General features: G+C 59.6%; 100 protein-coding genes, 3 tRNA genes and 1 other RNA gene (1 of these 104 running past the window's edge). 66 read left to right on the forward strand and 38 right to left on the reverse strand.

Going from position 1 to position 115,343, the window contains the following annotated elements:
• The 4 genes from JK199_RS10030 to JK199_RS10045 form a co-directional block, all read right to left on the reverse strand.
• The coding region (locus tag JK199_RS10030) for a hypothetical protein (protein WP_212375602.1) at positions 1–262 on the reverse strand (262 nt) is incomplete at its 3' end.
• A 344-nt stretch (positions 263–606) separates the two neighbouring features.
• Positions 607–683 (reverse strand) — tRNA-Pro (locus tag JK199_RS10035).
• An 80-nt stretch (positions 684–763) separates the two neighbouring features.
• The gene (locus JK199_RS10040; protein ID WP_025828065.1) at positions 764–1,348 is read right to left on the reverse strand and encodes an LOG family protein; all 585 of its coding nucleotides are present in this window, start codon (positions 1,346–1,348) and stop codon (positions 764–766) included.
• A 95-nt stretch (positions 1,349–1,443) separates the two neighbouring features.
• Positions 1,444–2,649, reverse strand: coding sequence for an MFS transporter (locus JK199_RS10045; RefSeq protein ID WP_212375603.1), 1,206 nt, complete (start codon positions 2,647–2,649; stop codon positions 1,444–1,446).
• Between the two features lie 70 nt (positions 2,650–2,719).
• On the opposite strand from JK199_RS10045, the gene JK199_RS10050 reads away from it, so the two are divergent.
• On the forward strand, positions 2,720–3,295 hold the full coding sequence (locus JK199_RS10050; RefSeq protein WP_212375604.1) for an NUDIX domain-containing protein: 576 nt from the start codon (positions 2,720–2,722) through the stop codon (positions 3,293–3,295).
• Positions 3,296–3,364: 69 nt separating this feature from the next.
• Here the strand turns inward: JK199_RS10050 and hemJ are convergent, their stop codons facing one another.
• Genes hemJ through hemE form a run of 3 tightly spaced genes read right to left on the reverse strand, consistent with a single transcriptional unit; the run spans position 3,365 to position 5,594 of the window.
• Complete coding sequence (gene hemJ / locus JK199_RS10055) at positions 3,365–3,817, reverse strand: protoporphyrinogen oxidase HemJ (protein ID WP_086654508.1); 453 nt, start codon at positions 3,815–3,817, stop codon at positions 3,365–3,367.
• Positions 3,817–4,515: an HAD family hydrolase gene (locus JK199_RS10060; protein WP_212375606.1), complete on the reverse strand. Its 699-nt coding sequence runs from the start codon at positions 4,513–4,515 to the stop codon at positions 3,817–3,819. The genes hemJ and JK199_RS10060 overlap by 1 nt, the downstream gene beginning before the upstream one ends.
• Positions 4,512–5,594: a uroporphyrinogen decarboxylase gene (gene hemE / locus JK199_RS10065; protein ID WP_212375608.1), complete on the reverse strand. Its 1,083-nt coding sequence runs from the start codon at positions 5,592–5,594 to the stop codon at positions 4,512–4,514. Before hemE ends, JK199_RS10060 begins: the two co-directional genes overlap by 4 nt.
• A 368-nt stretch (positions 5,595–5,962) precedes the next feature.
• On the opposite strand from hemE, the gene JK199_RS10070 reads away from it, so the two are divergent.
• From JK199_RS10070 to JK199_RS10090, 5 genes are all read left to right on the forward strand, one after another.
• Entirely contained in the window at positions 5,963–6,595 is a 633-nt protein-coding gene (locus JK199_RS10070; RefSeq protein WP_212375610.1) for a Maf family protein, read from the forward strand.
• 83 nt (positions 6,596–6,678) lie between these two features.
• Positions 6,679–6,754, forward strand: a tRNA-Ala gene (locus tag JK199_RS10075).
• Positions 6,755–7,131: 377 nt separating this feature from the next.
• Positions 7,132–7,335, forward strand: coding sequence for a hypothetical protein (locus tag JK199_RS10080; RefSeq protein ID WP_035374330.1), 204 nt, complete (start codon positions 7,132–7,134; stop codon positions 7,333–7,335).
• A 20-nt stretch (positions 7,336–7,355) separates the two neighbouring features.
• On the forward strand, positions 7,356–8,597 hold the full coding sequence (locus tag JK199_RS10085; RefSeq protein ID WP_212375612.1) for a multidrug effflux MFS transporter: 1,242 nt from the start codon (positions 7,356–7,358) through the stop codon (positions 8,595–8,597).
• Positions 8,598–8,625: 28 nt separating this feature from the next.
• A complete protein-coding gene (locus tag JK199_RS10090; RefSeq protein ID WP_212375614.1) occupies positions 8,626–10,065 on the forward strand; it encodes an amidohydrolase family protein in 1,440 nt (479 codons plus the stop codon).
• A gap of 7 nt (positions 10,066–10,072) precedes the next feature.
• Here the strand turns inward: JK199_RS10090 and JK199_RS10095 are convergent, their stop codons facing one another.
• The 4 genes from JK199_RS10095 to JK199_RS10110 form a co-directional block, all read right to left on the reverse strand.
• The gene (locus JK199_RS10095; RefSeq protein ID WP_237388906.1) at positions 10,073–10,477 is read right to left on the reverse strand and encodes a hypothetical protein; all 405 of its coding nucleotides are present in this window, start codon (positions 10,475–10,477) and stop codon (positions 10,073–10,075) included.
• Positions 10,478–10,514: 37 nt separating this feature from the next.
• A complete protein-coding gene (locus tag JK199_RS10100) occupies positions 10,515–10,709 on the reverse strand; it encodes a Trm112 family protein (protein WP_035374327.1) in 195 nt (64 codons plus the stop codon).
• 22 nt (positions 10,710–10,731) lie between these two features.
• Positions 10,732–11,370, reverse strand: coding sequence for an LON peptidase substrate-binding domain-containing protein (locus tag JK199_RS10105; RefSeq protein WP_244985062.1), 639 nt, complete (start codon positions 11,368–11,370; stop codon positions 10,732–10,734).
• Between the two features lie 74 nt (positions 11,371–11,444).
• Entirely contained in the window at positions 11,445–12,434 is a 990-nt protein-coding gene (locus JK199_RS10110; RefSeq protein WP_077931742.1) for a tetratricopeptide repeat protein, read from the reverse strand.
• Between the two features lie 223 nt (positions 12,435–12,657).
• Here JK199_RS10110 and uvrA point away from each other — a divergent pair, with 223 nt between their 5' ends.
• The 3 genes from uvrA to JK199_RS10125 all read left to right on the forward strand — a co-directional run bounded on the left by uvrA (position 12,658) and on the right by JK199_RS10125 (position 17,860).
• Positions 12,658–15,549 carry an excinuclease ABC subunit UvrA gene (gene uvrA / locus JK199_RS10115; RefSeq protein WP_212375619.1) on the forward strand — a complete coding sequence of 964 codons (2,892 nt, stop codon included), beginning with the start codon at positions 12,658–12,660 and terminating at the stop codon, positions 15,547–15,549.
• 57 nt (positions 15,550–15,606) lie between these two features.
• Positions 15,607–16,416: a creatininase family protein gene (locus JK199_RS10120; RefSeq protein WP_212375745.1), complete on the forward strand. Its 810-nt coding sequence runs from the start codon at positions 15,607–15,609 to the stop codon at positions 16,414–16,416.
• Between the two features lie 157 nt (positions 16,417–16,573).
• A complete protein-coding gene (locus tag JK199_RS10125) occupies positions 16,574–17,860 on the forward strand; it encodes a YncE family protein (RefSeq protein WP_212375621.1) in 1,287 nt (428 codons plus the stop codon).
• Positions 17,861–17,951: 91 nt separating this feature from the next.
• Here JK199_RS10125 and aldA read toward each other — a convergent pair whose 3' ends face one another.
• Positions 17,952–19,412 carry an aldehyde dehydrogenase gene (gene aldA / locus JK199_RS10130; RefSeq protein WP_212375623.1) on the reverse strand — a complete coding sequence of 487 codons (1,461 nt, stop codon included), beginning with the start codon at positions 19,410–19,412 and terminating at the stop codon, positions 17,952–17,954.
• 171 nt (positions 19,413–19,583) lie between these two features.
• On the opposite strand from aldA, the gene JK199_RS10135 reads away from it, so the two are divergent.
• From JK199_RS10135 to rimI, 7 genes are all read left to right on the forward strand, one after another.
• Positions 19,584–20,453, forward strand: a complete 870-nt coding sequence (locus tag JK199_RS10135) for a LysR family transcriptional regulator (protein ID WP_212375626.1) — start codon at positions 19,584–19,586, stop codon at positions 20,451–20,453.
• 361 nt (positions 20,454–20,814) lie between these two features.
• Positions 20,815–22,710, forward strand: coding sequence for a M61 family metallopeptidase (locus JK199_RS10140; protein ID WP_244985070.1), 1,896 nt, complete (start codon positions 20,815–20,817; stop codon positions 22,708–22,710).
• 66 nt (positions 22,711–22,776) lie between these two features.
• A complete protein-coding gene (locus tag JK199_RS10145; protein WP_212375629.1) occupies positions 22,777–24,021 on the forward strand; it encodes a DNA/RNA helicase domain-containing protein in 1,245 nt (414 codons plus the stop codon).
• 181 nt (positions 24,022–24,202) lie between these two features.
• The gene (locus tag JK199_RS10150; protein WP_077930770.1) at positions 24,203–24,766 is read left to right on the forward strand and encodes a NifU family protein; all 564 of its coding nucleotides are present in this window, start codon (positions 24,203–24,205) and stop codon (positions 24,764–24,766) included.
• Between the two features lie 99 nt (positions 24,767–24,865).
• Complete coding sequence (locus tag JK199_RS10155; protein WP_025828031.1) at positions 24,866–25,447, forward strand: malonic semialdehyde reductase; 582 nt, start codon at positions 24,866–24,868, stop codon at positions 25,445–25,447.
• A complete protein-coding gene (gene tsaB / locus JK199_RS10160) occupies positions 25,432–26,145 on the forward strand; it encodes a tRNA (adenosine(37)-N6)-threonylcarbamoyltransferase complex dimerization subunit type 1 TsaB (protein WP_342356312.1) in 714 nt (237 codons plus the stop codon). The genes JK199_RS10155 and tsaB overlap by 16 nt, the downstream gene beginning before the upstream one ends.
• On the forward strand, positions 26,142–26,609 hold the full coding sequence (gene rimI / locus JK199_RS10165; RefSeq protein WP_244985063.1) for a ribosomal protein S18-alanine N-acetyltransferase: 468 nt from the start codon (positions 26,142–26,144) through the stop codon (positions 26,607–26,609). The genes tsaB and rimI overlap by 4 nt, the downstream gene beginning before the upstream one ends.
• Positions 26,610–26,751: 142 nt before the next feature.
• On the opposite strand, the gene purD is transcribed toward rimI, so the two are convergent.
• Positions 26,752–28,035 (reverse strand): phosphoribosylamine--glycine ligase, encoded by a 1,284-nt coding sequence (purD, locus tag JK199_RS10170; protein ID WP_342356313.1) that lies wholly within the window; start codon positions 28,033–28,035, stop codon positions 26,752–26,754.
• A gap of 51 nt (positions 28,036–28,086) precedes the next feature.
• On the opposite strand from purD, the gene xseA reads away from it, so the two are divergent.
• The 6 genes from xseA to JK199_RS10200 all read left to right on the forward strand — a co-directional run bounded on the left by xseA (position 28,087) and on the right by JK199_RS10200 (position 34,426).
• Positions 28,087–29,547, forward strand: coding sequence for an exodeoxyribonuclease VII large subunit (gene xseA / locus JK199_RS10175; protein WP_212375632.1), 1,461 nt, complete (start codon positions 28,087–28,089; stop codon positions 29,545–29,547).
• Between the two features lie 120 nt (positions 29,548–29,667).
• The gene (locus JK199_RS10180) at positions 29,668–30,015 is read left to right on the forward strand and encodes a hypothetical protein (protein ID WP_077930773.1); all 348 of its coding nucleotides are present in this window, start codon (positions 29,668–29,670) and stop codon (positions 30,013–30,015) included.
• 99 nt (positions 30,016–30,114) lie between these two features.
• Positions 30,115–30,199, forward strand: a tRNA-Leu gene (locus tag JK199_RS10185).
• 35 nt (positions 30,200–30,234) lie between these two features.
• Positions 30,235–31,422, forward strand: coding sequence for a phosphoserine transaminase (locus JK199_RS10190; protein WP_212375635.1), 1,188 nt, complete (start codon positions 30,235–30,237; stop codon positions 31,420–31,422).
• Positions 31,423–31,610: 188 nt separating this feature from the next.
• Positions 31,611–33,524 carry a CocE/NonD family hydrolase gene (locus JK199_RS10195; RefSeq protein ID WP_212375760.1) on the forward strand — a complete coding sequence of 638 codons (1,914 nt, stop codon included), beginning with the start codon at positions 31,611–31,613 and terminating at the stop codon, positions 33,522–33,524.
• Positions 33,525–33,607: 83 nt separating this feature from the next.
• A complete protein-coding gene (locus JK199_RS10200; RefSeq protein ID WP_212375638.1) occupies positions 33,608–34,426 on the forward strand; it encodes a creatininase family protein in 819 nt (272 codons plus the stop codon).
• A 123-nt stretch (positions 34,427–34,549) separates the two neighbouring features.
• Here JK199_RS10200 and JK199_RS10205 read toward each other — a convergent pair whose 3' ends face one another.
• Positions 34,550–35,941: an NAD-dependent succinate-semialdehyde dehydrogenase gene (locus JK199_RS10205; RefSeq protein WP_212355160.1), complete on the reverse strand. Its 1,392-nt coding sequence runs from the start codon at positions 35,939–35,941 to the stop codon at positions 34,550–34,552.
• A 32-nt stretch (positions 35,942–35,973) separates the two neighbouring features.
• On the reverse strand, positions 35,974–37,002 hold the full coding sequence (gene adhP, locus JK199_RS10210) for an alcohol dehydrogenase AdhP (RefSeq protein ID WP_212375641.1): 1,029 nt from the start codon (positions 37,000–37,002) through the stop codon (positions 35,974–35,976).
• A gap of 240 nt (positions 37,003–37,242) precedes the next feature.
• Between adhP and JK199_RS10215 the strand changes: the two genes are divergently transcribed.
• From JK199_RS10215 to JK199_RS10255, 9 genes are all read left to right on the forward strand, one after another.
• Complete coding sequence (locus JK199_RS10215) at positions 37,243–38,265, forward strand: aspartate-semialdehyde dehydrogenase (RefSeq protein ID WP_077930777.1); 1,023 nt, start codon at positions 37,243–37,245, stop codon at positions 38,263–38,265.
• A gap of 140 nt (positions 38,266–38,405) precedes the next feature.
• Positions 38,406–38,879 carry a succinate dehydrogenase, cytochrome b556 subunit gene (sdhC, locus tag JK199_RS10220; protein ID WP_077930778.1) on the forward strand — a complete coding sequence of 158 codons (474 nt, stop codon included), beginning with the start codon at positions 38,406–38,408 and terminating at the stop codon, positions 38,877–38,879.
• Between the two features lies 1 nt (position 38,880).
• On the forward strand, positions 38,881–39,294 hold the full coding sequence (sdhD, locus tag JK199_RS10225; RefSeq protein WP_025828319.1) for a succinate dehydrogenase, hydrophobic membrane anchor protein: 414 nt from the start codon (positions 38,881–38,883) through the stop codon (positions 39,292–39,294).
• 98 nt (positions 39,295–39,392) lie between these two features.
• Positions 39,393–41,204 carry a succinate dehydrogenase flavoprotein subunit gene (gene sdhA, locus JK199_RS10230; protein ID WP_077930779.1) on the forward strand — a complete coding sequence of 604 codons (1,812 nt, stop codon included), beginning with the start codon at positions 39,393–39,395 and terminating at the stop codon, positions 41,202–41,204.
• Between the two features lie 36 nt (positions 41,205–41,240).
• On the forward strand, positions 41,241–42,023 hold the full coding sequence (locus JK199_RS10235; RefSeq protein WP_025828324.1) for a succinate dehydrogenase iron-sulfur subunit: 783 nt from the start codon (positions 41,241–41,243) through the stop codon (positions 42,021–42,023).
• A gap of 220 nt (positions 42,024–42,243) precedes the next feature.
• Entirely contained in the window at positions 42,244–43,644 is a 1,401-nt protein-coding gene (locus JK199_RS10240; protein WP_212375644.1) for a hypothetical protein, read from the forward strand.
• A gap of 4 nt (positions 43,645–43,648) precedes the next feature.
• Entirely contained in the window at positions 43,649–44,161 is a 513-nt protein-coding gene (locus tag JK199_RS10245; RefSeq protein WP_342356314.1) for a GNAT family N-acetyltransferase, read from the forward strand.
• Positions 44,162–44,245: 84 nt separating this feature from the next.
• On the forward strand, positions 44,246–44,908 hold the full coding sequence (locus JK199_RS10250; RefSeq protein ID WP_212375647.1) for a fused DSP-PTPase phosphatase/NAD kinase-like protein: 663 nt from the start codon (positions 44,246–44,248) through the stop codon (positions 44,906–44,908).
• 8 nt (positions 44,909–44,916) lie between these two features.
• On the forward strand, positions 44,917–45,879 hold the full coding sequence (locus JK199_RS10255; RefSeq protein WP_212375650.1) for a DMT family transporter: 963 nt from the start codon (positions 44,917–44,919) through the stop codon (positions 45,877–45,879).
• 51 nt (positions 45,880–45,930) lie between these two features.
• Here the strand turns inward: JK199_RS10255 and JK199_RS10260 are convergent, their stop codons facing one another.
• The 3 genes from JK199_RS10260 to JK199_RS10270 are packed head-to-tail and all read right to left on the reverse strand — an operon-like array spanning position 45,931 to position 50,181.
• Complete coding sequence (locus tag JK199_RS10260; RefSeq protein ID WP_025828330.1) at positions 45,931–47,154, reverse strand: phosphoglycerate kinase; 1,224 nt, start codon at positions 47,152–47,154, stop codon at positions 45,931–45,933.
• A complete protein-coding gene (gene gap, locus JK199_RS10265) occupies positions 47,154–48,176 on the reverse strand; it encodes a type I glyceraldehyde-3-phosphate dehydrogenase (RefSeq protein ID WP_025828332.1) in 1,023 nt (340 codons plus the stop codon). Before gap ends, JK199_RS10260 begins: the two co-directional genes overlap by 1 nt.
• A 25-nt stretch (positions 48,177–48,201) precedes the next feature.
• Positions 48,202–50,181 (reverse strand): transketolase-like TK C-terminal-containing protein, encoded by a 1,980-nt coding sequence (locus JK199_RS10270; protein ID WP_212375653.1) that lies wholly within the window; start codon positions 50,179–50,181, stop codon positions 48,202–48,204.
• 166 nt (positions 50,182–50,347) lie between these two features.
• Between JK199_RS10270 and JK199_RS10275 the strand changes: the two genes are divergently transcribed.
• Both JK199_RS10275 and hemA read left to right on the forward strand, forming a co-directional pair.
• Positions 50,348–50,851 (forward strand): hypothetical protein, encoded by a 504-nt coding sequence (locus JK199_RS10275; RefSeq protein WP_237388919.1) that lies wholly within the window; start codon positions 50,348–50,350, stop codon positions 50,849–50,851.
• Positions 50,852–50,942: 91 nt separating this feature from the next.
• Entirely contained in the window at positions 50,943–52,205 is a 1,263-nt protein-coding gene (gene hemA / locus JK199_RS10280) for a 5-aminolevulinate synthase (RefSeq protein WP_212375656.1), read from the forward strand.
• Positions 52,206–52,274: 69 nt separating this feature from the next.
• Here the strand turns inward: hemA and JK199_RS10285 are convergent, their stop codons facing one another.
• Entirely contained in the window at positions 52,275–53,054 is a 780-nt protein-coding gene (locus JK199_RS10285) for a DsbA family protein (RefSeq protein ID WP_212375659.1), read from the reverse strand.
• A gap of 176 nt (positions 53,055–53,230) precedes the next feature.
• Here JK199_RS10285 and JK199_RS10290 point away from each other — a divergent pair, with 176 nt between their 5' ends.
• Positions 53,231–54,634, forward strand: a complete 1,404-nt coding sequence (locus JK199_RS10290; RefSeq protein ID WP_408742368.1) for a gamma-glutamyltransferase — start codon at positions 53,231–53,233, stop codon at positions 54,632–54,634.
• A gap of 228 nt (positions 54,635–54,862) precedes the next feature.
• Positions 54,863–55,888 carry a recombinase RecA gene (recA, locus tag JK199_RS10295; RefSeq protein WP_237388949.1) on the forward strand — a complete coding sequence of 342 codons (1,026 nt, stop codon included), beginning with the start codon at positions 54,863–54,865 and terminating at the stop codon, positions 55,886–55,888.
• Between the two features lie 18 nt (positions 55,889–55,906).
• On the opposite strand, the gene JK199_RS10300 is transcribed toward recA, so the two are convergent.
• The gene (locus tag JK199_RS10300) at positions 55,907–56,395 is read right to left on the reverse strand and encodes a GNAT family N-acetyltransferase (protein ID WP_244985064.1); all 489 of its coding nucleotides are present in this window, start codon (positions 56,393–56,395) and stop codon (positions 55,907–55,909) included.
• A gap of 129 nt (positions 56,396–56,524) precedes the next feature.
• Here JK199_RS10300 and JK199_RS10305 point away from each other — a divergent pair, with 129 nt between their 5' ends.
• The 3 genes from JK199_RS10305 to mdoH all read left to right on the forward strand — a co-directional run bounded on the left by JK199_RS10305 (position 56,525) and on the right by mdoH (position 60,649).
• The gene (locus JK199_RS10305) at positions 56,525–56,884 is read left to right on the forward strand and encodes a winged helix-turn-helix domain-containing protein (protein ID WP_025828710.1); all 360 of its coding nucleotides are present in this window, start codon (positions 56,525–56,527) and stop codon (positions 56,882–56,884) included.
• 76 nt (positions 56,885–56,960) lie between these two features.
• Entirely contained in the window at positions 56,961–58,505 is a 1,545-nt protein-coding gene (locus JK199_RS10310) for a glucan biosynthesis protein (protein ID WP_086655628.1), read from the forward strand.
• Positions 58,505–60,649, forward strand: a complete 2,145-nt coding sequence (gene mdoH, locus JK199_RS10315) for a glucans biosynthesis glucosyltransferase MdoH (protein ID WP_244985065.1) — start codon at positions 58,505–58,507, stop codon at positions 60,647–60,649. The genes JK199_RS10310 and mdoH overlap by 1 nt, the downstream gene beginning before the upstream one ends.
• A gap of 127 nt (positions 60,650–60,776) precedes the next feature.
• On the opposite strand, the gene nagA is transcribed toward mdoH, so the two are convergent.
• From nagA to JK199_RS10330, 3 genes are all read right to left on the reverse strand, one after another.
• Complete coding sequence (gene nagA / locus JK199_RS10320) at positions 60,777–61,838, reverse strand: N-acetylglucosamine-6-phosphate deacetylase (protein ID WP_408742369.1); 1,062 nt, start codon at positions 61,836–61,838, stop codon at positions 60,777–60,779.
• Between the two features lie 66 nt (positions 61,839–61,904).
• A complete protein-coding gene (locus tag JK199_RS10325; RefSeq protein WP_212375673.1) occupies positions 61,905–62,879 on the reverse strand; it encodes a BadF/BadG/BcrA/BcrD ATPase family protein in 975 nt (324 codons plus the stop codon).
• 118 nt (positions 62,880–62,997) lie between these two features.
• The gene (locus tag JK199_RS10330) at positions 62,998–63,429 is read right to left on the reverse strand and encodes a hypothetical protein (RefSeq protein WP_025828718.1); all 432 of its coding nucleotides are present in this window, start codon (positions 63,427–63,429) and stop codon (positions 62,998–63,000) included.
• Between the two features lie 128 nt (positions 63,430–63,557).
• Here JK199_RS10330 and ffs point away from each other — a divergent pair.
• The 6 genes from ffs to folB all read left to right on the forward strand — a co-directional run bounded on the left by ffs (position 63,558) and on the right by folB (position 67,979).
• Positions 63,558–63,655: signal recognition particle sRNA small type (gene ffs / locus JK199_RS10335), an RNA gene on the forward strand.
• A 57-nt stretch (positions 63,656–63,712) separates the two neighbouring features.
• The gene (locus JK199_RS10340; protein ID WP_212375676.1) at positions 63,713–65,764 is read left to right on the forward strand and encodes a DNA polymerase III subunit gamma/tau; all 2,052 of its coding nucleotides are present in this window, start codon (positions 63,713–63,715) and stop codon (positions 65,762–65,764) included.
• Between the two features lie 47 nt (positions 65,765–65,811).
• Positions 65,812–66,135 (forward strand): YbaB/EbfC family nucleoid-associated protein, encoded by a 324-nt coding sequence (locus JK199_RS10345; protein ID WP_025828722.1) that lies wholly within the window; start codon positions 65,812–65,814, stop codon positions 66,133–66,135.
• Positions 66,136–66,151: 16 nt separating this feature from the next.
• Positions 66,152–66,748, forward strand: coding sequence for a recombination mediator RecR (gene recR, locus JK199_RS10350; protein WP_025828724.1), 597 nt, complete (start codon positions 66,152–66,154; stop codon positions 66,746–66,748).
• A gap of 32 nt (positions 66,749–66,780) precedes the next feature.
• On the forward strand, positions 66,781–67,581 hold the full coding sequence (locus JK199_RS10355; RefSeq protein WP_212375768.1) for an SDR family oxidoreductase: 801 nt from the start codon (positions 66,781–66,783) through the stop codon (positions 67,579–67,581).
• Between the two features lie 5 nt (positions 67,582–67,586).
• Entirely contained in the window at positions 67,587–67,979 is a 393-nt protein-coding gene (gene folB, locus JK199_RS10360) for a dihydroneopterin aldolase (RefSeq protein ID WP_212375679.1), read from the forward strand.
• A gap of 110 nt (positions 67,980–68,089) precedes the next feature.
• Here folB and JK199_RS10365 read toward each other — a convergent pair whose 3' ends face one another.
• On the reverse strand, positions 68,090–68,425 hold the full coding sequence (locus tag JK199_RS10365; protein WP_025828729.1) for an FYDLN acid domain-containing protein: 336 nt from the start codon (positions 68,423–68,425) through the stop codon (positions 68,090–68,092).
• Between the two features lie 241 nt (positions 68,426–68,666).
• Between JK199_RS10365 and aroA the strand changes: the two genes are divergently transcribed.
• The 4 genes from aroA (at position 68,667) to JK199_RS10385 (ending at position 74,303) form a co-directional block, all read left to right on the forward strand.
• Positions 68,667–70,013: a 3-phosphoshikimate 1-carboxyvinyltransferase gene (gene aroA / locus JK199_RS10370; protein ID WP_086655637.1), complete on the forward strand. Its 1,347-nt coding sequence runs from the start codon at positions 68,667–68,669 to the stop codon at positions 70,011–70,013.
• Complete coding sequence (cmk, locus tag JK199_RS10375) at positions 70,010–70,663, forward strand: (d)CMP kinase (RefSeq protein ID WP_208864064.1); 654 nt, start codon at positions 70,010–70,012, stop codon at positions 70,661–70,663. The genes aroA and cmk overlap by 4 nt, the downstream gene beginning before the upstream one ends.
• A 280-nt stretch (positions 70,664–70,943) precedes the next feature.
• Entirely contained in the window at positions 70,944–72,656 is a 1,713-nt protein-coding gene (gene rpsA, locus JK199_RS10380; protein WP_025829123.1) for a 30S ribosomal protein S1, read from the forward strand.
• Between the two features lie 231 nt (positions 72,657–72,887).
• Complete coding sequence (locus tag JK199_RS10385) at positions 72,888–74,303, forward strand: major royal jelly family protein (RefSeq protein ID WP_244985067.1); 1,416 nt, start codon at positions 72,888–72,890, stop codon at positions 74,301–74,303.
• Positions 74,304–74,418: 115 nt separating this feature from the next.
• On the opposite strand, the gene mtnK is transcribed toward JK199_RS10385, so the two are convergent.
• From mtnK to rph, 3 genes are all read right to left on the reverse strand, one after another.
• Positions 74,419–75,672, reverse strand: a complete 1,254-nt coding sequence (mtnK, locus tag JK199_RS10390; protein WP_212375682.1) for an S-methyl-5-thioribose kinase — start codon at positions 75,670–75,672, stop codon at positions 74,419–74,421.
• 105 nt (positions 75,673–75,777) lie between these two features.
• Positions 75,778–76,377: an RdgB/HAM1 family non-canonical purine NTP pyrophosphatase gene (rdgB, locus tag JK199_RS10395; RefSeq protein WP_212375774.1), complete on the reverse strand. Its 600-nt coding sequence runs from the start codon at positions 76,375–76,377 to the stop codon at positions 75,778–75,780.
• A gap of 16 nt (positions 76,378–76,393) precedes the next feature.
• Positions 76,394–77,122, reverse strand: a complete 729-nt coding sequence (gene rph, locus JK199_RS10400; protein ID WP_025829128.1) for a ribonuclease PH — start codon at positions 77,120–77,122, stop codon at positions 76,394–76,396.
• A 151-nt stretch (positions 77,123–77,273) separates the two neighbouring features.
• Between rph and hrcA the strand changes: the two genes are divergently transcribed.
• The 10 genes from hrcA to JK199_RS10450 all read left to right on the forward strand — a co-directional run bounded on the left by hrcA (position 77,274) and on the right by JK199_RS10450 (position 87,541).
• Positions 77,274–78,347 (forward strand): heat-inducible transcriptional repressor HrcA, encoded by a 1,074-nt coding sequence (gene hrcA / locus JK199_RS10405; RefSeq protein ID WP_086656291.1) that lies wholly within the window; start codon positions 77,274–77,276, stop codon positions 78,345–78,347.
• Between the two features lie 80 nt (positions 78,348–78,427).
• Positions 78,428–81,229 carry a penicillin-binding protein 1A gene (locus JK199_RS10410; protein ID WP_212375685.1) on the forward strand — a complete coding sequence of 934 codons (2,802 nt, stop codon included), beginning with the start codon at positions 78,428–78,430 and terminating at the stop codon, positions 81,227–81,229.
• 50 nt (positions 81,230–81,279) lie between these two features.
• Positions 81,280–82,411, forward strand: a protein-coding gene (gene prfB, locus JK199_RS10415; RefSeq protein ID WP_143217687.1) for a peptide chain release factor 2 whose coding sequence is annotated in 2 segments (ribosomal slippage) — positions 81,280–81,348 and positions 81,350–82,411 — 1,131 coding nt in all. Because the reading frame shifts where the segments join, the coding sequence is not laid out codon by codon here.
• 142 nt (positions 82,412–82,553) lie between these two features.
• Positions 82,554–82,802 (forward strand): hypothetical protein, encoded by a 249-nt coding sequence (locus tag JK199_RS10420; RefSeq protein WP_077930804.1) that lies wholly within the window; start codon positions 82,554–82,556, stop codon positions 82,800–82,802.
• A 62-nt stretch (positions 82,803–82,864) separates the two neighbouring features.
• Entirely contained in the window at positions 82,865–83,476 is a 612-nt protein-coding gene (locus JK199_RS10425; RefSeq protein ID WP_212375690.1) for an energy transducer TonB, read from the forward strand.
• Positions 83,477–83,564: 88 nt separating this feature from the next.
• On the forward strand, positions 83,565–84,623 hold the full coding sequence (locus JK199_RS10430; protein WP_077930805.1) for a MotA/TolQ/ExbB proton channel family protein: 1,059 nt from the start codon (positions 83,565–83,567) through the stop codon (positions 84,621–84,623).
• 2 nt (positions 84,624–84,625) lie between these two features.
• Positions 84,626–85,051 (forward strand): ExbD/TolR family protein, encoded by a 426-nt coding sequence (locus tag JK199_RS10435; RefSeq protein ID WP_025827128.1) that lies wholly within the window; start codon positions 84,626–84,628, stop codon positions 85,049–85,051.
• Between the two features lie 120 nt (positions 85,052–85,171).
• Complete coding sequence (locus tag JK199_RS10440; RefSeq protein WP_025827126.1) at positions 85,172–85,612, forward strand: ExbD/TolR family protein; 441 nt, start codon at positions 85,172–85,174, stop codon at positions 85,610–85,612.
• Between the two features lie 4 nt (positions 85,613–85,616).
• Entirely contained in the window at positions 85,617–86,837 is a 1,221-nt protein-coding gene (locus JK199_RS10445) for a tetratricopeptide repeat protein (RefSeq protein ID WP_212375693.1), read from the forward strand.
• Between the two features lie 146 nt (positions 86,838–86,983).
• Complete coding sequence (locus JK199_RS10450) at positions 86,984–87,541, forward strand: GNAT family N-acetyltransferase (protein ID WP_212375696.1); 558 nt, start codon at positions 86,984–86,986, stop codon at positions 87,539–87,541.
• A gap of 233 nt (positions 87,542–87,774) precedes the next feature.
• On the opposite strand, the gene JK199_RS10455 is transcribed toward JK199_RS10450, so the two are convergent.
• From JK199_RS10455 to JK199_RS10505, 11 genes are all read right to left on the reverse strand, one after another.
• Positions 87,775–89,322, reverse strand: coding sequence for an efflux transporter outer membrane subunit (locus tag JK199_RS10455; protein WP_212375698.1), 1,548 nt, complete (start codon positions 89,320–89,322; stop codon positions 87,775–87,777).
• Between the two features lie 4 nt (positions 89,323–89,326).
• Positions 89,327–92,482: an efflux RND transporter permease subunit gene (locus tag JK199_RS10460; protein ID WP_086656296.1), complete on the reverse strand. Its 3,156-nt coding sequence runs from the start codon at positions 92,480–92,482 to the stop codon at positions 89,327–89,329.
• 4 nt (positions 92,483–92,486) lie between these two features.
• Positions 92,487–93,671 (reverse strand): efflux RND transporter periplasmic adaptor subunit, encoded by a 1,185-nt coding sequence (locus JK199_RS10465; RefSeq protein ID WP_077930809.1) that lies wholly within the window; start codon positions 93,669–93,671, stop codon positions 92,487–92,489.
• A 230-nt stretch (positions 93,672–93,901) separates the two neighbouring features.
• Positions 93,902–95,299, reverse strand: a complete 1,398-nt coding sequence (locus JK199_RS10470; RefSeq protein ID WP_077930810.1) for a sugar porter family MFS transporter — start codon at positions 95,297–95,299, stop codon at positions 93,902–93,904.
• A gap of 153 nt (positions 95,300–95,452) precedes the next feature.
• Positions 95,453–96,610: a rod shape-determining protein RodA gene (gene rodA / locus JK199_RS10475; protein WP_212375702.1), complete on the reverse strand. Its 1,158-nt coding sequence runs from the start codon at positions 96,608–96,610 to the stop codon at positions 95,453–95,455.
• A 2-nt stretch (positions 96,611–96,612) separates the two neighbouring features.
• The gene (gene mrdA / locus JK199_RS10480) at positions 96,613–98,577 is read right to left on the reverse strand and encodes a penicillin-binding protein 2 (protein WP_025827112.1); all 1,965 of its coding nucleotides are present in this window, start codon (positions 98,575–98,577) and stop codon (positions 96,613–96,615) included.
• Positions 98,578–98,596: 19 nt separating this feature from the next.
• On the reverse strand, positions 98,597–99,163 hold the full coding sequence (locus JK199_RS10485; RefSeq protein WP_244985068.1) for a rod shape-determining protein MreD: 567 nt from the start codon (positions 99,161–99,163) through the stop codon (positions 98,597–98,599).
• Between the two features lie 12 nt (positions 99,164–99,175).
• A complete protein-coding gene (mreC, locus tag JK199_RS10490) occupies positions 99,176–100,081 on the reverse strand; it encodes a rod shape-determining protein MreC (protein WP_077930812.1) in 906 nt (301 codons plus the stop codon).
• Positions 100,082–100,252: 171 nt separating this feature from the next.
• A complete protein-coding gene (locus JK199_RS10495) occupies positions 100,253–101,299 on the reverse strand; it encodes a rod shape-determining protein (protein ID WP_025827108.1) in 1,047 nt (348 codons plus the stop codon).
• A gap of 197 nt (positions 101,300–101,496) precedes the next feature.
• On the reverse strand, positions 101,497–103,086 hold the full coding sequence (locus tag JK199_RS10500) for a 2-isopropylmalate synthase (RefSeq protein ID WP_212375705.1): 1,590 nt from the start codon (positions 103,084–103,086) through the stop codon (positions 101,497–101,499).
• Between the two features lie 277 nt (positions 103,087–103,363).
• Positions 103,364–104,410: a COX15/CtaA family protein gene (locus JK199_RS10505; RefSeq protein WP_212375777.1), complete on the reverse strand. Its 1,047-nt coding sequence runs from the start codon at positions 104,408–104,410 to the stop codon at positions 103,364–103,366.
• A 117-nt stretch (positions 104,411–104,527) separates the two neighbouring features.
• Here JK199_RS10505 and JK199_RS10510 point away from each other — a divergent pair, with 117 nt between their 5' ends.
• The 8 genes from JK199_RS10510 to JK199_RS10545 all read left to right on the forward strand — a co-directional run.
• Entirely contained in the window at positions 104,528–105,232 is a 705-nt protein-coding gene (locus JK199_RS10510) for a TVP38/TMEM64 family protein (RefSeq protein ID WP_212375708.1), read from the forward strand.
• Positions 105,233–105,362: 130 nt separating this feature from the next.
• A complete protein-coding gene (locus tag JK199_RS10515) occupies positions 105,363–106,646 on the forward strand; it encodes a multidrug effflux MFS transporter (RefSeq protein WP_025827105.1) in 1,284 nt (427 codons plus the stop codon).
• Between the two features lie 59 nt (positions 106,647–106,705).
• Positions 106,706–108,937: an ATP-binding protein gene (locus JK199_RS10520; RefSeq protein ID WP_212362651.1), complete on the forward strand. Its 2,232-nt coding sequence runs from the start codon at positions 106,706–106,708 to the stop codon at positions 108,935–108,937.
• A gap of 84 nt (positions 108,938–109,021) precedes the next feature.
• Positions 109,022–109,555 (forward strand): adenine phosphoribosyltransferase, encoded by a 534-nt coding sequence (locus tag JK199_RS10525; RefSeq protein WP_077930816.1) that lies wholly within the window; start codon positions 109,022–109,024, stop codon positions 109,553–109,555.
• A 156-nt stretch (positions 109,556–109,711) separates the two neighbouring features.
• Entirely contained in the window at positions 109,712–111,943 is a 2,232-nt protein-coding gene (locus tag JK199_RS10530; protein ID WP_212375711.1) for an FUSC family protein, read from the forward strand.
• 111 nt (positions 111,944–112,054) lie between these two features.
• The gene (nadA, locus tag JK199_RS10535) at positions 112,055–113,047 is read left to right on the forward strand and encodes a quinolinate synthase NadA (RefSeq protein WP_212375714.1); all 993 of its coding nucleotides are present in this window, start codon (positions 112,055–112,057) and stop codon (positions 113,045–113,047) included.
• 46 nt (positions 113,048–113,093) lie between these two features.
• On the forward strand, positions 113,094–113,951 hold the full coding sequence (nadC, locus tag JK199_RS10540; protein ID WP_212375718.1) for a carboxylating nicotinate-nucleotide diphosphorylase: 858 nt from the start codon (positions 113,094–113,096) through the stop codon (positions 113,949–113,951).
• 279 nt (positions 113,952–114,230) lie between these two features.
• Positions 114,231–115,343, forward strand: partial view of a glycerate kinase type-2 family protein gene (locus JK199_RS10545; protein ID WP_244985080.1) — the 5' portion only. 129 nt of this gene lie beyond the right edge of the window; the window shows 1,113 of its 1,242 coding nt (coding positions 1–1,113); its start codon is at positions 114,231–114,233; its stop codon lies off the right edge, out of view.

A 115,343-nucleotide genomic window follows, 5' to 3' on the forward strand; every position in this document is an offset into this window, starting at 1 on the left:
GTCCACCGCCAAACCCCGGACCACCGTGAAAACCAGCCCCGCCAAATCCGGGTCCGCCGCCATGAAATCCACCGCCCGGCCCCCCACCGGGGCCTCCGTGAAAGCCACCACCGGGACCACCACCAAAACCGCCGTGCATGCCACCGCCGCCGCCAAACCCGCCACCTCCCCCGCCGGGATGGGCCAGCGCAGCAGGAGAGAGAGCACAGGTCAGCAGCAGGCATGCCGCCAGCCGTCCATAATGCAGTGAAGTGCGTTTCATGATCTGCCCCCTCTTATGGCCAGCCATCCGGCCTGATTCTGGCATCCGGTTCCTGCACGGAACATAACGTATCTCTGAATAAGACGTGGGAAACCGTTGACCGGATTTCCACAGAAAAGCTGCCTGACGCGCTTTAGATGTCAGCTTTGACACACGATACAGCGTTTCGGCCATTTGAAGGGAGAATAGATGCGCCATACGGCAATCTGATGGCTGAGGCAGGCCTCCAGACGCAGGCTGCCGTGCATCAGATGCAGATCCTATGCCAGAGAGATCCGGTCCTAAATCCATTAGCCCACCCTGAAAGAGGGGGAACAGATTTAACAGTTTTTGCGGGAAAAGTCTGGTCGGAGTGAGAGGATTCGAACCTCCGGCCCCTGCGTCCCGAACACAGTGCTCTACCAGGCTGAGCTACACTCCGATGACCGTGAGCGGGCTATACCCCTCTCCAGCCCTCTTAGCAAGAGGTGAAACGCAGAGAAGTGGAATTCTCTGCTGCTCTCAGAGCTGATCCACAGCGACGCGGTCTGATTGCTCCGCACACAGAGAACGCGCCAGCGCTGTTTCAACGTCCGGTACGGCCTCAATCATGGCCCGTGCCTCTGCTGAGGCAAACCCCTGCTCCACGGCAGCATCCAAAGCGGCAAGCAGCATATCGGCCCAGTTTGCCGTGTTAATCAGGATAATTGGCTTGCTGTGGCGTCCAAGCTGCTTCCATGTCAGAATTTCCATCATCTCATCAAACGTGCCAAAGCCGCCGGGCAGAATCCAGAACGCATCCGCGCGTGAGAACATGATCTGCTTCCGGGTATGCATCGAGTCCGTTACAATCAGTTCGGCCACGCCTTCATGCATTTTTTCCCGGCTTTCCAGAAAATCGGGAATTACACCGGTCACAGCGCCGCCTGCGCGGAGGGTTGCATCTGCCACAACGCCCATCAGCCCATGTGCGCCACCGCCATACACCAGACGGATCCCGGCCTGTGCCAGCGTCTGGCCAACGGTCTGCGCCGCCTGTTTATAAAGCGGGTTTTTCCCAAAGCGAGACCCGCAGAAAACGGCAACGGCATTCAGGGTCGAGGGCATAGGGTCCTTCTCCTTTTTTCTCACGTTCTGAGTAGCAAAAAACCATACCGTGTTTTCACGGCTTATGCAGGGCTGAAAATCTTTACGAGACTGTTTCAGGACGCAAGGCGGGTTTTCTTGTTAAGCCCCACACACAGCCCAACCCCGACAAGGCTGACAAAAGCCGCAGCCTGAAACACGGCACCATACCCCCAAAGCGGGATCATCAGGCCCAGCAGAGGGCCGGAAATCCCTATGGCTATGTCCAGACAGACAGAAAATGCCCCAATTGCCGCCCCTTTGCTCTCCGGGCCTGTCTGCGCCACAGCGCCAACACCCAGTGCAGGAAACACCAGAGAAAATCCTGCCCCTGTCAAAGCCGCGCCAACATAAGCCCACGCAACAGTCTGCCCAAAGGCCAGTACAAACAGCCCCAGAGCTTCCACCAGCAAGGAGACCATCGCCACAGTAATTCCGCCCTGTTTTGCAATCTGGCGGGTAAACGCAAAGCGGGTCAGCACAAACGTAATCCCGAACAACGCCAGCGCAAACGCCGCGCCACTCCAGTTCTGATCAGAAAAATACAGTGCCAGCATTGCGGAAATTGCCCCGAACCCGACGGACCCGGCAGCAAGAGCAAGCCCGTAGGGCAGGACACGCCCTAACACTGTAAAAAATGAAGGCTGCTTGCCCGCAACCAGCGGGGCCACGGCTGGCTGACGCAAAGCCAGCGGAATCCCTATCCCCATCAGCGCCGCAGACAACAGCCCAACCCCCGCAAATCCGCCGAGAACTGGCACGGACACACTGTGGTAGATCAGTGTCGCAACCGGCGCGCCCAGCGCGATGCCACCATAGGAACACACCCCGTTCCAGGAAATAACCTGCGCTGTGCGGCTGACCCCTGCCCTGCGGATGTTCCAGATAATGACGGCCGTTGCCACCCAGCTTTCCGCAACCCCCAGCGCAACCCGCCCGGCCAGCACACACAACAGGGCAAGACGTGGCCAGGCCACCAGCAGAGCGGCCGCAACCAGCAGCAGGCCAGACAGCACGCCGGTGCTCAGACCCATCAGCACAACACGCTTCGGGCCATCTGTATCCACCCGCTTGCCTGCCCCGACGCGGGAGGCGAACGTGGCCAGATACTGAACAGAGACAGCAAACCCCGCCATGGCGGAACTAAAACCAAGTTTTTCCCGCACAAACAGGGGCACGACGGCAATTTGCAGGCCAATATCCGTGTAACAAAACAGCGTAAAAATCACGACGGCCAGAATAACAAACGTAACCGAGGACGTGCGGACAGCCCCTTCCGACATGAAACATTCCTCAAAAAATGATGCTATACAGCGTGTTCAAGATCCTATTTCCAGATGAAAGACCCGCTCCATGACGAAGCCCCTTCCGGACGCAGGCGGATATGTCACGCTCTCTTCCCGTATTGCCTATGAAAACCCATGGACCCGCGTAAGGGAAGACATCATTCGGCGGCCCAATGGCAAAGATGGGCTGTATGGGGTGGTCGAGCGCGGTCAATTTGTTGTTATCCTGCCGCTGGGTGAAACAGAAGACGGGCGGCCCACCGTGACGCTGGTCAACCAGTATCGTTACCCGATTGGCCAGCGGCTGTGGGAATTCCCCATGGGCATGTGGGAAGACCGGCCTGACGCCGCACCGGAAACACTGGCCGCCGGAGAGTTACAGGAAGAAACAGGGCTGATTGCCAAAACGCTGCATCATGCCGGTGTGATGTATCAGGGCGCGGGCTTCACCACCCAGAAGGGGCATGTCTATCTGGCGACCGGGCTGACACAAGGCCCGTGCGCGCGTGAAGAAACTGAACAGGACATGACCTGCCACACACTTTTACTGGAAGAGGTGGAGGAGATGATCCGTAAAAACGAGATCACCTGCATGGTCACGCTGTCAGCTTTCGGACTACTTCGCGCACAGGGATTGATTTAAAAAACGTATGGATTTTTCCTGTAAGGCTTTCTGACTTTCCTGACGGAGTCAGAGAGCCTCACAGATTATTCAGAACGGGCGAACAATTACCATAATGACGATAATCATCATGAGAACCGTCGGGATCTCATTCGCTATCCGGTAATATCGTTCCGGGTGGGTATTTCTGTCTTCCGCAAACTCGCGCCGCCAGCGGGCACAGAAACCATGAAACGCAAACATGCCGACCAGTGCAGTAAGTTTGCAATGCCACCAGCCTGCATGCCAGTCCACACTTCCCGGCGTTAACACCAGAAGCACACCAAACAGCAGGCTGGCGCACATGGCCGGGTTTATAATGGCACGCAACAATCTGCGCTCCATGATTTTAAACCGCTCGCTCTCTTCTGAGCCGATACGCACCTGACAGTGATAGACAAACAGACGCGGCAGATAGAAAAGACCAGCCATCCACGCCATGACAGACATGACGTGAAAGGCCAGAATCCAGCGTACCCAGGGCAGAAGAGCATCAAACGTCATCAGACTGATCCCTGACTCTGCAAGGCTTTTTGTAAAATCGGCACAAATTCTGAAAGGTGATGGATACGGATCAGGTTTTTCCAGTCCGGAACCGGCTCTGACCCCGGCCGGAGCAGAATACACATCATCCCAGCATCCACCGCCGCACGCGCACCGGTATTGCTGTCTTCCAGCACAACGCAGTTTTCAGGCGAAACGCCTTCCTGTGCTGCGGCATGCAGATACACATCTGGCCGGGGTTTGGGCACGCCCATATCCCGCGCGGAATGAATCCGGTTTGCAAAATAATGCGTCATATCGGTGGCGATGAATTTCGCATCCATTTCCTCAACCGAGGAATTGGACCCGACACGCACAGGCAAACCCAGTTTTCTGACGCCTTCAAGCATGGCATGCACGCCATCAATCGGGTCAACGCCTTGTTTCATCGCTTCAACAAAACGCTTCTGGACACGATCTGCCCAGTCAGACCCGAGAGATTTTCCGGTTTTCTTTTCAATATCTTTCTGAATTTCCGGCAATGCCATGCCGGAAAATTCTTCAACCGCCTTTTCAGGCGGAATAGTCAGGCCAGCAGCGCGGGCTTCTTCCGCGCTGATCCGGCAACAGGTCTGTTCACTGTCCACCAGAACACCATCACAGTCAAAAATGACAAGTTTCAGGTGCCCTTCAGGAGAAAGTGCTAAAGCCTGCGTCATAAACCGGTCTCCCGCACTGTTTTGACCAGATCCGCCACATGCTCAACAGGCGTTTGCGGTAGAACACCGTGACCAAGATTAAAGACATGCGCGCGGCCACGACCGGCATTGCGGACAGCCAGAGCTTCACGCCGCATGGCCTCACCGCCGGCCAGAACAGCAACCGGGTCAAGGTTCCCCTGCAACGCCACATGCTCCGGCACCATACTGCGCACAGTCGCAAAATCTGCCCCGGTATCCAGAGCGAGAACATCCACGCCGGTTTCCCGCGCATATTCTGCCACCATCACGCCGCCAAGACGCGGAAAACCAATAACGCGCACGGAGGGGTAGCGCGCTTTAATGGTCTGCACAATCAGGCGCGTCGGCGCGATCACATGTTTACGGAATTCTGAAGGAGAAAGCAGACCTGCCCAGGAATCAAACAGCATGACAGCTTCAGCACCCGCTTCAATCTGGGCACAGAGATAGGTTGCTGTCTGCTCCGTCAGCAGCGCCATCAGCCTGTCAAACAACGCGGGTTCAGAAAAAGCCATGCTGCGGGTTATGGCAAATTCACGCGAGCCGCCACCTTCCACCATGTAGCAGGCAACCGTGAAGGGGGAACCGGTAAAGCCCAGCAGTGTCGTTGCACCCCCTTTTGCAACGCCAATATCGTCAGGGCCGTCCAGAATGCTTCTGAGCCGGGATAGCGTTTCCAGAACCGGAGCCGTCACCTCTGCAATGCGTGCAGGATCGAGTTTTGCCAGATCGGCTTCACTGCGGATTGCACCCAGAACCGGCCCTGTGCCTTCAACAAACTCAAGGGACTGCCCCATGGCCCAGGGCAGAATGAGAATGTCAGAGAACAGAATAGCGCCATCCATCCCAAAGCGGCGGATAGGCTGCAAGGTCAGTTCGGTCGCAATTTCCGGTGTCATGCAGCGTGTCAGAAAATCTGCTCTGGCGCGCATGGCCCGGAATTCCGGGAGGAAACGTCCTGCCTGTCGCATCAGCCACATTGGCGGTGGCCAGACAGCCTCACCGTTCAATGTTCTGAGCAGGCGTTTGGAGGGGGGGATATCTGTGTTGCTGGTCATGGCCTGAAGTCCTGCACGTCTTTGTCCAACCTGTCCACGGTCCTAAAATATAAAATAAAAGAATAGAAATGGATTTAGAGGTTAAAGGGTACTGTGGATGACGGGGTACCCACCATTCCGAAAATGTACCCCATCTTTCCCACACTGTGTACAGATTGCAGAGCGTTGGAAATGCTGAGGTTTTCAGAGTTATCCAGAATGTACCCAAATGAGGGTGTGTACAACTCACCGGTTCATGACTCTCGTGAGTTGTGCACGGTACTCGGTACGCGCTTGTCATGATCGCCGTACAATCCACATGTACCCCGGTACTCAGGAGAGTACTCACATCCCCCTTATTGCTCAGTACCTGAAAGAGACTCGCTTTCGTGACAGATTTAGTACTCAAACCGACTCCAATACAGGACTCGCGCCATAAACTGGTTCTGGCGAGCGGATCTGCTATCCGCCGCACACTTCTGGAAAATGCCGGACTGACCTTCTCTGTGCTGACGTCTTCTGTTGATGAAGCGCCTCTTAAACAGGCCGGATGGGCAGAGGGGGCAACACCGCAGACAGTTGCCCTCCGTCTGGCGGAAGCCAAGGCGCTTTCCCTCTCCTGCCCGGATGCCTTTATTATCGGGGCGGACCAGATGCTTTCCTGTCATGGAAGCTGGTATGACAAACCTGCGGACCTCCCCGCAGCGCGGACACAGCTTCTCTCCCTAAAAGGCCAGACCCATACCCTGCATACGGCTGTGGTGATGTGCCGGAACGGGCAGGTCCTGTGGCAGCATGTCTCTGAACCTCAGCTGACAATGCGTTCCTTTTCTGACGCTTTTCTGGATGCCTATCTGGCAGCGGAAGGTGAAGAGTGCCTGTATTCTGTCGGAGCCTATCGTATTGAAGGGCCGGGCCTGCATCTGTTTGCCCGGATGGAGGGAGATCAGACGGCTATTCTCGGCCTGCCACTCCTGCCTTTGCTGGAAGGGCTGAGAGAGATGGGGGTGTTGTTTTCCTAAAATAGGGACTTGTCAGCCCTGAAATCGTCTTGTATCAGGCGTGCACAGGCAAGCCACGTCATGTGGCCTGAATGGAACAGTGTGGGGCCATAGCTCAGTTGGGAGAGCGCCTGAATGGCATTCAGGAGGTCGTCGGTTCGATCCCGATTGGCTCCACCAGTTTCCGCTTTTTTTGTCTTTTCCCGCTATAAAATACTTTCAAACGCTCACGCTGTAAGCGTTTTTAAAGCAGGCAGTTTGGGATAATTCCTGCACAGGGTCTATCCGACCTTCACGCTGCAATCCTGCCTCTTCGCAAAAATTGATAATGCCTCTTCCCAGAAGCCCGGTGCTTAATGCTCAGCTCTGTCGAAGTGTGGGTTTTCTGAAGCAGATAAGGTTTTTTCCTGACTCTGTTCGGTGCTGCTTAGTCTCTGGCTGCCTAAAATGTTTCTGAGCATTCCGGGCTTTCTACTGTAAGCACAACACGTCTTTGATGATGTGTCAGCCCCTCCGGAGGCTGACGCAGACCGGAGAGTGGGCCGCAGGAGGGACATATGGCAGATCAGAACTGGACAGAAGAAAGCCCGGAGGATGCTGAGGCAGATGCCCGGGCAGACCGGATTTTTCAGCAAACCGGCATTGCCGAGCCCGCTGAGCCAAAAGGCAGTTTTCTGCTAACGGTTCTCCTGCCTGTTCTGATAGCAGGGGCTCTTCTGATTGGTGGCCTCTGGATGTTTTCTGGCTGGCTTGGACTCTAACAGGCTGGGACATTCAGACTATGCCGCGCTTTTCTCCTGCCCCGTTTGTGCCGGGAACCGGCTTTACACCCTGGCTGATTGTTTTGCTGGGGCTGGTAACCGCCATTGGGCCGGTGGCAACGGATATGTATCTTCCCGCCTTTCCGGAGGTGGAGCACGATCTTGGGGGCGGCAAAGGTTCAGCCCAGTTTACGCTGGGGGCCTGGTTTTTAGGGCTGGCCATCGGGCAGTTTTCTCAGGGGCCGCTGTCTGACAGATTTGGCCGCCGTGTGCCGCTTATGCTTGGCCTGCTGGTATTTGCCATTGCCTCCGCTGGCTGCGCGATGGTGCAGGATTATCATCTGTTTTGCCTGTGTCGCTTTGTGGCAGCCGTTGGCGGGTCGGCCAGCGCCGTGATTCCGCGCGCCATTGTGCGTGATGTGGCAACAGGCAAAAAAGGTGCGAAGCTGATGTCTCAGCTCACACTGGTTTTTGGTGTCATGCCTGTTCTGGCCCCCAGTCTGGGCAGTCTTGTTCTGCAATTTGGCAACTGGCGGTGGATCTTCTGGATCGGCACGTTCTATGCGCTGGCCGCCATTGTCGGCCTGTTCTGCTCTCTGCCGGATACGTTGCGGCCAGAACGCCGGGTTGCGTTTTCCCCCATCAAAATTCTGACGCGCTATATTACCATCAGTCAGGAGTCGGTGTTCCTGTCCAACGCGCTGATCGCCACATTTTCAACCTTTGTGATGTTTGCCTATCTGGGTAGTGCTCCTGTGCTATTTGAGCAGGTGCTGCATTTCACGCCCGGTCAGTTCGGGGCGTTTTTCGGGGTGAATGCGGCGGCTTTCATTCTGGGAACGCAGATCAACGGTCGCCTTGTGCATCGGGTTGCCATGCCGGTGCTGCTGGAAGGTGCTTTGCTCTGGGCAATTGTTGCCGGAGGGCTGTTCACGGTGCTGGCTTTGTGCGGGGTTGCCGGGGAGCATCACGCTCTTCTGACCTGCACGCTGATTGCCAGCATTACCGGCGCGCTGGGCTTTATCGGGCCGAATGCGACTGTGATGTCCTTCTATCATCATGGCCAGCATGCAGGCAGCGCGTCTGCCCTGCTGGGAACCATGCAGTTTGGAATTGGTTCATTGAGTAGTGTTCTGGTGGGTCTGCTGCCCGGTGGCAGCGCAATACCAACCGCCATTGGCATGATGGTGGGGATTGTTGGAATGGCCGGTGCGGACCTCATGCGGCGACATGCCCCCGAAATTGGCGCCGACGAGGACTAAGCACCGTTCGACAGAAAAGGACGGGTCTATGGGGTGGCGTTCAGAGGAAAAGCAGGCAGGCCAGGGGCTTTCCCGCCTGCTACTGGCCGGTGTTGCGGCCAGCGTAATTGGTCTGGGAAGCACGGAGGGATCTGCATGGGCGCAGCAGGCACAAGCCTCTTCTCCTGTTGTGCTGGAGCATGTGCGTCTGTTTGATGGCACGGGTGCTGCAGAACAGGATGATATGGCGGTGCTGGTGCAGGGCTCCCGCATTGTTTCCGTGGGGCATACGGGCAAGCTGGCTGTGCCGCAGGGTGCAAAGCGGATTGATCTTTCCGGTAAAACGCTGATCCCCGGTCTGATCAGTAACCACAGCCATGTGGGCGTTGTTTCGGGCACTTCTGTCGGGTCTCAAAACTTTACAGCACCCGTTATCAAAGGGGCGCTGGACCAGTATGAACGCTATGGCGTGACGACCGTCACCGCCCTTGGTCTGACAAAATCTCCTCTTTTTGATGATCTCCGGCAGGCCCAGCATGCGGATGGTTCGGCCGGGGCAGATCTGTTCGGGGTTGATCAGGGGATAGGCGTGCCCGGAGGGATGCCGCCGGAGGGCATGGTCAAGGTCGGGAAAGATCAGATTTTCCGCCCCGCTACCGTGGCTGAGGCACAGCAGGCCGTGCAGACCATGGCGCGGGAGCATACGGACCTTGTGAAGCTCTGGGTGGATGATTTCCGCAACGGAGTAGCCAGCCAGAAGCCCCTGCCTGTTATGAAGCCGGAAATCTGGCAGGCTGTTATCAATGAAGCCCATAGCCAGCATCTGCGTGTGGCCGTGCATATTCATGATCTGGATTACGGCAAGCGGCTTGTAGCCGCCGGGGCAGACATTATTGCGCATGGTGTGCGGGACGAGCCGGTGGACGGCACCTTTATTGCCGCTCTGAAAGACCGGGGCGTGTGGTATATTCCCACAATCAGTCTGGATGAAGCGACATACCTGTTTGCTGAACAGCCTGAAATCCTGAATGATCCGGTTCTGAAGGCTGGCCTGAGTGCGGACCTGCAAAAACAGTTTTCAGACCCGGCATGGCGGCAGAAAACGGTCTCCTCCCCTCTGGCGAAGGCCTCACACGCGGCTGTGGCGATGAACCAGAAAAACCTGCTCACACTGTATAAAGCCGGGGTGAAGATTGGCTTTGGCACGGATTCCGGCGCGGCTCCGGTAAGGATTCCCGGCTTTGCGGAACACCGGGAACTGAGGCTGCTGGTGCAGGCCGGGCTGACGCCCCTTCAGGCGCTGACACTGGCGACAAGTCAGGCCGCCGCTTTGCTGAACCTGTCTGACCGTGGGGTGATTGCTCCCGGCAAGCGTGCAGATTTTGTGGTGCTGGAGGCAGATCCTGCGGACAATATTGCGGCTGTTGACCAGATTGCCGCTGTCTGGCGCGGTGGTGTGCGGGCAGCCGGACCTCTGGTGCCGCGCTGAAGCAGACTTAGTGCGACTGCGGGGCCGATGACGGCTGTTGTTGTTCCCGCTTGCCGTAAATAGCCTGTGTTTCCGGGATAACGCTGTGGCCGTCCCCTGCCTGGAGCGGGCCGGTTGCAGCGTCGGAGGGAGCCAGAGGCTCGTACCGGTCGGTTGGCTGGGCTTTATCGGGGTTCTGGCCGTTATTGCGCGCCATATCTTCTCGCCGTTCCTGCTCCTGCGCCGCGCGGGCTTCTGCCGGAGCGGCCTCGGGCAGGAAACGGCCCGGCCGTTCTGGAGGAAGGTCGATATTATCGCCTTCAATCTCGACATGGCATCCGGCCAGCAGGGGGGCCGCCAGAACGAGCGCCCCCAGCTCCAGCATGAGGCGTGGAGCGGATCTGGTTCTGAGCAGAGGGGCGCAGCGTTTCACGGCAGAGCGTTATCCAGCCTTGAGGATATTAAAAAACTCAGCCTTCGAGGGGGCGGGCTTCTTCCGGCAGCATGACAGGAATGCCATCCCGGATGGGGAAGGCCAGTTTAGCCTGTGCGCTGATCAGCTCATTGGTGGTGGCATCATAGGTCAGCGGGCCTTTTGTCACCGGACAGACCAGAATGGAGAGGAGCCGCTGGTCAAGCGGAGGAGAAATTTCAGCACCAGACATGAGTCATACCCATAAAAATGATTCAGGAAGGCGGACCTTCCTCTTCAGGACCAGACAGGTCTAGCAGCATTTGCAGCACACGCACACGCTCTGTCAGGCTACCTGCATCCAGCAATGCCTGTTTTTCCGCCGGAGGAAAAGGACAGATCATGGGAAGGGTGACCAGCAGGGCGTCATCCTCCATCTGTTCAATAACAGACCAGCGGGCTGTCAGCCCTTTCTGGCGAAAATACTGGCGCAGAGAATTGAACAGTTTGTCACGGTCAAAAGGCTCGGACGGAATTTCGCTCAGATCACCCACAAAGGATGAGACATCAATCCGTGCCTGACGGTACCCTCTGTGCAGGCCTGTCTCCCGCAGCACCCGGAACCGGGCCACGCCGCTTAGGGTTACGGCAAAGGTGCCATCGGCCCGTTCTGTAAAGGAGGTAATGCGGCCCAGACAGCCAACGGAATAAAGAGGCGGGGCTTTATTGTGCTCTTCTTCATCCTCTTCCTTCCATAAAGGCTGAATCATGCCGATCAGCCGTTGGGAGGCCAGAGCATCTTCCACCAGTGCCACGTAACGCGGTTCAAACACGTTCAGCGGCAGCTTGCCCCGTGGCAGCAGCAGAACGCCGCTGAGGGGAAACAGGCCGATTTCCGCAGGGATATCGGCCATAGTCAGGTCTGAAACTCTGGGAACGTGACGCAGAATTTCTTCGTCAGGAAAGAAAGAGGCCAAGAGGAACCGTGTCAGGAAAACAGGAGGGAAGACAGCCGGCGGCGGGCGGCCAGTGTCGCGGGGTCATCATGGCCCCAGGCTTCAAAAAAGCGGAAAAGCTGCTGTTTGGCGGCACCCTCGTTCCAGTTCGGGTCTGCTTTGATGATGGAAAGCAGTTCATCCGCAGCGTCTTCCCGCTTGCCAGCCACATTCAGGCCTGTTGCGAGTTCGCAGCGGGCGGCGTGATCCTGCGGGTTGGCGGCAAGGCGGGCGCGGACCTCTTCCATTTCCTGCGCGGCCTTGCGGCCTTCCTTTTTGAGTTCCAGCGCCGCGCGTGCGCCTGCAACCTCGGGTGTATCGCGGATTTTTTCCGGCACGTCGGCAAGGGCAGCGTCGGCAGCTTCTTCATCATCCAGAGCCAGCATGGCGCGGATCAGGCCGCCCCATGCTTTCGGGTTTTCCGGTTCTTCACCCAGAACGCCGGAGAACAGCTCCGCAGCGTGCGCAGGCTGGTTGGTCTCCATTGCCACAGTGGCTTCCTGCAGCAGTTCCGTTGCGGGCAGCGTACCCCCACCGGCGGCCTTCAGCACGCCTTCCACAAATTTCTTGATCTCGCTTTCCGGCAGAGCGCCCTGAAACAGGTCAAGAATCTGGCCTTTCCAGAAGACCGCGACCATCGGGATGGATTGCAGCGGCAGGCCGATCTGCGTGAGCTGGGCGGCAAGCGCGCGGTTGGCTTCAATGTCAATTTTAACAAGGCGTACCTTGCCACGGGCCGCGGTCACAACCTTTTCCAGCACCGGAGCAAGCTGCTTGCACGGGCCACACCAGTCCGCCCAGAAATCGACCAGCACAGGGATGGACCGGCTGGCTTCAATCACATCCTGCATGAAGGTGGCCTGTGTGCCATCCGTAATCAGCGGGGCTGAGGCCTGAGGCGTGGCGGTCTGCCCCTGTGCCAGCGGGTCCTGCATCAGGCTGCCGGAAGCCTGAGGGGCTTGCTGGCCAATAATATGGTCCATCTGGTGTTCATCCTTGCTCAAAACGACGGGGTGGCGCGGGGTCCATCCGGCGGCGCAAACCGCATTAGCTTTCTAAATGGTGAATCCTTTGCCCCGGTGCAATGGGAATTGGCGAGAGACATCCCATATCAGCATGGAAGACGTGCCGGGCGGCCATTCCCTGATTGCATGAAGGGAGGCAAAGGCGGCATACTGGACAAAACAGGAACGGCAGCGGTATTTTATGGACAATCCATCTTTTCCCAGTGCTCAGAAACTCAGTGTGCGCGGGGCACGGGCGCACAACCTCAAAAATGTTGATATCGATATTCCACGGGATTGTCTGACGGTTGTGACCGGGCTTTCCGGCTCCGGGAAATCGTCACTGGCGTTTGATACGATCTACGCCGAAGGCCAGCGCCGTTATGTGGAAAGCCTCTCCGCTTACGCCCGCCAGTTTCTGGAACTGATGGGCAAGCCGGATGTGGATTCCATAGAAGGGCTTTCCCCCGCGATTTCCATTGAGCAGAAAACCACGTCCAAAAACCCCCGCTCCACCGTGGGGACCGTGACGGAAATTTACGACTATATGCGTCTGCTCTGGGCGCGGGCCGGGGTGCCGTACTCTCCAGCCACCGGTTTGCCGATTGAAGCGCAGACCGTCAGCCAGATGGTGGACCGTGTCATGGCGCTGCCCGAAGGCACGCGCCTGCTGCTGCTCTCCCCCGTTATCCGGGACCGTAAAGGGGAATACCGGAAAGAGCTGGCGGAGTTGCAGCGCAAGGGCTTTACCCGCGTAAAGGTGGATGGGGAACTGTATGAAATTGCGGACGTCCCGGCCCTGAACCGCAAGCTGCGCCATACTGTGGAAGTAGTGGTGGACCGGGTCGTTGTGAAAGAAGGGATTGAAACCCGTCTGGCTGACAGTTTTGAAACAGCCCTGAGCCTGTCCGATGGCATTGCCTACACCGAAGAAGTTCTGAAAGACAAAGACGCAGAGCCGGAACGTCTGGTTTTTTCTTCCCGTTTTTCCTGCCCTGTCAGCGGTTTTACGCTGGAAGAAATTGAACCGCGCCTGTTCTCCTTTAATGCGCCGCAGGGGGCGTGCCCGTCCTGTGATGGGCTGGGGTCTGAAACATTTTTCAATCCGGCTCTTGTGGTGCCGGATGTTTCAAAGTCTTTGCAGAAAGGGGCCATTGCACCGTGGAAAGATGCAAAATCGCCTTTGCTGGAACAGACACTGAAAAGCCTGGCCGCGCATTTTGGCATCAGCATGGACACCCCATGGAAAGACCTGCCGGAAAAGGCGCAGGACGGTATTCTGAACGGTGTTGAAGAGAACATAGACTTTACCTATCAGGATGGCCGGAAAAGTTACACGGTCAGCAAACCGTTTGAAGGGGTTCTGGCCAGTCTGGCCCGGCGTCTGGCCAACACGGACAGTATGTGGGTGCGTGAGGAACTCTCCCGTTACCAGTCAGAAAAGCCATGCCATGTCTGCCACGGGGCACGCCTGCGGCCAGAAGCTTTGTCTGTCCGTGTTGCAGATAAAACCATTGCTCAGGCCTGTGACCTGCCAATTGGTACGGCGCTGGAGTGGTTTGAGACCGTCATGCCAACGCTCACACCCCAGAAAGCTGAGATTGCACGGCGTATTTTGCGGGAAATTCAGGAACGTCTGACCTTTCTGGATGATGTGGGGCTGGACTATCTGACGCTCTCCCGCAGTTCCGCCACGTTATCGGGCGGTGAAAGTCAGCGTATCCGGCTGGCCAGCCAGATTGGCTCCGGGCTAACCGGGGTTCTCTATGTGCTGGATGAACCCTCGATTGGCCTGCATCAGCGCGATAATGAGCGACTGCTTGGAACGCTGGAGCGTTTGAAAAAGCTCGGAAATACTCTGATTGTTGTTGAGCATGATGAAGATGCAATCCGCAGTGCGGACTGGCTTGTGGATATGGGGCCTGGAGCGGGTGTGAACGGCGGCACTGTGATTGCCGCAGGCACCCCGGAAGAAGTTGCCAAGGTGCCGGAAAGCCTGACAGGCGCTTATCTGTCCGGGCGTAAGCGGATTCCGGTGCCGGAGCACAGGCGGCCGTATGACAAGAAAAAAGTCCTCACGGTAGAAGGCGCCACAGGGCATAACCTGAAAAACGTCACGGCCCATTTTCCTCTGGGCACGTTTACCTGCGTAACAGGGGTTTCCGGCAGCGGGAAATCCACGCTGGTTATTGATACGCTTTATAAAGCCCTGTCCCGGCAGTTGATGGGGTCTTCCCAGACGCCGGAAGCGTATAAAAACATTAAAGGGATTGAGCTGCTCGATAAGATTATTGATATCGATCAGTCTCCCATTGGCCGCACCCCCCGCTCCAACCCGGCAACTTATACAGACCTGTTTACCCCTATCCGTGACTGGTTTGCAGAACTGCCGGAGAGCAAGGCGCGGGGTTACAAGCCGGGCCGGTTCTCGTTCAACGTAAAGGGTGGGCGGTGCGAGGCGTGTCAGGGGGATGGTGTTCTCAAAATCGAGATGCACTTTCTGCCGGATGTGTTTGTCACCTGCGATACCTGCAAAGGCACGCGCTATAACCGCGAGACGCTGGATATCAAATTCCGAGGAAAATCCATTGCCGATGTGCTGGCAATGAGCGTGGATGAAGCCCTGCCCTATTTTTCCGCACAGACCCGTATCCGGGACAGACTGGCCATTCTGCAAAAAGTCGGTCTGGGCTATGTTGCTCTGGGCCAGCAGGCAACCACCCTTTCGGGTGGGGAGGCTCAGCGTGTCAAACTCTCGAAGGAGCTGGCACGCCGGGCAACAGGTCGGACCGTGTATATTCTGGATGAGCCGACAACCGGGCTGCATACGGAAGATGTGCGTAAGCTTCTGGAAGTTCTGCATGCGCTGGTGGATCAGGGTAATACCGTGATTGTCATTGAACATAATCTGGAAGTGATCAAAACCGCCGACTGGATTGTGGATGTTGGGCCGGAGGGTGGTGATGGCGGTGGCCGCATTGTTGCGGAAGGCACGCCGGAAGATATTGTGGCCTGCAAGGAAAGCTATACCGGCCAGTTTCTTGCTCCGCTGCTGGCTCCCGCTTCGGCTAAAACCAGAAAAAAGAAGAAATAAGCTGTGCCTGTAAAAAACAAAAAAAATAAGGTTTTCCAGTGTGTTGTGCCGGGGCTTATGCTGGGGGCAGCCCTGCTGTCCTCACCGGTATCTGCGCAGACTGTGGAACAGGGCGGCCAGTCAGGCAGCACGGCAAATTCTGTTCTGTTTGAAAAACACACATGGACGGAAATTCAATCCGGTGTTGCGGCGGGCGTGACGACGATCATCATCCCCGTGGGGGGCACGGAGCAGAGTGGCCCCTACATTGCCGTTGGCAAGCATAATGAACGCGCTGCTTATCTTGCGGAAAAAATTGCGGAAAAAACCGGAAAAACATTGGTTGCTCCTGTTGTGGCCTACGTGCCGGAAGGCGGCACTTCACCGCGCTCTTCCCATATGCGTTTCCCCGGAACAATTACGGTTCCACCTGATGTTTTTGAAAAACTCTTGATCTCCGCCGGGGAGAGTTTTCAGGTGCAGGGCTTCCGGCTGATTGTTTTTGTGGGGGATCACGGTGGTTACCAGAAATATCTGGGAAAAGCGGCCGCCACGCTTAATCAGAAATGGCATGGGAATGGGGCACAGGCCCTGTATGTCAGTGGATTTTATACCGTGATCGCACACCAGTACGCTGACTGGCTGAAGCAGCAGGGGTATGGCAAGGATGTGGGCCAGCATGCAGATATCAGTGACACCTCCCTGATGCTGGCGGTTGACCCTTCCATGGTGCGGCAGGATGCGTTGCATCACGCTGGTGCCCCGTCCGCACAGCAGGGAATTTATGGGGGAGACCCGCGCAGGGCCTCCGCGGTTCTCGGGCAGGCTGGTCTTGGGATGCAGATCTCTGCTGCCGTGCAGGCTATTCAGGCGGCACGAGGGTTCTGAATACAAGGCCAGAAAGGTCTTTAAAGAGTCTTTAAGAATAAATCTCAATAAAGAACGTTTTTGCACCAGAGGGGCGAAAATAGACGCCTAATCGCCCATATGCTAAAGCCTCGTTGCGTGACGATGACAGCACAAGAAAGGGATGGGCTGTAATATTATGGTAGTAAAAAGACATCTGGCAGCCGCTACGGCTGTGTTTGTCGCTTTGGGCGCAGGGGCCGGTCTGGCCGTTGCGCAGGAAGCCAGTCAGTCCCCTGTGCAGACAACCGCGCCGTCTGCTGCTCCGCAGTCCGCCCCGGGGCAGACCCCGGTTGTGCAGGGTGCTCCCGTCCAGACGGCCGGAGCCACTGCCGCAGCGCCTTCTGCTGTGCAGACCATCCCGGGCATGCCGCCGGTTATCAACCCGGCCAACCTGTATAGTGAGACCACACCGGAGCATATCAATCCGGAAGTGGCACAGGACCCGGCCCGCGTATATGTGCCGAACCTGCGCTCCAATGATGTGTCCGTGATCGACCCGGCAACATCCAAAGTGGTGGACCGCTTCCCCGTTGGGAAAAGCCCGCAGCATGTTGTGCCGTCCTGGGATCTGCGGACCTTGTGGGTGACGAACAATGCGGAAGGCACCACAAATGGCAGCCTGACCCCTATTGATGCGCGCACCGCCAAACCCGGCCCGGCCGTTGCGGTGGACGACCCCTACAACATGTATTTCACACCCGATGGCAAATCCGCCATTGTGGTGGCCGAGGCGCGTAAACGGCTGGACTTCCGTGACCCGCATACCATGGCGCTCCAGCAGTCTGTGGAAACGCCGGACTGTAAAGGCGTGAACCACGCCGATTTCTCTATTGATGGGCGTTACGCGATCTTCACCTGTGAATTTGGCGGCCATCTGGTGAAGGTCGATACCGTTAATAAAACGGTCCTTGGTTATCTGAAGCTTTCCAGTGGCGGCATGCCGCAGGATATTCTGATTTCCCCCAATGGTAAGACGTTCTACGTGGCCGATATGATGGCCGATGGCGTTTTCATGGTGGACGGCGACAGCTTTAAGGAAATTGGCTTTATCCCGACCGGGGTTGGCACACACGGCCTGTATCCCAGCCGTGATGGCACGAAGATGTATGTTGCGAACCGTGGGTCTCATAAAATTCACGGTAAACCGCACAGCAAGGCTGGCGGTGTGACGGTCATTGACTTTGCAACCAACAAGATTGTCGCTAACTGGCCGATCCCTGAAGGGGGCAGCCCGGACATGGGCAATGTAAGCGCCGATGGTAAAACCCTCTGGCTCTCTGGCCGTTTTGACGATGTTGTTTACCAGATCAACACGGAAGACGGCTCTATGAAGAAAATTCCGGTCGGAGCGGAGCCGCACGGTCTGACCGTCTGGCCACAGCCGGGCCGGTATTCCATCGGGCACACCGGTATTCTGCGCTAAGCCTGAGAGAGATGATCCAGAACAGAAAAACCCCTTCCTTAATAGCTAAGGAAGGGGTTTTTTATTGTCGTAAGGTCGAAGGTCGTGAGTATCAGGCGTTCAGATAAATCGTCTTGGTCTGCACATAGGCTTCAAGACCGTATTTGCCATCTTCCCCGCCAAGGCCGCTATCTTTGTAACCATGATGGAAGCCCTGCGGCGCTTCGCCACCTTCACGATTCACGTAAATTTCCCCAAAATTAAGATCAAAGCTGATACGCATGATGGTTTTCAGGTCCTGCGTAAAGACGTAGGCGGACAGGCCATAGCGGCAATCATTGGCCTGACGCAGTGCATCTTCAAAATCCGTGACCTTTGTCAGCAGCATAACCGGGCCGAACACTTCATTTTGTATAATGTCCATCCCTTCCTTGACATTGGTCAGTAAAGTCGGGGCGTAGAAAAAGCCTTTATCATAAATCCCGCCTTTCAGGCGCTGGCCGCCGGTTTCCAGCTTCGCACCCTGAGAGACAGCTTTTTCAACCATGGCATGAACTTTTTCCAGTTCCTGCTCACTGACTTTTGGCCCCATATCAGTCTCTGCATCAAGCGGGTTGCCAACTTTCAGGGTCGCAATTTTCTTACTGACTAAATCAGCAAATTTTTCATAAACTGCGGCATGGACGTAAGTGCGTTCATTACTGGTGCAGACCTGCCCGCCATTGGTAAAGCGCGCCACAACGGCGGCTGTGGCGGCTTTCTCCAGATCGGCATCCTCCATAACAATAAAGGGTGCTTTTCCCCCCAGTTCCAGCCGAACTTCTTTTAGGGTTTCAGCCGCGGCAGCCATGATTTTCTTACCCGTGGCCGTGCTGCCTGTCATGGTGATCAGCCGGACATCCGGGTGCTCCACCAGCGGGGTGCCAACGCCTTTTCCATCCCCCGGCACGACGTTCAGTACGCCAGCAGGGAAAATACCAGCCTCTCCGGCAAGGCGTGTGGCTTCCAGCGCCGCCAGCGGTGCCAGTTCGTGCGGTTTGATCACAATGGTGTTGCCAGCGGCCAGTGCGGGTCCGACCTTGCGGGCAAACAGAGCCAGCGGGAAATTCCATGCGGAAATTCCACCGATGACGCCATGCGGAATTTTCTCAATCAGAATTTTTTCTCCCGGGCGGCTCCCCGGAATAATATCTCCTTCCAGTCTGCGGGTATTTTCAGCCGCAAAGCGGAGCAGTCCGGCCGCAAAGGCAACTTCTGTTTTTGCTTCTTTTAGCGGTTTACCCATTTCACTGGTAATGAGGCTGGCGAGGTGATCTGCATTTTTTTCAATCAGCTCTTTAAAAGCATACAGCGCATCCGCGCGTTCCTCGGCGGTTTTGCGGCTCCATGCCGGAAAGGCTCCAGCGGCAGCGGCCACAGCAGTTTTGACATCCTGCTCAGCCCCGTTTGCGACAACGCCAACGATGTCTCCCGTCGCAGGGTTGCGGATCTCCAGCATTTCGCCACCACTGGGTTTGGCCCATGCACCTTTGATAAACAGGTTATAGTGCGGAGGATTTTTTGAAGACGGCATTGAAAAATCACCTTGTAAAACAGAGGGGAGCATCAGACGGTCTACGTGCCCGTTTTGGGGTATTGCTGTTAAAAACGTCTGTGCTGCTGATGGTTCCCATCGTTTCACAGCTTTGCGTATGATGGAAAGTGATTATAAAAGAGTAAAATACTCACTAAAAGTGATGATACCATGTATGTTCCCAAGCTGTCTCACCTCAGATTTTTCTGTGCTATTGTTGAAGCAGGTTCCATTGCTGCGGCCGCGCGGCAAATGCATTGCGTTGCCTCAAACCTTACGATGCGGTTGAAGGAGCTTGAGGCTGATCTGGGGCAGGATCTGTTTGTACGGGACCGTAAAAAACTTCTGATTACGCCAGCAGGTCGCCTTTTTTATAAAGAAGCAAAAGATATTGTCTGCCGGGCCGAGCGCCTGCCAAAACTCTGGTCTGAGGGGCAGCCACGCGGTATTCTGACTGTGGGCGCGCTGGATGTGGCGTTTCTAAGCCTGCTCCCGCGCTGTGTGCCGCGTTTTATGCGTGCGTATCCGGGAATACAGCTTAATATTTTACAAAAACCAAGCTTTAGTCTTGAAGATATGCTGATAACAGAGGCTATTGATCTGGCGCTGACGGACGGACCGGTGGAAAATACCATGCTGGAGGGCACGTTTGCCTTTTCTGAAAAGCTGCATCTGGTTGTGCCCGGTCATGTAAAGAAAATTACACCGGATCTGATCGCGCAATCAGACTTCTATCTGTTTAATAAAGACTGTTTTTACAGGCGGTGCGCGGAGCAGTGGCTTGAGGATAAAGGTTACCAGCCGCGCTCTGTTCTGACGCTGGAATCTTATGATCTGATCCTTGCATGCCTCAGGGCGGGAGGAGGACTGTCCTGTATGCCGGAAAGTGTTATCCGGCAGTTTCGTGAAAGAGGTGAAACACTCAGGACCTTCAGGCTGGACGGCTCCGGCCCGACAGATGTTTATTTTGTGTGGCGCAAACACGCAAAAAACCAGAGTGTTGAAACATTTATTAAACTGGCACAGGAAACGCGGCAGTAATTCTCTCAGACATGGCGGACACGTCACCGAGAGGCGTCAGCATGAGAATGGTCTTTCGCGGGCTTTTTGCGGCGTTGCCAAAGTGCTGATGGCAGAGTGAGTGAAAGTGAGCATGAGGGGGATTTCAGGCCTCGACAGGCCTCTGTGAGAGTGCTTCAAAAGCGTAATGAAATCATGCGTGCGGCCTGTTGCCGGATGGCGTTCAGGGCGTACCGCATCCGTTGGAGATCTGGTGATGTCATTACGAAACCGCTTTCTGTCCAGCGTCGGGCTGACAGCCCCATGCCTTGCCGTGGTCGGCCTTGCTCTTGCAGGGGCCCCACAGGGGCTGGCTGCGGATCTGTCCGCCCAGCCGCAGCCCATGCCACTCCCGCTTCCTCCTGCTGTACCTGCCCCGCAGGATGTGCCGTTTGGCAGCACACTCTCTCTGTCCGTCGATGGCACAGACCTTGCCCGCCATATCCTGAGCATGAAGGAGACAATCCCTCTCCCTACCCGCTATGTGGAAAAAGGTGGGGATTTTGTGCTGCTCTACCCGATGTGGCTGCCGGGGAACCACTCCCCCAGCGGGACGATCAATCAGGTGGGCGACCTGACAGTAAAAGCCGATGGAAAAGTGATTCCGTGGCTGCGGGATACAGTGACTGTCAGCGCGTTCCATATTGATGTGCCGCAGGGTACAAAACAGCTTGAAGTGTCCTACCAGTTGCTGACACCTGTGTCCCCCAAAGTGGGGCGCGTGGTCATGACGGATACAATGGAGAATATCCAGTGGTCCGCAGTTTCCCTGTATCCGGCAGGCTATTTTACGCGGCAGATTATGGTGCATCCGAGCGTGGTCTTCCCGCAGGGGTGGTCCTACGGCACGGCTCTGCGGTCTGATGGCACAGGGAGCGGCAGCAAGGTCTCCTTCCAGCCTGTGTCCTTCAACACACTGGTTGATTCCCCTATTTTTGCAGGCAAGTATTTCCGGAAGTTTGACCTGACACAGGATGATAAGGTGTCTGTCACGCTGAACGTCATGGCGGACCATCCGGAAGATCTGGCCGCGACAGAGGCACAGATTCAGGCGCATAAAAACCTTGTAAAGCAGGCAAACCTGCTTTTTGGGTCACACCATTATGCGCATTATGATTTTCTGCTGGCTCTGACAACCAAGCTGGGAGGCATTGGGCTGGAACATCATCAGTCCAGTGAAAATAGCGGTCCGCGTGGGTACTTTACCCACTGGGATAAAACCTTCGGGATGCGGGATCTGCTGGCCCACGAATTTACCCATTCATGGGATGGAAAATATCGCCGTCCGGACGGGCTGTGGGCGCCGGACTTCAATACTCCGCAGCGCGGCACGGGCCTGTGGGTGTATGAAGGGCAGACGCAATACTGGGGCTATGTGCTGGCCGCGCGCGCAGGGCTGATGACGGTGCCGCAGGTCAAGGAGGCGCTGGCGGAAGTTGCGGCAACCTATGATAATCGTCAGGGTCGGCAGTGGCGTCCGCTGATTGATACAACAAATGACCCGATTATTGCCCAGCGTTCCCCACAATCCTGGAAAAGCTGGCAGCGGAGCGAGGATTACTATTCCGAAGGGCAGCTTGTCTGGCTGGATGCGGATACGCTGATCCGCAAACTGTCAGGCAATACAAAAAGCCTGAATGATTTTGCTAAAGCGTTTTTTGGCACTCATAATGGAAGCATTATTACCAGCACCTATAATTTTGAAGACGTCGTCAAAACGCTGAACGCTGTGCAGCCCTATGACTGGGCAAAATTCCTGCATGACCGGCTGTACAACACCAGCACCCATGCGCCCCTGGATGGGTTTACGCGCGGTGGGGCAACGGTTGTCTATACAGAAAAGCCCTCTGACTACATCAAATCTTATTCTGACCTGCGTCATGTTTCCGATTTCATGTTCTCTCTGGGGCTGACGGTAAGTAAGAAGGGTACGGTGAGTGACGTCTTGTGGGGCAGCCCGGCGTGGCAGGCCGGGATTACACGGGATCAGGACCTGCTGGCCGTCAATGGGGAGTCTTATGATCCTGAAGCCCTTCAGGATGTGATTACCAGTGCCAAAAACAAGGATGCAGCCCCGATAGAGCTGCTGTTGAAGGATGGTGACCGGTACCATACCGTGTCTGTCACATATCATGGTGGTCTGCGCTACCCGCATCTGGACGGGAACACGCAGCTTCTGGACGCGCTGCTCGCTCCCCTTGGGGCAAGCAATGCGGCCGGGTCTGCCGCCGGAAAATAATCTGATGTGTTTTGGCCGGAAGGGGAATGGAAAGTAGTCCCTTCCGGCCAGCATCAAGGAGGAACTGTGCAAGAGGCTGATCAGACAGATTTTTATGAAAACGGCGCGGTAGAAAAACTGTCCCCTGAAAAACATCTCTCGCCGGAGCAGCAGGATCTGAAAAACGCCATCAAGGCATTTTGTGTGGCCCACCTGCATGATGCGCACGCGGTTTTTATTATTGAAGGTGACGCTGGAACTGGAAAAAGTATTGTCATAAATTCAATTTTTAATGAAATACAGTCTCTGTCACGCGGGGATGATAAAAATAGTCCATTCTGGAAGACGGACAATATGCTCGTTGTTAATCATCCGGAAATGATGAAGCTCTACAAAAATATTTCTGAGTTTTATCCTGCTCTGAAAAAGAAAGACTTTGAGCGCCCGACAACATTCATCAACAGAATGCACAAGTCAGGTAAAAAAGCAGATATTATTTTTGTGGATGAAGCGCATCTTCTTCTGACAAAAAGCGACAAATACAACAGATTTCAACAAAATAATCATCTTGAAGAACTGATTAAGCTCGCCAGAATTACGGTTCTGGTCTTTGATGAAAAGCAGGTTCTGAAATTCAAAAGTTGCTGGAGCAAGGCGCTTCTGGAACGTCTGGTGCAGGGGCTGCCATGCCAGATTTATCACCTGAAAACGCAGTTCCGCGTGCAGGCGGAACAGGATGTGCTCGACTGGATTGACGGGTTTTGCCGGAAGAAAATCCTTCCCATGCCCCATAAACAGACATTCAACTTCAGGTTTTTTGACGATGCACAGGATCTGTACGAGGCGATCAGGCAGGAAAATGCCCGCCACGGTCTCTCCCGCATGGTGGCGACATATGACTATCCGTACACGCTGAATGGGGAAGATCACTTTATCCATGAGGGCCGCTTTACCCTCCGCTGGGACCGTTCCCTGCCGGATGAAAAACTGCCATGGGCGGAGCGACCGGATACGATTGATGAAGTTGGCTCCGTGTACACTGTGCAGGGGTTTGACCTGAATTATGTGGGGCTGATTTTAGGTCCGTCCGTGCTGTATGATCAGGCAACAGATGGCATCCGTATTGAGACCAGCCGGTATGAGGATGGTGCGGCGTTTGCCGGACGGGACGGGATTCAGGACCCCGATGGCACAAAAGAGCGCATCATGCTGAATGCGATCAATGTGCTGATGACGCGGGCTGTGCATGGTCTGTTTATTTATGCGAGTGACCCGGCCCTGAGGGCGCGGCTCATGCGGATGCAAAAAAGCCGGGATGCTGCGCCGGATTGAGGTGTGAAGAGCGGAACACAGGTGGCGCATGGCTGCTCCGCAGGCCTACCTGCCTATAAAAACCCCTGTTTTTCCCGGCTGAGCGGGTTTTTTCTTGCAATACAGGACTTGTCCTGTCCGCATTGTGATGCCAACTGATGAGCCAGAGAGACCCGTAGCAGACGATCAGGATCAGGTTGCCATGTTTATTGAAACTGAAGACACCCCCAACCCCGCCACCCTGAAGTTCCTTCCCGGCCGTGCCGTGATGGGTGACGCAGGGACGATTGACTTTATTGATGCCGATGCCGTTTCTGGCCGGTCTCCGCTGGCGGATGCGCTGTTTGCGTTGCCCGGCGTCTCGCGCGTGTTTCTGGGCAATGACTTTGTGTCCGTCACCAAGTCTGATTACGAAGACTGGTCAGACCTGCGCCCGCTGGTGCTGACAGCTCTGATGGACCATTTTGTGTCAGGGGCTCCGGTTGTGGCCGAAGGTGCGGGCATTACGGAAGACCCGATTGCGCCAGAAGATCAGGAGATTGTCACCCAGATCAAGGAACTGCTGGACACCCGCGTTCGCCCGGCCGTGGCCGGAGATGGCGGGGACATTGTGTTCCGTGGCTACAAGGACGGCATTGTGCGCCTGACCATGCAGGGGGCCTGTTCGGGCTGCCCGTCCTCCCGCGCTACGCTGAAGCATGGTGTGGAAAACATGCTGCGGCATTATGTGCCGGAAGTTGTGTCCGTGGAGCAGGTTGAAGGCTAAGGCCGCGCTCAGCATCTTTCCGTCTCCCGGTCTGTGACCTAAAAGGGGAGCAGATACAGGAAAGCCCCGCACAGGCGGGGCAGCGGAGGCAGGACAGAAATGCTGGATGATAGCGGGCTGGATCTTCTTTTCCAAAAGGCGCGCACGCCGCGACGCTGGATGGCCCGCCCGGTGGAGCCTGCCCTGCTGCGCCGCCTGTATAGTCTGGTCAGCCTTGGGCCGACCTCCGGCAACTGTAGCCCGGCCCGGTTTGTGTTTATTACCGCATCGGAAGGCCGGGAGCGCCTGCGCCCGGCTTTGTCCGCCGGGAATGTAAACCGTGTGATGGGCGCGCCCGTCATTGCCATTGTGGCGTATGATCCCCTGTTTTTTGATGAACTGCCGCGCCTGGCACCCAATGAGGAGCTGCGTTCGTGGTTTGCGGCGGATGTCGGGTTGGCGGAAGAAACCGCTTTCCGGAACGGCACGCTGGAAGGGGCCTACATGATTACGGCCGCGCGCGCCCTTGGGCTGGATGCCCTGCCGATCTCCGGGTTTGACCAGAACATGGTGGAAGATGCTTTTCTGGCCGAGGACGGCTGGCGCGCGAACTTCCTGCTCTGTCTGGGCTATGGGGATATTGAGCAGTTGCCGCCCCGCGCTCCGCGTCTGGGGTTTGATGAAGCGTGTCGTCTGCTGTGAGTGTTATGGCTGAGCGTATTCTGGTGCTGGACGGCAGCCCGGCAGGGGATGCCGCCGCAGGAATGGCGGCCTGTGTCACTCCTGCGCCTGAAGGCGGTTATACGGTGCTCACCCAGACAGGTGCCGCCGGAAAACAGGCCGCGGAAGGCATTGGCCTACTGGCCGCCAGTGCTTTGCAGCAGGCAGGCTGGGGAGCCGGACATGCGGTGCAGCCTGATCTTGTGGCAGTGGTGACAGGCCCCGGTTCCTTCACCGGTTTGCGGGCGTCCTGCGCCATGGCGGCAGGGTATGCGCTTGGGGCGGGGTGTCCGCTGGTCGGGGTGACGCGGGGAGAAGCTTTGCGCCCGGAGCTTGATGCGCAGTGTGCCAGCTCTGGCAGTGTGAACGGGTGGCTGCTGGTTACGGCAGCCCGGCGCGGGCGTGTGTTTGTAGAGCGCGCGGAGGGTGTGCAGGCCGTCGCTCTTGCAGACTGGTCTCCCCTGCCGGGGCGCTGGGTGCTGGCGGGAGATGCGGCAGCGTCACTCCCGGTTGAAGATGCTGTTTTTTCTGCGCTCATACAGCCGACGGCGATCCAGATTGCAGCAGTAGCCGTTGCAAGACTGACAGGACAGCTTGCGCCACGGGATGCGCTGCCTTTGTATGTTGACCCACCAGAGGCCAAGCTTCCGGCCGCCGGTTTACGGTCCGCGCCGGTTTGACCCAGACAATCTTGCCGCCAGTGGAGATTGTTGAGGCGCAGGCCGCTCACGGTGCTGTGCTGGCAGCCCTCCATGCCCAAAGTTTTTCTGGCGATGATGTCTGGGATGAAGCCGCTTTAAAGCAGCTTCTCCCAATGCACGGTGTGGTGACGGGCCTTGCTCTTGCAGGGGAGCAGCCCGCAGGTTTCCTCATGATCCGCTGCGTGGCGGATGAGGCTGAAATTCTCACTCTCTGTGTAGCTCCGGCCTTCCGCAAACAAGGGATTGCGCGGCAGCTTCTGACATGGGGTGTGATGGAAGCGCAGGGGCGTGAGGCTGAACGGATGTTTCTTGAAGTCTCGGTCAGAAACGCAGCCGCACAGGCGCTGTATGCCGGAGCCGGGTTTGCGCAGGCCGGGACGCGACGCGCCTATTATCCGGATGGGTCAGATGCGAGGGTGCTGGTGCGAAACTGGGGCGTATGAGCGGTCAGGCCACACGATCTGGAAGCTGAGCCGGTGCCAGTTTTAAGATGCAAACTGGCTATAAAGACCAGCGCAGAGATTTGAGAAAAAACGTGTGATAAACAGAGTTGTTCTGAATATCACACGTAAAAATAAAGCCGTTCTAAAGGGCGCGGGCTCCAATATCCGTGCGCCATGCCGCACCGTCCCATGAGATAGCTTTAACACCTGCATAAGCACGCTCCCGCGCCTGCTGCACTGTGTCCCCCAGCGCACAGACGGACAGAACACGCCCACCGGCTACAACCAGTTCTCTGGCCGCGTTTTCTTTGGTGCCTGCCTGAAAGACGCGTACGCCGTCCAGCGCCTCGGCGTCAGCAATGCCGGAAATAACAGCACCGGTTTCGGGTTTTGCCGGGTAACCCCGTGCCGCCATGACGATGCTGATGGCGGCCTGATCCGAGAAGGTGACCGGAGTTGTGTCCAGCCTGTCTTCCGCAAGGGCGGCCAGTGCGGGCAGCAGGTCAGAGGTCAGGCGGAGCAGAAGAGCCTGCGCCTCCGGGTCCCCAAAGCGGACATTATATTCAATCAGTTGTGGGCCGGTTTCAGTCAGCATCAGGCCCGCAAAAATCACGCCCCGGAACGGCGTTCCCCGGCGAACCATTTCTTTCAGCATGGGGCGAACCACCAGATCCAGTGCTGCTTCCTGCGCTGCGCGGTCAAACCCGCGTGGCGGAGAGACTGCGCCCATGCCGCCAGTGTTGGGGCCGGTATCACCATCGCCAATGCGTTTATGGTCCTGCGCCGCGCCAATCAGCATGGCTGTCTCGCCCGCGCAGAAGGCGAAGAGGGAGACTTCCTCCCCCACAAGACAGTCTTCAATCACCACGCTCCGGCCAGCGTCCCCCATGCTGCCTTCGGTCATCATCTCCCGCACGGCGTCCTGCGCTTCGGCTACGGTCTGCGCCACAACCACGCCTTTACCTGCCGCCAGACCGTCGGCTTTCACCACAATCGGCGCTCCGCGTTCGGCAATATAAGTGATGGCCGCGTCCGCACTGGTAAAGCGTTCCCCCCGCGCGGTGGGCACGCCTGCGGCGTAGCAGATTTCCTTACTGAAGCTCTTGCTGCCTTCCAGACGCGCCGCAGCCTGCGTGGGGCCTGCGCAGGCCAGACCGGCGGCCTCACACGCATCGGCCAGACCAGCCACTAGCGGGGCTTCGGGGCCGGGTACAATCAGGTCAACCTGCTGTCCTTTGGCAAAAGTGATCAGAGCGGGCACATCGCTTGCGCCAATGGCAACATTGGTGCCCAGCTCTGCCGTGCCGGGGTTGCCCGGAGCAATGAACAAGGCCGTCAGCCTGGGGGATCGTGCAAGTGTTGCGGCCAGTGCGTGTTCACGTCCGCCGGATCCAACCAGTAGTACCCGCATATTTTTCTCTCTCACTCTGTCAGCTCTGCTCTTTCAGGGCGAGCGTCTGTAGCATAGGTTGGGCAAATGATCGAAGATCTTGCAACAGGGGCACCTTCTGGCGGGAATGTGCCGGAATATAGTGTCTCGGAAATTTCCGGGGCGATCAGGCGCACGCTTGAGGGCAACTTTGGCCGGGTGCGGGTGCGTGGGGAAATTACCGAATTCAAACGCTACCCCTCCGGGCACCTCTATTTTTCTCTGAAAGATGAGCGCGGCAAGATTTCCGGCGTGGTCTGGCGTGGCTCGGTCTCCCGCCTTGGGCTGGTGCCGGAAAACGGGCTGGAAATTATCGCTACCGGCAAGATTTCCGCTTATGGCGAACGCTCCAGTTACCAGCTTGTGGTGGAGCGGATGGAGTATGCGGGGGAAGGCGCTCTGCTGGCCCGCATTGAACGCCTGCGGCTGAAGCTGGCGGAAGAGGGGCTGTTTGACGCAGACCGTAAACGCCCCCTGCCCCTGCTGCCGCGTGTGATTGGTGTGGTGACGTCCGCGCAGGGCGCGGTGCTTCATGATATCTGCACAACCCTCAGCCGCCGCTTTCCGCGCCCGGTGCTGGTGTGGCCGGTGGCGGTGCAGGGAGAAGGGGCCGCCGCGCAGATTACAGCCGCCATTAACGGCTTTTCCGCGCTGGAAGGCAACGGGGGTGTGCCGCGCCCGGATGTGCTGATTGTGGCGCGGGGGGGCGGGTCCCTGGAAGACCTGATGGCTTTTAATGAGGAAGCCGTGGTGCGGGCTGCTGCTGTCTGTAGCATTCCGCTGATTTCCGCCGTCGGGCATGAGACCGATACCACGCTGATTGATTTTGCATCTGACCGCCGTGCCCCCACCCCGACCGCTGCGGCGGAGCTTGCTGTGCCGGTACGCACGGAAATGCTGGCGGAACTGGAACACCGGGGCGCACGGGCGCTCGGGGCGCTCTCACGCATGATGCAGACGGCCCGGCTGCGGCTGGACCGGGCTGCGGCCGCCTTGCCTGATCTGCCCGGTCTGCTGGGCACGGCGCGGATGATGCTGGATGACCGTGGCCGCAGGCTGGACGTTGCACTACCCGGCTTTGTGCAGGGGCGGCGAGCCGCGCTGGTCGCGGTGGAGCGGCATATGCCTGCGGTGGAAACCCTGCTGTCGGCGCGCAACACCCGGCTGGCTCTGCTGGGGAGCGGATTGCGGACAGGGTTGCAGCACGCGTTGCAGCGGCAGGAGGCCCGGCTGGGGCGGTCGCGGATTTCCCCGGCTCCGCTGGCGGCACTGGTGCGGGAACGCCGCGCGGCGCTGGCGGGTGTGGGCGGACAACTGGAAGCGGTTTCTCCACAGGCGGTGCTGGCGCGGGGATATGCGCTGGTCACGGCGCAGGGCCAGCCGGTCACATCAGCCCGCAAGCTGAAGGCTGGGGAAGATGTTGTGCTGACCTTTGGGGATGGCCAGCGTGATGCCGTTATCAGCCGGAAAAAACCTGCCAGAGCCGAGCAGACCACGCTGGAACTGTAAGGCGGGAGGGAAGCCCGGTTGAGCTTGAATTCAGATCCTGTCTATTGTGTCAGCCTGTGCACACGGCACAGAGAAAAACGGGGGCTGTGAGGCCCGGCCTGTCTTGAGGGGACTGTTCACATGTCTACGCGTTTTCTTCGCCCGCTGGGGTGCTGCCTTGCTCTGGGGCTGCTGGCCGGATGTGCCGCCCAGCCTGCGGCGCAGCAGAAAGTCCCGCTCCAGACTTTTCCGGCCAACATGGCAATCCAGCAGGGCACCCCTGCGAATGAAAGCCAGTTGACGAATGATCCGTCAGCCCCGGCCAACACCCCCCTCTGTGGGACGGCCGCGCGGGAAAGTCAGGCCATGGCGGTGCAGAACTACCCTCAGCCACTCGCCAGCGGGAACAGCTGTGTGCAGAATGCCTGCTTTAATACCCAGACCGGCACCTATATCGCTGCGGACGGTTCCGCGCGCGTCTGCCGGTAACCCCTGCTCTGCTTCGGCCCTGCCCGGAACGGGGCAAGGCTGACCGGAGGGGATGTGGCCTTTTCTGCCAGCCTTTTTGCTGGTAGGGAAAGCCTTGCCGCGAGAGTGACGGAATCGGTAGACGTAGTCGGCTCAAAATCGACCGCCGCAAGGCATAGGGGTTCGAGTCCCCTCTCTCGCACCATAACTTGTCTCACTTCCATGAAACCGGACCGGGTGATGACCTCCACACATTCCTCCAATTCCTCCCGTCCGGCTTGCCGCCCTGCCAATCCGTGCTTTTCCTCCGGCCCCTGCGCCAAGCGTCCGGGCTGGACTGTGGCGGCGCTGTCTAACGCGCTGACAGGCCGGTCTCACCGCTCTGCGGAAGGGCGGGCCAGACTGGCGGAGGTGATTGACCGTTCTGCGGCCATGCTCGGCGTTCCGGAAGGCTGGCGCGTAGGCATTGTCCCGGCGTCGGACACCGGCGCGGTGGAAATGGCATTGTGGTCCCTGCTGGGTGAGCGCCCGGTGGATGTGCTGGCGTTTGAAAGTTTCTCCTCCCTGTGGGCGCAGGATATTGTCTCCCAGCTCAGGCTGGAGAAGGCGCGCGTTCTGAAGGCAGAGTATGGCCAGTTGCCGGATCTGACACAGGTGGACTGGACGCATGATGTCGTTCTGGCGTGGAATGGCACAACGTCCGGTGTGCGCCTTCCTTCCGCTGAGGCCATTCCGGCGCAGCATGACGGGCTGGTGATCTGTGACGCCACATCAGCCGCTTTTGCGATGGATCTGCCGTGGGACCGTCTGGATGTGGTCACATGGTCCTGGCAGAAAGCGCTGGGCGGTGAGGCCGCGCACGGGATGCTGGCTCTTTCTCCGCGTGCCGTGGCGCGTCTGGAAAGTTTTGAAGCACCGCGCCCGCTGCCTAAGATTTTCCGTCTGACGGGAAAAGGCAAGCTGATTGAAGGCATCTTTCGGGGTGACACCATCAACACCCCGTCCATGCTGTGTGTGGAAGATGCGCTGGACAGCCTGAAATGGGCGGAGTCCGTGGGTGGTCTGTCCGGGCTGAAGGCCCGTAGTCAGGCCAATCTGGCAGAAGTGACCGCGTGGGAAGCCCGGACCGACTGGGTGGAGTTTCTGGCCCGGAATGACGCCGAGCGGTCATCCACCGCCATCTGCCTGCGGATTGTGGCGCCGTGGTTTTTAGCACTGGAGCGGTCCGAGCAGATGAAGGCTGTCAAACAGATGGTCGCTCTGCTGGATGAAGAAGGCGTGGCATTTGATATTGCCAGCTACCGGGATGCCCCGCCGGGCCTGCGTATCTGGGGTGGGGCCACGGTCGAGGCGTCTGACGTGCGGGCGCTGCTGCCCTGGCTGGACTGGGCCTTTGCTCAGATTACCCCGGTTACCTGCCCGGCCTGAGGCGGGTTTCTGAGAAAACAGGGTGGACGAACCGCCAGATCCAACGCATCGTCTGGGCATCAGCTTGCAAAGCAATGACCAGACAGAAGTGCAGGATCATGGTGGGATATCAGACCAGCTTAAAACAGAACGTCACCGGACATAAAAAGAGCCTGTGGGCCGGTGTTGCCGTGTCCGGACTGTTGCTGATGGCAACGCTTCCGGCAGCGCAGGCCGCGGCACCCACGGCTGAGGCTGCTCCGGCGCATGACCCGCTGAGCGTGCAGACCGGGAGCGATATTCCGGCCAGTGTGCATCTGCCAACGGACCAGCAGCGGGATTATATCAAACGGGAAGTGATGGTCCCCATGCGGGACGGCGTGAAGCTGTATACCGTTATTGTTGTTCCTAAAAATGCCCGCAATGCCCCCATCCTTTTAACACGGACGCCCTATAATGCGGGCCACCGTGCAGACCGCGTGCCCAATGCGCTGACCATGCGGGAAGTGCTGCCGCAGGGGGATGATGTTTTTGTTGATGGTGGCTATATCCGCGTTTTTCAGGATATTCGCGGTAAATATGGCTCTCAGGGCGATTATGTGATGACGCGCCCGCCACATGGCCCCCTCAATCCCACCAAAACGGATGAAACGACGGATGCGTGGGATACGGTGGACTGGCTGGTGCATAATGTGCCGGAGTCCAACGGGCGCGTCGGCATGACTGGTTCTTCTTATGAAGGCTTTACTGTGGTCATGGCGCTGCTGGACCCGCATCCGGCGCTGAAGGTGGCCGCACCGGAAAGCCCGATGGTGGATGGCTGGATGGGCGATGACTGGTTCCATTACGGCGCCTTCCGTCAGGGCTCGTTTGACTATTTTACCAGCCAGATGACGGTGCGGCGCTCAGGCGACAGCATCCCGCGCAGAGATGCTGATGATTACACGAATTTTCTGAAAGCCGGATCAGCCGGAAGCTTTGCGACGCAGGCTGGGCTGGACCAGTATCCGTTCTGGCAGCGGATGCACGCTCACCCGGCCTATGATGCGTTCTGGCAGGGGCAGGCGCTGGATAAACTGCTGGCGCAGCGCAAACCCACCGTCCCGATGCTGTGGGAACAGGGCCTGTGGGATCAGGAAGATATGTGGGGCGCAATCCATTCCTGGCAGGCGCTGAAGGATGCGGATATCAAAGCGCCGAATACGCTGGTCATGGGGCCCTGGCGGCACAGCGGGGTGAACTATAACGGCTCTACCCTTGGCCCGCTGGAGTTTGAGGGTGATACAGCGCACCAGTATCGGCGCGATGTGTTCCGGCCGTTTTTTGATGAATATCTGAAGCCCGGCAGCCCTGCCGTGCATCTGCCAGATGCCATCATTTACAATACGGGGGATCAGAAATGGGATTATTACCGTTCCTGGCCCGCAGTTTGTGAAAATGACTGCACGGGTGGCCTGACGCCTCTGTATCTGGCGGAGGGGCATGGTCTGAGCTTTACGCGCCCGGCAGCGGATGGGGCAGATAGCTATGTGTCTGACCCGGCCCACCCGGTTCCGTTTATCGCGCGGCCCTTTGCGTTTGCACAGGGGGACCGTTGGAAACCCTGGCTGGTGCAGGATCAGCGGGAAGCAGAATCCCGCCCGGATGTGCTGACCTATGAAACCGAGGTGCTGGACGAGCCTGTACGCGTAAGCGGTGTGCCGGTGGCAGACCTGTTTGCCGCCACGACCGGCACGGATTCAGACTGGGTGGTGAAGGTGATTGACGTTCAGCCAGCCATGACACCGGATGACCCGAAAATGGGCGGGTATGAGCTGCCAGTCTCCATGGATATTTTCCGGGGCCGTTACCGGAAGGATTTTGCCAAGCCGGAAGCGCTCGAGCCAAACGCCACGCTGCATTATCACTTTACATTGCCTGCCGTGAACCACGTGTTTGCAAAGGGGCATCGGATTATGGTGCAGATTCAGTCCTCCTGGTTCCCGCTTTATGACCGTAACCCGCAGAAATTCGTGCCGAATATTTTTGATGCTAAACCTGCGGATTACACGGTTGCAACCCAGAGCATCCATCACGGAGGGAAGGACGCAACTTCTATCCTGCTCCCTGTTGTAAAGCAGTAAGGCCACACGAATTTAAAAAGAGTTTTCAGGCAGGGCCATTTTTTAAAACGGTCCTGCCTGATTTTTTTTGAAAGAATGCCGGTATGGTTCAGACCAAATTCCATATGGCGCACCTGACCGCATCTGAAATGCGGGAAGCCGTTGCGCGTGTCCCAGTTATTCTGCTGCCTCTGGGGAGCTTTGAAGATCAGGGGCCGCATATGCCAATGGGGGATTACCTTCTGGCGGATGTGATGGCCGAAAAAATTGCCAGAAAATCTGCCCAGGCCGGGCATGAAGTCTATGTTGCCCCGGTGCTGCCTTTTGGCGGTGCGGATTATTTTGGATATATGCCCGGCGGTATTGCTCTTTCTCAAACCACTCTTCAGGCCGTTCTGCGGGATATGCTGGAAAGCCTGCTCCGGCATGGGCTGACGCGCCTGATTATTCTGAACGGGCATGGTGGCAACTGCACCATGATCCATGATGTGACACGGAGCCTCTGGCTGCGTGATCAGGTTATCATCCCCAGCTTCTACCTGTGGCGTGTTGCCGCCGGGTTTTTACCTCAGATTATGGGCGCGGAACGCGCGGCGCAGTCAGGCGGCCATGGCGCAAATCCTCTGACAAGTATCGGGATGCATCTTCTGCCTAATCTGGTCAGGGAAGATCGGATTCCAGAACACAAGCCCGATAAAACTGCGTGGGGTCTCAAGGTTTCAGATTTTGGAACGCTTGACCTCGATGGTGCTCTTATTTCTGTGCCGCTTGAGGGGGACTGTACAGCGTCTGAGGGTGTCGGGCGAGGAAATCCGCAGCTTTGTTCTGCTGAAACAGGCGTATGCCTGACGGAAAAGCTGGTTGAAACGGGTGTGCGTCTGGTGGAGCACGTGGTCAGACAGGATCAAAAAAATACGATTTAAAAAGAAGCGTAGAGTTCAGGACATTACGCTAAACTTTAGAATCCATCAAACACGTTCCGGAAAACATAAAAAAGGCGGCAGAACATAGTCTGCCGCCTTTTTTGGTCTCAGCCTGTTATAGGGTTAGGCCGGAGCATCAATCGGCACGACGTTGATCAGCTTTTTATTGATAAATTCTTCAATTCCCAGCATCGCCAGCTCCCGTCCGTAGCCGGAGCGTTTTACGCCGCCAAAAGGCAGGTCAGGTTTGGTCCATGTCGGATGATTGATATAGACCATGCCAGTGTAAATCTGTTTTGCGACCTCAACACCCCGTTTGGTGTTTTGCGTAAAGACAGATCCACCCAGACCATAAGGGGTATCATTCGCCAGAGCGATGGCTTCCTGTTCATCCTTAACAGTAAAGAACAGCGCAACAGGACCGAAAAACTCCTGATAAAAAGCAGGGTTCTCGCGGGTCAGGTCTGTCAGGATTGTGGTCTGAACAAACGCCCCCTGATTGGGAGGTGTCGGTCCTACGCGATGCGCCTTGGCCCCGTTTTTAACAGCCTCTTCAACCTGCTTATTAATCTGGTCCGCAGCGGACTGCGAGGACATGGGCGGGACCCCCGTAGCATCATCTGATGGGTCTCCGGGAATAAGTTTCCCCAGCTCTTCACTAAACCGTTTGAAAAACTGGTCTGCAATACTGTCCTGCACAATAATGCGTTTGGAGGCCACACAGCACTGGCCGCCATTATTCATGCGGCCCCACACCGCCCATTTGACGGATTTTTCAAGATCAGCATCATCAAGAACAATAAAGGCGTCGCTGCCGCCCAGTTCCATGGTGGTCTTTTTCAGGTTCTTGCCTGCCTGTGCGGCAACGGCGGCCCCGGCCCCTTCACTCCCCGTCAGCGCAATACCCTGAATGCGCGGATCATCAATCAGCTTTTCCAGTTGCTCGCGTGTAGCAAACAGGTTTGTGTAAAGTCCTGCCGGAGCACCGGCCTCATGGAACAGTTTTTCAAACGCTGCGGCACATTGGGGAACAATGGAGGCGTGTTTTACCACCACCACATTTCCGGCCATCAGGTGCGGGCCTGCTACACGGGCGAGCTGGTAGTAAGGGAAATTCCACGGCTCAATAGCCAGCAGCACTCCAAGCGGCTGGCTGACGATAACGGCGTCATCCCCCCGCTCGCTGCCACCGGGGACTTTCTGCGGGGCCAGAAACTGCTCGGCATTTTCCGCGTAATAATCCAAAATATCGGCAGAGAGGGCGACTTCCCCCAGAGCTTCCCGCTTCAGCTTGCCCATTTCAAGGGTGAGCAGCTTTGCGTAGTCTTCACTCTTGTCACGCAGCAGTCTGGCGGCTTTGTGCAGGATGCCGGCGCGGTCGGCAAAAGACGTTCCGCGCCAGCTTTTGTAGGTTTTCTCTGCCTGTGACAGCAGAGACTCCAGTTCGGCATCTTTCAGGTCAGGAAAAGTGGCGATCGTCTCGTTGGTGTACGGATTAACGGTTTTGTAAGCCATATTCTTGAGCCTTTCCGAAAGCCCCGGAAAAGTCAGGCCCGGAAGTCGATAACAATCCGGCCATCCACCTTCCCTTCCTCGAGGCGTTCAAAAATAGAGTTTATGTTCTCCAGCCGGTCTGTCTGCGTAACCGATTTCACTTTCCCGTCTGCAAAGAAGGACAGGGCCTCAATCATATCAAGGCGTGTCCCGACAATGGATCCGCGGATGGTGGTGCCGTTCATCACCATATCGAAGATCGAGATCGGAAAGTCACCGGGTGGCAGACCATTGAGAACGAGTGTTCCCCCGGCCCGGACATACCCCATGGCCTGAGAAAAAGCTTTGGTAGACACAGCAGTAATCAGACCGCCATGCACACCGCCCACTTCTTTCTGCATGAAAGCCGCCGGGTCTGTCTCTCTGGCGTTAACGGTCAGCGCTGCGCCAAGTTTCCGGGCGATGGCAAGTTTTTCATCGTCAATATCCACCGCGACAACATTCAGCCCCATCGCGACGCCATATTGCACTGCCATCTGGCCAAGGCCGCCTACACCGGAAATGGCAACCCAGTTTCCGGCCTTGGTATCGGTCATTTTCAGGCCTTTATAGACCGTAAGCCCCGCGCACAGCACCGGGGCGACCTGCACAGGGTCGACGCCTTTGGGGAGGAGAGCCACGTAATTCGGGTCCGCCACCACATATTCCGCAAAGCATCCGTTGACGGAATAGCCGGTATCTTCCTGTTTGCCGCAGAGCGTTTCCCACCCGCCAAGGCAGTGTTCACAATGCCCGCAGGCGGAATAGAGCCAAGGCACACCAACAACATCCCCCTCCCGCACATGGGAGACAGCACTGCCGGCCTTGACGATGGTGCCAACGCCTTCATGGCCGGGGATAAATGGAAGGCTCGGTTTTTTGGGCCAGTCTCCGGCGGCGGCGTGCAGATCTGTATGGCAGACGCCGCAGGCAATCATTTTTACCAGAATCTGGTCCGGACGGATCTCGGGGATATCCAGTTCTTCAAGTATGAGAGGTTTGCCAAATTCGCGGACGACCGCAGCTTTCATTTTTCCTAACATTGTCCCGGTCCTTTTTGGTTTTTCGTTGCTGGAAATGGTTTCCAGAGAGCCGTGTCTTTTCTTTTTGCGCGGCGTGTCCCTGTTATCAGGAAATCCCGCTCATCACCAGATTGTGAGCGGTGAAAACCAGCCTCCCGCTCCCGCCCGGTTTTCCGCGCGCGCCGCAATTCCATTTTTGCCCCGTTTGGTCTAGATTCCCCGCCCGGTCAGGCTTTGGCAGGAATGAGTAAGGGAAGAGTTATGGGGTATCGGGTTGCAGTTGTAGGCGCCACCGGAGCAGTAGGGCGTGAAATTTTAAAGACACTCGCTGAGCGGGATTTCCCGATTGACGATATTGTCGCGCTGGCGTCTCCGCGCTCTGCCGGGCGTGAACTCTCATTCGGGGACCGGGTGCTGAAGGTCCAAAATCTTGAAACATTCGATTTCAAGGGCTGGGATGTCGGCCTGTTCTCCCCCGGTGGGTCTGTTTCCGCCAAATATGCTCCGATTGCGGCCAAAGCGGGCTGCGTGGTGATTGATAACACCTCCCATTTCCGCATGGACCCGGACGTGCCGCTGGTGGTGCCGGAAGTTAACCCGGATGCCCTCAAGCGCATGAAGCGCAATATTATTGCCAACCCCAACTGCTCGACCATTCAGATGGTTGTGGCCCTCAAGCCGCTGCATGATCTGTTTACGCTCAAGCGCGTTGTTGTCTCGACCTATCAGGCCGTCTCCGGCGCCGGGAAAGACGGGATGGATGAGCTGTTTGCCCAGACACGCGGCAGCTTTGTGAATGATCCGCCCAAGATTGAGCAGTTCCAGAAGCAGATTGCCTTTAACTGCATTCCGCAGATTGACCGCTTCATGGATGATGGTGCGACCAAGGAAGAATGGAAAATGGCCGTCGAGACGAGAAAAATTCTCGATCCTGACGTGTCCGTGATCGCAACCTGTGTCCGTGTGCCGGTGTTTATCGGTCATTCAGAAGCCGTTGTGGCGGAATTTGCAGAGCCGGTGGATCTGGCCCGTGCGCGTGAGGCCCTGCGAGAGGCGGACGGCGTGATTCTGCGCGATGAGCGCGAGGATGGCGGCTATGTGACTCCAATTGAGTGCGTAGGCGAAGATGCAAGCTACGTCTCACGTCTTCGTGTCGACCCGACTGTTCCCAATGGTCTCGCCTTCTGGTGCGTGTCCGATAATCTGCGGAAAGGTGCCGCTTTGAACGCGGTGCAGATTGCCGAGACGATGATTGCCCTCGACCTCCTCCCCAGACACGGCTGAGTGAGGTCGCCCCGCCTCGCGGCCTCGTGTTGGCTGGCTGAATTGACCGGTCCGCAGGTTGGGGCGTAGGACAAATTTCGATGCAGAAACGCCGGTCTGGGCCGGCGTAAGGGATAGACGGACAGGATACGAGGCTGACAATGCAGGATATCCGCAAGGCCCTTTACGTAGGGACCCGAAGTGACGGCAGACTCATTCAGCGGCCCATGTCGCCGCATCTGCAAATTTATCGCTATCGCCTGTCTATGGTTCTTTCAATTACAAACCGCCTGACGGGCGTTGCTGCTACCGGCGGCGCTGCTCTGGGTGTGTTCTGGCTGGCCGCTGCGGCCAAAGGACCAAAAGCATTCGCCACAGCCCGCAAAGTGACGGGCAACCCGGTCGGGCAGCTTGTGCTGGTCGGCTGGCTGGCGTCAGTCGTGTATCACACGGTTGGCGGCATCCGGCACCTGATCTGGGATAGTGGCAAACGCTATGACAAGGAAGAGCTTAACAAGGATGGCCCGGTTGCTGTTGGAGTGACCGCCGGTGTCAGCACTGTGCTGGCCGCAGGCCTTCTGGGCGTTGCCGCCCGCCGGGCGCGGGCGCTGGCCAAAGCAGGAAAGGCATCCTGATATGACTGATTCCGCTCCTCATATCGAGGTGATGCGCTCGCAGCTTGGCCGTGCGCGCGGGCTTGGGGCCGGTGGCTCCGGCACGGCGCACTGGTGGGCCGAGCGTGTGACGGCGGCGTCGCTTCTGCCGCTTTCAACATGGTTTATCGTCCAGATGTTCCGCCTTGGCGGCGCAGACCATAAGGACGTTGTGAAATGGGGCGGCAAGCCGGTGAACGCCACCATGCTGACCGCGCTGATCATTACCACCTTCTATCACGCGCAGCTCGGCCTGCAGGTGATTGTGGATGACTATGTGCATGGCAAGGCGCATCTGCCGACCCGTATTCTGGTCAAACTCGTTACCTCTCTGCTCGGGCTTCTGGGCGTGTTTGCGGTGATAAAACTTGTGGCTGCCGGTAACCGGCGGTCCTGACCAGAGCTGAACCCGGTGCCGCCTGTTTGCGCCACATGTCGCGGCGGCACGCAATCTGAAGACATGACAGGCCGAACGCACATGGGAGCGCCGTCACGATGAATGCCAATACCTCTCCGTCCCGGGGAGCTTACCGGATTGTCGATCACGCTTATGATGTCGTGGTTGTTGGAGCAGGCGGTTCCGGCCTGCGCGCCACGCTGGGCATGGGGGCCGCAGGCCTCAAAACTGCCTGCGTGACCAAGGTTTTCCCCACACGGAGCCACACGGTGGCCGCTCAGGGCGGCATCGGGGCGTCTTTGGGGAACATGGCCGAGGATAACTGGCGCTGGCACATGTATGACACCGTGAAGGGGTCTGACTGGCTGGGCGATCAGGACGCCATTGAATATATGTGCCGCGAGGCTGTGCCCGCCGTGCAGGAACTGGAACATTTTGGTGTGCCGTTCTCCCGCACGGAAGATGGCAAGATCTACCAGCGTCCGTTTGGTGGCCATATGAGCGACTACGGCAAGGCCCCTGTGCCGCGTGCCTGCGCCGCCGCTGACCGTACGGGCCATGCCATTCTGCATACGCTGTATCAGCAGTGCCTGAAACATAATGTTGAATTCTTTGTCGAATATTTCGCCATTGATCTGATTATGGATGAAGATGGCGCCTGTCGTGGTGTGATGGCCTGGTGTCAGGATGACGGCACGATCCATCGCTTCAACGCCAAAATGGTGGTGCTGGCAACGGGCGGCTATGGCCGCGCCTATCAGTCCTGCACTTCCGCCCATACCTGCACGGGTGATGGCAATGCCATGGCCATGCGGGCGGGTCTGCCGACGCAGGATATGGAATTTGTGCAGTTCCACCCGACAGGGATTTATCCCGCGGGCTGCCTGCTGACGGAAGGCTGCCGTGGTGAAGGCGGGTATCTGACCAACTCCGAAGGCGAACGCTTTATGGAGCGGTATGCGCCGACGGCAAAAGATCTTGCCTCGCGCGATGTGGTCTCCCGCGCCATGACGATCGAGATCAAGGAAGGCCGTGGCTGCGGGCCGAAGAAAGACCATATCATGATGCATCTTGAGCATCTTGGGTCAGACCTTCTGCACCAGCGTCTGCCGGGTATTCTTGAAACAGCGCGTATTTTTGCCGGTGTGGATGTCACCAAGGAACCTGTGCCGGTTCTGCCGACGGTGCATTACAATATGGGCGGGATTCCGACCAATATTCACGGTGAAGTTGTTCGTCCGACAGAGAAAGACCCGGATGCGGTTGTGCCCGGTCTGATGGCTGTGGGTGAGGCCGCGTGTGTATCCGTGCATGGTGCAAACCGTCTGGGCACCAACTCGCTGCTGGATCTGATTGTGTTTGGGCGTGCTGCGGCCAAACGCGCGGCGGAAATTGTCAAACCGACCGACTTTATCAAGCCGCTGCCGCCGGGTGCCGGGGATGCCGCGCTCGACCGTCTGGACAAGCTGCGTTACGCCAAGGGCGGCACGAAAGTTTCTGCTATGCGTGACCGTTTGCAGCGCGACATGCAGGCCCACGCAGCCGTTTTCCGCACTGAGGAAAGTCTGCAGGAAGGTGTTGATAAAATTCACCAGATCTGGGCTGACCTTGGGGATATTTCCGTCTCTGATTCCTCACTGATCTGGAACAGTGACCTGATGGAAGCGCTGGAATTTGAAAATCTTCTGGCCAATGCAACAGTCACGCTGGAAAGCGGGCTGGCCCGGCATGAAAGCCGTGGCGCGCATGCGCGGGATGATTTCCCCAAACGTGACGACAAGGAGTGGATGAAGCACTCCGTTTCCTGGCTGGATGAGAAAGGCGGCGTGAAGCTGACCTACCGTCCGGTGCATCTGAAGACCCTGACGGATGACGTGAAGGTCTTCCCACCCAAAGAGCGCGTTTACTGAGCCGACGGGTAGAACGGGCGAAAAAGGGAGGCGAACATGGTCGAACTCAGACTGCCGCGCAACAGCGAGATCGGGAAAGGCAAAACCTATCCCGCACCGGCTGGCGCTAAAAATGTCAGAACGTTCAGGGTTTATCGCTGGACGCCGGATGATGATAAAAATCCGGTTGTGGATTCCTATGAAGTGGATCTGGATACCATCGGGCCGATGGTGCTGGATGCCATTATCCACATCAAGAACGATGTGGACCCCACGCTGACATTCCGCAGATCCTGCCGCGAAGGGATTTGCGGCTCCTGCGCGATGAATATTGACGGTGAAAACACGCTGGCGTGCCTGAAGCCGATCAAGGACATCAAGGGTGATGTGCGCATCTATCCGTTGCCGCATATGCCGATTGTCAAGGATCTGGTGTCCAACCTTGATGGGGCTTATGCGCAGTTGCGTTCCATCAGCCCGTGGTTGCAGTCAGACAGCGCACCGCCGCCAGATGCCGAGCGCAAGCAGAGCATTGAAGAGCGCGCCAAGCTGGACGGTATGTGGGAATGCATTCTGTGCTTCTGCTGCACCACGTCCTGCCCCTCCTACTGGTGGAACGGGGACAAGTATCTTGGTCCGGCAGTGCTGCTGGCAGCGTATCGCTGGATTGCAGACAGCCGTGATGAACATACCGGAAACCGGCTGGATGATCTGGAAGATACGTTCAAGCTCTATGCCTGCCGGACTATTATGAACTGCACGCAGACCTGCCCCAAAGGGCTTAATCCTGCCAAGGCGATTGGCCGGATTAAAGAATTGCAGATTGAACGGAAAGCCTGAGAGACACGGTTTTCCGGGCAGGTCAGCCTCTCTGATCTGTAAGGTTTGAGTGAAAAATACGGAAACCCGGTGCGTCATGCAGGCGCACCGGGTTTTTGTTTTTTTGATAAGACAGGCATAGTCTTGCAGCCCGTCAGACAGTGCAGAGGATAGGGGTGTGCAAAGGCGAGAAGACAGGAAAAATCTGTTGTTCTCAAAGCGGATATTCTCCGGAGTCGGCTTGCGCGGGCTACAGGTCCTGCTGTTTTGCGGCGTTGTGCTCTATGTGCTGAGTTACGCCATCATTCCGTTCTCGGATGGAGATCCTGCCTATTACGCCATCGTCGGGCGCGGCCTGCTGCGGGACCACGCCCTGCCCTACCAGTATGCTTTTGATCACAAACCCTTGGGTGCTTACCTGTTCTATGGGGTGTGGGACCGGATTGTTCCTTTTTATCCGGGCAAATTTACACTTCTGGCAGGGTTTCTGATCGGGGTTTTTGTCGCCCTTGGCCGTACATTCGGGTCATTCAGCCGGATAACCGCCTTTGCTCTTTTTAGTGTCTGTGGCGCTCTTTTTGATGTGCTGTCAGGCAATACAGAACTTGTTGTGGTAACGGGGCAAGCAGTGTGTCTTGCGGCCCTGCTCAGGGGTATTGAGACAGACGCCTCAGCCCTGTTCTTTCTGGCTGGATGTGTCGCGGCTTTTACGGTTTCAATCAATTATCTGGCGGCTGTGTGCCTTGTTGGGCCTGTGGCGCTGATACTGCTCTCTCCCGGATGGTTCCGGCTTTCCCGCTGCATGCTGGCAGGGCTGGGAGTTCTGGCAGGCTTTGGGGTGCTGTTTGCGCCGTATGGTTTTGCCGGACATAGCGCGTTGCAGGCATATTTTTCCATGCAGTTTGAGTTTCTGCGCCACTATGGTGTTGCGGTATCGGAACGCATACCGGGCGTTCTGCGCATGGTTTTTTACGGTGTTCTGATGGCCCCGGTGCTGGTGGCGTGGGTCAGGCGCTTTCCACCCGGCCTGCGGCAGGAGGCGACCCGCCGCCCCCTGATCCTGCCAGTCTGGTTCCTGTCCTCATTTCCGGCGACGTTGCTCTCAGGGCATGCTTTTGACCATTATTTTACGCTGTGTTTTGCCCCGGTTGTGCTCATGCTCGCTATTCTGTGGAAAGAGGGGGCACGCCCTTCCACTCTGTCTTTGATGCCTCTGTTGGGGCTCTCTTTGGTCTGTGTGGGGCTTGAGACGAAAAAGAATTTCAATATCGCGCGGGACATGGCGCATGTGGATTATGCCGAGGTGGCGCGGCTGGTCGGGGATGCGTCGGTTCTGAATATTCGCACTTACCACGCGGTTTTTTATCGTTCTGATCTAAAACCGTTCGATGTGTATCTGTTCAGCACGCATATCGATATTCTGTTCGGTGATCACGCATGGATGCGTTATATGCAGGACCTCCGGCAGCATCCCCGTTTTGTTATAGCCCCCTACGCTGGGTGTGCGCGGCATGTGGTGGAAGCGCCGGTCTGCCAGTGGCTTCAGGACCATTATGAGCAGGTTTATGCTGTGAATATTTCGCACAGACATAAAAGCGGACCGAATAAATTCTCTTTTTCACTCTACAGATTTCGGGAATAGAAAGATGATGAGGGTTCGTGACGCCTGTCCGGCGGATATCCCGCGGATTACCACCATTTATAACCATGCGGTTCTGCACACCACAGCCATCTGGAATGATCAGGTGGTGGATGATGCAAACCGTCTGGCATGGCTACGGGAGCGCCAGCAGGCGGGGTATCCGGTTCTGGTGGCTGTCTCTGCGGACGGGCTGGTGGCGGGCTATGCGACCTTTGGCCCCTGGCGCGCGTGGGATGGATACCGGCAGACGGTGGAACATTCCGTCTATGTGCATCCGGAGTGCCAGCGGCAGGGTGTCGGGCAGTTGCTGATGCATGCCCTGATTGAGCAGGCGCGTGCGCAGGGGAAGCATGTCATGGTGGCGGGGATTGATGCCGCCAATACTGGCTCTGCCGCGCTGCACAGGCAGTTCGGGTTTGAAGCGACGGGGGTGATGAAAGAGGTTGGCTGCAAATTTGGCCGCTGGCTGGACCTGACATTTTTTTGCCTGAAGCTGGATGCGCGGCCTAACCCCTGAAGGACGACCGGGGGTTGAAAAGATTGACGCTGAAGGAGCAGGGTGAGACACCAGTCCTTTCCATGGAACGGAGCAGTGTAGTTCGTGTTTGACGGCCATCTTTCCTCCCTTGCCGGTCGTACGCGGGCATGGACCGACAGTTTGTTTGTGGACCACGCTATTTTCCGGCTGGTCTGGACAAACTTTCACGCCGTGGTGCCGGGTAAGGTGTACCGCTGTAATCACCCCACCCCGGCGCGCCTGAAATGGGCCATGCGGCGGTTTAAGCTGCGTACGCTTGTAAATCTGCGCGGCCACCGGAAGTGCGGGTCCGATGCGCTGTCCCGCACTGCGGCGGCCAGACTGGGGCTGGCCCATGTGGATATGGCGTTTGAAAGCCGGGGCGCACCGCACCGGGACCGCATTTTGCGTTTTGCAGGCCTGTATCAGCAGATTGCGTTCCCGATGCTGATGCATTGCAAATCCGGCGCGGACCGTGCCGGGCTGGCATCCGGGCTGGTGATCCTGTTTGAAGGCGGCACGGCGGAGCGGGCGCTAAAGGAGCTGTCCTGGCGGTTCGGGCATTTCCGCCAGTCCCGCACAGGGATTCTGGATGCATTTTTCCTGCGGTATCAGGCCGAAGCCGAAGGGCGTATTCCGTTTCTGGACTGGGTGCGTGATGAGTATGATGAAACGGCTCTGAAGCGCGATTTTGTGGCCGGAAAAATTGCTTCTTTCATGACAGATCAGGTTTTACGCAGAGAGTAAAAAAGAGCATGGATGCACAGTCTGCGCCGGGAACACCGGCTGACACCCTGCCTGCATCCCACCCGCCGGTGCCTATTTTTGCTGCGGCGCTGGCAATTTTATCGTGGGCCAGTTCTTACCCTGTGGTGCGGCTGGCGTTGCAGTTTTTGCCCCCCATTCCTCTGGCTGCAGCGCGGTACGCGCTGGCCGCACTTCTGGCGCTGATATGGGTTGGCTGGACGCGCCCCCGGTTGCCGCGTGTGCAGGATTTGCCGCGCTTTGCTGTGTGCGGCGCGATTGGCATTTCCCTTTATAATATCCTCTTCAATGTGGGGGAGCAGACCGTCTCCGCCGGGGCGGCCAGTCTGCTCATTAGCTTTTCACCTCTCATTGCGGCACTTCTTGCGGTGGGCATAATGGGGGAGCGGCTGTCTGTCTGGGGCTGGGTCGGCTCCCTGATCAGTTTTGGGGGTGTGATACTGGTTGCGCAGGGGCAGCCGGGCGGCCTGACATTTGGCTCCGGTGCCGCGGATGTGCTGGGGGCGGCGTTTTCCGCCGCGGTTTATAATGCCGTCCAGAAAAAACTTGTGGCAGTATATGGCGCTTTGGCGACAACGGCTTACGTGCTGATTATTGGCGCTGTGCTGCTTACCCCATGGCTTCCGCAGGCGTTGAGCAGCTTACAGGCGGCACCCGTGTCCGGCTGGCTTCTGGTTGTGCAGCTTGCTGTCTTTCCCGCCATTCTGGGCTACGGGGCCTGGGCGCATGTGGTGGGCAGGATTGGCGTTGCCCGCTCCTCCGGCTTTATCTATCTGCTGGCCCCCACAACATTATTGCTGGCGTTTCTGATCACGGCGGAAGTACCCGACTGGCGGATGCTGCTAGGCGGAGCCATTATTCTGGCCGGTGTGGCGCTGATGAATACGCTGGGCCGTGTCAGGCCCGGTCAGAAGCAGCCTGCTTCGCAGTTACAAAAAACGCCGGAGGTCTGACCCCCGGCGTTTCCTGTTTTTCTAAAACCATCCTGAAAAGGAAGGGGTTTTTTAGATCGGAATCGTCCGTTCCAGCGTTGTGCTGAGTGCGGTCAGGCCCGGCAGAACCTTGCCTTCCAGCCATTCCAGAAACGCACCGCCTGCGGTGGAAACATACGTCATGTCTTCCAGCACACCGGCGTGACGCAGAGCGGACACAGTATCCCCGCCCCCGGCAATGGTCTTCAGGCTGCCTGCCTTGGTCAGACGAGCGGCTTCCTGTGCGACGGCATTGGTGCCTTCATCAAACGGTGGCAGTTCAAACACGCCCAGAGGGCCGTTCCACACCAGCGTTTTCAGGCCAGCCAGTTTGGCTTTCAGCAGTTTGACCGTCTCCGGCCCCACATCCAGTGCCATCCAGCCATCCGGAATTTCCGCAACCGGTGCAACCAGCGTGGGAGCACCGGCCATGAAGTCTTCAGAAAGGACAACATCTACTGGCAGAACCAGATCGCAGTTCTTTTCCTGCGCCTTGGCGATAATCTGCCGGGCGGTGTCGAGCATATCGTCTTCTTTGAGAGATTTGCCGACCTTGAAGCCTTTCGCCGCGAGGAAGGTATTGGCCATAGCCCCGCCGACCACCAGAACATCCACGCGTTCCAGCATGTTTTCCAGCAGCGCAAGCTTGGTGGACACTTTCGCGCCGCCAACAATGGCGCCAACCGGATGCTCGGGGTTTTCCAGCGCCGCATCCAGAGCAGAGAGTTCCGCTTCCATCAGCCGCCCGGCAAAAGATGGCAGATGTTCGGCCACACCGGCGGTGGAGGCATGGGCACGGTGCGCTGCGGAGAACGCATCATTCACATACACATCCCCCAGCTTTGCCAGTTCAGCCGCCAGATCCGGTGCGTTGGTTTCCTCACCGGGGTAGAAGCGGGTGTTTTCCAGCAGCAGCACTTCCCCGTCTTTCAGGGAGCGTGCTGCGGTTTCCGCCTGCGGGCCGATGCAGTCATGCATAAAGCTGACAGGCTTGCCTAGCGCTGTGGCCAGAGCCGTAGCCATGGGTTCCAGAGACAGGCCGGGCACAACCTTGCCCTTCGGGCGGTCAAAATGGCTGAGCACAATCACGCGCCCGCCTTTGTCCGCCAGTTCCCGGATGGTGGGCACAATGCGCTCAATGCGCGTCATGTCCGAAATCTTTCCGTCCTGCATCGGGACGTTCAGATCGGCTCTCAGCAGGATACGCTTGCCCTGCGGGTCAAGCTTATCCAGCGTGTTGAAGGGGAGGATGGCCATCAGAGTGAACCGAACAGGGCCGCAGTATCGGACATGCGGTTGGAGAAGCCCCATTCATTATCATACCAGGAGCAGATACGGACCAGCTTGCCACCATCAACCAGCGTGGTCTGGGTTGCATCAAAGCTGGAGGATGCCAGCGTGTGGTTGAAATCGGAGCTGACCAGCGGCGCGTCGGAATAGGCCAGAATGCCTTTCAGCGGTCCTTCGGACGCGGCAGCCTTGATGGCGGCGTTGACCTCTTCCACAGAGCCCGGCACTTTTTTCGGCACGAAATCAAGTGAGACGAGGGAGACGTTGGCTGTCGGGACGCGAATGGCGGTGCCATCCAGCTTGCCTTTAAGCTGCGGCAGAACCAGACCAACGGCGCGGGCAGCGCCCGTGGAGGTCGGGATCATGTTCAGCGCGGCAGCGCGGGCGCGGCGCAGGTCTTTATGCAGGGTGTCTACCGTGCGCTGATCCCCTGTGTAGGAATGGATGGTGACCATGTAGCCCCGTTCAATCCCGAACGTATCTTCCAGCACCTTGGCCACAGGAGCCAGACAGTTGGTGGTGCAGGAGGCGTTGGAGATGACCGTCATGTCCGGCGTCAGCACGTTCTGGTTCACGCCGTAGACGATGGTGGCATCCGCGTCTGTGCCCGGAGCGGAAATAATCACCTTGCGGGCGCCAGCGGCCAGAAGCTGACCGGCTTTTTCCTTGGAGGTGAACAGGCCCGTACATTCCATGGCCACATCCACGCCCTGAAACGGCACCTTGGAAGGGTCACGCTCGGCGGAGACGGTAATCGGGTCCCATGTGCGGCCATGTGCTGTGATGATCAGCTTGTTGCCATCAACCTTGACGTCAGCCGGCAGGCGACCGTGCACGCTGTCATAGCTCAGCAGGTGAGCGTTATCAGACACGCTGCCCAGATCGTTAATGGCGACCGGCACAACATCCGTGCGCCCGCTTTCAATAATACCACGCAGAACAAGCCGGCCAATACGCCCGAATCCGTTGATCGCAATTTTGACTGCCATGTTTTTTAAGCTCCGTTTTTTTATTCTATGGTCTTGTCGTTAACGGTCCCCGAACGCGGGTCCGGGGCTGGTCCGGCGTGCGCAGGGAAGACCCCCGCTCAGCGCCTGAGGTAAGAAGATGCGCCCGCACCTTCTCACAGATCGCCTCAACAGTAATGCCGAAACGTTCATACAATGCGTTGGCCGGGGCGGACGTGCCGAAATCATCCATGCCAACAAAAACTCCTTCTTCACCAAGCCAGCGTTCCCAGCCAAAGCCGGAAGCGGCCTCAATCCCCACGCGCAGGCCAGAGGCGCCCAGCACGGTTTTGCGGTAGCTGGCGGGCTGTTCAGCAAACAGCTCCCAGCACGGGATGGAAACCACGGTGGCCCGGATATCCTGCCGGGCAAGATGGTGCGACGCTTTCAGCGCAATGGCAACCTCCGGGCCGGAGGCAATCAGCGTGACCTGCCGCATCTCTTCCTGCTTCACCACATACCCCCCGCGGGAGGGAGTGCCGAAGGCGGGAGCAGGGAGCGGCCCGTGCTGGTTTTCATACGGGCAGAGCAGCAGCATGGCCGGGCCGCCCTGCCATGTAAGGGCGGCCTCCCAGCAGGCGGTGGTCTCCCGCACGTCACACGGGCGGAAAACGGCCAGATGCGGCATGGCGCGCAGGCTGGCGAGTTGCTCCACAGGCTGCCAGCCGCCGCCGCCATCCCCCAGCGCCAGCCCGTCCCCTGTCAGCAGATACAGCACTTTGCGGCGCATGAGAGCGGCCATGCGCAGGGCGGAACGCATGCGGTCCACCGTCATCATGCTGGCGGCACAGCAGGGCAGCAGGCCGCCATGCAAGGCAATACCATTTAGCATGCCAGCCATGCCGTGATCCTGAATGCTGCAGGACTGCTCAGCCGGGAGCAGCCGCGCACGGGCCTGCTGTGTGGCGGGCAGGGCAACGGGTGCGGCCAGATCAAGCCGATAGGCCGAGGCCGCAGTCAGGCAGACCAGTTCCGGTAGCAGTTCAGAAAGAGCGCGCAGTCCCGCAAGGCCAGCATCCTGTGTGGCGTGTCCTTCCGCGCTCTGCATCTGCCAGTGGCAGGCGCGGTGCCAGTCTTCCTCAAACAGCGCCGGGCGCTGGCCCTGTATCTCCCGCTCAAAGGCTGTGCGCAGGCGGTGGCGCGCAAAGCGGCGCAACCAGGAGCGGCGTGTGGTGGCACCGCGCCGGGCGGTGGGGCTCCATGGGCCGGTCAGCTCTTCTTCCGGAGGGAGGTGGGGCTCGGCCAGAGCATGACCGGGGGCGGAGGGCAGGCAGGCGATCAGCGTTGGTTTGCGCGCCCGGAGAGTAGCGGCCAGCGCGGAACTGATGGCAGCGGCATTGCCAGCATCCACCTTACGTACGGTCCAGCCGGAGGCGCTGAAGCGGGTCAGCGAATCGGCAAAGTCTCCATTATCAGGGCCTGCGGGGGGTGTGACGAGAACGGCCAGCCTGTCCAGCCCGAAGCGCCCGGCAAGCTGGGCGGCTTCCATCGCCACACCCGTTGCAAGGTCCGTATCCTGCGCAACGACCCATGTGCGGTGGTTGACCAGAGAGCGGCCAAAGCGGCGCGCCAGCGTCTGTTCCGCAAAGGCCATGCCCACGGCGGCGGCGACGCCCTGCCCTGCCAGCCCCGGTGCAACTTCCACCGCAGGGTGGCGGCCATATTCCAGCGGGAGGGCGGCCTCTGTTGCCGGGCCGGTCAGGCGCAGCATGGCGCGCAGCAGGGGCAGCATGGTGGTGGAGGGGACGACAAACCGGTCCCGGTCCGGCCAGTCGGGGGCGCTGGGGTCAAACCGTAGCACGCGGCACCATAGGGCGGTTACGGGCAGGCACATCCGGTTCAGCAAGGTGCGGGCGTGGGGCGGCAGGTGTTCCGCATTCAGCAGCAGGCGCGCGGCGCGGCTCATTCTGGCCACGGCGCTTTGCTGGGCGGAAAGCTGGGTCTCTTCCCGCAGGTCGGTCGGGTCTGTCGAAAGGGCTGCTGCCATTCGCCTGCCTTGCCGTAACGGGCCTGTCCTCACGACAGGTCTTCCTGATCGTGCCCTGCTCAATAAAGCCGGGCGGGGAGGAGAGCAAGTTTTGCGGCCCGGATAAGAGGCTTTACCTTGCGTCCGCCGCAAAGGAGCGCGAATAGAGGACTGGAAGAGTCCCCCCTTGTCTGACACCGGAGTTCTGCCCGTTATGCTGTCTGTTTCCCGCTTTACAGAAAAGGGGCCGTTTTTCCGGGTGGCGCTTGTGGCAGGTGTTGCGCTGTGCCTGAGCGGGTGCAAGCTGGTGGACCAGAAAACCTTCAATGCGCGAGCAGGCAAACCGCCTGTGCCCTATATTCCGCCCGCCCCGCCCGGTCCGCCGCCGGTGCCGCCGCTGATCGAGCTTGTCGCGGGAACGTCTCCAAAAGAATGGAGCGGGCCGGTGGAGCAGATTGTGCATAAGGCGCTGGCGAGCAAGCCTGACATTCTGTTTGTGGTGCAGTGTCTGGTGCCACCGGGCGCGGATTCCGCGACAGACCAGCAGGCGCTGGTCCAGCTTGTGCAGGGTGACGGGCAGGCCGTAACGCAGGCCATTATCAAGGATGGGGCCTCTCCCGCACAGGTGGAAATGGCCGCTATGCCGGATTCGACCGTGACGAAGTCCGTTATCAGGGTGTATGTGAAGTAACCCTGACAAGTTTATGTGAAGACCGGCCAGACGGCCGACGGGCCCTGCGCCGAGCCCCGACCGTTTCTGACGACGCGAGGAGAGTAGAAGCGTGGGATCAATCAAAAACGCCCGGCATCCGTTTTATGAGCACTGCCATACGGCGTTGAATGCGATCAGGCAGCAGGGGCGTTACCGCACATTTACCCCGCTGGCACGCCTTGCAGACCGTTTCCCTCTATATGAGGAAGAGCTGCCAGCCCTGCCGGAAGGCCGGGAAGTGATTGTCTGGTCCACCAATGATTATCTGGGCATGGGCGTGGTGCCGGAAGTGCAGGAGGCCGCGATTGCGGCCATCCGTGAGCACGGTGCCGGGGCCGGTGGCACCCGCAATATTGCCGGAACCAGCCCGCTGCATACCGCGCTGGAAGCTGAACTGGCCGGCCTGCATGGCAAGGAAGCCGGTCTGCTGTTTGGCTCCGGCTATGTGTCCAATCAGGCCAGCCTCCAGACTATTCTGACCTCCATGCCCGGCTGGATCTGTTTTTCAGACCGCCTGAACCATGCCTCCATGATTGCGGGCATCAAGGGCGCGCGCGGCTCCCAGACGGTTATTTTTGAACATAATGACTTGAAGGACCTTGAGGCAAAGCTGGCCGAAGCGCCTGCGGACGCCCCCAAGCTGATCGCGTTTGAAAGCGTCTATTCCATGGACGGGGATGTGTCCGACATTGCCGGAATCTGCGCGCTGGCCCGGAAATATAACGCCCTGACCTATCTGGATGAAGTGCACGCCGTTGGCCTGTATGGCGAGGAAGGCGGCGGGATCTCCCAGCGGGATGGCGTGGCGGATCAGGTGGATATTATTGAAGGCACACTGGCCAAGGGCTTTGGTGTGCATGGGGGCTACATCACGGCCTCGGCCGAGATTGCGGATTTCCTGCGCTCCACCGCATCAGGCTTCATTTTTACCACCGCCCTGCCTCCCTCAGTTGTGGGGGCAGCGCTGACCAGCGTACGTAAGGTGCGGGCTGAAAACTGGCGGCGTGAGAAAATGTTTGAGCGGGTGAACACCTTCCGCGCCCGTCTGCGGGCTGCCGGGGTGCCCTTTACCATGACACCCAGCCATATTGTGCCGATTCCGGTGGGCGATGCGGAACGCTGCAAGCGGATCAGCCGCCGTCTGCTGGTCGAATACGGGCAGTATGCCACCCCCATCAATTACCCCACGGTGCCGCAGGGCACGGAGCGCCTACGCCTGACGCCGGGGCCGTTCCATACGGATGAGATGATGGATGAGATGGTGCGCGCTCTGGCGAGTCTGCTGCGGGAAGAAGGCATTATGCCTGCCCGCCAGACGGAAGATGCCGCCTGAAACGCTGAGGGTATAAAAGCCTCATTCTGCCTGCCCCCGGCTCACAGAGTCCGGGGCAGGCCAGAGGGCTTAGTGTGTTGCTTTACGCAACCGGTCGAGGGCGGCTTTCAGGTCACTCTCAGACGCAGCGCCGGGAATAATTTCACGGTTGCCAATAATGAAGGTCGGCGTGCCTTCCAGATCAATCGCTTTTGCCAGTTCGACATTTTTGCTTAGTGCTGCCGTCACGGCCGGGCTTTTCATGTCTTTCTGCAGGCGGTCAGCATCCAGCCCGAGATTTTCAGCAATACGATGGATCCGCTCGGCGGAGGGGGCGGAGGAATCCGTCATCAGAGCTTTCTGGAACGGGACATATTTGCCCTGAAGCCCTGCGGCCATAATGGCCTGTGCATCCATCACGCTGTTAGGCCCGAGCACGGGAATGACTTTTAAAACCAGCCGGAGGTCAGGCTCGGAGCCGAGCAGATGGTCCACATCGCCCAGCACCTTGCGGCAATACTGGCAACGGGGGTCATAAAATTCGACCACTTCCAGCTTGCCGGATTTATTGCCCAGCACAACATCCGTCGTGCTCTGGCCATACTGCGCCCTGTTCCGGCGCACCGTCTCCAGCGCGGACGAGGCTTTTCTGGCGGACGCCTGCGCCTGTAGGGAGCTGATGGCGTCTGACAGGATGGAAGGGTCCGTCCTGAGCGCATTCCGCAGGATTTCAACAATTTCAGCACGCTGTGCGGGGCTGAAGCTGCTGTCCGCCGCCTGTGCGGAAACCGCACTGCCGCAGAGCAGGAGGAGGCTTGCGGCTCCGGCCAGAGCGGCGCGCCTGAAAGAAAAGGTTATCAGCTTTTTCATCGTGTCTTTATGTGTAAAGCAGAACCGCTGGGATGGAAATGCCGCGTGTGTGTTGCTGCATGCCCGGAACAGCGGTAATCCAGAACAGAGTTTCAGACGCCCGGCATGCGGGCAGACCAGAGCAATGGAGACATCAAGGCGTGCCCGAGCATTTCATGAAGACCTGTTCAGCCCGGATGGCGTCGCTACTGATGGCCTGTTCCCTCACCATCCCCCTGACAGCCTGTAGCATTTTTGCGGATGATAGCCCGGCCCGGCAGTCTCACCCTGCCCTGACGGGGTTTGTGGGGGAAGTTGTTGCGGATGAACCGCAGGCGGCTCTGGTCGCGCGGGATGTGCTGGCGCAAGGCGGTAACGCGGCGGATGCCGCGGCGGCTCTGGGGCTGGCCTTGTCCGTCACCCTGCCCTCCCGTGCCTCGCTGGGGGCAGGTGGCGCCTGTCTGGCCTGGCGTCCGGGGGATGCGCAGGGGCAGGCCTTTGTTTTCCTGCCGCGCGCGGGGCAGACCCCCGCGCAGTCTGACCGCCCGGCAGCCGTGCCCATGCTGGCCCGAGGCCTGTATCTGATGCAGTTGCGCTATGGCCACGTTGACTTTGCGGATCTGGTCGTGCCCGCCCGTAATCTGGCGACGGATGGGGTGCCGGTGGGTGGTCTTCTGGCGTCCGATCTGGCGGCGGTGCAGACGCCGCTGCTGGCGGATGAAAAGACGCGCGCCATTTTTGCCAACAGCAACGGCACCGTTCTGGGCGCGAATGACCTGATGGTGCAGCCGCGTCTGGCCGGGGCGCTTGAGCGCCTGCGGATCGCCGGGGTGGGGGACCTGTATAATGGCTCTCTGGCGCAGAGCTTTACGCTGGCATCTCAGGCAGCGGGTGCGGGCCTGACACCGGCGGATATGCGCAGCAGCCTGCCTGTGGCGGAGCAGCCGCTGACCCTGCGCTCCGGCGGGCTGGATATCAGCTTCCTGCCGCCGCCAGCCGATGGCGGGCTGGGAACGGCCGCTGCTTATAGCGCGATGGATGACCACGGCCATTCCGGCGTGCGGGCGGAATCTGTTGTATCCGGCTGGCGCGCCCGTCAGACCGGCAAAGGGACCGCGATGACCGCAGCGGATGCGCAGGCCCTGTTGCAGGGTGGCAGCCTGCCTTCCGGGTCTGCTCTGCCGCCCCTGCCTGCGTCCACATCTTTTGTGGTGACGGACCGGACGGGTGAGACGGTCAGCTGCGGCCTGACCATGAACAATCTGTTCGGCACCGGCCGTGTGGCTGGCTCGACCGGGATCGTGCTGGCGGCCTCCCCCGTGCGGCGTCCGCTGCCATTGCTGACGGCGGCTATCGCGCATCAGGGCACCAGCCAGTTCCGCGCTGCGGCGACGGCTTCTGGCCAGAATGTTGCGGCGGATACGGCAGCCATTGCATTGCGGGCCGCGATTGCCGGGCAGCGCCCGACTGTGACGGACGGTGTGGGGCGCGCCAATTTTGTGTCCTGCCCTGCGGGGCTGCCGGGCGATTCCGGAAAATGCTTCGGGTGGACCGATCCGCGTGGCTCTGGCCTTGCGGTCTCTTCCAGCCATACCAAATAAAGTCTGTCGCGCTGGCGGCAGGAGGCAAGGCGGCTTCGGGCCGCCTGTTTCCGGCTTGAAGTGTTCTTGTTTTGTTTCTATAAGAACAGGCGGAAATATCATTTTTAAGGTGCCTGAGCGAGGATCGGGGCGTGATCCCGGTCATTGCCCGGTACGCGGCTTTTATGGCACGTCTTGAAACAGTGCAGCACTCCCGGCCGTAGTCGATGGCCACAGGAAAGGTGAATGATGGATAAGGCAAAAGCTCTTGAAGGCGCGCTCGGGCAGATTGAACGGGCTTTTGGGAAAGGGTCTGTCATGCGGCTGGGACAGCGCCCGAAGGAACAGGCGGACGTGGTTCCTACCGGCTCTCTGGGGCTGGATATCGCTCTGGGGATTGGCGGCCTGCCGCGTGGCCGTGTGATTGAAATTTACGGCCCGGAAAGCTCCGGTAAAACCACGCTGGCGCTGCATGCCATTGCAGAGGCCCAGAAGCGGGGGGGCACCTGCGCCTTTATTGATGCCGAGCACGCGCTGGACCCCGGCTACGCCAAGAAGCTGGGCGTGGATATTGATAATCTGCTGATCAGCCAGCCCGACGCGGGTGAGCAGGCGCTGGAAATTGCGGACACACTGGTGCGCTCTGGCGCGATTGATGTGCTGGTGGTGGATAGTGTGGCGGCCCTTGTGCCGCGTGCCGAGCTTGAAGGGGATATGGGTGACAGCCATGTCGGCCTGCATGCGCGGCTGATGAGTCAGGCGCTGCGCAAGCTGACAGGCTCCGTTGCGCGCTCCAACACCATGATGATCTTCCTGAACCAGATCCGTCTGAAAATTGGCGTGATGTTTGGCAACCCGGAAACCACGACGGGCGGGAACGCACTGAAGTTCTACGCCTCCGTGCGTCTGGATATTCGCCGCATCGGGTCCATCAAGGACAAGGATGAGGTGGTGGGCAACCAGACGCGGGTGAAGGTGGTCAAGAACAAGATGGCCCCGCCGTTCCGTCAGGTCGAGTTCGATATCATGTATGGTGAAGGCATCAGCAAGGTCGGGGAACTGATTGATCTGGGCGTGAAAGCCGGTGTGGTGGAGAAGTCCGGCGCATGGTTCTCCTATGACAGCCAGCGGATTGGTCAGGGGCGTGAAAACTCCAAGCAGTTCCTGCGTGACCATCCTGAAATGGCTGCCGAGATTGAACGCAAGGTGCGTGAGCATTCCGGTATTGTAGCGGAAGCCATGATGCTGGCCCCCGAACACCATGTGGAAGACTAAGCGGTTCTTTCCAGTCGTTTAGACCCAGCCTGAAACAGGCCGGGACAAAAAGCTGGCTTCGGGATCATACGAGGCCAGCACGGCTTTTTCAGCCTCTGAAATGTCTTCTGGCGTAAAGCCCTGCTTTAGCCAGAATGTGCGGGCTGGCCCGGTTGCTGTCAGGCTGAGCACCGGCAGATTTGCCTTTCGGGCAGCGTGTTCTGCCAGCCGGATGGCCTCTTTGGCGCGCCCCTGCCCCCTTACGGTTTCAGCCAGAGCAAGGTCATGCAGATACCAGCTTTCCGGCTGGGCAGGCAGATGGTGCAGAAGGCAGTTCAGACGCGGGGAGAGATGCCCTGCCCACGGGTGGCTTATCAGATAGCCATGCACCCCGCTGGCATCGGCCAGCACAAAGCAGCCTGACGGGGCAAGACTCAGCCGTTCTCTGAAAATATCGTCATCTTCCGGATAATCCGGGTGGATGTGTGCCGCGAGTGTTATGATGGCGGCAAGATCATCTGGTCTCATGGGGCGCCAGATGATATCTGCGTTGAGATGTGTCATGAGAAGATGGCCGGGGCGCGGGTCCGGGTAAAAGAAAACATCATGTTCTTATGATATCATGCAGAGAATGGGAACGCGAACGCGGGCAGGTGAATGACTGAGCGGTTAAGACTGACCTTGCGGGTGGATGCGGACAAAAAACCTGCTCTGGGGCATGGAAAAATTCGTCTGCTTGAGCAACTGGCGGAAACAGGGTCTATTTCTGCGGCGGGGCGCGCCATGGGGATGTCCTATCGCCGGACATGGCTGCTGGTGGATAGTCTGAACCAGATGTTCCGTGAACCGCTGGTCGTGACGCGGCCCGGCGGCGGCGGTGGCGCGTTTCTGACAGCCGAAGGCGAGGCTGTGGTGCGCTGTTACCGGGATATTGAAAAACAGGCGGCACAGGTTGCCGAGGCCCATCTTGCTGAACTTGAAAAACTCTTAACACCACAAACCGTGGAATGCCCTTAAAAAGCCGTATCGCACGGTGATTTTGTCACAAAAGAAATTTTTAGCCCCTAAATCATAGGGAATTCGGGAGTCTGGAGTGTCTTCATCTGTACAGCGGCGGGACTTAATTCGGATTGGCGCGGGGGCGACACTCGCTACTCTGGCTGGCGGGGTCGCCCGGCAGGCGCGGGCCGAAGGGCTTGAAGGAGCGACGGGTATGTTTGATGACATGACGGTGCGGCAGATTGCCCGTCGTCTTGCCAGTGCGCCCTATCACGGGCCGGACCAGACCTTGCCCAAAGCGCTGGATAATCTGAATTTTGACCAGTTCCGCAGCATTGCCTACCGGGAAGACCGGACGTTGTGGCATGATGACAGTCTTGCGTTTGATGTTGCGTTTTTCCCGCGAGGCTTTCTCTACCGTCCCCGGATTGATATTTTTGAGATCAAGGACGGGAAATCCGAGCCTGTTCCCTACTCCGCCGATCTGTTCACCTATGGTGACCCATCCCTGAAAGTAGACGAAAATCTCGGCTTTGCCGGGCTGCGTCTGCGCACGCCTATCAACACCCCCGGTGTTATGGAAGAATTCTGCGTGTTTCTGGGGGCATCCTACTTCCGTGCCGTCGCCAAAGGGCAGAGCTATGGCCTGTCTGCCCGGGGTTTTGCGGACGGTACAGGGGACCCGAAGGGTGAGGAATTTGCCCTCTTCCGGGCCTTCTGGCTGGAAAAACCGCAGCCGGGCGTAAAAGCCGTGGTGGTGCACGCGCTGCTGGACAGTCCCTCCGTTGCCGGGGCGTTCCGCTTTACCATTCGTCCGGGCGATACGACGGTGTTTGACGTGCAGTCCACCCTCTATCCCCGCACCAAAATTGACCAGTCCGGCATCGCTCCGCTGACGGGCATGTTTTATTTTGACGCCAATGACCGCACACATGTGGATGACTGGCGTCCCGCCGCGCATGACAGTGAGGCCCTCCAGATGTGGACCGGCGCAGGGCAGGAACTGTTCCGCCCGCTGCGGAACCCGCTGGATCTGCAATTCTCGGCTTTTTCGGATGATTCCCCGCGGGGCTTTGGTCTGATGCAGCGCCGCCGGAACTTCCATGATTTTGAAGATCTGGCCCTGAATTATGAAAAACGGCCGTCTCTGTGGATTGAACCCATCGGGGACTGGGGTCAGGGCTGGGTGGATCTGGTGGAAATCCCGACCCCGAATGAAGTGAATGACAATATCGTCTCCTTCTGGCGGCCCAAAACACCGCTGGAAGCCGGGAAGGAATACAGCTTTACCTACCGGATGTACTGGGGGTGGGATGCCCCCTTCCCCACGCCGCTGGCCCGTATTGGCGCAACCCGCGTCGGGGCCGTGGTGGACGATAAAACGGCCCGCTTCTTCTCCATTGATTTTATGGGTGTGCCGTTTGAGCGCCTGCCCAAGGACACAAAGTTCCATCTGGAACCACAGTCTTCCGCCGGTAAAATCCGTAATGTGGTGGTAGAACCCAACCCGAATATCAATGGCTGGCGTACAACCTTTGAATTTGTGCCGGGGGATGAAAAAGTTGTGGAGCTGCGCTGTGTTCTGGCAGCAGACAGCGGCCCGGTCTCAGAAGAATGGGTGTATCGTTGGACGCCGTAATGACATCGCCTGACCTGCACGCCATACCCTTCTTTCAGGCCCTGCCGCCAGAAGCACCGCTGGCCATGCCGGTGCAGGACCTGCATGCCGCGCCGGATATGGAAGGCCGGAGCAGAACGCCTTCCACCTCCCCGGCAAGTATTGGTGTGCGGCGCTTTCTGGTGCTGGGGTCAGCCCTTGCGCTGACTGTTTTTGGCGCATGGCGCACCCACAAAGTGCTGGACGCCAATGGCACCACCATCCTTGGTGTGGTGATGCTGGTGCTGTTTGTGGCGTTGTTCCTGTGGATTGCGCTGGCATTTACCTCCTCCCTCGCCGGGTTTGTCTCGCTGATTACCCGTGGTGGCCTTGGTCTGGGCATTACCCGCTCTGGCCCCCTCCCTGTCCTGCGGTCCCGCACGGCTCTGCTGCTGCCCACGTATAATGAACCCCCGCATCGTGTGATGGCGGGGCTGAAGGCCATTTACACCAGCCTGTGTGAAACAGGTCAGGTCGGGGCATTTGACGTTTTTATCCTCTCCGACACCACAAACCCGGATGTGTGGGTGGAAGAGGAAGCGGCGTTTCTTGCTCTGCGCGCCCAGACGGGGGGTGAAAACCGCATTTTCTATCGCCGCCGCCACAACAATGTGGAACGCAAGGCCGGGAACGTGGGGGAATGGGTACGCCGCTTTGGCGGTGCTTATGACACCATGGTCACGCTGGATGCGGACTCCGTCATGTCTGGCGAGACACTGGTGCGGATGGCCGGAGCCATGGAGCGCAACCCCGGTGTCGGGCTGATTCAGACATTGCCGGTGATTGTGGGCGGCACCACGCTGTTTGCCCGCCTCCAGCAGTTTGCGGGGCGTGTTTATGGGCCGGTGATTGCGCACGGTATTGCCTGGTGGCATGGCTCGGAAGGTAATTACTGGGGCCATAATGCCATTATCCGCACACAGGCTTTTGCCGGGCAGGCTGGTCTGCCGCATGTGCCGGGACGCAAGCCGTTTGGCGGCCATATTCTGAGCCATGACTTTGTAGAAGCCGCTCTGATGCGCCGGGGTGGCTGGGCCATTCATATGGTGCCGGGGCTGGATGGGTCTTACGAGGAAAGCCCGCCCTCTCTGACGGATGTGGCTATTCGTGACCGGCGCTGGTGTCAGGGCAACCTGCAACATGTGAAAGTGCTGCCCACTAAAAAGCTGCACTGGATCAGTCGGATGCATATGGTGGTGGGGATTGGTGCATACGTCACCTCCCCGCTCTGGCTGGTGTTCCTGCTGACCGGGATTCTGATTTCCCTTCAGGCGCATTTTGAGCGGCCCGAATATTTTGGGGATACCAAACTGCTTTATCCGCACTGGCCGCATGTGGACCCGGTGCAGGCAAAGTACGTGTTTATCGGCACCATGGCCATTCTGCTGGCCCCTAAGCTGCTGGCCTATATTGCGCTGCTGTTTGACCGCGCAACCTGCCGGGGGTGTGGCGGAGCCATCCGCGCCGCGGCGTCCGTGCTGGTGGAAACGCTGATTGGTGGTCTGATTGCCCCCATCGCGATGCTGATCCAGACCTCCGGCGTGCTGTCCATTCTCTCCGGGCATGATTCCGGCTGGAATACGCAGAAGCGGGATGACGGCGGCGTGCCGTTTATGGTTGTTGTGCGTCAGTACGCCAAATTTACCATTTTTGGCCTGTTGCTGGGGATCGGCGCGTGGGTTGTCTCCCCGTCCCTGTTCTTCTGGATGACGCCTGTGCTGCTCGGGCTGGTTTTTTCCATTCCTCTGGTTGTCATGACCAGTAGCCGGGATGTGGGGCAGAACTTTAAAAAAGCAGGCCTGCTTCTGGTGCCGGAAGAAACGCATCCGCCGGATGTGCTGGTGAAGACGGAACAGGCCGTGGCCGAAGATCACGGCCCTGCTCTGCCGGATGATGCTTTGCGTGCCCTGCGGGCGGATGCGGGGCTGCTTCAGGCGCATGCAGCCATGCTGCCCCCACCCCGCAAGGCGGGGGACCCGATCAACCCTGATCAACTGGTCGGTTTGCTAAAAGTGGCGGAAGCGCCGAGCCTTGCGGTGCTGGAAGCACATCTGACGCTGAAGGAAAAAGCCGCTGTTCTGGGTTGTGCGGAAGGTCTTGCGGCCATAAGCCGCCTGCCCGCCTGATCTTTCAGTTGGATTGACAGAAAAAGGAAGAAGAGCGGTTTATCCCGGTCTTCTTCCTTTTTTATTGCGCCTGTTTTGGCCGGTTGGCCGGAGCGGACGCTGGTGAGTCTGGAGTCCGGGCGTGCGTTTAATGGATGCGCGCGCCGCCCACCCAGACTTCCTGAACCGCAAAAGCGGAGTCCAGCACAACAAAGTCAGCCCGCTTTCCGGCTTCCAGCGTACCCCGGTCCGTCAGGCCCAGATACCGGGCCGGATTGGTGCTGAGCAGCGCCGCAGCTTCCAGTAGCGGCGTGCCAGCCTGAAGGACGTTGCGTAATGCCTGATCCAGCGTCAGAACGCTTCCGGCCAGACTGCCATCGGGCAACCGGGCGGTGCCGTCTTTCACCATCACATCCTGCCCGCCAAGCTGGCTGGGGCCTTCGGGGAGGCCGGTGGCGCGCATGGCGTCTGTTACAAAAACCAGCCGCCCGCCCATAACGCGATGCGCGAGCCGGAACGTGGCCGGGTGGACGTGGTGGGTATCAAAAATCATTTCCGCGTAGGCATCGCTGCACATCAGGGCGGTAACGGGACCGGGCTTGCGGCTGGTAATGGGGGCCATAGCGTTGAACAGATGTGTGCCCCCCGCTACGCCCCCGGCAGCACAGATCTGGCAGATCGCGCTGCTGGTTTCTTCATACTCCGCGACGGTATGACCAATGCTGACGCGCACCCCGGCCTCTGCAAACTGTTTGATGGCGGTCTGGCTGTGCGGGAGTTCCGGCGCAAGGGTTACAACGCGCACACAGCCCGTCCCCAGTGCTTCGGCCACGTGTTCCGCAGTTGGCGCAATGGCATAGGGGGGCTGTGCGCCCAGCTTGTGCGGGCTGACAAACGGCCCTTCCAGATGCGCCCCATGCACCACCGGACCCTTGGGAATTTGCGAGCGCACCACTTCCGCGACAGCACGCAGCGCCTCCATCACGTCAGCCCATGGGCGGGTGATGGTGGTGGGCAGGAGAGTGGTGGTGCCGTGCTGTGCGTGGAAGCGGGAGAGCGTGTGAATGGCCTCCACGCCATCCATGGTGTCTGCGCCGTTGCCGCCATGCACATGGCCATCAATAAAGCCCGGCAGAATATAGCGGTCCGGCACAGCGCTCCGGGTTTCAGTGGCCTCAATCTGTCCGGAGAAAGAGAGGCGTCCCGGCATGATCCGGTCAGGAAGAACGAGGTGTCCATCAAGCTCTGACATAGGGGGCTCCTGTTTTTGAAAAATCTATGTGTTCAGAGCATGCGCAAGGCGTGCAATCCATTCTGCGTCCACCGGCCATCCGGCCAGTCTGGCGGCCTGCACAAGGCCACCGCCAACAGGCGGCAGGCGCGGAGGTTGCGGTGCGCCGCACAGGTCCGTCAGTTTGGTGCGGAGCAGCGAGCTCTTGAACACACTTCCTGCGTAGCTCCACGGCAGGTCATGGTCAGAAAAACGCGTGCGGGCCGTCTGAACAAGAACGGCGAGGTGCTGCGCGGCCTGTGTGATAAGCGCACGGGCTTCCGGGCAACCGGCTTCCGCCATATCATCAATCAGCCGGGCGCAGTGGGCAATGGCGGGGCGGGGGCGGTCCTGCTGGTTATACCATCCCAGCAGAGCGTCCAGTGCTGCCGGATTTGCATCGGGCCAGTTCATGGCAGCGCAGATCTGCCGGGCGAAGGACTGTGCTTCCGGAGCGCGTCCGTCCATGGCCTGACAGACCCGTTGCAGGGCTTTGCGGCCAATCCAGTACGCGCTGCCTTCATCGCCAAACACGGGGCCCCATCCGCCCACGCGGGCTGTCTGGCCAGCGCCGTCTGAGGCCCAGGCCATGGAGCCTGTGCCGGACAGCAGGAGGACGCCAGCACCCCCGGCAAACGCGCCGATGCAGGCCATGTCCACATCATTGGTCAGGCTGGTAGGTGTTGCAGGGAAAAGCTGCTGCACATGCGCCTGAAGCTGGCGGCCGGTTTCCCGGTTCTCCCCGTACCCGGCAACACCGAAGGCCGCGGCCTGCACACCAGAGGCCAGCGGGGAGACAAGATCCGTGAGAATGGACTGCCAGTCCGGCTGATCAAACGGGTTGCAGCCCCGGGTGACCTGCTGGGCCTGAACGGACGCGTCCGGCCCAACCCGTACTGCCAGTGTTTTTGTGCCGCCGCCATCAACGGCCAGAATGGCCGGACCGTGCGGAAGGTGGGGGGGCACAACAGGCTCAGGCATAGGATCGTGCTCGGGTCAAAAGGGCGCTCTTTGCAAGGGAGGCGGAAGACAGGCCCTCAGGATTATATCGTTTTCAAAATAGATGCCAGAGGCAGCCCGGGCCTCTTTTCAGGCGGGCTCAGGGGGCAGGGGCGGGGCCATCCGGAATGCTGCCCAGCCGCTCACAGGCCTGCGCCAGGGCTTTTTCCGGGTTGGGTGTTTCACAAAGCTGCCGCACGTCGGGGGAACAGATCTCGATGGAATTTTCAAAATCGGATTCCAGCACGTCCTGCGCAATGGCCAGATCCTGATCATTCGTGCGGGTCTGTTCTTCCTGCAACTGGGCCTGTGTTTTGTGCAGTTCCTTCAGAGAGTCGATGCAGGCGGGGCTGGCGGCCTCGGGCTTGTATTGCAGCACGGCCAGTTCCTTCTGGAGCTGTGCGTTGGGCACGGTGCTGCGTACGGAGGAGGTGTTATCTTCATCCTCGGCATGCGCGTAAAAAGGGACTGCGGTCAGGGCGGAAGCCAGCAGGACCATGGCGGCATGGGGGAACAGGCTGAATTTGGACACGCGCAGACTCTCTGAAGGGGCAAGGAATGGCTCAGACCTTATACCTCCTAGCCTGCCGCTTCCCGCAAGGCAAAGAGGGAAAAGGGCAGGGTTGGCAGGCGGCGCGGTTTGGTGCTATCTGTGCTCCCGGAAAGTCGGCGGTGGACGGGCGCCTTGCTAACCTGGTCAGGTCCGGAAGGAAGCAGCCCTAGTGAGTTTCGTCCGGGTCATCGTTCGGCTTTCCACCTTTTTCCGCTCAGGGCCTCAGGCCGCAGGAGCGTGAGTTTTTTTCCTCGGAACTGTCATGACCGATAAGACCGAAGCGCACCACTCCCGGGATGACGGGCTTCCCGATCCTGTGATGGAAGGCCCCGGTCTGTTTGGCGATGCGCCGCCCGCGGTACCCGCACCGGCCCCGGAACCTCAGACTTCCTCCCCCTATCGCGTTCTGGCGCGCAAATACCGGCCCACCACGTTTGATGACCTGATTGGTCAGGAAGCGATGGTCCGCACCCTGCGCAACGCCTTCGCGCTGGGGCGCGTGGCGCATGCCTTTATGCTGACTGGCGTGCGCGGGGTGGGGAAAACGACCACGGCGCGGATTATTGCCCGCGCACTCAACTGTATTGGCCCGGATGGCAAGGGCGGCCCCACGGCAGATCCGTGCGGAGTATGCGCCAACTGTGTCGCCATTCTGAATGACCGGCACCCTGACGTGCTGGAAATGGATGCTGCCTCCCGCACCGGCGTGGATGATGTGCGCGAGATTATTGAGGCCACGCGGTTCCGCCCCATGCAGGGCCGCATGAAGGTCTTTATTATCGACGAAGTGCACATGCTCTCACGCAACGCCTTCAACGCGTTGCTCAAGACGCTGGAAGAGCCGCCTGCGCAGGTCACGTTCATTTTCGCCACAACGGAATTACGGAAGGTGCCGGTAACGGTGCTTTCCCGCTGCCAGCGGTTTGACCTGCGCCGCGTGCCGCAGGCTGATCTGGCCGCGCTGTTTGCCCGGATTGCTGAAAAAGAACAGGTCCGGCTGTCTGAGGACGCTCTGGCGCTGATTGCCCGTGCGGCGGATGGCTCCGTGCGTGATGGTCTGTCCCTGCTGGATCAGGCGATTGCGCAGGGTGAGGATGCGCCCGAAATCGGCGCATCCGTTGTGAGTGACATGCTGGGGCTGGCCGACCGGCAGGTGGTGTTTGACCTGCTGGAAGCCGCCATGACCGGCAAGCCCGATCAGGCTCTGGCGCTGGCGGATGCCGCCCATGCCCGCGGGGCGGATCTGGGGCTGGTTCTGGGCGATATGCTGGACCTGATCCACACCATCTCCCGCCTGCGGGCCGTGCCCTCCCTGCGGGATTCGTCAGATATGCCGGAAGCCGAACGGGTGCGTGGCACCGAAATGGCGGAAGCTCTGCCCGTACCGGTGCTGATGCGCGCCTGGCAGATGCTGGTGAAGGGGCTGAAGGAAGTGGAAATGGCACCAGACCGCCGCGCTGCGGCGGATATGGTGCTGATCCGTCTGTGCTATGTGGCAGACCTGCCCTCACCGGAGGATCTGGTGCGGCGGCTGTCCGGGCAGGGAGGGACTCAGCCTTCTGGGTCCTCTCTCTCCGGGCCACAAACCGGGGCTGGCGGTCCGGAGGGACAGACGCCCTCTGCCCTGAGGGACGCCCGGTCTGACGGCGGCAGATCGGGCGGACAGGACGGCCCGCCACCCCTGCGTATGGTTGCGGGAACATCCGTGGCGGCACGAGCCCCTGCTGCGGTGGCGGCTGTTGCCGTGCAGGAGCCTGTGCCAGAACATGATCTCACACCGCCTCCGGTGCCTGACGCCGAGCCGGATCCCGTCCCCGCGCCGGAACCGCGGGGGCCAGTGGTGCCCCGGACCTGGCGTGAGGCAGTTGCTCTGGTGAAGGACCAGCGGGAGGCGCTGCTGCACGGTACCCTGCGCAATGGGGTGCACATTGTCTCTTTTACGCCCGGTGCCATTACCATGCGCATGCAGCCGGGGTTACCGGCGGATCTGCCGCGCCAGTTTCAGAAAGTGCTGGAAAACGCGTCTGGTCTATCCTGGCGTATTCGCCTGTCTCAGGAGGAAGGCGAGCCCACGCTGGATGAGCAGGGGGCGGAAATTATTCAGTTCCAGCGGCGTACCGCGCAGGCGCACCCGCTGGTGAAGGCCATTCTGGCCGTCTTTCCGGATGCGGAACTGGGGGATGTGCAGGATCATGCTCTGGATGAATATGGTCTGCCGCCGGAAGAACCGCCTGAACTTGTCTTCGCCCCGCTTGACGCTGAGCTGCTGGACGAGGATGAACGACCTTCCGATCCCGGCCTTTCAATAGACTAGGCCGGACAAATGGGCTGCACGGATGCAGCCAGACAAGGAGAGATGCTGTGAAAAATCTTGCCGGACTGATGAAGCAGGCCACCCAGATGCAGGCCAAAATGGAAGCCATGCAGAGCTCACTGGAAGCCATGAATATTGAAGGCTCCGCAGGGGCAGGCATGGTGACGGTGGTGCTGAGCGGCAAGGGTGACATGCGCTCCATCCGGATTGACCCGAAACTGGCCGACCCGGCGGAAATGGAAATGCTGCAGGACCTGATTATGGCGGCCTGCGCCGATGCCCGCACCAAGCTGGACGCAAAGGCTGCGGAAGAAATGCAGAAAGTTACCGGCGGCCTGAACCTGCCTGCTGGCATGAAACTGCCGTTCTGACCCGGCTGCGCGCGGTATGGGTGGGCATGAAATAGAGCAGCTGATCAGGCTGCTGGGGCGGTTGCCGGGCTTTGGCCCGCGCTCTGCGCGCCGGATTGCCCTGTTTTTACTGCGGGACCCGCAGGCCCGCCTTGTGCCGCTGGCCCGCGCGCTGGAGCGTGCGGGAGAGGCGATAAAAACCTGCTCCACCTGCGGGAATCTGGACACGGTTGACCCCTGCCATATCTGCACGGACCCCCTGCGGGACCCCGGTGTGGTGTGTGTGGTGGAAACTGTGGGAGATCTCTGGGCGCTGGAGCGGGCCGGTGTGCATCGGGGGGTCTATCAGGTGCTGGGGGGCACGCTCTCCCCTCTGGCCGGGATTGGCCCGGAAGACCTGAATGTTGGCCCTTTGCTGGAGCGGCTGGAGCAGGGCAGCGTGCGGGAAGTGATTCTGGCACTGGGCGCGACGGTAGAAGGAGCGACAACCATGCACTGGCTGATGGATAAACTGGCTTTTTATGAGGGCGTGACCGTCAGCCGTGTCGCGCAGGGGATGCCCGTGGGGGGTGCGCTGGATGTGCTGGATGATGGCACACTGGCCGCAGCCCTTGGCGCACGGAGGCCCGCATGACGCAGGCAGAAACCAGTGCGGGTGTGACAACGGTGCCGCTGAGTGTCTTCCCACTTTCTCCCGCGCTCCCGCGCCGCGCGCTGGTGACGGGCGGCAAGGCGCGGCTGGGGCAGGCCATTGTGCTGGCTCTGGCCGAGGCGGGGTTTGATGTTGCCATCCATTACCGGGGAGACCGGCAGGGTGCGGAAGAAACGCTGAAAGCCGTCGAGGCACGTGGCCGTAAAGGCTGCCTGCTTCAGGCTGATCTGGCACGGGAAGAAGAGGTGACACCGCTTGTTCCTGCCGCCATGCAGGCGCTGGGTGGCCCGCTGGGGGTGCTGGTAAACAACGCCTCGACCTTTGAGCGGGACGAATGGGATAACACCACGCGCGAGAGCTGGATGGGGCACATGAAGCCCAATCTGCGCGCGCCGTTTGTGCTGATGCAGGATTTTGCCAGAGCCCTACCTGCTCAGGCGGAGGGGATGATCCTGAACATGCTGGATGAGCGTGTCTGGTCTCTCACACCGCATTTTATCAGCTATACGGTGTCCAAAAGCGCATTATGGACGCTTACGCAGACCATGGCGCTGGCGCTGGCTCCTAAAAAAATCCGGGTGAACGCCATTGGTCCCGGCCCGGCGTTGCCTAGCCCGCGTCAGACGGAAGAGCAGTTTGCAAAACAATGCGCGTCCGTGCCGCTGGCCCATGGAACATCCCCGGCGGAAGTGGCCCGTGCGGCGCTGGCCCTGCTGACCCTGCCCTCCGTAACCGGACAGATGCTGGCGCTGGATGGCGGACAGCATCTGCAATGGTCACCCGCGCTCCCCCCGGGCTGCGTGCTGGAAGAATAGGACGAATGACAATTTTTGCTCCCTGGGCGGAAGAACCGCCTTTGCGCCACCTGTTTTTGAAAAACATGGTGCTCGACGCCCATATTGGCGTGTTCCCGCATGAGCAGGGGGTCACGCAGCGCATCCGCGTGTCTGTCTCTTTTGGTGTGCTGGACCGGAATGATCTGGAAGTAGGGGCGGATGATCTGAGCCGCACCGTTTCTTACGAGGATGTTGTGCTGCTGGTGCGCCGTATTGTGCAGGAAGGTCATGTGCAGCTTGTGGAAACGCTGGCGGAGCGCATTGCCGCAGGCGTTCTGGCCGATGCTCGCGTCCGGGTTGTGCGTGTGTGCATTGAGAAGCTGGATGTGTTTGAAGAAATTGAAGCTGTGGGTGTGGAAATAGAGCGCCGCGCCTGACTATCGGGCACAAAAAAAGCCCGGAGAAAACCGGGCTTTCAAAGGCGTATCACAAAAGAGTGATGCAGGCCTACGCAGGGGCCGGGACGGACCCGGCTCCCTGAGCTGCCTCAGGAATCGTGTTCGTCCGAATCCGTGCTGACGTCGATGTCAGAGCTGATGTCATCATCATCATCGTCCAGATCGGACGTGTCTTCCATCACATCATCATCGTCACCGTCCGTATCATCATCGGTGTCGATATCGATATCGTCATCATCTTTCTTGGGCGGAAGCTGCTTGTCTGCATGCGGTGTCAGACTGTCAGAATTGCGACGCAGACGGGAGACAAGCTCCGGCTGTTCCGTGCCGCATTTCGGGCAGACGGCGGGAGACCTGTTCAGGTCATAGAAGCGGGCACCGCAGGACACGCAGACGCGTTTGGTGCCGAGATCGGGCTGGGACATCTTGCTACCTGTCGATCCTGGTCAGACATTGGGACAAAGCGTGTCCCGGAAAAGGACGATTCCCTGAAGACCGCGGCGCGGAAGGGGAACAGTCCAGACGTATTAAGGCGAGGCCACATGCCATTGCACAGGGGTCCTGTCAAACCCTGAGTGCCGGTCGGGCCTCTTTTTCCGTAAAAAAGACGGTGTTTTCCCGTCCGCCGGATTGACTTACGGCAGGACAAGCCGGAATGAAATGACCATGACAAAGCCTTCTGCTTCCTCCAGCGCTCTGCGTGTTTCCCGCCCTGCGTCCTCCCTGACCGGCAGAATTGCCGTGCCGGGTGACAAATCCATCAGCCACCGCGCTCTGATGTTTGCGGCCCTCGCCCGGGGCGAGACACGGATTGTCGGCCTGCTGGAAGGGGAGGACGTGCTGCGTACGGCCGACGCCATGCGTGCTCTGGGCGCCAAAATCTCACGCGAGGATGATGGCCGCTGGCATGTGCATGGCTGTGGGCTGGGTGCCCTGCGGGAACCGGCGGATGTGCTGGATATGGGCAATTCCGGCACGGCGGCGCGCCTGCTGTCCGGCCTGCTGGCCAGCCACGGGATTATGTCTGTCATGACCGGGGATGCCAGCCTGCGCCGCCGCCCGATGAAGCGCGTGATGGACCCGCTGGCAGGCACAGGGGCTACCTTCCTCGCGCGGGATGGCGGGCGTCTGCCGCTGGCTATTCAGGGTACTGCGCAGCCTGCCCCGCTGTCCTACCGTCTGCCGGTCGCCTCCGCGCAGGTGAAATCCGCAGTGCTGCTGGCAGGCCTGAATGCCGCCGGGGTGACACAGGTGGAAGAACCGGTGCCGACCCGTGACCATACGGAAAACATGCTGCGGCATTTTGGCGCACATGTGACGGTGGAGGAAACGCCAGAGGGTGGCCGCCTGATCCGGCTGGAAGGGCAGCCGCGCCTTGTTGCGCGGGATGTGACGGTACCGGGTGATCCGTCTTCCGCCGCGTTTGTGCTGGTGGCGGCGCTGCTGGTGCCGGGGTCCGATGTGACGATCACCAATGTGGGCCTCAACCTGCTCCGCACGGGTCTGTTTACCACGCTGCGGGAAATGGGTGGGCGTCTGGATATTCTGGATGAACGCACGGAGGGTGGTGAGCCGGTGGGAGACCTGCATGTGCGGGCGTCCTCCCTTCAGGCGGTGGATGTGCCGGCCGACCGCGCCCCCTCCATGATTGATGAATATCCCGTGCTGGCCGTGGCGGCTGCCCATGCTACAGGCATTTCCCGCCTGCGCGGGCTTGCGGAACTGCGTGTGAAGGAAAGCGACCGTCTGGCCTCCACCGTGGCGCTGCTGGAAAATAACGGGGTCCGCACCCGTATTGACGGGGATGATCTGATTATCCACGGCACAGGCGGCCATATTCCGGGTGGCGGGCTGGTGGAAACCCATATGGACCACCGTCTGGCCATGAGTGCGTCCGTGCTGGGGCTGGTGGCGGAAAAGCCGGTCGATATTGACGATACCGCGTTTATTGACACCAGCTTCCCCGGCTATTTCGCGCTGATGAACAGCCTTGGCGCAGGGTTTTCAGCGTGATGCGCGGTGGTCCGGTTCTGGCGGTTGATGGTCCGGCAGCCGCGGGGAAAGGCACGCTGGCCAAGCGGCTGGCGGCGGAACTGAACCTGCCGTATCTGGATACAGGGCTGCTTTACCGCGCCGTGGGGCGTCTGGTGCTGGATGCCGGGCAGGACCCGGCGGCTCCGGCGGAGGATTTTGCCCGCAGGCTGACGGCGGACGATACGCAGCGCAAAGACCTGCGGACGCAGGAGGTTGCCCGTGCGGCCAGCCTTGTGGCTGCCCAGCCGGGCGTGCGCAGTGCGCTAGTGGACACACAGCGGCGGTTTGCGCAGGCGCGCGGCGGGGTGCTGGATGGCCGGGATATCGGCACAGCCATTTTTCCGGATGCGGATGTCAAACTGTTCATTACGGCCTCTCCGGCCACGCGGGCGCTGCGCCGCTTTTTACAGCTTGGGGAAGACCCGGCGGCGGATGATGCAAAAGCCCGGCTTGCGGAGATGGAAGCTGCGCTGAAAGCGCGCGATGCGGCGGATGCCGGGCGTGAGGCCGCACCGATGCAGGTGGCGGACGACGCCGTTGTGATTGAGACCGACACTCTTGGCGCGGACGATGTTCTGGCCGAAGCCCTGCGGGTTGTGCGGGAGCGACTCGGCGCCCGCGTGGCCTGAGGGCCGCCGGGGGCTTTCAGGAAGTTCTCACGAAATCAATAATTTTACCCGCACCCCCCATTAAAATCCTGCGGATTGTGTTGACAAGCCGCGGCTGGAGGGTGTCTCTGCCCTCAGATACCTGTTGTGTGCAGCAGGTTTCCTTTTCAGTCAGGGTCGCGGGAGAAAAGACGGACCACCGTGTTCGCTCTTTTAAGTCCGTGGCAAGTCGTGCTGCCGCATGGCGGCGCGCAGGAAGTGTCGGCTTCATTCCGGGCCGATGCAGGATTTACAGTTACACATGGCTTCAGCCGCAACCCCGGCCACGGACCATTTCCGTGGCGAAGATTTTGCTACCCTTCTGGACGAGACCCTCGGCCGTGACACCGGCTTTGACGGGTCCGTGGTGCGTGGACGCATTGTCCGCCTGACCGACGAATTCGCGATTGTCGATGTTGGTCTGAAGAGCGAAGGCCGCGTTTCCCTGCGCGAATTTGCTCCTCAGGGCGTGACCCCCGACGTAAAGCCGGGTGACGTTGTTGAGCTGTATGTTGAGCGTTACGAAGACCGTGACGGCAGCATCGTGCTCTCTCGTGAAAAAGCCCGCCGTGAAGAAGCCTGGACGAACCTTGAAAAAGCGTTCGAAGCAAACCAGCGCGTCAACGGCACCATCTATGGCCGCGTTAAAGGTGGCTTCACGGTTGATCTGGGTGGCGCCATGGCGTTCCTGCCCGGCAGCCAGGTTGATATCCGCCCGGTGCGTGACGTCAGCCCGCTGATGGGTGTTCCGCAGCCCTTCCAGATCCTGAAAATGGATCGCGCACGTGGCAACATCGTTGTCTCCCGTCGTGCCGTTCTGGAAGAAACCCGTGCAGAACAGCGCAGCGAACTGATTCAGGGCCTGACCGAAGGCATGATTCTGGACGGCGTTGTGAAGAACATCACCGATTACGGTGCGTTCGTTGACCTCGGCGGCGTTGACGGCCTGCTGCATGTGACTGACATCGCATGGAAGCGCATCAACCACCCGTCCGAAGCGCTGCAGATCGGCCAGCCGGTCCGCGTGCAGGTGATCCGCTTCAACTCCGATACGCAGCGCATCTCCCTCGGCATGAAGCAGCTTGAAGCTGATCCGTGGGAAAATGTTGCCCTGAAGTACCCGCCGGGTGCGCGTTACACGGGCCGCGTGACCAACATCACCGATTACGGCGCATTTGTTGAGCTGGAACCGGGTGTTGAAGGTCTGGTGCACGTTTCCGAAATGTCCTGGACGAAGAAAAACGTCCATCCGGGCAAGATCGTCGCTACGTCTCAGGAAGTCGACGTGATGGTTCTGGATGTGGACAGCGCGAAGCGCCGCATCTCTCTGGGCCTCAAGCAGGTTCAGCGCAACCCGTGGGAGCAGTTCGCGGAAGAGCACAAAATCGGCTCTACCGTAGAAGGCGAAATCCGCAACATCACCGAATTCGGTCTGTTTGTTGGTCTCTCCGCAGACATCGACGGCATGGTTCACATGTCCGACCTGTCCTGGGACGAAACCGGCGAAGAAGCCATGAAGCACTACGAAAAGGGCCAGGTTGTCAAAGCCAAGGTTCTGGACGTGGATGTTGAGAAAGAACGCATCTCTCTCGGTATCAAGCAGCTTCAGGAAGACCCGGCCGCTGACGTTCTGACGAGCGTTCAGAAAGGTGCCATCGTGACCTGCACCGTCACCGCCGTTCAGTCCAACGGGATTGAAGTGAAGGTTGACGATGTTCTGACCGGCTTTATCCGCCGTGCGGAACTGGCCCGTGACAAGGCTGAGCAGCGTCCGGAACGCTTTGCGGTTGGTGAACGCGTGGATGCGAAGGTGGTCTCTGTTGACCGCGCTGCCCGCAAGCTCGCGCTGACCATCAAAGGTCGCGAAGTTGAAGAAGACAAGCAGGCTATCAACGAATACGGCTCATCCGACAGCGGTGCGTCTCTCGGTGATATTCTGGGTGCGGCCATTCGTCGTCGCAACACGGATAGCTAAGACGTCCGGATTTTCTGGCGGAGCGGCCTTCTGGCCTGCTCCGTCGGAAGAGACAGCGTTCAAGCAAGCCTCTCAAAAGGCGGTGTCGGAAACGGCACCGCTTTTTTTGTGTTTTATGGCCATGATGCTCTCCATCTTCCAGTTTGTGATCACTCTCCGCCGGGCGCGGGGTTGTCTGGCAGGAACGTGCGTGGGAGCGTGGAGCCCCCTTAAAACAGGAGTGATGAGTCCATGACGTCTCGCCCGCTTTCTGGCTGCCCGCCTGTAATTCCCTCGCATGCTGAGTCCTTCAGCCCATCCGGGTGTGATGCCCGGAACGCGGCTGTGGTGAGACAGAGGCAAGGCGCGGGCGGCCTGCACCGGCAGGCTGAGGGCCAGCAGCAGCAGCTTGGGCGCAGGCGGCTTCTGTCGTCTCTGCTGCTGGGCGGGAGCATTGTCCCTGTGGCCGCAGGCCTATTGCGGGCGCCAGAAGCACGGGCGGCGCAACAGCCCGCGCAGGGCACCGTACAGGGAGCCGTACAGGGTGGTGGCACCCCTACAACCGGGGTGAATGGTGATCAGGGGTATGAATCCGCCGGATCGTTTGAAATTGTTGCTGATTTTTACGGTCCCGGCCCGTCCGGCGTGGTGGTGACGGACGAGGGGCGTATTTTTGTGGGCTTCCCGCGCCATGCCGTAAACCATAAGGGAGCCACGCTGGGGGAACTGGTGCAGGGGCGTGTGGTGCCATGGCCCACGGCGGCCCTCAGCCTGCCGTCTTCTGCCGCCCCGGCGGACCGGCTGATGTCCATCCACGGGATGACCATGGATACGCAGGGCCGGATCTGGGCGATTGATGATGGTAAACTGGCAGGCCAGCTCTTGCAGCCGGGTGCCGCCAAGCTGGTCTGTTTTGAGCCTTCTACCGGCAGGCTGGTGCATAAAATTGTGCTGAAGGCTCCGGCTCTGCTGCCAGACAGCCACATGAATGATCTGCGCGTGGACCTGACGCACGGGCAGGCGGGCACGGCTTATGTAACGGACAGTTCTTTCGGGCACAGCCCGGCACTCGTGGTGGTGGATATTGCCTCAGGCCAGCAGCGGCGTGTTCTGGCGACCCATCCTTCCACACAGGCGGAGCCGGGCTTTATGGCGGTGGTGGAAGGGGTGCCACTGGTTTACACGCCCGGTAAGCCACCGCGCTTTGTGGTGGGGGGCGCTGATGGCATTACGCTCAGCCCGAAGAGCGACCGCCTGTTTTACGCTCCGCTGACCAGCCGCAGACTATACAGTCTGCCGACCACGCTGCTGGCCGACCCGACTGTGACGGAAGCCGCGCTGGCCGCAGCCGTGAAAGATGAAGGGGAAAAAGGAACAGCCGACGGGCTGGCGACCGATGCGCAGGGACGGATTTATACAACAAACTTCGAGCAGGATTCCATTTTGCGGCGCAATACAGACGGGTCTTTCGACCTGATGGTGCATGACCCGCGTGTTCTCTCACCTGATGGGATTTTCTGCACAAAAACGCATGTTTATTGCACATTGGGGCAGTGGAACCGTCTGGCCAGCTTTAATGGCGGGCAGGATAAAAGAAAGCCGCCCTACCACCTGATCCGTTTTCCGATCGAACCTGTTGCTGCATATAACGCCGAAGAGAAAATCTGAGAGTATGTTTTTAATTAAAGGGTTTTCTATTGTGAGCTTATAAAAATATAATTTTCTGTGCTGTGCTGTGCTGTGCTGTGCTGTGCTGTGCTGTGCTGTGTCTGCTTTGAGAGCCTCACAAAGCAGACATATGCAGGTAGAGCAGCTCCAGAAAATCAGCCAGAGATTTCAGGGGTTTTTTCTGTTCAAGGCAGTCTTTTGCAAACAGAAGGGCTGCTTTCTGGCGCGTGGTGCGCAGAGAAGGGTCGGTCAGCACTGAAAAATCGGCCACATGGGCATAGCCAATGGTGCGGCGGATGATTTCTGCGGCGCAGAAGCCCACAGTATCCTGAAAAATATTTTGAATAAAAAGAGATTTTTCAAAATTCTGCGTGGATTTGTCTGTGGTGGCATAATAGAGCGTTGAGCGGTCCTCCGCCCATTCTCTGTCCTGCCAGAGAGCGAGGAAGCCTTTTTTGAAACTTGTCCAGAATGTCTGGATCATATCCAGATGCAATGCCTGTCCGGCCCGGTCGGGCGTTGCGAAGAGGCTCAGGATCAGGTTGCCAGTAAAAAGCCCGGCATCAAAGCCAATGGGGCCATAGGTGGCAAATTCCCCGTCAATAATTCTTGTATCGGTGCCATCGGTCATGATGGAGCCGGTATGCAGGTCCCCGTGCAGCAGAGCCTGCGGCGCGCTTAAAAAACGCAGACGCAGACTATCACTACGCGCCTGCACGGCCGGGCTGGCGCGCAGGGCGTCTACAATGGGGGTGATCTGCGGGTCCGCCCAGTGGTTGCGTGGGTGGTCATGATATGGGTCTGTCAGCACCAGATCGACCGTAATGCGTGTGAGCGTCTGGTTGCGCGCAAAGCAGATCCGGCGGTCCATAATCCGTTCAAACGGTTCTGCCAGCAGGGATGTTGCGAACGTGCTGCGCGCAACAAAATCGCCCACCTGTGCGGCAACAGACGGGTAAAAATGTCCGGCCATCATGGCGGTGCGCATCACGGTGTGCCCGGAAAGGCCCGGCACAATCAGAATAAACTGCTCTGCGTCAAAATGCAGACATTCGGTCGTCAGGTCCGGCACATGCGGAAACACGGCGCGCAGATAGGCGGCTTCAAAAAACGTGCGGTCAAGCGGCATTTTCCATGAGGGGTCTACCCGCACATGCGGAAGAGACTGCTTCAGACAGACGCTGCCCTGGGGACCTTCCGCCAGAAACACCATGTTGAGGTTGCCGTCACTGACTTCCCACACCCGCCATGCATCCGGTGTGCCCCCAAGGCGCGCCGCAATGGCTGGGAGTGTTGCAAGAAAGGTCCGGACGCCTTCAAGGTCCAGAGGGGTGTAGGAAGAAGCCTGCTGCGCGTTTGGCGTCGTCATGGTGTTTCTGTTGTTCCGGACTTTGGTGTGCCTGTGGGGGGAAGGCTGCCTACACAGCACAGAAAATGCTCAGGCAGAGCGTTGCGGCTCTGCCCGAAAAACACCTTAATCGAGACAGGCCTGTTTGAAAGCCTGAAACGCCCGCGCCCGGTGGCTTATGGCGTTTTTCTCGGCCTCTTCCATTTCGGCAAAGGTCCGGCTTTCTCCCGTGGGGGTAAAAATCGGGTCATAACCATGACCTTTTTCACCGCGCGGGGGCCATGTGATGCTGCCATCCACGCGCCCTTCAAAGCTGCGGGTGGTGCCGTCCGGGTAGGCAAGACACAGCACACAGATAAACCATGCGTCGCGCTCGTCAGAGCCGATGCCGTCTTCAATCCGGGCCATGGCGGCGGGGAAGTCTTTGTCCGGGCCAGCCCAGCGGGCTGAGTAAATGCCCGGAGCGCCGCCCAGTGCGCTGACGCACAGGCCGGAATCATCCGCCAGAGCGGGCAGACCCGTTGCCCTGGCCGCCGCCAGCGCCTTGATGGCGGCGTTCCCGGTAAACGTGGTGGCGGTTTCTTCCGGTTCCGGCAGATTGAGGTCCCCGGCGGACAGCACGGTCACCCCAAAATCCGCCAGCAGGGTCGAAAATTCGGCCAGCTTGCCTGCGTTATGGCTGGCCAGAACCAGTTTACTGCCTGCTTCCAGCTTATCAGCCTCCAGTTTGCCGGGCGTCATGTCAGCGGTTCTCCGCGGTTTCAACAGCCAGCGTCTGGGCGTCAAACAGGACGGACACGCCGGTGCGGGCCAGTGCAAACAGCTCGTTAAAGGCATCTTCCGTAAACGGAGACTCTTCGGCTGTGCCCTGAATTTCTACAATGCGGCGGTCGGCTGTCAGCACAAAATTGGTGTCAGCGGCGGCGGCGCTGTCTTCTTCATAGTCCAGATCCAGCACCGGGCCCGCCTTGGTCAGGCCGCAGGACACGGCGGCAACCTGCCCGCGCAGCGGCATATGGGTCAGCACGTTTTTGGCCACAAGCTGGCCAAGGGCCAGACGCAGGGCCACCCATGCCCCGGTAATGGAGGCGCAGCGTGTGCCGCCGTCGGCGTTCAGAACGTCACAGTCCAGCGTGATGCTCATTTCCCCCAGAGCGGCCAGATCCACTACGGAGCGCAGGGAGCGGCCAATCAGGCGCTGGATTTCCTGCGTGCGGCCAGACTGCTTGCCTTTGGCGGCTTCACGGTTGCCACGGGTATGGGTGGCGCGGGGCAGCATGCCGTATTCCGCCGTCACCCAGCCGGTGCCCTTGCCGCGCAGGAAAGGCGGCACGCGGTTTTCAACACTGGCGACGCAGAGCACTTCCGTGCCGCCGACGCGGATAAGGGCCGAGCCTTCCGCGTGGCGGGCAAAGCCGGTTTCAATGGTGACGGGGCGCATCTGGTTGGGCTGGCGGCCGGACGGGCGCATGGGGAACTCCTTAAAACAATATGGTCTCTGCACATAAAGCGGTTTTGGCAGGAGTGAAACCTTGGAGCCGCACCATTGTTTTTCTTGTCATACCGGACGCAGATGCGCAGAAGCAGAAAGATCCTGTTGTGAAGGAGGAGGTCTGACCCTCATGAAACGTGGTCTGCACCCAGCAAAGCCTGTTCTGCCGCCGGGGCTGGATACCCGCTCCGCCACCATTCTGCGGGAAATTGTGGAGGAATATGTGGCCAGCGGCGAGCCCGTTGGCTCACGCACGCTCTCCCGCAGGCTCGGGCTGCCGCTCTCCCCGGCCACGATCAGGAATGTCATGGCCTCTCTGACGGAAGCAGGCCTGCTGTTTTCCCCGCATACGTCTGCGGGGCGCCTGCCGACGGAGGCCGGGCTGCGTCTGTTTGTGGATGGCCTGTTGCAGTTTGGCAGCCTCTCGGAAGAAGAGCGGCGCGGGATTGGTCAGTCTCTGGAGGCACGCGGGCGGTCTTTGCAGGATACGCTGACGGAGGCGTCCTCCCTGCTGTCTGGGATGTCCGATGCGGCCGGGCTGGTGATTGCGCCAAAAGGTGAGGGTGGCGTCAAACATATTGAATTTGTGGCGCTGGGCGGCAACCGGGCGCTGGTTGTTCTGGTGGGCACGGACGGGCATGTGGAAAACCGGGTGATTGAAACGCCCGTCGGCATGCCGCCCTCGGCTCTGGTGGAAGCCGCCAATTACCTGAACGCGCATGCCCTTGGGGCAACCCTGCCGGACCTGCGGGAGCGGGTGGGGGCAGATATTACGGAAAACCGGAGCGCGCTGGATCAGTTAACCACAGACGTGGTGGAAAGCGGTCTGGCAATCTGGGGTGGTGGGGATGAAGAGCGCGGCGGCACCCTGATTATTCGCGGGCAGGGCAAACTGCTGACGGATGTGGACGGGCAGGAGCGCCTGCTGGCCATTCAGGCGCTGTTTGAGCGGCTGGAGCGGCAGGAAACCATGCTGCGGCTGCTGGAACTGGCGGAAAATTCTGAAGGTGTGCGGATTTTTATCGGCGCGGAAAGCGGATTATTTGGCGGCACGGGCATGTCCATGGTGGTGGCCCCCGCCCGGAATGAGGCCAACCGGATTGTCGGCGCGATTGGTGTTATTGGCCCGACACGCATCAATTATGGCCGGATTATCCCGGTTGTGGACTATACAGCCCGCTTTCTGGGCGAAATGCTGGGATAAAAGACAAAATTCGCCATGATGTGGTCAGGAAGAGCGACGAGACTGAAGACGGCAGCGCATGAGAATGGTAAAGGACCTGCATGACAAGAACTCCGTCTTCTGGTGAACCCGGGTCTTCTTCCAATAAAAACGAGGGGAGAGAAGCCTCTTCCCGTCACGGCCCTGCATGGCGCAGGCCGCGTTTCCGCCAGTGGCGGGGGCTGCTGGGGACGGTGGCGGCCCTGGCACTTGTCGGCACGACAGGGGCTGCGGTTATCGTCTGGACCCAGTATGAAGGCATTGTGTCTGACCTGCCGACGGTTGAGGGCCTGCGGACCTATCAGCCGCCGGTGATGAGCCGCCTTTATGCGTCGGATGACCGGCTGATTGCCGAACTGGCGGATGAACGCCGGGTTTTTGTGCCGTACAGCGCTATTCCGGACCGGGTGAAAAACGCCTTTATTGCCGCGGAAGACCAGAAATTCTGGAGCCATAAGGGGGTTGATCCTCTGGCAATCGCACGCGCCGGACTGACAGACCTTACACGGGGCAAGGGACGCAGGCCGATCGGGGCCTCGACCATCACGCAGCAGGTGGCGCGCGTCATGCTGCTGGGCAGTAACGCGGTTTCCATGAAGCGAAAGGCCAAGGAAGCCTTTCTTGCCATGCGGATTGAGCAGGTTCTGCCCAAAAGCAAGATCCTCGAAATCTATCTGAACGAAATCTATCTGGGCAGCGGTGCTTACGGCATCGGGGCTGCCGCGCAGACCTATTTCAACAAACCTCTGGACCAGCTTGATGATGCGGAGGCCGCCTTCCTTGGGGCGCTGCCCAAATCCCCCACCAACTATAATCCGGTTCGCTTCCCCGAGGCCGCGCGCGGGCGCCGTAACTGGGTGCTGGAACGCATGGCCGAGACAGGCGCGCTGACGCACGAGGCTGCGCGGGCTGCGGAAGCGGAACCGCTGATTCCGCATAATTTTGTGCGCCCCGGCCCGGCCCCCGGTTCTGAATGGTTTGCTGAGGAAGTCCGTCGCCAGCTTCTGGAAAAATATGGTCAGGACATGACCATGCAGGGCGGGCTGGATGTCCATACCAGTCTGGACCCGTCCCTTCAGCTCACAGCGCAGACAATGCTGCGGCAGGGGCTGATGGCGTATGACCGCGCGCACGGTGGCTGGCGTGGCCCGGTCAGGCATGTGGAGACCATCAGCGCATCATCCTCTCAGGAGGACTGGGTTGCGGCTCTGAAAGCCGAAGTGGCCCCGCTGGGAATGCTGGACCAGTGGCGTCTGGCGGTCGTGCTGGACCCGGCGCATGGCCGGGTTGGCTGGCTGGAGGGCGCTGTTGTGCGGCGCGGTGCCACCATGCAGGGCGGGACCCCGCAAACGGGAGAAATTCAGGACCGCGATCTGGCGTGGACGCGGCGTTTCCGTCTGCTGAAGGCAGGGGATCTGGTGATGGTCGAGCCGCAGGCCGGGAGCAGCCGCGTCGGCCTGATGCAGGTGCCGCATGTGGAAGGCGCTGTGGTGACGCTGAACGCCCGCACCGGGCGCGTGCTGGCGCTGGTGGGCGGCTGGTCTTTCCAGACGTCCCAGTTTGACCGTGCAACACAGGCGCTGCGTCAGCCCGGCTCCTCCTTCAAGCCGTTTGTCTATCTGCAGGCGATGGAGCAGGGCATCTCACCCTCTCAGTCGTTTGATGACTCGCCAGTGTCCTACGGCACATGGCACCCGAACAACTATGAGAAAGATTTCTGGGGCCCGACGTCCCTGCATGATGCTTTGCGGGAATCCCGCAATCTGGTGACTATCCGTCTGGCGGCCCATATCGGCATCAAGAATGTGGCGGATATGGCGACCCGAATCGGGCTGGTGGATTCCATGCCGCATGTGCTGCCCGCAGCACTGGGGGCTGTGGAAACAACAGTGCTGAAAGAGGCCGGAGCGTATGCGTCACTGGCCGCAGGGGGCCGGAAAGTCACCCCGACCCTGATTGATGACGTGCAGGACCGTGAAGGCCATGTGATCTGGCGTCCGGAAGGAATTTCTCTGGTCGCGGCCTCGGCTCAGGCGGCTGAAGCGGCGGCGGGTGCCAGTGCGGGCGGCCCCGGTGCGGCAGCAGGTCCGTCCTCTGCCGCAGGGGCTTCCGATACGGATGCGGTTTTCCCGGATGCCCCTAAAGGGGTCGATGGCGCAAAAGGACCGGCCCCGGCGGCAGCCCCCGTGCAGAATGATGCGGTAAAGTTCGTCATGCCCGGACAGGATGAAATTCCTGAAGTGCAGGATAACCGCCCGCGCGTGGCGTCCGAACAAAGTGCTTTCCAGATCACTACCATGTTGCAGGATGTTATCCGGCGCGGGACGGGTGTTCAGGCCGGGAAGGGGATTGATTATCCGCTGGCCGGGAAGACCGGCACCAGCCAGAACTTTAACGATGCATGGTTTGCAGGCTATTCGCCCGATCTGGTGACTGTGGTGTGGATTGGCTTTGATACGCCGACATCACTGGGCAAGAACGAGACCGGTGGCACCATTGCCGGGCCGATCTGGAACAAGGTGATGAAAACCGCGGTGGAAGGCCGCCCGAAGCTGGATTTTGCTGCGCCGGAGGGCATCACGCTGGTGCGGTATGATACAGGCCGTGGCGTGGCGATTGATGCCTTCAAGCCCGGCCAGATTCCGGGTGTCAGTGTCAGTCTTGCGGATAACGGCGCCTCGCACGAGCTGACGGCGGCGGATACCGGGGCTGAAAACATGGCGGATTCGGAAAGTGATATGGCCGCCGGGGCAGGCCAGTCCGGCGCTACGGCCGCCGGGTCCGGCCAGCCTGCGTCTCCCGGCGCGCCAAAAGCGCCTCCGGCCGCGTCCGGGGGTGACATTGGCATGGGCGGCCTTTATTGAGGCCGTTCGCAAACACACGATTTATAAAGACCTGATGGAGAGACGGCCCGATGTCGGCTGAGACAGAAGCCCTTAATGAACAGATCAAGCAGTCGGTGGCACTGCTGAGGAGGCATCTTTAACTGGGATGTCGCTCAGGCCCGACTTGCCGAACTGAACAACCGGGCAGAAGACCCGGATTTATGGAATGATTCCGACGCAGCCCAGAAGCTGATGCGGGAACGCACCCTGCTGGCCGGGCAGGTTGACGGTGTGCAGAAGCTGGAGAGCAGCGTTCTGGATACCTGTGAGCTGGTTGAACTGGCGGAAGCGGAAGGGGATACGGAAGTGGTGGCGGAAGCCACGGCGGCCCTGAAAGCTCTGGCGGAAGAGGCCAAGCGGCGCGAGACGGAAAGCCTGTTGTCTGGCGAGGCGGATAGCAATGACTGCTATCTGGAAGTCAACGCCGGTGCCGGCGGGACGGAAGCGCAGGACTGGGCCGAGATGATGCTGCGCATGTATACCCGCTGGGCGGAAGCTCATGGGTATAAGGTCACGCTGATGGAAAGTTCGGAAGGCGAACAGGCAGGGCTGAAATCGGCCACCATGCTGGTTTCCGGCCCGAACGCTTATGGCTGGCTGAAGACGGAGGCCGGGGTGCATCGTCTGGTGCGGATCTCCCCGTTTGATGCCGCGGCCCGCCGGCAGACGTCCTTTGCGTCCGTCTGGGTGTATCCGGTGATTGACGATTCGATTGAGATCGAAATCAATGATTCCGATCTTAAGGTGGATACCTTCCGGGCTTCCGGCGCGGGTGGCCAGCACGTCAACAAGACCGATTCGGCCATTCGTATTACCCATATCCCGACCGGGATTGTGGTGGCGTGTCAGACGGACCGCTCCCAGCACCGTAACCGTGCAACCGCCATGCAGATGCTGCGGGCGCGGATGTATGAGGTGGAGCTGCAAAAGCGTGAGGCTGCTGCCGCCGCGACGGAAGCCGCCAAAACGGATATCGGCTGGGGGCACCAGATCCGCTCTTACGTTCTGGCTCCGTACCAGATGGTCAAGGATCTGCGGACCAATGTTGAAACCGGAAACCCTGCCGCTGTGCTGGACGGGGATCTGGATGCCTTTATGGCTGCCGCTCTGGCGGCGCGGGTCGGGGCGACCCGGTCTGAAGCAAGTGCAAACGCGCAATAAACTGCACGTTTGCAACGGGTTAAAAAACGGGCTCCTCTGGGGCCCGTTTTTTTATATTGCGTGGAGAACGGGAACCACGACAGATTCAGGAACGTTACAAAGAATTTTTTTTTAAATTCAAATGGGCTCAAAACAGGCATGAATGACCCTGATTCTGGCACATCTCAACAGAAAGTGGCTTTTTTCTGCGGATCTGGATGATATGCCTGTTTTGTGGGCCGTCTGCATTGAAAGGGGGCAGTGTTCATTTTCGATCAAGAACATTCTTGACATATTTGCTGTCAAATTGCCCAATCAGGGTCAGGAAGATGGCAGCCATGCAGCTCTGTCAGTCTATCCAGTGCTGAGGCACGAAATGTTGGTGCAGGGCCATCAGTTTTTGATGCCATAGATCAGGTGATGGCGCTGGCCAGTGTTTCTTTGGCTGGCGTGGAAGAAGGAGGATGTAGAAATATGAAGGACCACGCGCAACAGCAACAGAGTCCGGTGCGCTTTGTCGTCGGAACAGGAGCTGTTGTCGGTGTTGTTGCTCTGCTGGTTGTAATTCTGCTGCATCTCTTGGCGGTTATGGGACTGATGTTCGGTATGGGGACGTCTGCGAGCGTTCCGGTTTCGCATCCGCCGATCAAGACCAGAATTCTGCCACCGCCGCCGCCTAAACCGCCGATCAAGCATGTGGCCCGGACGCCGCCCAAAAAGGCGACGCCCCCGCAGACGACAACGGCTCCGGCACCACCCGTGTCGAGCGAGCCTGCCTCAACTGCGGCACCGACCAATTCGCCGGACACATCGGCTGGTACATCGCCGCTGAACAACGCCCGGCCCGTCTATCCGCCTGATATGGAGGAAGACAATATTGAAGGTCGTGTGACGGTTGCATGTGACGTGGAGACAACGGGGATGACGAGCAACTGTTCTGTTCAGTCCGTGCAGGGGGGACAATCCTTCGCACAGGCTGCTCTGGATTACGTTCACAAGGCCCGGTATCGCCCGGCCATGAAGAACGGTGTGCCCGTCAAGGAGCTTCACAAGGTGTATGTGATCAGGTTCAGACTGGATGACTGATCCCGGCATTGAGCCGAACTCTGCAGAAAACTGCCTGGTGCCGGGAGGCTCCGTCACCAGGCCGACAAAGATAAGGATTTTTAGGTACATGATCAGACTGTCTCGTCTTCCAGTGTCGGGTCTCGCGGTTCCGGCCCTTGCGGTCATGCTGGGCACGGCGACACCGGTTCTGGCTCTGGCTCAGGATGCTCCGGCTCCTGCTGCATCAGCGCCTGCTGCTCCTGCTGCTACGGATAACACCGCAGCGCCTGCCGCTCCTGCTCCCGATGCAGCAGCTCCGGCCCCGGCTGACACGGCTGCTCCTGCTGCCCCGACGCCTGATGCCTCCGCACCTGCGGCCCCCGCAGCCGATGCCCCGGCTCCCGCTGCTGATGCGCCCGCTCCGGCAGCCGCAGCTCCGGCCACAAAAGAAGAAGCCAACCCGTACGGTCTTGGCGCTCTGTGGTCCAACGGTGACATCATTGCACGTGGCGTGCTGATGATCATGCTGATCATGTCCCTGGGCACCTGGTTCATCATGATCACCAAGTTCATCGAACAGGCTCGTCTGTTCGCTGCCGCTAAGGAAGCCACCAAGCAGTTCTGGACGAAGAGCACCATTCAGGAAGGTGCTGCCGCCCTGAAATCCACCTCTCCGTTCCGCTACATTGCTGACACCGGCATTGTTGCAGCCGAACATCATGAAGGCACGATGCAGGAATCCATCGACCTGAACAGCTGGACCTCCCTGTCCATTCAGCGTTCGGTGAACAACATCCAGAACAGCCTTCAGTCTGGTCTGGCCTTCCTGGGCACCGTGGGCTCCACCTCTCCGTTCGTTGGTCTGTTCGGCACCGTCTGGGGTATTTATCACGCCCTGACAGCCATCGGCATTGCCGGTCAGGCTTCCATCGACAAGGTTGCTGGTCCGGTTGGTGAATCTCTGATCATGACGGCTATTGGTCTGGCGACCGCTGTTCCGGCCGTGCTGGGGTACAACCTGCTGGTGCGTCGTAACAAAGGGGCTATGGACCGCGTGCGTGATTTTGCTGCCGACCTTCAGTCCATCCTGATTGGTGGCCTGCGTCATGGCGCCGGTGCAGAAAGCATTGTTGTCCGCGCTGACAACTCTCCCACCACCTCAACCATCTCTAACCGGGTAGGTTAATCATGGGTATGTCTGTCGGAGACAGCGGGGGCGAAGACGACGTCGTATCGGCGATCAACACAACTCCCCTCGTTGATGTCATGCTGGTGTTGCTGATCATCTTTCTGATCACAATTCCGGTTGCAACCCACACGGTCAAGGTAACTTTGCCGAAGGATATGAACCAGCCGACACAGACAAAGATGTCTAACGTCGTGCTTGCAGTGGCGGAAAACGGACAGGCATACTGGGACGAAACGCCGCTTAAGGGCCGGGCTGATCTTCTGGACCGGCTTGAAAAAGCGGCGGTTCAGAAACCGCAGCCGCAGATTCAGATCCGTGGCGACGTGAAGAGCCGCTATGAGTCTGTCGGCAAGCTGATTGAGGCCTGTCAGGAAGCTGGTATCTATCATATCGACTTCATTACCGAGCGGCCAAAAACCAACTGACCGAGTAGGGGTTCCACCTCCTCCTCCCTGAGGGGAGGGGGTGGGCTTCAGTCCACTATCCCGCGTCCGGCCTGGTTTGGACCGTGCCGTGGAACCAGAGTTTTAAGAGAGTGACACCCCATGGGCATGAATGTCGGATCGGAAAGCACGACGGAAGACGAAGGCATTGTCGATATCAACACCACGCCGTTGATCGACGTGATGCTGGTTCTGCTGATCATGCTTATCATCACAATTCCGTTGCAGACCCAGGCCGTTTCCATCGACCTGCCGCAGGGCAACCCGCCGCCTTCCACGGTTGAATCGCCCGTGGTGACGCTTGCGGTTGACTTTGACAACAGCATTACCTGGAACGGGCAGCCTGTTACTAGTGAGGAAGATCTTCAGGCGCGCCTGCGCGAAGCGGCAACCGGCCCGGAAGATCAGCAGCCTGAAGTGCATTTGCAGCCAAACCGTCTGGCCGATTACAAAACGGTAGTGCATGTTATGGCAGACGCCCAGCGACTTGGCGTGACCAAGCTTGGCATTATCGGGCAGGAACAATTCGCAGAAGGTCAGTGATCTGATGTCATCTCGTCTTTTACGCGTCGCACTGTTTGCAAGTGCCGCATTTGCTCTCTCCTACCCCGCAGCGCAGGCTGAGGATGTGCTTGGAGCAGATGTCGGCAAAGCCTTGCAGCAGGCACAGTCAGCTCTGTCCGCGCACGATTACACCAAGGCTATGGCTGCGGTGAATGCTGCTGACGCGGTAAAGGGCAAGAGTGACTACGAGTCCTACACCATTACCCAGATGCGCGCGGCTGTGGCGACACAGGGCGGCAATCTGGATGTGGCTACTCAGGCTTATGACAAGCTGATTGCGTCCCCGCGTACACCCAAAGACACCAAGCACCAGATGCTGATGTCTGAAGCAACAATGGCTTACACCGCCAAGGACTACCCGCGCGCGGTTAAAGCCATTGAGCGCTACCAGAAGGAAGTGGGCTCAAACCCCACAATGGATACGCTTCTTGCGCAGTCCTATTACCTTCAGAAAGACTACCCGAATTCCGTTCGTGTGCTGAAAGAGCAGATAGGGCAGGAGATCAAGGCGAAGAAAACGCCGGCAGAATCCCAGTTGCAGATGCTGGGTGCCAGTGCGACCGCCATGAAAGATTCTGCAACCACCACACACGCCTATGTGCTGCTGGCGACGTATTACCCCAAGAAGGAATACTGGGCGCTGCTGCTGCACGAACTGATTGTGAACCCCAAAATCCCGACGTCTCTCCAGCTTGATGTCTATCGCATCCGTCTGGCTGCCGGAAATGTGTCTCAGGCGCGTGACTTCATGGAGATGACGGAAATCGCCATGCAGTCCGGCATGCCGCAGCTTGCGCTGGATCTGATGAATCAGGGCTATCAGGCCAATGTGCTGGGGCAGGGAGCGGAAGCTCCGCGTCAGGCTCGCCTGAAAGCCATGGTTGAAAAATCCGTGGCGGACAAAAAAGCCTCTCTCGCGGCGGATGAAGCCGCAGCGCTCAAGCAGAAAACTGGTGATGATCTGCTGACGGTTGGCTACAACACGGTCACCTTCGGTCAGGCCGATAAAGGTCTGGGCCTGATGCAGCAGGCTATTGCCAAGGGTGTTGCGGACGTGAATGTGGCCCGTCTCCACTACGGTCTGGCTCAGCTTGCTGCTGGCAAAAAGGCGGATGCAATCGCCACGCTGAAAACGGTTGATGGCGGCGGCGGTGCTCAGGACATTGCTCAGCTCTGGGTGCTGAAGCTCACCGCAGCTAAATAAAAAGTTCTCTCCCTTATGGAGTGTGGAAAAGGTCGTCTTTTCAGACGGCCTTTTTTATTGTTCGGGTTTTTCTGAGGGATGCCTGACTGAAAAAATACGATATATTTCCCTTGTATGTGTGGTGGGGCGGATGGCACAGCGGGCTCATGAAATCCTCACTGCCTTTGCCCGTTAAACATTCTTCCGACATTTCCGTGCGTCTGGCGCGGTATGAAGATGTGGTGCTGTTGCCGGAGATTGAGCGGTCTGCGGCGCAGAGCTTCACAAGCATCCCTTCTCTTGCGTGGATTGCCGAAGGTCCGTGCCTTCCGGTGGAGACGCACATGGCCAGTCTTGAGGCTGGAACATGCTGGGTGGCGGTGACGCAACAGGGCCGCCCGGTAGGGTTTCTGACAGCCGAGCGAGTGCGGGACCGGCTGCATATTCTGGAAATTTCCGTAGAAGCCGAGGCTCAGGGGCGCGGGGTTGGCAGAGCGTTGCTGGCAGCGGTGCGTCAGGCGGCACAGCAGGGCGGGTTTCAGCGGATTACCCTCACCACCTGCCGGGACGTACCCTGGAATGCGCCGTTTTATCAAAAAATAGGTTTTGAAATTCTTGAGGAGCAGGCGCTGGAGCCAGACCTGCGTGCTGCTCTTGCGGAAGAAGACGAGTGTGGGTTTCCGCCCGGCACACGGTGCGCCATGCAACTCCGCCTTCTGGAATAGCTCCTGCTTGCTAAAAGTCCGGGCACGGGGTTGACGAGTGCTGACATGGGTTTAGGGAGCGGGCTCACGGCTCACGGCTCACGGCTCACGGCTCACAGGCCCAGACTCCAACGGTTGGCGGACAGTCGGCAGTCCGGACCGTGGGGCTGGGTAAAAAATGGGCGATGCTGGTCTGGAGCGATGCTCAGAGCTGGTTCAGCCGGGTTTTTATCCCCGGCTTCCCGCAGTATAGTTCAGCCAGTTGTGGTGCTGGTGGCAGGCGTCTGGCGGACAACGCTGGCCGGGTTTGCCGGGGCCTGCGTATGGGGTGTCCAGCCGCCACCCAGAGCGCGATAGATGGTGATCAGATTCTGGTATTTGGAGACCGCAACCATGATTTGCATCTGTTGCGCCTGTAGATATGAGCGCTGGGATTCCAGCGTGGTCAGATAGGAATCAGACCCGGCGTTAAACCGCATTTTTGCCAGGCGGAAAGCATCGGCGGAGGACACAACCAGATCATCCGCCTGCTTCTTTTCGTCCAGATAGGCTTCCCGTGCGGCCAGTGCATCCGCCACCTCACGGAAGGCGGACTGCACCGTTTTTTCATAAGTGGCAATCTGCACGTCGCGCTCGGCCTTGGAGGCCTTCAGGTTCCCGCTGTTCATGCCCCACGTCCAGAGCGGGATTTGCAGCGAGGGATTCAGCCCCCACGTGGTGGCCGCAGCAGTAAACAGTTTATGGAACTGCAAGCTGGAAACACCATCATTTGCCGTCAGTGTCAGGCGCGGGAAGAACGCGGCGCGTGCCGCACCGATATTAGCCTGAGCCGACAGCAGATTATGCTCGGCCGAGACAATGTCTGGCCGCCGTTCCAGCAGGTCTGAGGGCAGGCCTGCGGGCAGGTCCGCCAGCAGGGTCTGCTCGCCCAGAGGCCGTGCCGGTGGCAGGTTCGTCGGGATAGGGGCGCCAATCAGCAGAGAAATCAGGTTTTCATCCTGCTCCACTTTCCGGCGGGAATCGGCGCGCAGGGCCGCACTCTGCTGCACCTGTGTTTCTGCCTGCCGGACGGTCAGCAGGTTTTCTTCCCCATGCGCATATTTGGTGCGGGTCAGATTCAGGGTGTCCTGCTGGTTGGCCAGCGTTGTGTCGGCCAGAGCCAGCGTGTCCCGGTCCCCCAGCCATGTGACATAGGCTGTGGCCACCTGCGAGATAATGCTGATGAGCATACTGCGCTGGGAGGCTTCCTGAGACAGGGCTTTTTGCGCGGCGGCCTGTGTCAGGCTGCGGATACGGCCGAACAGATCAATCTCGTAGGAGGAAAAGCCGATCCCCCCCTGATAATATTTAAAGACCCGACCTCCGCCAAAAGGATCTCCGCTACGGTTCTGCTCCAGACCGGGCGCAAAGCTGAGGCCCGAGGCACTGGCCGGTGCCTGATAGATCGGGCCGCCAGTGGCGGAAATAGTCGGGAAGAGGCCCGCATGCTGCACATCATACTGCCCCTGTGCCTGCATGATGTTGGCGGCGGAAATGCGCAGATCCCGGTTTTCGCGGATGGCGATGGTGATCAGCGCCTTCAGCCGTGCATCGGTAAAGAAATCTTCCCACCCGATATCATAGGCCGCCTGTGCGATTTTTGGTGCCCCGGTGTTCTGGTAGCCCGGCCAGGTGGTGGCCAGCGGGGGAGCTGGCCGTTTGTATTTCGGGATCATCGTGCAGCCGGACAGCAGGCCAGCGGCCAGAGTCAGGCTCAGAGCACGGACGCGGCGCGAAGTGTATGACGAAAAATGTGTAGACATGCGCTTACTCGTTTCCGGAAGCTGACGGGGCAGAAGACGGAGCTTCCTGACGTTCGCTGATACGGCGGACCTTGAAGAGCCGCAGCACCACCACAAAGAAAACCGGCACGAAGTAAACGGCCAGCAGGGTGGCAGTCGCCATACCGCCCACCACGGCGGTGCCAATGGCCACGCGGGAGGCGCTGCCTGCACCCGTTGCAATGGCCAGCGGGAACACCCCGACGACCAGCGCAATGGACGTCATCAGAATGGGGCGCAGACGTTCGCGCGCGGCCGTCAGCACGGCATCCGTCAGGGACTCGCCGCGTTCAAAGGCCATTTTGGCAAATTCCACAATCAGAATGGCGTTTTTCACGGCCAGACCGACCGTGGTCAGCAGCCCCACCTGAAAGTAGACGTCGTTATCAAGGCTGCGGCACAGTGTTGCGGCAATGGCACCCAGAACCCCTAGCGGAATGACCAGCATCACCGCCAGCGGAATAGCCCAGCTTTCATACAGAGCCGCCAGACACAGCAGAATGACCACCAGCGCGAGTGCATAAAGCGGCCCTGTGGAAGAGCCGGACGCAACCTGTTCAAAAGACAGGCCGGTCCATTCATACCCTACGCCAGCCGGCAGTTTGGCCAGAACGCTCTTGATGGCGTCAATAGAGTCGCCCGAGCTGTAGCCGGGGGAAGGCTGGCCCAGAATTTCAAAGGCATTCAGGCCGTTATAGTTTTCCACTTTCTGCGGGCCGAGGTCCCAGTGCCCGGAGGCAAAGGCATTCAGCGGCGTGAGGGTTTGCAGGGCGTTGCGGATGTACCATTTGTCCAGATCGCTCGGCAGCATGCGCGCTTCCGGCACGCCCTGAATATAGACCTGCTTCACACGGTCATTCCGGGTGAACTGGTTGACGTAGATGGACCCCAGCGCCCCCTGAATGGTGGTGTTGATGTCATCAATCGTGATGCCCAGCGCGTTGGCTTTTTCCCGGTCGATGTCCAGATGGTACTGGGAGGCGTCTTCCATGCCGTTCGGGCGCACGGCCATCAGGCGTGGGTCTTTGGAGGCAAGGCCCAGCACCATGTTGCGGGCTTCCAGCAGCTTCTGGTGGCCCAGATGGCCGCGGTCTTCCAGCTCAAGGTCAAAGCCGGTGGCATTGCCCAGTTCCAGCACCGCAGGCGGGTTGATGGCAAAGATCTGCGCCTTGGGGCTGAACCAGAAGTGCTTCATGATCCGGCCGGCGATGGCGGAGGACGTCTGCGATGCCAGCGGGCGGTCTTTCCAGTCTTTCAGACGGATGAAGAACGCGCCGGAGTTCTGACCCTGCCCGGCAAAGTTGAAGCCGTTAATGGCGTAAACGGATTCGACCAGAGAGCCTTCGGCCTTGAGGACGTAGTCGGTAATTTCATGGTTGGCAGCTTCTGTTTCCGCCATAGGCGTGTTGGGCGGCATGGTAACCTGCCCGAAAATCAGCCCCTGATCTTCATCCGGCAGGAAGCCGCCGGGAAGACGCATGAACAGGAACACGGCCAGCGCGGTAATCAGGGCAAAACCCACCATGGAGAGGATGGTCTTGCCAATAAGGAACTGCACACCCCGCAGATACCCGTTGGTCAGGCGGTCAAACTGGCGGTTGAACCAGCCTGCCGGGCCTGTTGTTTTTTCATGCCCGCCCGCTTTGAGCATGGTGGCGCACAGGGCAGGGGTCAGCACCATGGCCACCAGAACAGACAGCCACATGGCGGCAACAATGGTGACGGAGAACTGGCGGTAAATCACCCCGGTGGAACCGGAGAATGCGGCCATGGGCAGGAAAACGGCTGTCAGCACCAGCACGATGCCCACAAGAGCGCCGGAAATTTCATCCATGGAGACACGGGCGGCATCCACGGGAGAAAGCCGTTTTTCCGTCATCACACGTTCAACGTTTTCCACCACCACGATGGCATCATCCACCAGCAGGCCCACGGCCAGAATCATGGCCAGCATGGTCAGCGTGTTGATGGAGTAGCCTAGGATGTTCAGCACCCCGAAGGTGCCCAGCAGCACCACCGGCACGGCAATGGTCGGGATCAGTGTCGCACGGAAGTTTTGCAGGAAGATCAGCATCACCACGAACACCAGCGCGATGGCTTCCAGCAGCGTTTTGACCACTTCCTCAATGGAGAGCACGATAAACGGCTCGGTATCCAGCGGATAAACCGTCTTCAGGCCCGGCGGGAAAAACTTTTCAAGCTGCGCCACCTGAGCGCGCACGGCGGCTTCCGTCTGCATCTGGTTGGCACCGGGGGCAAGTTTCAGCGCCATGCCGGAGGCGGGCATGTTGTTGTAGAAAGAGTTGGTATTATAGGTCTGCGGGCCCAGTTCCACACTGGCGATGTCCCCGATGCGGACCTGTGAGCCATCAGGCTGCACCTTGAGCAGAATTTTCCTGAATTCTTCCGGGGAGGTCAGGCGGGTCGGGCCGATGATGGTGGCATCAAGCCGGATCGCCTTTTTCGCGGGCAGACCGCCCAGTTCACCCGAAGAAACCTGAATGTTCTGCGTCTGGATTGCAGTCTGAACATCTTTGATAGTCAGGCCGTAGCTGTAGAGCTTGCCGGGGTCCATCCAGATACGCATGGCGTATTCAGACCCGAACAGGGTGTGATCCCCCACGCCGGAGACGCGGCTGAGCGGGTCGGAAATGCTGGAGGCGACATAGTCGGCAATATCACTGCCGGTCATGCTGCCATCGGTTGAGATAAAGGCCAGAACCATCATGAAGTTCTTCACGGCCTTGGTGATGCTCAGGCCCTGCGCCGTGACTTCCGGCGGCAGTTTGGGCTGCGCCAGTTGCAGCTTGTTCTGCACCTGCACCTGCGCGATATCCGGGTTGGTGCCCTGCGCGAAGGTGAGGTCAATTTCCATCATGCCCGAGGCGTAGGACTGGGCGGAAATATATTCCAGATGGTCCAGACCAAACATCTGCTGGAGGATAGGCCGCACGACCGTATCGTTCACCGTATCCGCGGAAGCCCCCGGATAGGTGACGGAAATGGCGATCTGCGGCGGGGCGATGCTCGGATACTGGGCGATGGGCAGCCGGAAAATGGACAGACCACCCACCAGCATGATGATCAGGCTGATCACCCACGCAAAAATGGGTCGATCAATAAAGAAACGCGAAAAAGACATCCGGTTACTGCCCTTTATTCTGGCTGGACGTGTCGGATGCTGCCGGAGGGGCTGCGGTTTCCGTTTCCGTGGGTTTGACCTTTGCGCCGGGTTTGATTTTCTGTACGCCGACGGTCACGACGCGTTCACCGGCTTTCAGCCCGGAGGTGACCAGCCAGTCTGTGCCAATGGCCTGACCAATCTGGATCTGGCGCAGTTCCACCGTATCGTCAGGTTTGACAACCCACACCTGCGGGTCCCCGTGTGTATTGCGGCTGACGGCCTGCTGCGGCACGAGCAGCCCGTTCGGGTCTGCCCCTTCATCAAGCTGTGCATGGACATACATGCCCGGCAGCAGGAGTTTATCCGGGTTGGGCATGAGCGCACGCACGACGACGGAGGCCGTGGAGGTATCCACGTTGACTTCGGAGAGGGCCATGCGGCCTGTATGTTCATAGGTGCTGCCGTCTTCCAGCGTCAGCGTAACAGGGACTTCCCCGTTTGCCTGACGGGTAATGCGGCCTTCCGCGAGTTCCCGCTTGAGGCGCAGCAGCGTGATTGCGGGCAGATTGACGTCCACATAAATCGGGTCAAGCCGCGTGACGACGGCCGTATTATCCGTCTGGTTGGCGGTGACGAGCGCGCCGACGGTAATGATGCTTCGGCTGATCCGCCCGGAGATGGGAGAATTCATGCGCGTATAGCCCAGATCAACCTGAGCATTTTCAACCTGACCTCTGGCTGTCAGGATCTGGCCCTGTGCTTCTTTTTCGGCAGCCAGCGCATCATCATAATCCTGATGGCTGACGGCGTGCGCCTGCACCAGAGATTTATAGCGTTGCAGTTTGGCGCGGGCGGTCACTTCAGCGGCTTCGGCCTGTGCAAGCTGGCCGCGTGCCGTGTCATACGCGGCCTGATAGCGGGAGGGGTCAATCTGATAGAGCTGCTGGCCGGCCTGCACGTCCGCACCTTCGGTAAACAGGCGTTTCTGAATAACGCCGGTCACCTGTGGGCGGACCTGAGCAATTTCATACGCATCCGTGCGGCCCGGCAAAATGGTATGCACGTTGACCGACTGCGGATGCAGGGTAATGACGCCGACCTGCTGTGGCGGCATGGCGGGCGGGGTCGCGGCTTTGCGGTTACAGCCGGACAGCGCCAGCAAAGCGACAGCAGAGAGCAGGACCGGGCGGAACGGGAGGGGATGCATTGTCACTCTGGCGGATCCTGCCTTTGGAAAACAAAGAAAAACAAAAAAACGGATACGGACACCGGTTCCGGCGTGCCGGGCGGCCTTTGCGGAAAGACCGGACATGTGGCGCGCAGAAGGGAGCGACGTATCAGAAAACAAACACTGGAAGCCGGAAACAGTACTAAATGTTACTGTTTCCGGCGTAAGCTAAAAGGCGGCAACCGGATCGTCAAGCCATCAGGAAAACCTCAGCGGCCAATATCCCGCAGTTTCTTTCCGGCCATAAGGTTTTGTTCAATCTCTTCCAGCGAGACGCCGCGGGTTTCAGGCACCAGCAGCCGGGTAAACACAAAGAAGACAGCATTGAGGGCGGCAATCAGGCCAAAGGTCAGCGGGGCTCCCAGAGCATTAAGCAGGCTGAGGAAGGAGACGCCGACAATCATGTTGGACACCCAGTTGGTCAGGGTGGACAGGGTAATCCCCAGATCGCGCCCTTTGATAGGCTGAATTTCCGAGCACAGAACCCACATCAGCGGCCCGGCGGACATGGCGTGGGCCGCGATGAAGATCATGATAAGGAAGACGCAGAGCAGTTTGGCCGCCTGTCCGTCCAGTCCGTTATGGTTGAGCAGGGCAAGCGCCCCCATGGCAATTGTCATGGTGATGAAGCCTGCATAGAGAATAGGTTTCCGCCCCCAGCGGTCCACCAGACCGATAGCCGCAACCGTGGCCAGCACGTTTACAAAGCCGATAATGGCTGTGCACCACATCTGGGCGGTGCCGACAAACCCGGCCAGCGCGAAGATTTTTGGCGCGTAATACATCACGACGTTAATGCCCGCGAACTGCTGCATGGCCTGAAGCAGCATACCCAGCAGGATGGAACGCCGGAAATTGGCGTTCTGCCAGAGCAGCGCAACGCCGCCCTGCCGCTGCTGGAGCTGTTCATCAATCGCGCGGATTTCAGCATGGGCTTCATGCGGGGTGGGGCGGAGGTCTGTCAGCACGGCCAGAGCTTCCTCCCGCCGGCCCTTCATCATCAGCCAGCGCGGGCTGTAGGGCAGGAACAGCACACCGATCACAAACAGCACGCCGGGAATGGCAATAACCCCGAACATCCAGCGCCACTGGCCGTGGTAGCTGAACAGCGTATCACTGATGAAGGCGAGAAAAATACCAACCGTGATCATGAGCTGATAGGTGGAAATCATCGCGCCGCGCGTGTTCTCGCTCGCAATTTCGGACAGATAGAGCGGGGAGGTAAAAGCGGCGATCCCGATGGCCAGCCCCATAAGGCCGCGCCCGCAGATCATGCTGGCAACCGACCATGACAGCGCACACGCGATGGACCCGATGATGAACAGCACCCCGCCGATGACAAGCGCCCATTTGCGCCCGCCCAGCCGTGCCAGCCACCCGGCCAGAATGGCTCCGATGGCGGCTCCGGCCATCATTGCGCTGACAATCCATTCCTGCGCAAAGGTGGAGGCGTGAAAGGTTTCAGCAACAAAATCCAGCGCGCCGGAAATAACGCCAATGTCCAGACCAGACATAAGGCCGCCTGTGGCGGCAAGAATGCCAATAATAATGGTGCGGATCTGAGTGGATGAGTCTGTCTGAGGCTGAACTATGGGCTGGTTTTGCATCGGGTTAACAGGTTTCCGTTAAGAAAATTATTTTTATTGGCGTTTTTGTGTTTCTCAGGACCGTGCCGGAGCATCCTTATAGGGTCACCAGCGTCCGAATAGTTTGGTCATGCCACAAAACGGCCAGAAAACCTATCTTTCGTTCAGGGACAGTCAGGGCGTGTCCTGATTTTCGCTCTCTCCAAAGCGGGAGTCCCGGTGCACCCATGTGGAGAGCAGCAGCCCAAAGCCGAGCATGACGTTCAGCATGGCCGACCCGCCATAGGAGACCAGAGGCAGCGGCACACCGCCGACCGGAATGGCCCCCATCACCATGGACAGATTGACCAGACAATAGAGAAAGAAATTCATGCTGATGCCCAGCGCCACCAGCCGCCCGAAGCGGTTGCGGCTGCGGATGGCCATGAGCATTCCGCCCAGAATCAGCAGTAGAAGCAGGCCGATCACAGTAACGGCCCCGACATATCCCCATTCCTCCGCGATCATGGTGAAGATGAAGTCTGTCTGTTTTTCCGGCAGAAAGTTCAGTTGCCCCTGTGAACCATGCAGATAGCCCTGCCCCCACATCCCGCCGGAGCCGAGCGCAATTTTGGACTGAATGATGTTGTAGCCTGCCCCAAGCGGGTCACTTTCCGGGTTGAGGAAGGTGGTAATGCGGGCACGCTGGTAATCATGCAGATGGGCATAGGCAAATTTGGCCAGATAGGGCACGGGCAGCAGGAGCAGGGCAATCAGCCACAGCCGCATTCCGGCTGCAAAAAACATGGACGCCCCGATCCCGCCGATAATGACGGCGGTGCCCAGATTAGGCTCCTTGAGCACCAGTACCACCGGCAGCAGCACAAGGAATGCCGGGGGGATCAGCCACAGCGGATTGCCCATCCGGGCGTAGCTGATGCGGTTGAACCAGGAGGCCAGCACCAGCACCAGCGCCACCTTGGCGTATTCTGAGGGCTGGATTTGCAGGCCGCCAATCATCAGCCAGCGCTCCGCTCCCTTGCCCACATGCCCCATGCGCAGCACCGCCACGAGCAGGAGGATGGACAGAACATAAAGGGGGCCGGAAATGCGGACCAGCATTTTGGGCGGCAGCATGGCCACGGTAATCATGAGCACAAGACCCACGGCAAACCGGGCGGCCTGCGGGGCGGCAAACGGATAGGGCGTGCCCCCGCCTGCGGAATAGAGCGTGACGTAGCCAACCCCGGCCAGCGTGCAGATCAGCAACACGTAAAGCCAGCTGATGCGCCAGAGTTTGGAGAGCAGGCGGAAGCTCGGCTCGGCGCGTAAAAGGCGTTTGTGGAATTTCATGGTTATTCAGGCGTGTCCGCAGGCGGGGCGTCCGGAGCTGGTGTTTCTGCTTCCGGGGCTGCCGCATCTGCAACACTTTCCGGCGGCGGGGTCAGGTGGTTCACCGGGTCACGCAGCAGGGTATCCGTCATAATGTCCCGCGCCAGCGGGGCTGCCGCATCCGCGCCGGTATTGCCGTGTTCGATCACGACCGAGACGGCGTAGCGCGGGGCATCATAAGGGGCAAAGCAGATGAACAGCGCATGGGGGCGGTATTCCCATGGCAGATTGGCGGAGTTGAAGTGCCCGCTCTCACGCAGCGCACGGGAGACGCGGCGCACCTGTGCGGAGCCGGTCTTGCCGGCCATGGTGATGCCGGGCAGACTGAGGCGGGCCTTGGGGGCGGTGCCGTGCTGTTCATTTACCACGGCAAACATGCCGCCGCGCAGGGCGGAGAGATATTTTTCGGGCATGCCGAGGTCCGGCCAGTGTTCCGGCGTGGCCTCCGGCCCGATATCACCATTCATGGCGCGGACGAGATGCGGTTGTACGGCCCGGCCCGTCGCAAGGCGGGAGGTATAGGTGGCCAGTTGCAGGGGCGTGACCTGCACAAAGCCCTGCCCGATACCGCTGACAATGGTATCGCCCCCGTTCCAGTGATGGTGGTGTGATTGCCGCCATGTAGGGGTGGGAATCAGCCCGGTGCGGGTGTGGGGCAGCTCAATATCCAGCGCCGTGCCCAGCCCGAACTGGTGCGCGGTCTCGGCAATGCGGTCCATGCCGACCCTGCGGGCCATTTCATAAAAATAGACGTCGCAGGAATATTTGAGCGCCTGATGCAGGTCCACCGAGCCATGCCCCCAGCGGGACCAGCAGTGGAAGCGGGTGCCCCCCACATCCAGATGGCCGGGGCAGAACACTCTGTCCGTCGGGGAGAACAGGCCGGATTGCAGCCCGGCCATGGCAACTGCGGGTTTGAACGTGGAGCCGGGGGGATACACACCGGCCACAGCCTTGTTGATCAGCGGTGTGCGCTCGTTATTGGTCCACTCAATCCACTGGGCATGGCTGACACCGCTATCAAACAGCGACGGATCGAACGAGGGCGTACTGACCATGGCCAGCACCTCGCCGTTGCGGCAGTCCATCACCACGGCGGAGGCTGTCTGCTCCCCGATGCGGCTCAGAACCTTCTGTTGCAGCCCGCGGTCAATCGTCAGGCCGATTTCCGCGCCGGGCACGCCTTCCACCCGGTTCAGCTCGGACATCACGCGGCCGACGGAATTGACTTCCATTTCCACGGAGCCTGCCGTGCCGCGCAGTTTTTCATCCTGACTCTGCTCCACCCCGGCGCGGCCTACGCGCATGCCGGGCAAAGCCAGGAGCGCGGACCGGGCGACATCGCGTTCATTGGGGGGAGCAACATAGCCAATCAGATGCGCCAGCAATTCCCCTTCCGGGTAAACACGCCGGGTGCCGACATCAATCAGCACACCGGGGAGCGAGGGCGCGTTGAGTTCAATCCGCGCCATTTCCTCCCATGAGAGGAAGTCACGCAGCATGACAGGAATAAACCGGCGCTGGTGGCGCATTTCCCGCGCGATGCGGGTGCGGTCCCGCTCATCCAGCGGGATGATGGTGGAAAAGCGTTCAATGGTGCCGGTGACGTCGGTCGTCTCTTCCGGCATCAGCAAAGCGCGCCAGTTTTCCTTGTTGTTGGCCAGCGCCACGCCGTAACGGTCCACAATGCGCCCGCGCGGTGGTGCCAGATAGCGTTTGCTGACACGGTTGCTCGCCGCCATGCGGGCGTAGCGGTCTCCGTCTTTAATCTGCAACTGGTAGAGTTTGTGCGCCAGTTCCCCCAGAGCGCCCATCTGTACGGCCATAAATAGCAGAGCCCGGCGCGTAAAAACACCGCGTCCGGGGTCCTTCTGGTTTTTGATGGGCATCAGGCGGTTGCTCTCCCGCCTGCGACGCCTCAGCCGCATGGCACGTCTCCGGGCAGCATCAGGGGTCTTCCTTTTCATCCAGCCTGTGCAGAACCCATGAGAACAGGGCTGACAGTGGAGGATAGACCCCAATGGTCAGAAGAGCCTCAAACAAAGCCGGGGCAATGTCCAGCATGGCGAGCCGGAACAGGCAGGCCAGCCCCCATTGCAGCAGGCATGCCCCTGCCGCCACCAGTGCAAACACACCCCAGACCAGCAGGAAGTTCAGGCGCATCAGGCCAAAGCGGGCATAAAAGGCCACGCCATGAACCAGCAGCAGGATAAAGGCGCTGACCCCAAGCGGCGTAAAACCGACCAGATCCATAAACAGACCGAGCAGAAACACCGCCAGACCGGACATGCCGGTAGGCCGCCAGAAGGACCAGAAGAAAACGGTCGCAATAACAAGAGCAGGCAGCAGTTCCGCCGCCCCGGGAATATTCAGCGGGGCCGAGAAAAAGATGATGATCAGCGCGATAAAGAGTGAGGGCAGCAGGTGGCGTGCCCCGTGGTCAAGCCGCTGCCACAGGGTCTGGCGGGGCCGGAGTTCCGGCTCCCACGCGCTCATGGAAGGATCTGGTATCATCCCGCCTGATCCTCAGCCCTGGCCAAGCAGGGTCTTGAGGGGGAGAGTCAGCGTCTGGCGCGGGTGGGCCAGCGGCACATGGCCGGGCGCATCTGGCGGGTCGATCAGTGCCTGACCGAAGTCAAACACCCGCAGCATCGTCAGGTGGTCAAGCTGGGCAAACGGCACCACAACGGGCTGGCCGGGATGCAGATAATGCACCGTCCCGATGGGGAGCCCTGCCGGGAAAGCACCCGCCTGATCACTCGTCACGACTCGTTCACCTTCAATGGGCCGGGTATCCTGCGCGTAATACATCAGCCGGGGGAGGGGGGTGTTATCTCCCCCCATAATGGCGGTAGCGTGGCTGGCGTCCAGCGTGACGGGCAGGCGGCTGGCGATATCGGTAATCAGCAGGATGCGGGAGGACCGTGCCCCGGTTTCTGTCACGCGGCCCGCCAGTCCGTTGGCGGCCAGCGCGACATTGCCTACGCGCACGCCACTGTCCGTGCCCGCCACCAGCAGAACAGCGCGGGCGTAAATGCCGCCGCTATCCGCCACCACGCGGCCGGTGACAAAGGCCGGTGTGGGTTCGGGAATCCAGTGCAGGGCGGTTTTCAGCGTATCGTTTTCCCGCGTGAGGGAAACGGCGACATCATACCAGCGGCGCAGATTGTCATTTTCAGTCTGGAGACGTGCATTTTCGGACGCCATGCGTCCGGCTTCCCTCAGATTGGTGCTGACAGCCTGCACCCGGTGCTGGGCCGCAGTCATCAGCCCCCAGAGCGGGGCCAGCCCGTCGGCCACGGTCATGCGGGCCTTGTCAGCCAGTTTCCGGTCTGCCTGACCGGCAATAATGATGCCAATGGACAGCAGAACCAGCAGGGGCAACACCAGCTTTCCCAGCGCCTGACGCATCTGGATGGAGACAGGAATCATGCGGCCTCCATCACCTGTGCAGGGTCAGACTCCGTGTGTGCGTTCAGGGCGTGTCTGCGTGTTCTCCACATAAAGTGGCATGCATCCTTTCCATCAGCCGGGCTGACATAGTGTGCCGCGTTCCCCCTTTCCGGACGGAAGGGGACTCGTAGTATGATAAAAACGTGACAATTAATACATGGTTGTCAGGACGTTGCGCAGGCGCTTCATTTCTTCCAGCGCACGGCCCGTCCCAAGTGCCACGCAGGAGAGAGGGTCTTCCCCCACCGTTACTGGCAGGCCCGTTGCCAGACGCAGCACTTCATTCAGGCGGTAGAGCAGCGCGCCGCCGCCGGTCAGCACAATGCCTTTGTCCACAATATCAGCCGCCAGTTCCGGCGGCGTGTTTTCCAGAGCCGTGGTTACGGCGTCCACAATCTGGCTGACAGGTTCAAGCAGGCTTTCGGCAATCTGGGCCTGAGAGACCTGCACCTCACGCGGGACACCGTTAATCAGATCACGCCCCTTCACGTCCAGCCAGGGGCCGGGGTCTTCCGGGTCATCGGGCATCATTGCGGAGCCGAGCTTGATCTTGATGCGCTCGGCGGAGCTTTCGCCAATCAGCAGGTTATGGGTGCGGCGGATGTAGGAGATGATGGCTTCATCCATCTTGTCTCCGCCCACGCGCACGGAGCGGGCATAGACAATGCCGCCCAGAGAAATCACGGCGACTTCCGTCGTGCCGCCACCGATATCCACAATCATGCTGCCGGACGGTTCCGTCACCGGCAGGCCCGCGCCAATGGCGGCGGCCATGGGTTCTTCAATCAGAAACACGCGGCGTGCCCCGGCACTTTCCGCACTTTCCTGAATGGCGCGGCGCTCAACGGCGGTGGAGCCGGAGGGCACGCACACAATAATCTGCGGGCTGGTAAAGGCGCGGCGGTTATGGACCTTGCGGATGAAATGCTTGATCATTTCTTCCGCGACATCAAAGTCGGCAATCACACCATCGCGCATCGGGCGGATGGCGGTGATGTTGCCCGGAGTCCGGCCAACCATCAGCTTGGCTTCATCCCCCACAGCCAGAAGCTGCTTTTTGCCCCGCACCTCGGCAATGGCCACCACAGACGGCTCATTGAGTACAATGCCGCGTCCTTTGACGTAGACGAGGGTATTGGCAGTACCCAGGTCAATAGCCATGTCGGCGGACATGAGACCGAGCAAACGAGAGAACATCCAGCACTCCTGGCTTGGGGAGGATGCCGTACGTGCCTGACCGCAGGCGCGCGAACGACCATACTCTGATAATCAGCTTCTATATGGGGGCAGGGCTTACCGGGGTGCAACCACCCAGACAAGACCCTGAAGCAATAAACTACCTAAAATTATACCGGCCCGGTCTGGTATAACAGAACCGGGCTGGCGGGGCGTTTTCAGGCGGTCAGTTCTTCCGGTTCTGCACGGTCACGCTTGACCAGCAGTTTGTTCAGCGCATGCACATAAGCGCGTACGGCGGAGACGACGGTATCGGCATCCGCACCCTGACCATCCACCAGTTTGCCGTCTTCTTCCAGACGTACGGTGGTGCGGGCCTGTGCGTCTGTCCCTTCCGTGACGGCACCCACGGAGAACAGCGCCAGACGGGCATCATGCGGGAATGCGCTGCGCAGCGCATTGAAGGCGGCATCCACCGGACCGTTGCCCGTGGCGTCGGCTTCAACCGTCTCACCATCAACCGTCAGGGACAAGGTGACGGAGGAGGGCTTGCCGGAGCAGGAGGTCAGGCTGAGGGCGCCAAAACGGATATGCTCGTTATCGCGCACTTCATCATCCACCAGTGCGACAATATCTTCGTCGTAAACGGCCTTTTTCTTGTCGGCCAGATCCTTGAAGCGGGCAAAGGCGTCATTCAGCTTGGCGTCATCCAGATCACCATAGCCCAGAGCTTTCAGTTTATCGCGGAAGGCGGCGCGGCCGGAATGTTTGCCCATGATCAGGGAGGAGCGGGTCCAGCCCACGCTTTCCGGCGTCATGATCTCATAGGTCGCGGCGTTTTTCAGCACGCCATCCTGATGGATGCCGCTTTCATGCGCAAAGGCGTTGCGGCCGACAATGGCCTTGTTGGGCTGGACATCAAAGCTGGTGATGGTGGCCAGCATCCGGGAGACTTTCAGCAGGCTTTCCGTATGGATCCCGGTGGTGAAGGGATACTGGTCATGCCGTGTGCGCAGCGCCATGACGATTTCTTCCAGCGCGGCGTTGCCCGCCCGTTCACCAATGCCGTTGATGGTACATTCAATCTGGCGCGCCCCGCCGCGCACGGAGGCCAGCGTGTTGGCCACGCCCAGCCCGAGATCATTGTGGTTATGGGCGGAGAAAATCACCTGATCGGCCCCCGGCACGCGCGCCAGCAGCATGGAGAAAATGCGTTCCATGTCCTCCGGCGTGGCGTAGCCCACGGTGTCGGGAATGTTGATGGTGGTGGCGCCGGCTTTAATAGCGGCTTCCACGCAGCGGCACAGGAAGTCCGGTTCCGTGCGGGAGCCATCTTCCGCAGACCATTCTACATCATCGGTCAGATTGCGGGCGGCGGTGTTGCCGGTGGTGATCAGGTCCAGAACAGTCTCCGGCTCCATCCGCAGCTTGTATTTCATGTGCAGGGGAGAGGTGGAGATAAAGTTGTGAATGCGCTTGCGTTCCGCCGGGGCCAGAGCCTCACCGGCGGCGGCAATGTCTTTCGCGCCACCCGAGCGGGCCAGCGCGCAGATCACAGCGCCTTTGGTGTGCTGGGCAATCTGGTGCACGGAGTCAAAGTCACCTCTGGAGGCAACCGGGAAGCCTGCTTCCATCACATCCACGCCCAGCGATGCCAGTGCTTCCGCCATGCGCAGCTTTTCCGCCAGATTCATGGAGAAGCCGGGGGACTGCTCGCCATCACGCAGTGTGGTGTCAAAAATAATGACACGGTCGGCAGGCAGGCGGCCAAAGGAGGGGTGATTGATGATGTGGGATGTGGCTGACATCGGAAAACGTCCTTGAAATCGGTCTTGTCTGGGGCTGGCATGCGGGTGAGGCACACCGGGTATCCGGTTACGGATACGAAGGGCTTGTTCGTCTTTCCCCTAAGCGCGACGGCATGAAGCCGCCCGGATCGCTCAGGGGCTGATTAGTCGAAGAAGGAGGTCCAGACGCGTGGCCACGCCGCCCGCCTGCGCCGCAGTGCGGCACAGCAGAGACTCGGACGTGAACCAGACGGAATTCATGCGGGGCACAATACAGAGGGATTCTGTAAAAGCAACTCTAGTTTGCCCGCTGCCCGCGCAGGCAATGCAGCGTGTAGAGCATGACCCCCAGCAGGACTGCGGCAAATGTCTGATGCACCGCACCCGCCCAGACGGGCACAACCAGCAGCAGGGTAGTGACGCCCAGCGCATACTGGATCAGCACGGCCCAGCCCAGCAGCATGATGGCGTTATGCGCCTTGCTACCAAGGGTTGTGCTGCGCAGGCCAGCCAGCAGAACCGCGCCAATGCTCAGCGCCGTCAGGGTGGCCAGCAGGCGGTGGTCAAACTGGATGGCGGCTTTGTTGTCCACCAGATTCATCCAGAACGGGGAGAGGCGGGCATACTCAGCCGGAATCAGGTGGCCATCCATCAGCGGGAAGGTGTTGTAGACAAAGCCGGCATGGGTGCCCGCCGTAAAGCCACCGGCCACAATGGTAATGCAGATCAGCCCGAGAGCCAGCCAGACCAGCCGCTTTGTCAGCGTGCCGCCGGGGGAGGCTGCCACAGTCTGCGGAGTGGGCCAGCGGATGGACAGTGCCGTCCACAAAATAGCGAGATACAGGGCGAGGGCGGCGCTCAGATGCAGCACCAGCCGCACCGGCTCCACCGCCGTGCTGTCCGGGCGGAAGCCGGAGGCAACCATAAACCAGCCAATGGCCCCCTGCATGGCGCCGAGAATAAAGAACACAAACAGCCGCAGCGCCAGCGCGCGGGTAATCATGCCCCGGATGGTAAACCAGATAAGCGGCAGCAGCAGCACAAGGCCCATCAGGCGGCCCCAGAAGCGGTGAATCCACTCCGCCCAGAAAATGCGCTGAAATCCTTCCAGCCCGAAGCCTTCATGCTGGAGGTGATATTGCGGGATGGTCTGATACAGCGCGAACAGCCGTTCCCACTCCGCATGAGAAAGCGGGGGGATAAACCCGCTGACGGGCTGCCAGTCCATAATGGACAGGCCGGAGCCGGTCAGCCGCGTCACCCCCCCAATGGCGATCATGCCCAGCAGCATGAAGCACAGCAGGAACAGCCAGTTGGAAATCAGGCGGCGATGGTTGGGGGCCATATCGGCATAGCGCGGAAGAGAGGAGGACATGGCACCCTTTGGCCTGTGTTGTGTCTGATAAACGGGGTTTAAACCCTGCTTGCGGCTGGCGGCAAGAAGATGGTACCAGCCGGCAGGATGGAACAGACATCTCCCTCCGCCTCCGGGCCTGTTTTGCGGTTTTTGCGCCCCGCGCTGATGCTGGCCTTTCTGGTGGCCGGTGCGGTGCTGCTGCGCGCCGTACCGGGGCTGCGGCATGTGCTGGACAGTACGGCCCTGCTGCGGGATGGCGTATGGGGGCGCGTGGTGTTTCTGGCGGGGGCCTCCGTCTGGTGTGCGTTTGGCCTGCCACGGCAGGTGGCGGGGTTTGCCGCCGGGCTGGCCTATGGCGCGGTAGAAGGCACGGTAATGATTACCCTGGCCTCCACGGCGGGGTGTGTTGCCGGGTTTTTCTGGGCGCGCTGGGGCGGGCGGCAGTGGGCGCAGGCCCGGCTGGGGGCGCGTTTTGCCCGGCTGGATGCCATGCTGAGCCGCCAGCCGTTTCTGAGTATTCTGACCTTGCGGCTATTGCCGGTCGGCTCTGCGTTGCTGCTGAATCTTCTGGGTGGTGTTTCCGGCATAGGCGTGCTGCCGTTTGCCGCGGCAACGGTGCTGGGTGGCCTGCCGCAGAATGTGGTGGCGGTGCTGCTGGGGGCCGGGGTGCGGCTTGACGCCGTCTGGCAGTTTGTGCTTGGCGGGGGGCTGTTTGTGGCCTCTGGCGTGCTGGGTGTATGGCTGCTGCGCCGGGCGCAGGTTGGCCGTATTGTGCAGGACTCCGGCCAGACGGGTCAGCCTGACGTGTAGGCATTCCGCGCCTGCGGGGCAGCATGACACTGCTGCTGCATTTCTGTTCTTCACTTTTCTCTCTGTCCTGTCAGGGCGATGTCCTGTTCAGTTCTTCCTCTGCCCTCTTTTTTCTTTCCGGAGCGCTACGATGGCATCTGCCACCGTCTCACGAGAGCCTGTTTCTGCCATTTTTCCGCAGGGAGTCCCGCGCTGGCTGCCGCTCCTGCTGGGGTTTCTGACTGCTGTTGGCCCCATTTCCACTGATATTTATCTGCCAGCCTTCCCCGCCATGGAGCAGTCGCTCCATACCTCGGCGGGCAATGTGCAGATGACGTTATCCATCTGGTTTGTGGGGCTTGCCATCGGCCAGATTACCATGGGGCCTCTGGCGGACCGGTACGGGCGGCGCTGGCCCATGCTGGCGGGGAATCTGATTTACGGTCTGGCCTCTGCCGTCTGTGCGTTTGCGCCGGATATCATCACCTTTTCCATTGCGCGGTTTGTGGCGTCTATCGGGGCTTCGGCCAGTCTGGTCATCCCGACCGCATGCGTGCGTGATATTGTGCCGGACCGGAATGCCGGGGCCAGAATGTTGTCCCAGCTGGTGATGGTGATGGGCGTTGTGCCGATTCTGGCCCCCATGCTGGGTGGGATGGTTGTGGCCGTTACGTCCTGGCGCATCATTTTCTGGGCTTCGGCAGTGTATGGGCTGCTGTGCGTGGCGCTGGTGCTGTGGGTGCTGCCTGAAACGCTGCCCTATCAGAAGCGCGTCTCCCTCTCCCCCATGACACTCGTCACCCGGTATCTCACCCTGCTGCGGGACCGGTCTTTCAGCTCTCACGCGCTGATCACCGGCTTTTCCACCTTCATGCAGTTCAGTTACCTTACGGCAGCCTCGTTTGTTTTCATCAAGATCTTCGGGTTCACGCCATTTCGGTTTTCTATGCTGTTTGGCATTTTTTCCGTATTTATGATCGGTGCGTCCCAGCTGAACGGCCTGCTGGTGGGCCGGATCGACTCTGCCCGCCTGCTGGTTATGGCGGTGCTGGTGGCGGTGCTGGGCGGTGCTCTGGTGGTGGCTGTCAGCCTGTGGGGGGATTGGTATGCAGGAGCGGAATGGCGTACCCACTATGAAGTGTGGTTCCTTATTGCCGCGATGGTCCTCACCCTTGCGCCAACGGGCTTTATCTTCCCCAATGGCATGATGGGTGCGCTGGCGGATCATCCCTCTCTGGCAGGGGCGGCTGCGGCTCTGGCGGGCACCATGCAGTATGTGCTGGGCGCGCTGGCCGGTGCCGTGCTGGGGATGTTCCCCACAACCTCAGCTCTGCCTATGGCGGGCTGTATGTTTTTGGGTACAGTAATGATGCTGGTCATGTGCGCGCTCCGGCCCGGAGGGCTGCGCAGCACAAGCGGTCAGCAGAGCGACTGAGGCAGATACGGGTGCTGGGCCCTGACGCCGCAGGCAATGGAAGACGGAGCTAGGACGGCATGGCACGGCATCCCGCAAGACGGGCGCATATTCTGGCGCTGATTGGCGCCGGTCTGCTTATTGTCACATTCGGCACAATGGGGATTGAGCTGGGGAATGAAATGGCCCGCCATGGTGATCTGGATCGCCAGAGCACGGCGGCGGGCAGTTACCTGCGCAATCTGCACCATGCCACCAGTGAGGCCCGGATCTGCCATTACGCCTGGCTGGCCAAAGGGCAGGAGCGGGACCAGACCTGTTATGAGCGCGCCATAGCCCAGCTTGCCACAGCACGGCAGGACTTTACGGGGTTTAAGGCCGTCCAGAAGCGTGAAGGCGGGGAGCGGTCCGAACCGCTGAACGCGGTGGAAAGTGCCCTGACACAGATTGCAGGCTGGAAAACCGCTGGCGGTGCCATCCCCGAAGGGGGTGAGCAGGTTCTGGGCACGCTGGATGATAATCTTTCCGTGCTCAGCCGCGTCAGCACGCTGGATCAGGCAGACCGCGTGGCCAACATGGTGCGCAATACAAGCTGGCAGCGGCGTCTGGGCCTTCTGGGGATTCTGACGGGTGTTCTCAGCCTGATTTCCGCAGGCTGGGTTCTGGACCGTTCCTCTCTGGCCGCAGCCCGGGCCGAGGCGTCCTCGCGGGATCTGGCGTTGCGTCTGCGCGCCACACTGGACAGCCTCAGTCTGGGGGTTGCCCTGTTCGGGGCGGATGGCCGCCTGTGGCACTGGAACGAGCAGCTGGGCACCGTGCTGGGGCTGGAAAAGGACTTTCTGAAACTCGGCCTGTCCTATGAGGAGCTGAGTGCGGTTCTGGTGGTGGGCGGTGTGCCGCTGCTGGAGCCGTTTGAACATATTGAGGCCAGTCTGCTGAAGGGCGAATCCGCGCCGCCGGTCATGGTGGAATGTCACGGGATTAACGGCGCGGATCTGGAACTGTGCCGCACCCTGTTTTTTGCGCCTGATGGCGCGGCTGAGCGCCGGGGCTTTGTGCTGACGGCGGCGGATATCACGCTGCGCCTGCGTAGCGAGCGCGCTCTGGGTGAAGCCCAGAAACTCCGCGCCCTCGGCCAGCTAACGGCCGGGATTGCGCATGACTTCAAAAATCTGCTCACCGTGATTCTCGGCAATCTGGAACTGGCGGCGGATCATGACCAGCCGGACCATGTGGAGCAGCGGCAGGAATATCTCTCCGCCGCGACCCACGCCGGGCGGCGGTCCGAGGCGCTGACAGGCCAGTTGCTCTCCTTCATGCGGCGGCAGAGTTCCACACCGGATTCGCTCTCTCTGGCTGATCTGTTTTCCTTTCTGAGCGGCCTGCTCGGGCGCATTATCGGCTCCCGTATTGTGGTGGAATGTGGGGATGTGTCGGGTGTGTGGTCTGTCCGTGCGGACCCGGCCCAGCTTGAAAGTGCGGTGCTGAACCTCGCCATCAATGCGCGGGATGCCATGCCCAAAGGCGGCCGCCTGCGGATTGCGGCCCGGAATGTGACGTTCTCCGTCAATGCGGACCTCATGAGCCTGCCGGTGGAAGAAGGCCGTACCATGCGTGTGGTGTCTGACCCAACGCCTCTGACTGCCGGGGACTGGGTGCGGCTGGACGTGATTGATAGTGGCTGCGGCATGACGAAGGAGGTTCTGGCGCATCTGTTTGAGCCCTTCTTCACCACCAAAGGGGAAGGGGCAGGCACGGGGCTTGGAATGGCCATGGTTCTGGCATTTTCTCAGCAGGTGCGCGGGCGTGTTGTGGTTGCCACCGGCTCGTCCAGCGGCACAGAAGTCTCTCTGTGGCTGCCACGGGCCGTCACGGATGTGAAAGAGGTCGTGCTGCCTAAATCTCAGCCGGTCGCACAGGTCCAGGAGCGCCAGATGCAGGTTCTTGTTGTGGAAGATGATGCCGCGATCCGTGATATTGTTGTCACCATTCTGAGCATGGCCGGGCACCGGGTGCTGGAAGCGGGCGATGGTGAGCAGGCGTTTGACGTTGCCGCGGCGGCAAAAGGGCGGATTGATCTGCTGGTGACGGATATTCAGCTCCCCGGCCCGCTGGATGGCGTCACCCTCTCCCGCGTGCTGGCCGGGCGGGATGCCGGGCTGGCTGTTATCTATATGTCGGGTGAGATTACGGCGGACAGCCCGCCCCCGCCCGGCGCGCTGGAAGGCGCGCGGCTGCTGGCCAAGCCGTTCCGCAGGGACGGGCTGATGCAGGCCGTCACCACGGCGCTGAGTGCGCGGGCGGGAGTCTGACTCCACCGCTTCTCTCTTGCGGAAGGGGGAGGGGCGGGCTAGAGCGAGTGCCGCAAAAAACCATCGGAAAGGACACCACGGGCCATGACGCAGCACGAGGATATCGACCTGAAGCGTTATATTCGGAACATTCCGGATTTTCCGAAACCGGGTATCCTGTTTTACGATATTTCCACGCTGATGCGGGAACCGGATGCCTGGCAGATCGCCATGGGCCGTCTGGCGCGCCAGATTGCACCGTGGGAGCCGGATATGCTGGCCGCCGTGGAATCCCGCGGGTTTCTGACTGCCGCCCCGCTGGCGGACCGCCTTGGCTGCGGGATGCTGATGCTGCGTAAACCGGGCAAGCTGCCGGGGGCGACCATCTCCCACACCTATGATCTGGAATATGGCAGCGATACCCTGCAAATTCAGGCCGACGCCATTAAACCCGGCCAGCGCGTTGTGGTGATGGATGATCTGCTGGCAACAGGCGGCACGCTGGCTGCCTCCGTGACGTTGCTGCAAAAAGCCGGAGCGCAGGTTGTTGGTGCGTCCGTGCTGGTGGAACTGACAGGCCTTGGCGGACGCGCAAAGGTGGACGCTCCGGTGAAGACCCTGCTGTCTTACGAGGACTGATTTTCAGGGCGTCTTTCTGGCTTATTATTTTTGGCCGGGACGCCTGCCTGTCAGGCATAGCGGCATAGTTAAGGTGTGAATACGTTTTTGGCCGGGCCTGCGCTATGAACACAGCATGGCAGGTCTTTCCTTAAACGATGTCTGGCTGCGTGCTGCATGAGGCGTGCGGCGCTCCACCCCGGCCAGCTCTGGCAGGCCTGTGCGCAAATTGCGCGCCAGACTCTTCTGGGGTCTGGCCCGCCGCGCAAACTTGACCATTTTCGCTGGCTGTATGCGCCGGACCTCCTCTCTTTTGGCTACGCACTGCGGACCACCATTTCCGCCCTGATCGCTCTGGGCATTGCCCTGTGGTGGGAGCTTGGCAGCCCGCAATGGGCCGCGCTCACGGTCTGGATGGTGGCGCAGGGTACACGTGGCAAATCCATTGCCAAGGCGCGCTGGCATATGTTCGGCATGGTGGTAGGCACACTCTGCGCCATTGTGCTGGTGGCCTGTATGCCACAGGCCCCGCTGCTCTACCTGTTCTGTCTGGCCGGGGGGATCGGGGCGTTCTGCTTTATCGGCACGCTGCTGCCCGGCCCCGCCGCCATGACCAACTACCGGATTCACGGTATGCGGGCGTCCGGCTTTACCTACGCCATTATTGCGCTGGATGGTGTTCTGGCCCCGGACCATATTTTTGAAATTGCCATGGCGCGCGCCACCTACATCACGCTGGGCATTGTGGTGGAAACCACCATTTCCTCCCTGTTCCAGTATCGGCTGGAAAACCGCGCCAGAAACCGGCTGGCCAGCAATTTTGTGCAGGCGCTGGGCGGGGTAACGCGCACATTGGGGAGCCTGCTGCAAGGGGATAAACACTCCGTCACCACCTCGCCGGAAGTGTTTTCCACCATTCTGACACTCAGTGATCAGGTCGAGTTTGCCGAAATTGAGATGGGCAAACACAAGCATGAGGGCGACCACGCGCGCGCAGCCCTTGCTGCCATGACAGTCCTGATGTCCCGCGGGCTGGATCTTGCGGCCCTGTTGCAGGTGCCGGACAGCAATGGCGGGCATTATCAGCAGACTGCTGCGGATGTGAGCCATTTTTTGCAAACGCTGCCGGGGCGTCTGGATCAGGGGCAGTCCATTACGCCGGTTTTGCAGGATCTGGACGAATTATGTGCCTCCTGCCGCCAGCTCGCGGCCTCCTGTCTGGACGAAGAAATGGTTGCGGCCATGCATGTGCCCGTTGACCGCGCGGAAGAGCGCGTGATCTCCCGGCAGGGCCAGCTTTTGCATAAGCTGGGTGAGATGATGGACGAACTGCGTCTGGCTCTTGAGCAGTTTGATATGAGCCGCAACCCGCAGCCGCATGACCATTTCCGTTACGCCATGCGGACCTACCGGGACTGGCGGATGGCCTTTACCAATAGTCTGCGCGCGTCTGTCACCATTTTCTGTTCCGGGCTGATCTGGGTCGCGACGGCGTGGCCGGATGGCCTGACGTTCATGATGTTTGTTGCCATTGTCTGCGCCCTGTTCTCCACGCTGGAGCAGCCAGCCATGGCGACAAAGGCGTTCCTGCACGGCACCATCTGCGTCATTGGCATGTGCGGGCTGCTGGATTTGTGGGTGCTGGTGCAACCCACCACGTATGAGATGCTGGCCCTGTGTCTGGCCGTGCCCATGCTGGTGGGTGGGCTGGCCTTTGCGTATCTGCCGCTTATTCTGGCGGCGGTGGCGTATAACCTGTTTCTGCCTATTCTGGTTGGCCCGCTTAATCAGGGCCGGATGGATGAAATCCTGTATTTCAACACCGCTCTCCCGCTCCTGCTGGCCATGGTGTTTGCGATGTGGATGTACCGGGTATTCCTGCCGTTTGACCCGGACGGCCTGCGGTGGGACCTGCGGCTGACCATTCTGCGTTCCCTGCGGCGGCTGGCCAGCCAGCGCGTGCCGGAACTGCCAGCGGAAGTGGTGGGGCGGAGTGTGGACGGGTTTGTGCGCCTGTCCAGCATGACGCCGGATAAAAAATCCTTTGTGCTCAACCGGTATCTGAGCGGCGTGTTGTCCGGCATGACCATCGGGCTGAATGTGCTGCGGCTGCGCGCCATTCTGGCGCAGGGTGTGCTGCCGCCGGGCGCCCAGCGCGCCACGCAGGCCATGATGAACCGGATGCAGCGGTTTACAGGCCGGTATGGCGGGCAGTACGGGCGCACAGCCCGCGCCACCCGTCTGGCGGTGGCGTATCTGGTGCAGCGTGAGCAGGTGGAAACAAATCTGTCCGTGCGTGTTGAAATGCTGCGGGCGCTGGCCAGTCTGCGGGTTATTGCCACGGAACTGGAGCAGAATCAGGACTTTTTTGATGCCTCTTCCCCTTATCTCGATAAGGCGTTTTCCTGACCGTGTTTTGACTCTTGCTGTGCCAGCGGGCATGCACGGAGACCCGCCCCGTTTTGGTGCGCTTACGTAAAGAGATATCCTGTTTCTTTCTGTTCAGACGGATCCTGCATAATGACCGCCTCCTCTCAGACGTCATTCTGGCAAGAACAGGCCGACAGCCTGTACCCACGGGTAAGCCATGTTATTCCGGCCATGGAGTGGCCTGCCTTTTCTGAAGATATCGCGGCTATTCTGGCGCTCAAGGAAAAGCATAACGCGGTGATTCTGGCGCATAATTACCAGACGCCGGAAATCTTCCATTGTGTGGCGGATGTCACCGGAGATTCCCTTGCTCTGGCGCGTAAGGCGCAGGAGGTGGAAGCTGATGTGATTGTCATGGCGGGCGTCGCCTTTATGGCGGAAACCGCCAAATTGCTGAACCCTTCCAGAACGGTGCTTCTGCCCTCTGTTGAGGCCGGGTGCTCTCTGGCGGACTCCATCACAGCGGCGGATGTCCGGCTCCTGCGTGCGCGTTATCCGGGCGTGCCGGTGGTAACGTATGTCAACACGTCGGCCGATGTCAAAGCTGAGAGCGATATCTGCTGCACATCCGGCAATGCCCGCAAGGTGATTGAAAGTCTGGGTGTGGATGAAGTGATCATGATCCCGGATGAATTTCTGGCGCAGAATGTTGCGAAGGAAACCGGGGTAAAAATCATCACATGGAAAGGCCATTGTGAGGTGCATGAGCGCTTTACGCCGGAAGAAATCCGCGCATGGCGGGCCGCGTATCCCGGCCTTGTTGTGCTGGCGCACCCGGAATGTCCGCCGGAGGTGGTGGCGGAAGCCGATTTTTCCGGCTCAACCGCTGGAATGTCAGACTTTGTGGCGTTCGGTCAGGCCGGGCGTGTGCTGCTGGTGACGGAATGTTCCATGAGCGACAATCTGGCGGTGGACCATCCGGAGGTCGAGTTTGTCCGCCCGTGCAACCTGTGCCCGCACATGAAGCACATCACCCTCGCGGCCATCCGGAAGTCACTGGAACAGAGGGAGGTGGAAGTCACGGTGGATGCCAGTGTAGCGGACCGTGCCCGCCTGTCGATCGAGCGGATGCTGGCTGTCTGAGGACAGTCTTCCGCCTGCTTTTTTAAAAACAGAGAACGAGAACATCATGCTGCCTGCTCTGCCCGATATCATGCTGGAACCGCTGGTGCGGGCCGGATTGCTGGAAGATCTGGGTCGCGGAGGGGATCTGACGACAAATGCAGTGCTGAAAGGTACGGAACGGGTCCGGGTTTCCATGCGCTGCCGGGAAAAGGGTGTTCTGGCCGGGCTGGATCTGGCCAGACTGTCTTTTCATCTGATGGACCCGTCTTTGCTGTTTGAGCGCCTGAAGATGGACGGCACGCATCTGGAAGCGGGCGATGTGGTGGCCGTGGTGGAAGGGTCTGCCCGCTCCATCCTGACGGGCGAGCGCGTGGGGCTGAATTTTCTCTCACATCTGAGCGGTATTGCCACCGCCACAGCGGCGATTGTGGCCAGTATGGCGGGCACAAAAGCCCGGCTGTGCTGCACCCGTAAAACACTGCCCGGCCTGCGGGCGGTGCAAAAATATGCGGTGCGGGCAGGCGGAGGCATCAGCCACCGGATGGGGCTGGATGATGCTATTCTGATCAAGGACAATCATATCGCGCTGGTAGGCAGCGTGCATGAGGCCGTGGCGCGCGCGCGCAAGGCGGCGGGTCATATGGTGAAAATTGAAGTTGAGGTCGATACGCCCGAGCAGTTGCAGGAGGTTCTGGCCGGTGAGCCGGTGGATGCTGTGCTGCTGGACAACATGCCGGTGCCGGTGCTGCGCACCTGCGTGGAGATGATCAACGGCCGCCTGCTGACGGAAGCCTCGGGTGGTATTACCCCGCAAACCGCCGCGGCCATTGCGCAGGCCGGGGTCGATCTTTTATCCGTTGGCTGGCTGACCCATTCCGTCAAGGCGCTCGATTTCGGTCTGGATTTTGAAAAGAGTCTCTGAAGACTGTCTGAAAAGAAGACCCCCTGAAAATCCGGACAGTTTCACAAAAAAATGATGCTCGGAGCCTCCTGTCTCTCTGCCCTTTCTGACACCCTTGGGGCAGGTTTCGCGTTGGTTTACACTGCGTAATCCTGATCCCATGCGTGTCCGTGCCGGAACATCATGGGATGATGCCTGAGAAACGAGAGGCCGCCTTTTATGTCTGAGTCCTTAACCCCTGCATCATCCTGCCCGGCGGAAGACTGGTCGGACTCCCGTGTGCGGGTTTTCCTGCGTGAGATGTTTGATGCTGCGGTGGCGAGTGCCAGCCCGTTTGAGGTTCTGGCACGGTTTTTGCCGGAAAAGCCTGAAGGGCGCTGCATTGTGGTGGGCGCTGGCAAGGCGGCGGCCTCCATGGCCGCAGCACTGGAAGTCGCATGGCCGGATGTGCCGCTGGAAGGGGTGGTGGTCACGCGCGACGGACATGCCATGCCCACGCGGTCCATCCGCGTTCTGGAGGCCTCCCATCCTGTGCCGGATGAACGGAGTGAGCAGGCCGCGCGGGATATTCTGAACACCGTCAAAGGGCTGGGGGCGGATGATCTTGTCATCGCGCTGATTTCCGGCGGCGGGTCGGCCCTGCTGGCTCTGCCTGCTGAGGGCATCACGCTGGATGAAAAAAAGCAGATTGCCCGCACGCTCCTCCATTCCGGCGCGACCATTACGGAAATGAATACCGTGCGCCGACACCTCTCGGCCATTAAAGGTGGCCGTCTGGCGCAGGCCGCCTATCCCGCGCGGGTGGCAACCCTCGTGATCAGCGATGTTCCGGGGGATGATCCGGCGGTGATTGCCAGCGGCCCGACCGTGCAGGATGAAACAACGGCGGAGGATGCGCTGCGGATTATCCGCAAATATGACATCACTTTGCCGCCTGCTGCGCAGGCCCTGCTCCAGCGTGAGGCCGGGGCAGACCGTCAGGCCCTCCCGCCGGTTGCTGAGGGCAACAGCCTGACGATGATCGCAACCCCGTTCTTCGCGCTGGAAGCCGCGGCAGACGTTGCGCGCCGGGCAGGGGTTACACCCATTATTCTGGGGGATGCGCTGGAAGGGGAAAGCAGTTCTGCCGGAATTCTGTTCTCCGGTATGGCGCGCTCCGTCCGGCAGCACGGTCAGCCCGTGGCGGCTCCGGCTGTACTGCTCAGTGGTGGGGAGACTACGGTTACCATCCGGTCCGGTGAAAAACCGGGCAAGGGGGGCCGTAATACGGAATTTCTGCTGGCCTGCGCGCAGAGTCTGGCCGGAGAACCGGGGATCTGGGCGCTGGCGGGGGATAGTGATGGTATCGACGGTACGGAAGATGCCGCCGGGGCCCTGATCGGCCCCCACACACTCGCCCGTGGTGCCGCTATG

Origin of the sequence: Acetobacter persici (genome assembly GCF_018256955.1) — a bacterium.
In the GTDB taxonomy this organism is placed as follows: Bacteria; Pseudomonadota; Alphaproteobacteria; order Acetobacterales; family Acetobacteraceae; genus Acetobacter; species Acetobacter persici.

Bases quoted from the DNA above. Each gene is read 5' to 3' on its own strand.
- JK199_RS10040 (WP_025828065.1), bottom strand. From the start codon at position 1,348: ATGCCCTCGACCCTGAATGCCGTTGCCGTTTTCTGCGGGTCTCGCTTT.
- JK199_RS10045 (WP_212375603.1), bottom strand. From the start codon at position 2,649: ATGTCGGAAGGGGCTGTCCGCACGTCCTCGGTTACGTTTGTTATTCTG.
- JK199_RS10050 (WP_212375604.1), top strand. From the start codon at position 2,720: ATGACGAAGCCCCTTCCGGACGCAGGCGGATATGTCACGCTCTCTTCC.
- hemJ (WP_086654508.1), bottom strand. From the start codon at position 3,817: ATGACGTTTGATGCTCTTCTGCCCTGGGTACGCTGGATTCTGGCCTTT.
- JK199_RS10060 (WP_212375606.1), bottom strand. From the start codon at position 4,515: ATGACGCAGGCTTTAGCACTTTCTCCTGAAGGGCACCTGAAACTTGTC.
- hemE (WP_212375608.1), bottom strand. From the start codon at position 5,594: ATGACCAGCAACACAGATATCCCCCCCTCCAAACGCCTGCTCAGAACA.
- JK199_RS10080 (WP_035374330.1), top strand. From the start codon at position 7,132: ATGGCAGATCAGAACTGGACAGAAGAAAGCCCGGAGGATGCTGAGGCA.
- JK199_RS10085 (WP_212375612.1), top strand. From the start codon at position 7,356: ATGCCGCGCTTTTCTCCTGCCCCGTTTGTGCCGGGAACCGGCTTTACA.
- JK199_RS10090 (WP_212375614.1), top strand. From the start codon at position 8,626: ATGGGGTGGCGTTCAGAGGAAAAGCAGGCAGGCCAGGGGCTTTCCCGC.
- JK199_RS10100 (WP_035374327.1), bottom strand. From the start codon at position 10,709: ATGTCTGGTGCTGAAATTTCTCCTCCGCTTGACCAGCGGCTCCTCTCC.
- JK199_RS10105 (WP_244985062.1), bottom strand. From the start codon at position 11,370: ATGGCCGATATCCCTGCGGAAATCGGCCTGTTTCCCCTCAGCGGCGTT.
- JK199_RS10110 (WP_077931742.1), bottom strand. From the start codon at position 12,434: ATGGACCATATTATTGGCCAGCAAGCCCCTCAGGCTTCCGGCAGCCTG.
- uvrA (WP_212375619.1), top strand. From the start codon at position 12,658: ATGGACAATCCATCTTTTCCCAGTGCTCAGAAACTCAGTGTGCGCGGG.
- JK199_RS10120 (WP_212375745.1), top strand. From the start codon at position 15,607: ATGCTGGGGGCAGCCCTGCTGTCCTCACCGGTATCTGCGCAGACTGTG.
- JK199_RS10125 (WP_212375621.1), top strand. From the start codon at position 16,574: ATGGTAGTAAAAAGACATCTGGCAGCCGCTACGGCTGTGTTTGTCGCT.
- aldA (WP_212375623.1), bottom strand. From the start codon at position 19,412: ATGCCGTCTTCAAAAAATCCTCCGCACTATAACCTGTTTATCAAAGGT.
- JK199_RS10135 (WP_212375626.1), top strand. From the start codon at position 19,584: ATGTATGTTCCCAAGCTGTCTCACCTCAGATTTTTCTGTGCTATTGTT.
- JK199_RS10140 (WP_244985070.1), top strand. From the start codon at position 20,815: ATGCCACTCCCGCTTCCTCCTGCTGTACCTGCCCCGCAGGATGTGCCG.
- JK199_RS10150 (WP_077930770.1), top strand. From the start codon at position 24,203: ATGTTTATTGAAACTGAAGACACCCCCAACCCCGCCACCCTGAAGTTC.
- JK199_RS10155 (WP_025828031.1), top strand. From the start codon at position 24,866: ATGCTGGATGATAGCGGGCTGGATCTTCTTTTCCAAAAGGCGCGCACG.
- xseA (WP_212375632.1), top strand. From the start codon at position 28,087: ATGATCGAAGATCTTGCAACAGGGGCACCTTCTGGCGGGAATGTGCCG.
- JK199_RS10180 (WP_077930773.1), top strand. From the start codon at position 29,668: ATGTCTACGCGTTTTCTTCGCCCGCTGGGGTGCTGCCTTGCTCTGGGG.
- JK199_RS10190 (WP_212375635.1), top strand. From the start codon at position 30,235: ATGACCTCCACACATTCCTCCAATTCCTCCCGTCCGGCTTGCCGCCCT.
- JK199_RS10195 (WP_212375760.1), top strand. From the start codon at position 31,611: ATGGCAACGCTTCCGGCAGCGCAGGCCGCGGCACCCACGGCTGAGGCT.
- JK199_RS10200 (WP_212375638.1), top strand. From the start codon at position 33,608: ATGGTTCAGACCAAATTCCATATGGCGCACCTGACCGCATCTGAAATG.
- JK199_RS10205 (WP_212355160.1), bottom strand. From the start codon at position 35,941: ATGGCTTACAAAACCGTTAATCCGTACACCAACGAGACGATCGCCACT.
- adhP (WP_212375641.1), bottom strand. From the start codon at position 37,002: ATGTTAGGAAAAATGAAAGCTGCGGTCGTCCGCGAATTTGGCAAACCT.
- JK199_RS10215 (WP_077930777.1), top strand. From the start codon at position 37,243: ATGGGGTATCGGGTTGCAGTTGTAGGCGCCACCGGAGCAGTAGGGCGT.
- sdhC (WP_077930778.1), top strand. From the start codon at position 38,406: ATGCAGGATATCCGCAAGGCCCTTTACGTAGGGACCCGAAGTGACGGC.
- sdhD (WP_025828319.1), top strand. From the start codon at position 38,881: ATGACTGATTCCGCTCCTCATATCGAGGTGATGCGCTCGCAGCTTGGC.
- sdhA (WP_077930779.1), top strand. From the start codon at position 39,393: ATGAATGCCAATACCTCTCCGTCCCGGGGAGCTTACCGGATTGTCGAT.
- JK199_RS10235 (WP_025828324.1), top strand. From the start codon at position 41,241: ATGGTCGAACTCAGACTGCCGCGCAACAGCGAGATCGGGAAAGGCAAA.
- JK199_RS10245 (WP_342356314.1), top strand. From the start codon at position 43,649: ATGATGAGGGTTCGTGACGCCTGTCCGGCGGATATCCCGCGGATTACC.
- JK199_RS10255 (WP_212375650.1), top strand. From the start codon at position 44,917: ATGGATGCACAGTCTGCGCCGGGAACACCGGCTGACACCCTGCCTGCA.
- JK199_RS10260 (WP_025828330.1), bottom strand. From the start codon at position 47,154: ATGGCCATCCTCCCCTTCAACACGCTGGATAAGCTTGACCCGCAGGGC.
- gap (WP_025828332.1), bottom strand. From the start codon at position 48,176: ATGGCAGTCAAAATTGCGATCAACGGATTCGGGCGTATTGGCCGGCTT.
- JK199_RS10270 (WP_212375653.1), bottom strand. From the start codon at position 50,181: ATGGCAGCAGCCCTTTCGACAGACCCGACCGACCTGCGGGAAGAGACC.
- JK199_RS10285 (WP_212375659.1), bottom strand. From the start codon at position 53,054: ATGAAAAAGCTGATAACCTTTTCTTTCAGGCGCGCCGCTCTGGCCGGA.
- JK199_RS10290 (WP_408742368.1), top strand. From the start codon at position 53,231: ATGGCGTCGCTACTGATGGCCTGTTCCCTCACCATCCCCCTGACAGCC.
- recA (WP_237388949.1), top strand. From the start codon at position 54,863: ATGGATAAGGCAAAAGCTCTTGAAGGCGCGCTCGGGCAGATTGAACGG.
- JK199_RS10300 (WP_244985064.1), bottom strand. From the start codon at position 56,395: ATGAGACCAGATGATCTTGCCGCCATCATAACACTCGCGGCACACATC.
- JK199_RS10305 (WP_025828710.1), top strand. From the start codon at position 56,525: ATGACTGAGCGGTTAAGACTGACCTTGCGGGTGGATGCGGACAAAAAA.
- mdoH (WP_244985065.1), top strand. From the start codon at position 58,505: ATGACATCGCCTGACCTGCACGCCATACCCTTCTTTCAGGCCCTGCCG.
- nagA (WP_408742369.1), bottom strand. From the start codon at position 61,838: ATGCCGGGACGCCTCTCTTTCTCCGGACAGATTGAGGCCACTGAAACC.
- JK199_RS10325 (WP_212375673.1), bottom strand. From the start codon at position 62,879: ATGCCTGAGCCTGTTGTGCCCCCCCACCTTCCGCACGGTCCGGCCATT.
- JK199_RS10340 (WP_212375676.1), top strand. From the start codon at position 63,713: ATGACCGATAAGACCGAAGCGCACCACTCCCGGGATGACGGGCTTCCC.
- recR (WP_025828724.1), top strand. From the start codon at position 66,152: ATGGGTGGGCATGAAATAGAGCAGCTGATCAGGCTGCTGGGGCGGTTG.
- folB (WP_212375679.1), top strand. From the start codon at position 67,587: ATGACAATTTTTGCTCCCTGGGCGGAAGAACCGCCTTTGCGCCACCTG.
- JK199_RS10365 (WP_025828729.1), bottom strand. From the start codon at position 68,425: ATGTCCCAGCCCGATCTCGGCACCAAACGCGTCTGCGTGTCCTGCGGT.
- aroA (WP_086655637.1), top strand. From the start codon at position 68,667: ATGACAAAGCCTTCTGCTTCCTCCAGCGCTCTGCGTGTTTCCCGCCCT.
- rpsA (WP_025829123.1), top strand. From the start codon at position 70,944: ATGGCTTCAGCCGCAACCCCGGCCACGGACCATTTCCGTGGCGAAGAT.
- JK199_RS10385 (WP_244985067.1), top strand. From the start codon at position 72,888: ATGACGTCTCGCCCGCTTTCTGGCTGCCCGCCTGTAATTCCCTCGCAT.
- mtnK (WP_212375682.1), bottom strand. From the start codon at position 75,672: ATGACGACGCCAAACGCGCAGCAGGCTTCTTCCTACACCCCTCTGGAC.
- rph (WP_025829128.1), bottom strand. From the start codon at position 77,122: ATGCGCCCGTCCGGCCGCCAGCCCAACCAGATGCGCCCCGTCACCATT.
- hrcA (WP_086656291.1), top strand. From the start codon at position 77,274: ATGAAACGTGGTCTGCACCCAGCAAAGCCTGTTCTGCCGCCGGGGCTG.
- JK199_RS10410 (WP_212375685.1), top strand. From the start codon at position 78,428: ATGACAAGAACTCCGTCTTCTGGTGAACCCGGGTCTTCTTCCAATAAA.
- JK199_RS10420 (WP_077930804.1), top strand. From the start codon at position 82,554: ATGACCCTGATTCTGGCACATCTCAACAGAAAGTGGCTTTTTTCTGCG.
- JK199_RS10425 (WP_212375690.1), top strand. From the start codon at position 82,865: ATGAAGGACCACGCGCAACAGCAACAGAGTCCGGTGCGCTTTGTCGTC.
- JK199_RS10430 (WP_077930805.1), top strand. From the start codon at position 83,565: ATGATCAGACTGTCTCGTCTTCCAGTGTCGGGTCTCGCGGTTCCGGCC.
- JK199_RS10435 (WP_025827128.1), top strand. From the start codon at position 84,626: ATGGGTATGTCTGTCGGAGACAGCGGGGGCGAAGACGACGTCGTATCG.
- JK199_RS10440 (WP_025827126.1), top strand. From the start codon at position 85,172: ATGGGCATGAATGTCGGATCGGAAAGCACGACGGAAGACGAAGGCATT.
- JK199_RS10445 (WP_212375693.1), top strand. From the start codon at position 85,617: ATGTCATCTCGTCTTTTACGCGTCGCACTGTTTGCAAGTGCCGCATTT.
- JK199_RS10450 (WP_212375696.1), top strand. From the start codon at position 86,984: ATGAAATCCTCACTGCCTTTGCCCGTTAAACATTCTTCCGACATTTCC.
- JK199_RS10455 (WP_212375698.1), bottom strand. From the start codon at position 89,322: ATGTCTACACATTTTTCGTCATACACTTCGCGCCGCGTCCGTGCTCTG.
- JK199_RS10460 (WP_086656296.1), bottom strand. From the start codon at position 92,482: ATGTCTTTTTCGCGTTTCTTTATTGATCGACCCATTTTTGCGTGGGTG.
- JK199_RS10465 (WP_077930809.1), bottom strand. From the start codon at position 93,671: ATGCATCCCCTCCCGTTCCGCCCGGTCCTGCTCTCTGCTGTCGCTTTG.
- JK199_RS10470 (WP_077930810.1), bottom strand. From the start codon at position 95,299: ATGCAAAACCAGCCCATAGTTCAGCCTCAGACAGACTCATCCACTCAG.
- rodA (WP_212375702.1), bottom strand. From the start codon at position 96,610: ATGAAATTCCACAAACGCCTTTTACGCGCCGAGCCGAGCTTCCGCCTG.
- mrdA (WP_025827112.1), bottom strand. From the start codon at position 98,577: ATGCGGCTGAGGCGTCGCAGGCGGGAGAGCAACCGCCTGATGCCCATC.
- JK199_RS10485 (WP_244985068.1), bottom strand. From the start codon at position 99,163: ATGATACCAGATCCTTCCATGAGCGCGTGGGAGCCGGAACTCCGGCCC.
- mreC (WP_077930812.1), bottom strand. From the start codon at position 100,081: ATGATTCCTGTCTCCATCCAGATGCGTCAGGCGCTGGGAAAGCTGGTG.
- JK199_RS10495 (WP_025827108.1), bottom strand. From the start codon at position 101,299: ATGTTCTCTCGTTTGCTCGGTCTCATGTCCGCCGACATGGCTATTGAC.
- JK199_RS10500 (WP_212375705.1), bottom strand. From the start codon at position 103,086: ATGTCAGCCACATCCCACATCATCAATCACCCCTCCTTTGGCCGCCTG.
- JK199_RS10505 (WP_212375777.1), bottom strand. From the start codon at position 104,410: ATGGCCCCCAACCATCGCCGCCTGATTTCCAACTGGCTGTTCCTGCTG.
- JK199_RS10510 (WP_212375708.1), top strand. From the start codon at position 104,528: ATGGAACAGACATCTCCCTCCGCCTCCGGGCCTGTTTTGCGGTTTTTG.
- JK199_RS10515 (WP_025827105.1), top strand. From the start codon at position 105,363: ATGGCATCTGCCACCGTCTCACGAGAGCCTGTTTCTGCCATTTTTCCG.
- JK199_RS10520 (WP_212362651.1), top strand. From the start codon at position 106,706: ATGGCACGGCATCCCGCAAGACGGGCGCATATTCTGGCGCTGATTGGC.
- JK199_RS10525 (WP_077930816.1), top strand. From the start codon at position 109,022: ATGACGCAGCACGAGGATATCGACCTGAAGCGTTATATTCGGAACATT.
- JK199_RS10530 (WP_212375711.1), top strand. From the start codon at position 109,712: ATGAGGCGTGCGGCGCTCCACCCCGGCCAGCTCTGGCAGGCCTGTGCG.
- nadA (WP_212375714.1), top strand. From the start codon at position 112,055: ATGACCGCCTCCTCTCAGACGTCATTCTGGCAAGAACAGGCCGACAGC.
- nadC (WP_212375718.1), top strand. From the start codon at position 113,094: ATGCTGCCTGCTCTGCCCGATATCATGCTGGAACCGCTGGTGCGGGCC.